This is a genomic window from Sorangium sp. So ce693, from assembly GCF_051521375.1.
Lineage (GTDB): Bacteria > Myxococcota_A > Polyangia > Polyangiales > Polyangiaceae > Sorangium > Sorangium atrum.
The window spans coordinates 8,728,984-8,844,326 of the sequence record NZ_CP150347.1 but is presented as its reverse complement, the minus strand read 5'-3'; the positions used below and the strand labels follow the sequence as shown (position 1 = coordinate 8,844,326).

Genomic DNA, 115,343 nt, shown 5'->3' with positions numbered 1-115,343 from the left:
GAGGAGGCGAAGGTGCTGGCGGACGCGCTCGCCGGGCTCTCGGTGCCGTGCGCCGCCGTGTTCGGCAACCACGATCTCGACCGGGGGGCGGGCGCCGAGATCGCGAAGCTCCTGGGCGACGCGGGCGTCGAGGTGCTCGACGGGGATCACCTGATCTTGCGCGACGACATCGGGGTTGCCGGCGTGAAGGGCTTCATGGGCGGCTTCGGGAGCGCGACGCTCCAGGCGTTCGGCGAGGGCCCGCTCAAGGCTTTCGTGCAGGAGGCGGTGACCGAGGCGCTGAAGCTCGAGGCGGCGCTGTCCCAGCTCGACAGCGAGAAGAAGATCGTGATCATGCATTACACGCCGATCCTCGAGACGACCGTCGGCGAGAACGTGGAGATAAGACCCTTCCTTGGGACGAGCCGCCTGGCCGCGCCGATCGATCTGTACGGCGCCGACGTGGTCTTCCACGGCCACGCGCACCACGGCGCGCTCGAGGGGCGCATGTCGAACGGGACTCCGGTTTACAACGTGGCGATGCCGCTGCTCAGGAAGCTGACGGGGAAGTCGTTTCTGCTGTTCGAGGTGTAGCGGGCGAGCGCCGCTCGGCGCCTTCGCTCAGTGCTTCTGCAGGAAGGCCCGTATCGCTCCGAAATAGGCGGACGCGAAGAGGAGGATATCGTTGTGCCCGGCGCCGTCGATGAGGTGCAGGGCCTTCCTCTCGTGGCGGACGGCGGCATGGTTCTCGCGGGCGTGGTCCGGCGGGAGCAGCGTGTCGCGCGCGCCGTGCAGGACGAGGACCGGGATCTCGACGTCCCTCAGGAGCTCCGGGTTCGAGAAGCTGCGGTGCGCCTCGTCGCGCAGATCGCCGAGGTCGATCTCGAAGAGGGCGAGCAGGTGCCGAACGTCGCTGAACCCGCTCTCGAGGAGGAGCGCGCGGTACGCGCCGCCGCGGTGCGCGGCGATGCGCGACGCCGGGGAGCTGCCGAGCGAGCGGCCGAAGAGCAGCGGCTTCGGCGGCCGGTCGAGGCCTGAAGCGCGGCTCTTCTCGGCGAGCTCGCGCTCGAAGAAATCGGAGACCTTCAAGGGATCTTCATGGAGCGAGCGCATCGTCGGCTGCCCACGGCTCCAGCCATAGCCGCGGTAATCGACAATGAAGAGGTTGAGCCCGATGTCGTGCCAGCCCTCAGCGATATCGTCGTAGTCGGGGACGGTCTCGCCATTGCCGTGGAAAGCGAGCACGCTGGGTTTGCCCGGGTCGGACAGGTGCCAGCGCGCGCCGAGCGTCACCCCGGGGGCGACGGGGATATCGTAGTCGGTCGCGCCGGCGGGCGGGGGCGTCTTCGTCTGCCTGGGATAGAAGACGTCGGTGGCGCGAGGGTTTGTGTCGAGCGCGCGAAGGAGCTCGTCGAGCTGGCTGTCGGGGTCGTTCGTCGGCATGGCTCACCGTTCTGCCGAGGTCGGCGGAGGTCGTGGCGCGCAGGATACATCGTGTCGGGGCCGGATGGTCCGTGGGATGGACGCCCGCGAGCGCGGTGGGGCGGCGGGTCGCCGGGGCGCGTGGCCCGAGGGTGGCCTACGCGGTAGCGATGACGCCTTGCACCACGGGCTCGCCGTACTCGGCGCCGCCGGTCTGCACGACGAGGTTCGGGAGGATCTCCGCCACGCCGGCGCCGTGGGTGTGGCCGCAGAGCACCTCGATCCGCCGCTCCGGGTGCCGCACGGCGGCCTCGCGGATCGCCTCGCCTGTGGCCTTGCAGGTGAAATGGGGGAGCCAATCGTCGTTGGAGATCTGGCCTTCGTGCCAGCAGGCCTCCTTGAACGGGGGGACGTGCGTGGCGACGATGACGCGCCGGTATCGCTCGAGGGCCTGTGGCAAGACGCGGCGCAGGTATTCCGCGGCCTCGTCGCCGAGGCGGTGCAAGGCCTCTCTCCGGCCGCGCCGGTCGAGGGAGGCGAGCTCCTGGATGAGCACGTAATCGTTGAGCATGACGGGCGATCTCTCGTAGTCGCCGAGGCGGGCGTCGGCCCAGCCGTCGTGGCCGACGAGGGCGGTGTCCGGGCCGAGCTCGACGTGGGGGATCGACGGGAGCCACCTGAGCCAGGGGGAGGTGGCCGAGAGCTCGGCGGCCATCGCGCGCACGGCGGCGATGCTCCCGCGGTAGAAATCGTGGTTGCCGAGGACGAAGTAGAGCGGGCGCTCGATGGCCTCGGCGACGGTCTCGAGGAGGGGGCGGAGGCTCTCGGCTTCGGCGATGTCGCCGGTGAAGAGGACCGCATCGGAAGCGGTTGCGGCGAGGGTGGAGCAGAAGGCGGCGAGTTCTTCGCGGGAGAGGAAGTTGAGGTGGACGTCGGTCGCCCAGGCGAGGCGGAGCGGGGTCGGCGCGGCCATGAAGTCAGGATAGGCGGCGAGGGGAGGGGGAGCCAGTGAGGTGGCGCGAGAGCGGGAGGCGCGCGCCACGTGGCGAAGTGAGGGCTCTCCTTGTCGGCGGTGGCGAGGGCGGTGGGGGCGATGGGGCCGCCGCGGTTCAGGGGCGGTGAGCCCTGGGAGGATCGTCGTAGCGCCGGACGCGGGCGTGGCCACCTGGGCGGCGGAGAACATCGACCTCGGTCTGGGGCTGGGCCACATCGAGCCGCTGGTGCTCGGTCCAGCGGTCGTCCCCGAGATCACCGACCCTGACCAAGCTGAGAAAGAGCTCGAGCTCGCGGTGCTCTCGGCCGTGGTGCACGGCAACGGGCCGAACGGGCTCACCGTGGTCCAGGCCGCGCTCGCCGCCCTCGGTCGGCTCGACCAGGAGCACGCGGCGGTCTATTTTCAAGTCATCTGGAACGGGTTGCGTGAGCCCATGCGGCGGGCTCTGGAGGCGTTGGTCATGGAACGGCAGATCAAAGGCGAGGCAGCTTTCCCCCCGTTCGCGCAGAAGCTCATCGATCGAGGCAAGCTTGAGGGCTTGCGTGAGGGCGAGCTCAAGGCCAAGAGGGGCACGCTGCTCCGGCTGCTCGCGCGCGCAGGGATCGTGCTCGCCGAGTGCGAGAGCGCGCGCATCCAGGCGTGCACGGACATCACGACCCTCGACCGCTGGATCGATAACGTTCTCGGAGCGAAGAATGCCACGGAAGTGCTCTCCTGACGGTGGACGAAAGCGGCCCGACGAGGCCATGAAACACGGTCTCCAGATGTCCTCGTGAGAGCGTGAGCGGCCAGCGGCGGAGAGCTGGAGCAGCGCATCAAAGCCGTGATCATGTCCGGAGATGCTTCAAAGGGCCGCCGCCTCATGGCGATAGCCCGCCTGTCCCGTCCGCCTCCAGCGAGTCCGCGAGCGCGCAGCGCGCGATCCCTGCCTTCTTGGCCTCCTCGCGCAGCATCGCGCCCTGCTCCGCGGCCCCTTTCACGCTGAGCATCGTGCGGAGCTCGATTCCATCGGGGCTCTCCACGTGCTCTGCGATCCACGCCGACCGCATCTGCCCGACGCTGATCGCATCGGCCTCCGGGTCGAGCCCGGCTCTCCTGTCGACATCGCACATCATCGCGACCGCCTCGGGGAACGTCTGCCCGCCGGGGGCCGGGGCCTTCGCCTCGGGAGCTGAGCTGCAGGCGGAGAGGAAGGCTGGAACGAGCAGGGGAAAGAGGAGCTGGGGGCGCATGCTGCCTTCGACAGGAGAGGGCGCCCGGGCTTGGCAGCGATCACCTCGCCCAGGTGCGCCCTCCGGCTACCGGTTACTCGCCCGTGCCCGCGTCGACCGCCGGGACGAGCTCGATATCGACGTTCTGCGGCAGGAAGGTCTCGCACTCGTCGTTCATGACGGGCGCGAGCGTCTGCTCGAAGTCGTCGTAGCCTGTCCCCGAGATCTTCACCCACGTCACCCCGGCCGTCCACAGCTCGCAGACGAGCGCCTCCAGCGCTTCGGGAGGAGGCTGAGCGCGATCGACGGCGCACACAAGGTTGGCCTCGTCGAGCGTCTTCCAGGTGGTCGGATCGCTCAGGACGAAGATCGGCTCGTCCGCGGCGCTCCACGCGATGTGAACGGTGGTGTCCGGCGGGACGGTGGCGCCTCTCGCGCGCACGGTGATGGTGAACAGCGCCTGTCTCGGCCCCATCGGACAGCCGCTGGCATCGCCCGTACTCGATCCGACGGATCCGCCGCCCCCCGAGCCTTTACAGGCGCCCACCGCGGCAGCGGTCGCGAGCGCCACCGCGGTGATCGCCGTGAAGGCCGTGAGCGATACGATTCGACCGGGAGCAAAAGGAAGGCGTGGTGCCACAAGGGCGACAGGGTAGGGGCGACATGCCAGCAAATCCAGCGTGAGCAAGTTTTTGCGCAGGTGGAGTGTCCTCTTCCCTGCGCTCTGCCCGCCGCAGGCGGCCGCGGCTTTCAGGCCTGGGCCTTGAGCTCCGCGATGTCGTTGAGGAGGGCCTGCTCGTGCCCGTCCGGCTTCACCTTGAGGTAGGTCTTCCGCAGCACGCCCGACGGATCGATGACGAATGTCGTCCGGTCCCAGTACAGGGTGCCTTTCCACTCGCTCTGCCCGACGCCCGCGGCCTTGAGCAGCTCGTGGCCCGTGTCGGCGAGCAGGTCGATGGTGAACGAGAACTTGTCGCAGAAGCTCTTGTGCGACGCGACGTCGTCCGCGCTGACGCCGACCACGGCGATGTTGGCCTTGTCGAAATCTGCCTTGGAGGCCGTGAACGACTTGCCCTGGATCGTGCAACCCGGCGTGTCGTCCTTCGGATAGACGTAGAGCACGAGCCATTTGCCCGCGAAATCCTCGAGCTTCACGGTCTTGCCGTCCTGGTTCGGCAGCGCGAAGCGCGGAAACGGCTTTCCAATCTCGACGCTCATCTTCTCTTTGCCTTTGCTGTGGGCCGGAGGAAGGCTCCCCCTGGCCGGTGACGGGTCATGGGAGGGGACGGCGCAGCGGCGCGGACGTCACGTCGCTGGCCTCCCCGTGCGGGATCTAGCGCGGGATGAGCCCTCGGAACCAGGCCGTCACCGAGGAAGAGGACTCGTCCTGGTGGAGCGAGTCGGGGCCTTCCAGCTCGTCGGCGAGCCCCCCGAGCGGCCCCTCGCTGCGCGGGGGCGGCGAGCTCGGGTGCTCCTCCCCGTGCATCAGGATCGGGGCGCCCTCCAGGGTGGGCAGCAGGCTCAGGCCGCTGCCGCCGGCGGTCGGCTCCTTCGTGAGCGATTTGAACTCGAGGAGCATCATGTCGATGAGCTCGGCGATCTTCTGCGTCCCGTCGACCGCCCGCGCCGGCCCGCCCTTGGCGCGCTCCACGAGCGAGGCGACGTCGTCCTCGCTCACCGGGCGGCCGTAGCGGTAGAGGAAGCGGGTCAGGTCGCGGCCGAGCTCGCGCGCCGACAGGTAGCGGGCCGCCGGGTCGCGGGCGAGCGCGCGGCGGATGATCTGCTCCAGCTCGCGCGGCACATCGCTGTTGATCTGCTGGAGCGACGGGATCACCGCGTCGCGCACGAGCCGCACCGTGATGTAGTCGGAGTCGCCGAGGAACAGCCGGCGCCCGGCGAGCATCTCCCAGAGGATGATCCCGAGCGCGAAGATGTCGACGCGCTGGTCGACGCCCTGCTCGAGCACCGTCTCGGGCGCGAGGTAGCCGAACTTCCCCTTGATGATGCCCGCGTCGCTCTCGGCGAGCTGGCTCGACGCCTTCGCGAGCCCGAAGTCCACGATCTTCACCTCGCCGTAGCGGGTGATGAGCACGTTGGCCGGGGTGATGTCCCGGTGCACGATCTGGAGCGGCTTTCCGTCCGCGGTCGCGAGATCGTGCGCGTAGGCGAGGCCCTGGCACATCTTCGCGGCCATGAAGGCGGCGACCTCGACGGTCATCGGCCGGCCCACCTTCTTCTGGTGATCGAGGAGCGCTCTCAGGTCGGCGCCGTCCACGTACTCCATGACGATGAAGTAGGTGCCGTCGCCGACGCCGATGTCGAACACCGACACGACGTTCGAGTGCGAGAGGTGCGCCGAGAGGCGCGCCTCGTCGAGGAACATCGCGATGAACTGCTCCTTCTTGCTGAGCTGCGGCAGGACGCGCTTGATCGCGACCTGCTTCTTGAACCCTTCGATCCCCGCGCTCTCGGCGACGAAGACCTCCGCCATGCCTCCGGAGGCGAGGCGCTTGATGACCCGGTACCGCTGCTGCTCGGACATGCCCTGTCTGTCGTCCTCCCGCCCCGTGCCGCCTGGCCGTCCAGTCTAGCGGCTCGGGGCCCGCCGCGGATCAAATCCACGAGGCGGCGCGCCCCCGCGGGTCATCGGAAGGTGGCGAGCGCCGCGACCGCCGCGAAGGAGAGCCCGACGAGCGCGGCGAGGGCGAGCACCGACAGCAGCGGCTCCGCCCGCACGGCGGCGAGCAGCCGGTCGCGATCTTCCCTCGACAGCGGCGCGCCATGCGTTCCGTCCTTGCCCTCGTCGCCCGAGGCGTCGGCGACGTGCGCCTCCAGGCGGCGCCGCGCGGTCCGGGATCGCAGCGCGAGCAGCAGCACCTGGACCACAGCGGACGCGGCGAGGACCAGGAGCCCAGCGCGCCGCGCATGCGAGGCGCGCGCCCGCTCGCGCGCCTCGGCCGCCGGCATCCCGTCCGCGAGCAGCTCCACGCGCCGCGGCGAGGCGGACGCCGCCGCTGACGCGATCGGCCAGGCCACCGTGCCCGCGCCCTGCTCGTAGGGGTCGCTCGCGACCACCGCCCAGGCCGCCTCCCCGGGCGCGAGGCTGTCCGGGAGCGTCACCCTCCCCGAGAAGAAGCCCGCCCCATCGGCCGCGAGGGGGACGATCGCCCCGAGCGCACGGCCGCGCGCACCTCCGATCGAGACGTAGACGCGCGGCCTCGGCGCCGGGGAGATCAACCGGAGCTCGGGCCGTTCGCCATCGAGTCCGCCCGGATCGAGCCAGACGGCTCCCGGGATCACGGGCAGCTTCCCTTCCCAGGTGCCGCTCGCGCTCCGTGTCCCCGGCGGTGCGCTCCCCGGGTGGGTCGCGCGGAGCGTGAGCTCGACCGTGTGCGCCAGCGGCTTGAGCGTGAGCTCCGCGGCGCCGCGCGCATCGGCCGTGATCTGCGCCGGACCGCTGCCGTGCTCCACGAGCTCCGCCCCGACGGTGCTCACCTCGAGGCGCGCCCCTGCCGCGGGCGTTCCGTCCTGCGCCCCGATCGCGACCCGCACCCGCTCCGGGAACGGCGCTGCCAGGGCTCCCCGCGCCACCGTGACCTGCAGGCGGAGCTCCCCGTGCGCCGCGCCTGGCAGCGCGGTCGCGTTCGCCGCGCCTGGCAGGGCGGTCGTCTCCGCCGCTGGGAGCGGAGGCAACAGCGGGAGCTGCCGCTCCAGGAGCGTGACGCTGCCCAGCGCGATCCGCGCGGTCACCGGCTCCTGCAGCCCTGCCGGCGCGCGCAGCAGCGCCTCGCCGATGCCGTCCTTGTCGAGCGAGCCGGTCCATCGCTCGAGCGGCGCCCCTGCGGAGGTGGCGCTCACCTCGATCTGCGGGATTGCCGCCGGATCGTCGGCGCCGTGGAGGCGGCGCACCCCTTCGATGCGGAGCGCCAGCGCCTCGCTTCCGGCGACGGGCGTCCCCCACACCCGCACGCCGGTGGCCATGCGTGGCGAGCCTGGCCCCAGGATCGCGAGCGCTGCGAGCCCGATGCCCAGCGCTGGCAGGACGTACGTCGCTGCGTTGGGCATCGAGGGCATCGCGCTCCCAGCATACCTCTCCGTCCTTGCGGCGCGGGCGGGGTGCGGCTCCCGTCTGGCTGCTCGTGCGGAGCGCCGGTCTGGGCTGAGCCCCTTTGCGTCCGGGCGTCTCCTCCGATAGGAAGCCGCCGATGGCAGCCGACAGACCGGGGAAGCGCAGGCGCAAGGGTTCAGGGACCACGGGGCAGGGCGGTGAGGTCGTGTTGCGACAGCGGACCGATCCGCGGAGCGAGCGACGTTTCGAGCCGAAGGCGTCGCTCGAGCTCGGCCTCACGATGCTCGGCATGTCCGTCGCGGCGCTGCTGGCCGGGGCGGGTGTCTATGGCCAGTGGTTCCGGGGCGAGGACGCGGGCGCGCACCCGGCGGCCACGTACCTGCTCCTCGGCGCCTTGCTCCTCGGGGCGGCGGTGGGGCTCTTCGGTCAGTGGTCGATGAAGTCGCTTCGTGTCGGTGATGCCGGGGTGGGGATCGAGAGCGGACCTGGTGAGATCGAGCGCATCGGCTGGCACGATGTCACGGGCCTGTTGCTCACGGAGGCTGCGCTCACGGTCCAGGGCAGCGGCACGGCGATCGCCATCCCGCTGCGATCGCACCTCCCGGCGGCCGCGCGCGTGCTGGCCGAGGCGAGGGTGCGTATCCCCGCCCGCGCGGCCGACATCAAGGAAGGCGCGCTGCCTCCGCCCGACGATGCTGCCGGCGAGGTGCGCTCGCTGGAGCCGCCGCAGGTCGCCGGCCTTCGCTGCAAGGCGACCGACAAGCTGATCGCCTTCGAGGCCGACGCCCGCCTCTGCGGCCGTTGCGGCGAGCACTACCACAAGGAAGGCGTCCCCCAGCGCTGCCTCACCTGCGAAGCCCCATTGCGCTGAGCGCTCCCCCGGGGGGCCGGGCAGTCGGCCCCCCCCACGCCCCTGCTCTGCGTTACGCCCTCAGATCCCGAACCGCCCCGCGTGCTCCCGGAGGAACGCGATGTAGACGTCCGCCTCCTGGTGCGACGCCACCTCGCCCGCCTCGACCGCCTCCTCCAGCGCGCGCTTGATCTCGCCGATCCGCCGCGACGGCGGCAGCCCGAACGCGTGCATGATGGCGTCGCCGATCCCGCTCGGCAGCGGCGGCACCACCGCGTCCTCCGTCTGGACCTGGAGCACCCGCTCGGCGAGCTCGCTGATCTGCTTCAGCCCCTTCCGCTTCTTCTCGGGCCGCTTCGTGGTGATGTCCGCCCGCGACAGGTCGAGCACGTCCTTCAGGCAGCCGCCCATCTCCTTGGCGAACCGGCGCACCGCGCTGTCGGTCCACGACGCGTCGTACTGGCTCGCCCGGAGGTGGTGCAGGATCAGGAAGCGGATGCTGTTCTTCAGCGCGTCTTCCTTCGTGAAGAGCGGCAGCCGCCGATCGATCTTGTCGAACATGCGCGCGCCGACCTCGGCGTGACCGAAGAAGTGGACCTCGCCCGTCGGCGAGATGGAGCGCGTCCTCGTCTTGCCGATGTCGTGGAGCAGGGCCGCCCAGCGGACCTCGAGCCTCGGGACGGCCTGACGCACCACCTGCTTCGTGTGCTTCCACACGTCCTTGTGGCGCCATTCCCCGTCGCCGAAGCCCACCATCGCCTCGACCTCGGGCAGCATCGCGGCGAGGGCGCCCGACTCGAGCAGGGCGTCGAGCCCGGCCTCGGCGTCGTCGCTCATCATGACCCGGTCGAGCATCTTGCGGACATCGGGCAGGTAGGCGGCGGTCGCGGCCTTGAAGTCGGCGGGCCGCCCGGAGATCACCCTGGACGAGGCGCGTGGCTCGGCGCCCGCCTCGGGCTGCTCGGCCTCCGCCTTTTCTGCTCGCTGGACGGCCCACTCGAGGGCCTCCATCGCCCGCTTCGGGCTCGCTTCCTGGGTGAGAATCTCCTGCACGCTGGCCTTCCACACTTTCGAGGTTACGGGGTCGCCCACGGGGCGCCAGCTGGCGCGGCCCGCACGGGGGTTCGCCGGTTTAGAGCCAGCCGCACCTTCGCGCAATGGTTCCTCGCGTTGGTCGCGCTCGTCGCTCGGCGCCGCCGGATGCCGTGCGTCCGCAGGCGATGGATGCGTCAGGTGCGAAGGAGCCGCCCCACGTGGTCCTTCTCCCACGCGAGGGCGCGCTCGTAGTCGCGGAAGAGCCGCTCGCGGGCGAGGAAATGGGGCGGATGGAGCATCCGGCGCCCGTTGCCGTGGCTCGCCGGCATCACGTGGTGGATCATCTCGTGGTAGATGACGTAACAGATGAAGTAGCGGGGGACCCAGGGCCGGTCGAGCACCGGGTGGATGCGGATCAGCCGCTCGACCGCCGAGTAGCTCCCGAGCTTGATGGTGCGCCGCGGCTTCCGCGCCTTGGTCCGCTTGCCCCAGGTGATCAGCGCGTCGACCCCGCCGCCGAAGTAGCCGTGGTTCAGCTTCTGGAACAGGAGCAGCAGGTCGTGCGTCCGCCCCTGCGTCGAGAGCGGCGTGCTCACCGGCCGGCTCGCCCGGATGCGATGGCCGTTCTCGTCGATGTACTGGCCGACCACGAGCGAGGCGGCCCGGTCCTGCGTCACGACGTACCGGACGAGCGCCTCCTGAACGAGCGCCGGCGCATCCAGGAACATGTGGTGGACGCGCGCCTGCAGGATGCCCTCCCGGAGGGAGGAGGAGATCATCTGCCGGTAGTTGTCGGTCACCGAGAGGAGGACCGGCCGCTTCTGGGCCAGCTCCAGCCGCCGGATGAGCGCCTGGCGCGCCCCCTCGTGCACGTAGATGTGCGGCTGCCCCGGCGGCAGATCGATGTCGATCGGATGATGGCGTGGGTCCGGCACCCGGACGACCGCCCGGGAGACACGTGGCAACAGGGAAGTACGCGCCGCGCCCTTCCCACCGCTGCGCGACAGACGGCCTGGAGGGGGTTGAGCGAAGGGGAAGGCCATCTGTCCCGCCATCTCAATCCTCCTTATTTGGGCGTATTCTCGGGTGGGATCCTTGTCAAGCGAGCGGCCGAGAACATCGAAATCATTCGGATTTGTGACTATGCAAGCGGGTGGCCGGCCCCTCCGGAGGGAGAGGGAGGGCGCCCCGACCGCCGCTCGCCGGTGATCTGGATTTCCTCTGCAAATTCATGTGTTTGTAGTGAAGGCCACGAGCGCATGCTCCAGTCGGGCCGCCTTCCGCCTCGGACGCGCGTCTTCTGCTCCTGCTCTCTCTCCCGCCATGAGACGGCGCGTGCGCAGCGCCTCCCTCATCGCGAGGTGAGCGCCCGGGGATCGAGGATCTGCGCCATGCGCCAGCGGCCCTGCGCGCGCTGGGAAGGCTCCGGCTCGAGGGCGACGACCAGGGCAGTACAGAAGCCGGCGGGGAGCAGCGCTGTCGCGCCCCGGCCGGGCGTGTCGAGGAGCGTACGGACGAGGTGCTCCACGTTCGGCTGGTGCCCGACGAGCAGCGCATCTGCGCCGCCTCGGGCGAGCGCGGCGACCAGCGATGTCGGGAGCCCGGCGTCGAGCGCGAGCTCGTCCCGGAGCTCGACCTGCGGCGCGCCGCAGATCGGCGCCGCGATCTCGGCGGTCTCCCTCGCGCGCGCGAGGGGGCTCGCGAGCACCAGCGGCAGCGGGGCGCCGCCCCGGAGGCGGTGGAGCTCGCGCGAGACCCGCGCCACGCGCTCGCGGCCCTCGGGGGTGAGCCTCCGGTCCGCGTCGCGCCCGCTGGTCGCCCGCTCCTCCGCCGGGCCGTGCCGCATCACGTAGAGGTGCATGGCGTCGGTGGCGGCCGGCGTCAGTTCGTCTTGCCCGGGGGACGGCGGGCGTCCTGGCCGGACGAGGCTGCCTCGCCGCGACCCTTGGCCTGCGCGGGGGCCTCGGCCGCTGCCGCTCCGCCCTTCGGGCCGGGGCTCGCGGCGCCGTTCGTCGGGGCGGCCCCGCCGACGCGCGAGATGCCCTGCTTCGCGAGGACCATCGACTCGATCTTGTCGAGGATCGCCGGGTGCTGCTCGAGGTAGGTGCGGGCGTTCTCCCGGCCCTGACCGATGCGCTCGCCCTGGAACGAGAACCAGGAGCCGCTCTTCTCGATGATGCTCGCCTCGGTCGCGAGGTCGATGACGTCGCCGCTGTGGCTGATGCCCTGGCCGTACAGGATGTCGAACTCGACCTCGCGGAACGGGGGAGCCATCTTGTTCTTCACGACCTTGACGCGGGTCCGGTTGCCGACGACCGCCGGCTCCTTACCGCCCGCGGCGGCCTCCTTGATGGCGCCGATGCGGCGGATGTCGAGCCGGACCGAGGCGTAGAACTTGAGGGCGTTGCCGCCGCTCGTCGTCTCGGGGCTGCCGAACATGACGCCGATCTTCATCCGGATCTGGTTGATGAACATCAGCAGGCACTGCGAGCGCGAGACCGTGCCGGTCAGCTTGCGGAGCGCCTGGCTCATCAGCCGGGCCTGGAGGCCGACGTGGCTGTCGCCCATGTCGCCCTCGATCTCGGCCTTGGGGACGAGCGCGGCGACGGAGTCGACGACGATGATGTCGACGGCGTTCGAGCGGACCAGCATGTCGGCGATCTCGAGCGCCTGCTCGCCGTAGTCGGGCTGGGAGATGAGCAGCTCGTCGGTCTTCACGCCGAGCTTCTTGGCGTAGTTCACGTCGAGGGCGTGCTCGGCGTCGATGAACGCCGCCGTCCCGCCCGCCCGCTGGATGGCCGCGATGGCGTGGAGGGTGAGGGTCGTCTTGCCGCTCGACTCCGGCCCGTAGATCTCGACGATGCGGCCGCGCGGGTAGCCGCCGATGCCGAGGGCGATGTCCAGGCCGAGCGAGCCGCTCGGCACGGCCGCGACCTCGTCGTGCAGCGTCTGCCCGTCCTTGAGGCGCATGATCGCCCCCTTGCCGTACTCCTTCTCGACGCTGGCGATCGCGAGCTCGAGGGCGGCAGACTTCTGCTTGGTGTTCTTCTCGTCACTCATGCGTACCTCGGGAGGGAGCGATGGGAGGGGGGCGACGACGGGGGGACCGCGGAGGTGGACCCACGCCGCGCGAGGCAACAGTTTCCGGCAGCTTTACTGTCCGGCTGTTCAGGAATCAAGACCCCCGCATCCCGGATAGGACCGAAAATGTCCGCGCGACGGGTCGGCCCGGCAGGCGCTCCGGAGCGCGGTGATGTCGCGGTCGGAAGTAGTTCCTGGTTGAGGTCGAGTCTCACAACCAGGGCAACAATCGTGATCGTCGCACACAGGGAGCACTGGCGGGCTCTTCAACCGTGGGCCACATCTTCCGCGTGGGGGGCGGGGGGCGCTATTTCCCGGGGTTTTCCCTGGGCCGGTACGAGCTCGTCCTGCGGGTGGCCGCAGGCGACGTGGGCGAGGTCTGGGCTGCGCGGCTCAGGCGGGAGCACGGGTTTCAGCGGCTCTTCGCGATCAAGGTGCTCCGCCCGGAGCTCTCGCCCGATCCCGACGCCGTTCGGACATTCCTCGACGAAGCCGCGCTGGCCGCGCGCATCAGGCACCCGAACGTGGTGCCCGTCGTGGATCTGGGCGAGACGGACGGCACGTTCTTCTACGCCATGGAGTGGGTGAGCGGGGAGCCGCTCTCGTCGGTGCTGCGCGCCGCGCGCGGGCGCCCGGCGCCCGTGCTCGTCGCCGCGAGGCTCGCCTACCAGATCTGCGCGGCCCTCGACGCCGCGCACGAGCTGCGGGACGAGGGCGGAAACCCCCGGGAGCTCCTGCACTACGACGTCTCGCCGGACAACGTCCTCATCACGTCCGAGGGGCTCGTCCGCATGGTCGATTTCGGCATCGCGAGGCTCGAGGAAGGGCGGATGTCCGAGCGACGGCCTTCGGCGCTGCGCGGCGACGGCGGCCGCGCTTTGACGGTGGGCGCGGCGGGCGCGGCGGGCGGCGAGGGGGGCGCGTTCCTGTTCCGGAGCAGCGCGCCGTACATGGCGCCGGAGCACATCCGGGGGCAGCCGTGCGATCGGCGGTCCGATCTCTTCGGGGTCGGAGTGCTCCTCTACGAGCTGCTGTCGGGCGCTCATCCCTTCCAGGCCGACGACAGCGAGAGCACGATGACCCACATCGCGAGCGAGCGGCCTGCCGCGCCGCTGTCGTCGCGCGCGGTCCCGTCCCGGCGCGGGTTCGCGGAGCGCCTGAGCGCGCCGCCGCCGCCCGAGCCGATCCCGCCTGCGCTCGATCGCCTCGTCTCCGAGGCGCTCGCCAAGTCGCCCACCGCGCGCACGGCGACGGCCGCGCAGCTCATGCGTGCGCTCGAGGAGGCGATCCCGGGCGCGGCGAACCCGGGCAACGACGCGCTCGTCGCCAGCTGGCTCGGACAGATCCTGGGCGATGCGTCCCACCTCCGCACGCAGCAGCTGCGCGCCGCGCTCGAGTCGCTCGATCCTGGGGACCGCTCGGCCGACGACGAGGTGGAGCCTCCGCGCGCCCCACGGCGCTGGCTGCAGGCGCTGCTGGTGTTCGGGGCCGCCGTCCTCGGGGTCGCGCTCGCCGGGACCGCGGCGGTGAGGGACTGCCCGCTCCCTCCCGCCGCCGTCTCCGCGCCGACCGGGCCGCGCCCGCAGGGCGCCGCTGCGAGCGTCAGCTCACCGCCACGTCGCCGAGGAGCGGCGACCACGCCGCTCCGGAGATGAGCCAGAGCTGGTGCGACGTCCGCGTCACCGCGACGTGGAGCCGCCGGCGGGCCTCGTGGTTCATCGGGTACGCCGCCGCGGTCGCGTCGGGCACGACGACGTAGTCGAACTCGAGCCCCTTCGCGCTGTCCACGTCGGTGACGTCGATGCCCGGCTCGAACGAGAACGCCCCCTCCAGCACGAGCCTCGCCTCCGGCAGCTCCGCGATCAGCGCGTGGAGCTCCCGCGCGGCGCCCGCGTCCCGCGCGATGACGGCCACCGAGGCGCGGGGCTCCCGCCCGACGAGGTCGCGGAGCGCGCCGGCGAGGAACAGGTGGGCCTGCGCCTCGCTCGGGAAGCGGAAGAGCCCGACCGGCGCGCCGTCCCGGGCCGCGCGCGCGGGCGCCTCGGGCGCGAGCTCGCCGAGGAGCCGCCGCGCGAGCTCCGCCACCGGCCGCGGGCAACGGTACGACACCGCGAGGCGGCAGGTCGCCGCGTCGCCCACGCCGAGCGCCGCTCGCGCCGCGTCCCACCCGGCGAAGCTCGAGGAGGTCTGCTGCGCCTCGTCGCCGGCGAGCGTGACGCTGCGCGTCTCGCCAAGGAGCTTCCCCAGGACGAACAGCTCGAACAGCGAGAAGTCCTCGGCCTCGTCGAGGACGAGGTGCGACCACCCCGCCCCGTCCAGGCCGCGGCGAGCGGCGCGAAGGAAGAGCAGGATCGGCAGATCGTCGACGTCGAGCGTCCCCGCGAGCTCGTCCGGCGTCCCTTCCGCGACGGCGCGGCCGTCGAGCGCCCGCTTCATCGAGGCCACGGTGATCGAGGCGAGCTGCCGGTCGAGCGGCTCGGCGATCTGCAGCAGGGTGTGCCGGACGGTCTCTTCGATCGCGCTGCGGGGGAGGTCCCCGCCCGAGGCGGCGACGACGCCCTCGAGGAACCCTCGATCGGTGAAGACGTCGGCGAGGCGGCGGCGCAGCCGCGGGAGCGTCGTGCTCGCCGGGGCGAGCCTGGCGAACCGCTCGCGCAGCGCGCGGTAGAGCGCCGGGTGGCGCTTGAGGCTGGAGACGAGCGCCGGGGGATCGTCGCACAGGGCGATCGGCTTGCCGAAGACCTCGCGCGCGGTCGCGGACGACCAGGCGTCGAGCGTCTTCACCTGGGCCTCCCCCGCGCCGAGCGGCGAGAGCAGGCGGCGCGACAGCCGCGCGAGGCCCTCCTCGGGGACGACGACGTTCATGGCCGAGAGCGGACTGCGCGCTGGATCCAGCGCGGCGATCCTGGCGAGGCGGTGCAGCGCGACGGTCGTCTTGCCGCTCCCGGCGCTGCCGAGCACGAGGAGCGGCTGCTCGGGGGGCGCGCACACGGCGGCGTACTGGTCGGCGTCGAGCAGGGCGGTGACCTCCGCGGCCCTCGCCTGGTCCGTGGCGCCGGCGCCGACGCCGAGGCTCCCGGGGCGGGCGGCCGTGCCCGCGCCGCCCGGCTGCATGGCGAGCGCCGCGCGCTCCGCGAGGATCCATCGCCCGTCGCCCCGCCGCGTCAGGACGAGGCCGTCGCCGACGATCCGGGTGAGGGCGCCGCGCTCCACGACGACGATGCGGCGCGCCTTCACCACGCCCTCGGCCACGCGCCCCGGGAAGGTCTCCTCGTACTCGTCGCCCTCGCGGTACCGGTAGAAGATCTGCGCCACCGGCGCGACGCGCCAGTCGAGGATGCGCACGTCGGCCGACGGATCCAGGAACGTCGCGTGGCCGAGCAGGTAGTCCTTCGCCCCTTTGCCCTCGTCGACCCGGAGGTGGGCGAGGTACGGGCAGAGCGGGTCGGGCAGCGCCTCCCTGGGCTCCTGCTCGATGAGGCGCTGCCGCACGCTCATCTCGAGGAGCACCGCCGGCAGATCGTCGACGGAGGCCGCGGCGGCCTCGTCGCGGAGCTCCCGGAGCGCCGCGACGGACCTGAGCTCGCGCGGCGCGCGCCCGAAGGCGCGCGCGGCGCGCTCCTGCGCCCGGTCCAGCGCGGCGCGCACGCGCTCGAGGAGCGCGGCCTCTTCTTCGAGGACGGCGCGCGCCTCGACGGGCAGATCAAGCGTGCTCTCCAGCATGATGGGCCTCCTTGCGCCCCCCGCCTCCGCGAGGGGTCGAGCTCGATGGGTGAATGGTTCGTTCACTTTTGAGGCGAGGCGAAGCGAAGCTTACACGAAGAAGCTCCTGAGTCCGGCAAGGTGGTATTTCGAGTAACCGTGGACCGCTTCTCGGATGGCGGTCTCGTCCTCGAAGCGGGCGAGCGCGTTCACCATCGTCCTGATGAAGCCCTGGTAGATCTGGTCCAGGTTGAACCGCATCGCGTCGGTCACCGAGAGGCATGGGTCGAGGTTGCGGAAGTGCTCGATCGCCAGCGCGATGAGGCGTTCGGCGGTCTCCTCGGAGAACCGCTCGTACCTGGAGCCGCCGGCCCGGCCCAGGAGGATCACGACGCGCAGCCTGTTCTCGATGCAGAAGCGGAGGAGCTCCTCGGAGATCAGGTGGTAGGCGGCCGTCGGCGGGAGCGCCCGGGCGTCCTCCACGCCGTCGAGCGCCTTCACGCGGCGGCGGAGCAGGATCGTGAAGGCGCGGGCGAAGCCGTCGTCGATGATCCCGTAGAAGAGCGCGTCCTTGTTCGCGAAGTACCGGTAGATGTTGCCCGTCGAGACGCCGGCCGCACGGGCGATCTCGGCCATCGTCGCGCTCTCGTACCCCTTCCGCGCGAAGATCGTCAGCGCGGCGGAGGTGATGCTCTCCTGGACGTCGTCCTTGAGGTACTGCGCCATGGTGAATAGTGAACGTGTCGTTCGCTTATAGCGATGGGCGCCGGCCCGTCAAGCGAGCGGGCGGATCACGGCCTCAGGGGTCGACGGTGCCTTCGAGGATCGCGCGCGGGCCGTCGAGGAGCATGAAGGTCGCCTCCTCCTCGCCGACCCTGGCGAAGAGGGCCTTGATGCCGTCGCGCACGTCGGGGACGTCCTTTGCGGCGTGGGCGTCGCTGCACGCGGCGTAGTAGTAGCCGGCCTCGAGCAGCTGCTCGGCGGCCCGGCGGGGGGTGCGCCCGTACTTGCCGGTGAGCGCCGCGACGTCGAGGAGGAGCACCGCGCCCGCGTCGAGCAGCGGATCGAGCGAGGAGATGTCGTCGAAGACGGGCTCGTAGCGCTCCGGGTGGGCGATGACGGGGCGGAGCTTGCGGCGGCTGAGGTCGAAGATCCGCTCCGCGGCCCGGGCGGGGAAGCTCCGGGTCGGGAACTCGACGAGCGCGGCGCGGCCGCCCGGGAAGGGGAGGGCGCTGCCGTCGAGGAGGCGCTGGAAGACGATGTCGTCGAAGAAGTGCTCCGACGAGAGCTCGAGCGCGGGCAGGTCGCGCGCGCCGGCGGCGGCCCGCAGCGCGGCGCAGGTCGCGTCGTAGGCGGCCTGGAGGCCCTGCCGGGTGTTGTCGAACATCCCGGGGCGCATGTGCGGCGTCGCCACGACGGTGTCGAACCCGGCGCCGCGGAGCGCGGTGAGGAGGGCGAGGCTCTCCTCGACGGTGCGGGCGCCGTCGTCGACGCCCGCGACCCAGTGGGAGTGCAGATCGATGAAGCCGCGCATCGTCGATCCGAACTTAGCAAAGTTGGCCGCCCTCGTGCGCTGCGACCATCCTTCGCGTCGAGGAGGTGTTCGTGTCGCTCTCGTTATCGAACCAGCAGCTTGTGCCTCAGCCCGTGTCGGACGGCTGCGCTGGCGCCCAGCGCGGCGGCAGGCCGGGAGGGCGCGCAGAGCGCCCGGTCGATCCCGGCGCGCCCTCGATCGAGCAGGGCACGTCGGCCCTGGATGAGGGGATCCCCACCTCCGAGCGCCGGCGCCGCCGCAGCGACGATCCGGTCACCGCGCTGCACTATCAGCTCTCGACGACCCGCGCCGAGGCGAACCTGGACGTCGTGGTCCTCGTGGACGACAGCGGCTGCCTCGTCGCCGGGGCGGGCGCGTGGCCGGCGTGCGAGGAGCTCGCCGCCTACGCCCCGCTCCTCGCCAACCCGGACGCCGTGCAGAGCGCGGCGGTCGGCTCGCGCATCGCCACGCTCACCGCCGAGGTCGAGGTCCAGAGCCTCTCGGTGGAAGGCGGCGAGGTGCTGCTCTGCGGCCGTGGCGGCACGTCGGAGCGTGGCGTCTCCATTGCCCGGGCCGCTGCGGGGTGCTTGCGCATTCTTCGCGCGGCCGCCTGAGCGATCGCGACGCCGCAGGCTGAGCGGTCGCTGCGCCGCAAGCTGAGCAGTCGCTTCGCCGCAGGCCGAACGGTCACGACGCCGCAGGCTGGGCGCTCGCGCCCCTCCGGTTCGTGCTACAAGGGGCCGCGGCCTCAGGTCGCGCGCAATGCCCGGCTCGCTCGCACCCCCTCGGAACAGCCCGCCCGCCGCCGACGCGTCCCTCCAGGCAGACCACGCCGGTCTGGCCCCGCTGCTCGCCTCCCGCAGGGTGATCCTCTGCGTCGGCTGCGGCGGCGTCGGCAAGACGACCACGACTGCAGCGCTCGGCCTCGCCGCCGCCCGCCGCGGCAAGCGCGTCCTTTGCCTGACGATCGATCCGGCGCGCCGGCTGTCCCAGAGCCTCGGGCTCGAGGAGATGACGACCGAGGCGCAGACGATCGAGCCCGCCCGCTTCGCCAGGGCGGGGGTCGACGTGCCCGGCTCGATGACGGTCATGATGCTCGACACGAAGTCGACCTTCGATGGCCTCGTCGCGTCGCTCGCCCCCACGCCCGAGCAGCGCGACCGGATCCTCGGCAACGTCCTCTACAAGTACATCTCCACGTCGCTCGCGGGCACGCAGGAGTACATGGCGATGGAGAAGCTCTACGCCGTCAGGAGCGACCCGAGCTACGACCTCGTCCTGCTCGACACGCCGCCCACGGCGAACGCGCTGGATTTCCTCGACGCGCCGGAGCGCCTCGTCGGCGCCATCGACGGCGCGGCGACGCGGTGGTTCGTGCAGGCCTTCCAGAGCTCCGGCAAGCTCTCGCTCAACCTGCTGGCGCGCTCGACCGCCGCGGTGCTGCGGGGCATCGGTAAGCTGACCGGCAGCGGCTTCCTCGAGCAGATCGCGGCGTTCATCAGCGAGATGAACGCGGTCTTCGGCGGCTGGAAGCAGCGGGCGGACGCGGTGGCGTCGGCGCTCCGCGGCCCCGACGTGGCCTACGTGCTCGTCACGACGCCCGATCCGCTCTGCGTGCGCGAGGTGCTGTACTTCGCCGATCGCCTGCGCGAGCAGCAGATGCGTCGCGACGCGTTCGTCGTGAACCGCGTCCACCCGGTGTACGGCGCGCTCCCCGGCGTCGGCGAGATCGCCGCCGCGCTCGACGGGAGCAGCCTTGCGCTCGCCTCCGGCGCCGCGGCGCGCCTGCTTCAGGCCGCGAAGGACGAGAGCCGCATGGGCAAGCTCGATCAGCTGAACTTGATCGCCCTCGAGGCGGCGCTCGAGGACGAGCAGAGCGGCGGCAGCGTCCGCGTCGACGTCCCGGCGTTCCCGTACGACATCCACGACGTGGCCGGCCTCGCGAGGATCGCCGACGTGCTGGCGCCGCTGCCCGGGGCGGCGGGGTAGCCACGGGCAGCTCGGCCGTTCTTCTGGCTGTCCTGCGGTACTCGGAGACGGTCTGGAGGAGGCAGCTGGGCTGCCCCCGGCCTACCCTCGCCGCCTGCGCTCCTTGTACTTCACGCGGACCGGCACGCCCTCCAGCCCGAACGCCTGCCGGAGCTGGTTCGCCACGTAGCGCCTGTAGCTGAAGTGGAGCTTGTCGGGATCGCTCGCGACGACGACGAACAGCGGCGGCGACGTCTCGGCTTGCGTGACGAAGAACAGGCGGGGCGCGCGCCCGCCGTGCGTGGGCGGCGGGTGCGTGAGCAGGATCTGCTCGAAGAAGCGGTTGAGCTCCCCGGTGGGCACGCGCTTGCGGTAGGCGTCGGCCACCTGGGCCGCGGTCTCGATGAGCTTCGCCACGCCGCGCCCGCTGCGCGCGCTCACGTGCGCGATCGGCGCCCACGGCACGAACGAGAGCTTGTCGCGGGCGTCCTGCTCCGCCTTGGCGAGCGTCTTGCGGTCGAGGAGATCGATCTTGTTGAGGCCGATCACGACGCCGCACCCGCGATCGACCGCGAGGCCGAGGATCTTGGCGTCCTGCTCGGCCACGCCCTCGGCCGCGTCGCAGAGCAGGAGCACGACCTCCGCCCGCTCCATGGCGCGGATCGCGTGGATCACGCTGACCGCCTCGACGGCGCTGTCCTCCTTCGTCACCTTCGACTTGCGCCGGATGCCGGCCGTGTCGATGAGCAGGAACCGCTTCCCGTCGCGCTCGGCCAGCGTGTCGATCGGATCGCGCGTCGTGCCGGGCGTCGCGTCGACCAGCATGCGCTCCTCGCCCGCGATGCGGTTGACGAGCGACGACTTCCCCGCGTTGGGCCGCCCGATGATGGCGATGCGGAGCGCCCCCTCGGCCGACTCCTCGGGCGCCGCGGGCTTCGCGGGGAGCGCCGCCTCGATGGCCATCTCCAGATCCGAGATGCCGCGGCCATGGAGGGCGCTGATCGGGATGAGCCGCTCCATCCCGAGGCGGTACAGCTCCGCCGCCTCCACCTCGGCCTTCGGCGAGTCCGCCTTGTTGGCGACGTAGATCACGGGCTTTCCGGCGCGGCGCAGCAGGCCGAGCTCGGCGTGCTCGGACGGCGTGACCGGCGTCACGGCGTCGAGCACGCACACGATGACGTCGGCCTCGGCGATGGCGAGGTCGATCTGCCGCTTGATCCCCTGCCGCATGGGATCATCGCTCTCGGGGTCGAACCCGCCCGTGTCGACGAGCGTGAAGCGCCGTCCCCGCGAGGTGACGTCGCCGTAGTGGCGATCGCGGGTCACCCCGGGCTCGTCGTGCACGATCGCGATGCGCTTGCCGATCAGCCGGTTGAACAGCGTGCTCTTGCCGGTGTTGGGCCGCCCGACCAGCGCCACGATCCCGGCCGACGGGGGCAGCGCAGGCGCATCGGCCGCGGCGTCCTCGGCGGCCGCGATGACCTCCTCGGCGAGCTCCGCCGCGAGCTCCTCCCTCTCCTCCGCCGCCTCGTGGCTGATCGGCTCGGAGAGAGCGCGGCCCTTGCCCGGGGCGGATCTGCTGCCCTTCTTCGATCCGGCGGCGCTCTTGCCGGGCGCCGCTTCGCTCTTTCCGCGAGCGGCAGCGCCCTTGCCGGGCGCCGCTGCGCGCTTTCCGGGAGCGGCAGCGCCCTTGCCGGGCGCCGCTGCGCGCTTTCCGGGAGCGGCAGCGCCCTTGCCGGGCCCCGCAGCGCGCTTTCCGGGAGCGGCAGCGCCCTTGCCGGAGGCGGCCGCGCCCTTCCTGGGAGCGACGCCGCCCCTCTTCTCGGGGGCGTCGCCCTTCTTCGCTGTCCGCCCGCGTCCAGCAGCTCCCTGGCTGCGCTTGTTCGATCTGGAAAGGGCTGGCTTTGCCGCGCTCACGAGGTCTCTCCCTTGTTGTAACCGAGCTCGTCCAGCCGCTCCCGCGACTCACGCCACTCCGGCGTCACCCGAACCCAGAGCTTGAGGTTCACCTGCCGGCCGACGAGCTCCTCTATCCGGAGCCGAGCCTCCGTGCCGATGCGCTTCAGCTGTTCCGCGCCCGCGCCGATCAGGATCTTCTTCTGCCCGGGCCGCTCCACGTGGATGGTCGCGTCGATGTGCAGCGCGCCCTCGCCTGTCGGCTCGACGTAGCGCTCGATCTGCACGGCGCTCGCGTGGGGCACTTCGGCCTTCGTCGCGCGCAGGATCTGCTCGCGCACGTACTCGGCGGCGAAGAAGCGCGTCGGCCTGTCGGTGAGCTCATCGGGCGCGAAGCCCCAGTCCCGCTCGGGGCAGAGCTTCGCCACCTCGTCGAGCACGCGCTGGACGCCGTCCTCGCGCAGCGCCGAGACGGGGACGATCGCCGCGAAATCCCGGAGCTTGGCGAACGCGTCGAGGAGCGGCAAGAGCAGCGCCTTGTCCCGCATCCTGTCGACCTTGTTGAGCACGAACACCACCGGCGCCTCGCTCCCCAGGTCCGCGAGCAACGTCAGATCGCCCGGGTGCGGCGCGAGCGGCGGGCCGTCCTCGTCCTCCTTCACGCGCCTCGGCAGGCGCGCGGGATCCGGCGCTTCGGTCACGAACACGATCACGTCGGCGCCCCGCGCCGCCTCGCGCGCCGCCTGGTTCATCACGCGCCCGAGCTCCGTGCGCGGCCGGTGAAGGCCGGGCGTGTCGAGCAGCGCGATCTCCGCCGGGCCGTGGTGCACGACACCGAGGATCGCGTCGCGCGTCGTCTGAGGCGTCGGCGAAACGATCGCGAGCGGATGGCCGAGCGCCGCGTTCAGCAGCGTCGATTTGCCGACGTTGGGGCGCCCGACCAGGGCCACGCGCCCGGATCGTTTCGGCAGCGCGGCGTCGGCCTCCTCCGTCCGCCTCGGCTCGGCGGCCTTCTTGCGCCGCTGCTGCGTGGCGCCTCGGCCGGCGGCCCTCCCGTCCGGGAGCGGTCGACCCTCCGCGCCACCGCCCGCGCGGGGCCCACGCCCTGCCCGGCCGCGGGCCGCGCCGGAGGAGCGCGCCGCGGAGCCCCTCTGCTTGGCCGTCTTCTCCCCCTCGCCCCCCTCGCCCCCCTCGCCCCGCTCGGCAGCGCGCGTCGCGCCGGCCTTCCGCTCCTTGCCCGGCTCGGCAGCGCGCGTCGCGCCGGCCCGCCGCTCCTTGCCCGGCTCGGCAGCGCGCGTCGCACCGCCCTGCTCGCTCGCACGTCGCGACTTGTCGTCGGCGTGAGCCTGATTTTCGCGCCGGGGGGGGCGACCTCGCGGGATCGCCGCGTCGCTCGCCCGGGGGGCTTCGCTGGATTGCGCTCCTCGACGGCTGCCTCGGCTGTCTTTCTCGGCAGGACGGGGGCCGCGGGAAGCCGAGGCGGGCTTCGGCGCCTGCGGGCGCGCTTTCGCGCCCTGGGGCGCGCTCTGGGGACGGGCTTTCACCACGCCGCGCGCGATAGCAGACGCCCAAGGGGGCTACAAACGCTTCCCCACGATCCGTGGTCACGCGCGCGCGAAGGCGGTAAGGGGATGCCCTGCATGTCGAGCGTCCACCGAGGGGACCCACAGCGCGGAGCCCCGCCCGCCGCCCCCGACCCGCACGCGAGCGGAGCCCCGCCCCGCGCCGAGGTACCCCCTCTCGAGGCGCGCTCGGCTGAGATCGGTGACGCGCCGGCCATGGACCGCGACCCCGTGGCCGCCGGGAGCGGGCGCGCCGGCCTCGCGAGGCTCGCGGCCCTCGCGCTCGCGGCCCTCGCGCTGCTGCCCCTCGTCGGCAAGAGCGGCATCTGGGACCCCTACGAGCTCGACCGGGCCGACCTGGCCCGCCGCATCGCCATCCACGTCTTCGGCGCGCGCGGCCTGGATCTCGCGGACGCTTCCGGGCAGCTGCCGACCCTGACCGATCTCGGCATGGGCGAGCTCGGGTTCACCTCGATGGCGCTCGGCTTCCGCGTGTTCGGTCTGCACGACTGGGCCGGGCGCCTCCCGCTCGCGCTGTGGGGGCTCGCCGGCGCGCTCGTGCTCTACGAGTTCCTCGCCCGCCTCGTCGATCGAAGGGCCGGCCTGTACGGCGTCGCGGTGCTCGTGACGATGCCGCTCTACGTCATGCAGGCGCGCACCCTGCTCGGCGACATCGTCACGATGGCCGCGCTCACGATGGCGTTCTGCGGGCTGATCGGCGCGCTGCTCGAGGGCGGGCGAGGGGCGCAGCGCGGCGCCCGGCTCGCGTCGGCCGCGTGGTTCGCCGTGGGGATCCTCGGCGTCGTCGCCGGATACCTCAGCCGCGGCCTGCTGATCGGGGTCGCCGTCCCCGCGCTCGGCGCCGGCCTGACCTGGGTCCTGCTCCGGACGTCCGGCGCCTGGCCCGAGCCGGAAGGCCGGAGGCCCACGCTGGGCGACCTCGTGGGCGCCGCCGCGCTGGTGCTCGGCGTCGCGGCGACGGCGCAGGGCGCCCTCGTGCTCGCGAGCTCGAGCGCCGGCGAGCCGCTCCCCCGCGCCCTCGGCGTGGCGCTCCTCAAGAAGCCGCCTGTCGAGTCCACGTTCGATCTCACGCTGCGCCAGCTCGGCCATGCCCTCTTCCCGTGGAGCGCCTTCCTGCCGTTCGCCGTCGGCCGGCTCTTCCGGGCCCCCGCCGCGGACCGGGCGGGCGAGGGCGTCGCCCCTCGCCTCGATCGCGAGGCCGGCGTCCGGATCGCCCTGATCGTCACGTCTGCGCTCGCTTACGGCGCGTTTGCGCTCCTCGCGCCGCACGCCGGGGCGCTCCCGTTCAGCGGCCCCGCGCTCCTCGCCGCCATCGCCGCGCTCGCCATCCGCGATCTCGAGCGCGGCGCCCCCTCCTCGCGAGCGCTCGCCGTCGGCTGCGCCGTGCTCGCCTTCGTCCTCTACCGCGATCTCGTCACCTCACCGGACAGGGCGCTCAGCGTCTTCTCTGTCGACAAGCCCGTCTTCCCGAAGAGCTTCGAGGGCGAAGCGGCCTCGGCGATGCGCTTCGTCCTGCTCGCGTTCGCCGGCCTCGTCTCGCTCAGCTGGTTCGAAGAGCAGCCCCGCGACCTCGATCGCAGCTTCGGCGCGTGGGCTCGGCGCCTGCTCGACGAGGTGCGCGCCGGCGCCGCGGAGCTCGCCCGCATCTGGAACGGCAACCTGCTCTTCTTGCTGATCGTCATCGAGGCCGCGCTCGTCGGTGTCGGCGCGATGCTCTTCGTCGGCAAGCGCATCGGGTGGGGAACCGTGGCGAGGATGCCGAACCACCTCGCCGCGTACGGGATGAACGCCTGGTGGGCGCTGCCCATGCTGCTCGCGGCGAGCCCCGTGCTGCTGCTCGTGGCGCGCGACGCGTTCCGCCACGCCGTCGCGCGCGCTTCCGTCCCACGCGCCGTCGGCACGCCGCTCGCCGGCCTCGTCGCCGGCTTCGCGCTGAGCTTCTGGTACTATCCGGCGCTCGCGGCCCAGCTCTCGCCGAAGGAGGTCTTCGCGTCCTACGAGTCGCTTCGCAAGCCCGGCGAGCCGCTCGCGACGCTCGGCGTCCGGAGCCGCACGGCGGCTTATTACCAGGGCGGCGAGGTCACCTCGTTCACCGATGTCCTGCAGGCGTTCGACTGGCTCACCGCCGCGGGGAGCTCCGTGGACGGCACCGCCGTTCCGGACGCTCCCGCCGCTCGCCGCTGGCTCGTCGTGAAGTCCGACGATCTGCCCCGGTTGAACAGCCTCTTTCGCAAGCGCTACCAGCGCAACCTGCCCGTCCTCGACGGCCGCTCCAGCCAGATCCTTCTTGCGTCGAACGAGCTCGGAGGCAGGCCGAACGAGAGCTGGCTCGGCCGCGTCGTCCTCGATGAGCCCGCCGCTCCCGAGAACCCGCTCGACGCGATGTTCGAGGATCAGCTGGAGGTGCTCGGCTGGGAGTTGACCGACGACGACGGCCAGAAGGTATCGAGCGTCGTCCCTCAGAAGAGCTACCACCTGCGGACGTACTTCCGGGTCCACCGGCCGGTCACCGGCAACTGGAAGATGTTCGTTCACATCGACGGGTTCCAGCGCCGGTACAACGGCGACCATCCCGTGATCGAGGGGCGTTACCCGCTCAGCCTGTGGCAGCCGGGCGACGTCGTCGTGGACGACCACGAGCTCCAGCTCGAGCCCAACTTCACCCCGGGCGACTACACGCTCTACTTTGGCCTCTTCGCTGGTGAGACGCGCTTTCAGGTGACGCGTGGGCCGGAACACGAGGACCGCGTCCGCGGCGGTGTCATCCGCGTGCGGTGAGCTGCCATCGTGGGGCTCCCGACGCATGCCGCGCCGCGCGGCTCCTGTTGCGCGGCCTGGCGACGCACGCGTGCTTCTCCTCGTCGAGCGCCCTCGACGCGCGTGCGGAAAGCGGCTAGTCGCAGACTCATGACCGGGGGCCGTGGTGACTCGAACCATCCGCCCGACACGCCTGGCGGTACGTCGCCCTCGTGCGCGCAGGCCGGCGCCTACGGCGACACGCAAGGCTCCGGCGAGGACGCCGAGCACGAGATCCCCGCCCCGGATTCGCTCGACCGACGCTCGTCCGAGCGCCTCGACGTCACCTGGCTCGTGGACTGCGAGACCGATGACACGTTCCTCTACGCGTCCATCACGAACATCTCGGAGATGGGCATCTTCGTCCGCACGACGCAGCCCCTCTCGATCGGCACGCGGCTGACGCTCCGCTTCTCGCCGCCGGGGGCCGACGGATCGTACGTGCTCGAGGGGACGGTGCAGTGGATCAACGAGGTGCGCCCCCTCCACGACAACCCGAACCCGGGCATGGGGATCCGCTTCGTCGATCTCACGCCGGACGATCGCGAGCGCATCGTCGGCACGATCAGGACGATCGCCTACATCCGCGAGGCGCCGGTGAGATCGAACTGACGCTGGCGCCACCGCAGCGCGGCGCGCGCGGTGAGGTCGATGCGCGGCGCGCGCGGTGAGGTCGATGCGCGGCGCCGGGGACGGCGGAGGCGCGGGCCGTGTCGGCGCCCGCGACCCGTGTCAGCGCGACATCGTGGCATCGGCGGGCGCCGCCCGCGAGGAGCCCGCGGCCCCTGGCTCCTCGGCGTCGCGCGGCGGCGCCGCGGGCATCGCCGCCTTGGGCACAGCGCGCCGCGCCGCCGCGGCGGCGGCCGCCGGCGCCGAGTTCTGCGCCTGCGCGCCGGCGGCGTTCGCCTCGAGGCCCGCGAGCTGCTGCTCGGCGCGGTCGCCGTAACCCTTCGCGGAGCGCAGCGCGAGCAGCAGCTCGCGCGCCTTCTCCGTGTCCCCCGAGGCCTGGTAGCACCGGGCCGCCTCCCACATCGCGGCGTGCGCGGACGGCGTGCCCGGGTACTGCGCGCCGACCTGGTCGAGCTTGCCGACGGCGGCCGCGCAGCCTGACTTGCGTTGCAGCGCTTGCGCCTCGTGCAACGCGGCGCTCGCGCCGTCGTCCGGGGACGCGGACGCACGCGCGCTCTTCTCCTTCGCGGCCTCCGCCTTGGGCGCGTCGTTCGCCTTGGCCTCGGCCGAGCGCCGGCCGTCGCCTTCCTCCATCGCGGCGGTCGCGGGGGCAGGCGCGACGCTGCGGGGCGCCTCGTGCTGATCCGACGCGGGCTGGCCCCACTCGGTGACCCGCACCGGCGCCACGCCCGTCTTCGGCCGCAGCAGGAGCAGGCTCGATCCGATGACGAGCACGAACAGCGCCGCCATCGCCAGCTGCGGCCGCATCGCGTGGCTGCCGGCCCAGGCCAGCGCGCGGAGCGCCTTGCGCCGGAACGGCGTCTTCTTCTGCGCGACCTCGACGGCGTCGAGGATCCGCGCCTCGAGCTCCTCGCTCGGCTCCTCGAACGGCAAGGCGCCGACGTCGCGGGCCGCGCGCAGCCCGGCGAACGCCGACGCGCACCGGGCGCAGCCGTCCATGTGCCGTTTCATGGCCGCATACGTCAGCTCGTCGAGCTCGTCGTAGAGCGCGTCCATCACGTGCTGGTCGAACTTCTCGCAGTCCATAGACAGCTCTTCCGGAGCGCTAGCGCAGCGCCCTCGCGTAATCCTCGTACTCCGAGAGGGCCTCCTGGAGCCGCTCCAGGGCGTAGCGCATCCGGCTCTTCACCGTGTTCTCGGGCACCCCCACGATGTGGGCGATGTCCTTGAAGGGCACGTGCCCGATCTCCCGGAGCAGGAAGACCTCCCGCTGCTCGTGCGGGAGGCCCTCGACCGCGCGGACGATGCGCTGCCCCATCTCGGTCCCGATCGCGACGCGGTCCACCGCGGCCTGGGGCGCCGGGTCCGCGGTCCGCTCGCCGAGCGTCGGGCCGTCGCCGCCCTCCCCGGAGCCCTGGTCGAGCGACGGGTGGCGCCGCAGCGACATCTTGCGCAGGTGATCGATGCAGACGTTGCGCGCGATGGCGAACGCCCAGGTGGTGAACCTGGCCTCGTGCTTGAAGTCGGAGGCGCTCTGCACGATCTTCACGAACACATCCTGCACCAGATCCTCGGCGATCGCAGGCCCGCGGACCTGTCGCAGGATGAAGTTGTAGATGGACGTTTTGTGCCGCCGGACGAGCCCGGCGAACGCCGCGCGGTCGCCGCCCTGGAAGCGCATCATCAGCGCTTCGTCCGTGACCTCCTCTCGAGAAATCGGGACCATCCTAGCTCCCGGAGCGGCCGAGCCTCTGCGGCGCTCCTTCGGCGGCCCGGGCGGCGGAGTGTTCGCGGCGGCGACCGCGGCGTCGGATCGGACGCGCAGCGCGGCTCGAAGATCTGAGAAGCACTCCTTCCCCTGACACAAGCGCACCTTAGCGGATCCGCCCCCGAGCGAGCGAGCCCCCTTCGCCCGCAGCGCCCGAGGCCGGGGAAGGGCAGGGGGACGGGCGTGCGCAGATCTCTGCGCGCGCCGCGCGCCGCCGGCGGGGGAGAGCCGGTCGCGGTCGCGTGACGTTCTCGGGGCAGCGCCCTGCGGACCGGCTGAGGACGCCGCGGCGCCGGCTGCGGGAGGGGCCTCACACGATTTCGGCCGCGCCGCGCTGTCATTGCGCCGTGAGCGACGGGAGCCTGCGCCGGGGGAGGAGGCAGGTGTCCAGGTCGTTGCGCTCGGAAGCCCGCCGCCACTAGACTCCCCGGCACCGGGCGAGAGGTCGCCCCCCTCTGCTGACGAGGGTTCAACCACGAGGTTACCTTTCGATGCGACTTATCAGGATGCTGGCTGTGGGGGTGGGAGCCTCGTTCTTGATGTCGATGCCCGCCTTCGCGCAGGCCCCGGGCGGCGCGACGGGCAAGGCCGCTGCTCCCGCCGCCTCTGTGGCGCCGGGGGCCTCTGCAGCACCGGCTGTCCCCGCAGCGCCCGCGCCTGTCAACGGAGCGCAAGCGGCTCCTGCGCCTGCTTCCGCGACGGTCGCGCCGGCTGCGGGCGCGGCGGCGCCTGCCGCGACGGTCGCCCCCGCTGCGGGCGCCGCGGCGGCGCCCGGCGCGACGCTCGCCCCGGCGGCGCCTCCTGCCGCGACGAGCGCACCGGCTGCAGGCGCGGCCGCCGCTCCGGCGATGGACGGTCCGACCTATGCGGTGCGGCTGCGCGATCTGGAGCAACGCATCGACGAGCTCAAGGAGCAGATCCGACGCAGCCACACGCGGCTCTCGCTCCTCAGCGACACGATCCTCTCCGGCGGCGGCGCCGGCTCGCGCGCCTCGATCCGATTCAACAACGAGCTGTCGTCCGCGTTCCGCGTCACGCGCGTGCTGATCGTCCTGGATGGCGCGGTCCAGTACAACAAGACCGATCAGTCGGGCGCCCTCGCCGAGCAGACCGAGATCCCGATCTTCAACGGCTCCGTTCCGCCGGGAGATCACACGCTCCAGGTGCTCGTGAACCTGCAGGGCAACGGCTACGGGGTGTTCTCCTACCTCCGGGGCTACCGCTTCGAGGTGCGCTCCAGCCATTCCTTCACGGCGGTCGAGGGCAAGACCATCAACCTCCAGGCGGTCGCGTTCGAGAAGGGCGGCGTCACCACCCCGCTCGAAGAGCGGCCAGCCGTCCGCTTCGTCGAGAAGATCGTGAGCGGCCTCTCGGATGCTCCCGGGCAGCCGTCCGCTGCCGCGGGTGGGAAGTAGGTTCGAGCTCGTTAGGACAAGCCACCATGACCTGGGACACCGGATCGCGGGGACTCCCTGCCTTGCTTGGCCTGCTCGTGCTCGGCGCGGCCACGACCGCGGCCCCCGCCGAAGCGTGGGCACTGGACTCCGAGCGCGCCTACACGAGCGCCTCTCAGCAGATCGGCAGCGTCACGTCCGGGCTGGGCGCCATCCAGGCGGCGATCCACAAGTCCCGCGGCGAGCAGCGCACGCCGGCCCAGCGCATCGCTGACGCCCAGCTCCTGATGGGCTCCAGGGATTACGAGCGGGCGGCGAACGTGCTGAACCAGGTGGTCGAGAAGTACCCCGACCATCCGACGGCGTTCCCGGACGCGCTCACGCTGCTCGGAGAGACGTACTTCCGCTCGAAGCAGTACCTCTCGGCCCGCCGGGTCTTTCTGCGGATCGTCGCGAGCAGCGCCGAGCCGCGCTTCGCCGCCTACCAGGCGAAGGCGCTCGGCCGGCTCGTGGACATCTGCCTCCGGATCAAGGACTACGACGCGCTCGACGCCGTCTTCGCGTCGATGAACAGCGTCCCGGCCTCCACGGCGGGGAGCGCCCTCGCGTACGCGCGCGGCAAGGGCCTCTACGTGAAGAAGGACTTCGGCGGCGCGAAGGCCTCGCTCGGCGCGGTCGACCCGCAGAGCGAGTACTTCCACCAGGCGAGGTACCTGCTCGGCCTGATCGCGGTGAAGGAGGCGACGCCCCCGCCCGAGCCGCTCAAGGAGGGCGATGCGCCCCCGGCGGTGCCCAAGACCCGCTACGTCGCCGCGATCGATCTGTTCCAGAAGGTGACGCAGCTCCCGGCCGACACCGCGGAGCACCGGCGCGTCATCGATCTCGCGTGGCTCGCGATCGGGCGGCTCTTCTACGAGGCCGACCAGTGGTCCCAGGCCGTGCAGGCCTACGGCCACATCGACCGCGTCTCGCCCGAGTTCGGGACGATGCTCTACGAGCTCGCGTGGGTGTATGTCCGCCTGGGCGACGTGGATCGCGCCCAGCGATCGCTCGAGATCCTCGCGATCGCCGAGCCGGACAGCCAGAACATCGCGGACGGCTCGCTGCTCCGCGGCGACCTGATGCTGCGCGCGGGCCGCTTCGAGAAGGCGCTGAAGGTGTACGAGGGGGTCCGCGCCACGTACGACCCGATGCGCGCGCGCGTGGACGCCTTCCTCGGCTCGACGAGCGATCCCGCGGTCTACTACGACAAGCTGAGCCAGGAGCAGCTCGAGGCGCTCGACACGACCACCTCGCTCCCGCCGCTGGCGGTGCAGTGGGCGCGCGAGGCCGAGGACGGCCCGGCCGCGTTCGCGGTGATCGACGACATCAACCACTGCCGCGACCTGATCAAGCAGTCGAACGAGCTCATCGAGAAGCTGAACGCCGTGCTCAGCTCGCCCAACCGGGTGCGCGCCTTCCCGGAGCTCAAGGCCGGCGAGGAGAAGGCGCTCGCGCTGCTCAACCGGGTCGCGCTGGCGCGCCTCGCGCTCGGCCAGGGTATGGACGACGTGGAGGACGACTCGCTTTCGGGCGAGATCGGCAGCGCGCGCGCGAGGCGTAGGGCGCTGGAGAAGCGCCTCGCGCGGGTGCCCGTCACGGACGCCGACTTCCAGGATCGCGAGGCGCAGGCGCTCAAGCAGTGGAACACCCAGTCGCAGCGCCTGCAGCAGCTCACGCTGCAGACCGACTCGCTGCAGGCGACGATCAACGGGCTCAGGCGGCTGCTCCGCGAGGGGCCGCACGCCGGGGTCGTCCGGGATCCCGCGAGCATCGCCCGGTTCGAGATCGAGCTCGCGCAGAACGAGCGCGACCTCGCGCTCTACCGCCAGCAGACCGACGTGCTCCGCAAGCAGGTCAGCGCGGGCCGGGTCCAGGTCGGCTTCGGCGACCAGCGCTTCATCGAGGACGCGCAGACGCGCAAGGCCCACCGCGACGCCTTGACCCGCGAGGCGGAGCTGGCCGCGGCGGGCGCCGGCGGCGCGGATCTCGCGGCGTACGCGCAGCGGATCCTGCCGGTGCTCCGCGCCGGCGACGCGGCGGACGCGAAGGTCGAGGCGGCGCTCCGCGACATCGAGGGAGAGGTCGCCCAGAAGTCCTCGGGGCTCCGGCAGATCGTCGGCCGGGAGACGGCGAACGTCGTCCACTACTCGGTGCAGCTCGACGCGCTCGACAGGGAGGCGCGCCTCGTCGTCGGCGAGGTAGCGATGCGAAACTTCGGCCTCGTCCGCGACCGGCTGAAGAACATCATCCTGCGCGCCGACGTCGGCATCACCGAGGAGGCGTGGGAGGTCCGCGAGGAGCAGATGACGCGCGTTCGCAGCCTGCAGGTCGAGCGCGCCCGTGAGGATCGGGTCCTCAAGGAGGAGCTCAACGAGGTCCTCGACGACAGCGGCGATCCGGAGGACGAGAAGTGAGCAAGGAGCGTGGCGGCGCGAGCGCGCCGCAGATCTCTGGCGCGTCGCGAGGAGGAGCAGGGGCGCAGATCCTCGGACCGGCGGGCGCGCGCGGGCCGCTCGGCGGCGTCGTGCGACCGGGGCGCCGTCGCCCGCGCGGCGCGCTCGGGTTTGCCAGCCTTGCGCTGGTGCTGGCGGTCGCGCCGCTCGCGCTCTCCCAGCCGGGCGGCCAGCCAGCGCCGGCGGCGTCTGCCGTTCCCGCGGCCGCGCCGACAACGTCTGCGCCCAGCGCCACGGCTGCGCCGACGACGGCTGCGCCCGGCGCCACGGCTGCACCGACGACGGCCGCGCCCAGCGCCACGGCTGCGCCGACGACGGCCGCGCCCAGCGCCACGACTGCGCCGACGACGGCTGCGCCTGGCGTCACGGCGCCGGCTGCGCCGGCGGTGCAACCCTTCGCGCCGCCGATGTCGGTCGGGCGCAAGCAGGCGCCGCCGCCTCCTCCTCCGACGCCGGCCCAGCTGGCGGCGCTCGCCGCGCTCGAGAAGGAGGCGTCCGCCTACGAGAAGGCGGCGCGCGACTACCGGAGCGCCATCACGCGCATCGTGCAGCACCACTACGAGGACAGGCGCCGCCGCATCCTCTCGTCGCTCGACCGCGAGATCGAGATCGAGAGGAAGGGGCTCCGCGACGCCCGGGAAGAGGCGATCCGCCGGCTCGAGGTGTTCGTCGAGCGCTACAGCGGCCCCAACGCCCACCCCGAGAACACGCCCGACGCGATGTTCCGCCTGGCCGCGCTCTACGAGGAGCGCGCGCGCACCGACAACGACGCGAGCGAGGATCTCAGCGTCGCGCTGCTCCCGGCCATCGCGCTCTACAAGCGCGTCATCCGCGAGTTCCCCCAGTACCGTGAGCTCGCCGGGATCTATTACTACCTCGGCCATGCGCTGAACGATTCGGTCCGGTTCCCCGAGGCGCAGCAGGTGTGGCGCTCGCTCGTGTGCCACAACAAGTATCCCTATCCCGTCGAGACCGACCCGAAGGATCCGACGCGCGACATCGTCGGCAAGCTCCCGCAGGACCACGACAACGATTACTGGACCGGCTGGGAGGCGCGCCACCCGACGCCCATCGGGTCCACGCCGGGCGGTCGGGCGCTCCAGGCGCGCAAGGGCGCGCGGGGGCGGGCGCCCGTCACCGAGGACGAGACGGCGTACGTCGATCCGTATACGGACGATTGCCAGCCGATCCCGCAGAAGACGGCGCTCGGCGCGGAGCCCCGCTACGTCGCCGAGGTCTGGTGGCAGATCGGCGACTACCATTTCAACGAGATCGACCGCGCCGGCGGCCCGTTCAACTACAACAGGGCGGAGTCGGCGTACCGGCAGTCCATCAAGTACAAGAAGCCCCCTGTCCACGGCGTCGCGATGTACAAGCTCGCCTGGACGTACTTCAAGCAGCAGCGATACGAGACCTCGGTACGCCAGTTCATCGAGCTGCTCCGCTACACCGACGAACAGGAGAAGCTGACGGGCGATCCTGGCGCGGATTTCCGCGCCGAGGCGTACACCTACATCGCTGGCTCGCTCACGTACCTCGACTTCGTCGGCCCCGGACCGGACGAGCCCTACGTCCCGCGGAACGACGTCCTCGACGTCGAGACCGACCCGCGCATGGCCGAGCAGAAGATGCGGATCGCCATCGATCGCGTCCAGGATCCCAAGCTGATCCCGCAGGATCAGAAGTGGACGGTCGAGATCTACAAGGCGCTCGCGCTGGAGTTCAAGGAGCTCAATCAGTATCGGAACACGATCGAGGTGAGCGAGATCCTCCTCAAGAAGTGGCCGATGCACCGCGACGCGCCCGTCGTCCAGAACCAGATCGCGGACATCTACGACACGCTTACCTCGCAGTCGCGCGAGGGGACGGCGGAGCGGGCGATGAACTCGGCGAAGGCGCTCGAGGCGCGCACGAAGCTCGCCCAGTACGTCGGGACGACCCCGTGGGTCGAGGCGAACAAGGACGATCCCGAGGCGATCCAGACCGCCGAGCGGCTCGTGCGCGGCGGGCTGCGCCGGGCCGCCGCCGATCACACCAACGCCGGCAGCGCGCTCGTGCAGCAGGCGCTGACGGTCGGCGACAAGGAGACGCGCGACCCGATCTTCGAGCGGGCGCTCGGCGAGTACCGCCTCGCCGCGCAGGGCTGGGCCGGCTACCTGGCCCAGGACGAGAACGCCCCGGACGCGTACGAGAGCCGGTACTGGCTCGCCGACGCGCACCACATGGTCGTGGTCATCACGGTGGCGATGGATCGCTCGCCCGCGACGCACGAGATCGAGCAGGCGAGGAGCTCGGCGGTCGGCGTGCGGGACTCCAACGAGGACGACAAGTACCTGCAGCCCGCTGCGTACATGGTCGTCGACACCGCCCACCAGGCGCTCCTGGATCGACACAAGCTCTTCCAGCGGACGAGCGGCGCCGAGGGGATCGAGCCGCGCGAGAAGGTCAAGATCGTCGGCGAGGGCGATCAGCAGCGCGTGGTCGCCGAGCCGCTGCCCCCGCAGGTCCAGGCGGCCGTCACCGCGCGGGACGAGTACATCCAGCGCGTCCCTCCCGCGCTCGACGCCCCGAAGAACCTCGACCTCTACGCGTTCCAGGCGGCCGACTACTACTTCCTCTACGGCCAGTTCGCCGAGGCGCGCAAGCGGATGGAACCCATCTACGAAGCGCAGTGCGGCAAGACCGAGTTCGGCTACAAGGCGTGGGAGCGGCTCACGACGATGTCGAACCTCGAGAACAACGTCGAGCAGAGCCGCAAGCTCGCCGAGGCGGCGCTCACGCGGAGCTGCGCCGTCAGCGAGGAGCAGAAGCTGAAGGAGGGCGACATCGCCCGGCCGACGATCTCTCGCGGCTATTACATCGACGCGGCCCGGGCCTTCGAGAAGGCCGAGAAGATGCCGGACGGCCCCGCGCGCGTCGCCGCCTGGCGCGAGGCCGCGGCGCTCTACAAGGTCGCGCTCGAGAAGGCGCCGGCCCGCGACGAGGCGCCGGAGGCGGCCATGAACGGCGCTTACTGCTACAAGCAGGTGGGCGACTACGACCAGGCCATCGAGATGTACTCCCTGTTCATCAAGGAGTACGGCAGCGAGGAGAACCTCTCGAAGCTCGAGAAGGGCGATCCGGGCGCGAACCCTCCGAAGAACCCCGATCCGAAGCGCTACGCCGAGCGGGTGAAGTACCTGAAGCAGGCCTACGACGCGCTCTCCGCCGCGTACGTCCTCTTCTTCAACTACCGCAGCGCGGCCGAGACCTACGACACCATCGCTCGCAACGGTCGGTTCGAGCAGGCGGCGCGCCGGGACGCCGCCAGGAACTCGGTGCTGCTCTACGCGAACATCGGGGAGCGCGACAAGATGACCGCCTCGCGCGCCACGTTCATGAGCCTGAACCCGCCCCCCGAGCAGAAGGCCGACATCGACTTCCTCGTCGCCTCGGCGGATCTGAAGGCCTGGGACGAGCGGGGGGCCGACGAGGGGCCGAACCGCGCCGCGCGGACCAAGGCCACGCAGTCGATGGAGGCGTACTACGCGGCCAACAAGAACAACCCGGCCGCGAGCGGGTATGTCGTCCAGGCCGCGTACCACGCGTCCAAGATGCGCGCCGCCGGCGGCGATCCGAAGGCCCGGGACTGGTGCAAGAACACCATGACGGCGTTCACGTCCTTCCGGAATTCAGCGACCGGCGACAAGGTGAAGGCCCTCGGCTCGGTGCAGGCCGATATGGCGGCGGAGTGCGCCTACAAGGCCATCGACGATCGCATCAAGGCCGAGTTCGACTACGACACCGGCCACCACCGCTACGAGGGCGTCATCGACCAGGTGAAGCGGGCCTTCGAGGCGGACATCACGAAGGCCAACGACAGGTACTGGAAGGAGCTCCAGGAGGTCATCACTGCCTATGAGTCCCGGCCGTGGTCGGTGGCCGCGCGGGCGCGTCAGGGCTCGCTCTACGACTCCTGCCGCACCGGCCTCTACAACGCCCGCCCGCCGGGGCTGAGGCTCTACACGGACAAGGAAGAGAAGCTGCTCAAGCTCGCCGAGACGAGCGATCGCGAGGATCTCCAGGAGACGGCCGACGCGCTCCGGCAGAACCGGCGCGAGCAGTGGCGCGCGGCGCGCGAGCGGCTCCTCAACGACGCCGACAAGGCCATGGTCAAGTTCTACGTCGAGTCCGTCGTCTGGGCGAAGGCGTGGAAGGTCCGGAATCCGGCGGTCGACCTCGCGATCCAGCGGCTCGCGTTCTTCACGGACATCCTCGGCGACGCCAAGCTCCGCGAGTGGAGCCAGGGGGTCATCGATCCCGAGACGAAGCGCCCGTTCGAGTACAAGGATGGCCTCTTCCTCCGGACGCGGCCCGGCATGACTCCGCCGCTCGCGCCCGACGGCCTCCCCCTGCCCCTGCCGGTCGTCCCATGATGCGCCGCCTCCCCGTCACCCTCTTCGCCAGCCTGCTCGCGGTCACCTCGCCGTTCGCCCTCGCGTCCTGCGGCGAGGAGGCGACGCCGCCGCCGAAGGCGCCCACGGTTCCAGCGGGGCCCGCCGCGACCGCGCCCGTCCAGACGCCGTACGGCATGAACGACACGCCGAGCTCGGCGCGCCCCTACGATCTGCCCGCCCAGACGGCTGCGCCGGCCATGAACGCCCGGGCGGCGGCGTTCTATCAAAGCGGCCTGCAGGCGTTCGCGACCGGCGATCTCGTCAACGCGAGGGCCCAGTTCGGGCAGGCGACGCAGGCCGATCCGCGCGCGCACCAGGCCTACTATTCGCTCGGCGTGGTGCAGGAGCGGCTCCGCGACGCGGGCGCCGGCGCGAGCTACCGCCAGGCCTTCACGCTCGTGCCGGACTACGAGCCCGCCATCGTCGCGTACGCGATGCTCCTCGCCAGGAAGAGCCAGCTCGGCGAGGCCGAGCGGCTCCTGAACGAGAAGCGCGGCCAGATGCCGAAGTCGGCGGCCGTCGCGGCGACGCTCGCGGAGATCAAGTCGCTCCAGCGGGATACCGGCTCTGCCCAGCGGATCGCGCAGGAGGCGCTGAAGATCAACCCCGACTACCGGCCGGCGATGGTGATCATCGCCCGCGATCACTACAGGAACCGGCGCCTCGATCTCGCGCTGTACGCGCTCCAGGCGATCCTGGACGGGTTCGAGCCGGTCAGCGAGAACCCGCCGCGCGACAGGGACAACGCCGAGGCGCTGCTGCTCCGCGGCCTGATTTACCGGGAGCAGGGGCAGCGCGCCGCGGCGCTGGAGGAGTTCCGCAAGGCGGTGACGCGCCGCCCCGATCTCGTCGAGGCGCGGGTGCAGCTCGCGACCTACCTGCTCGAGGCGGGCAACGCCCAGGAGGCGCTGCCGCTCCTCGAGGGCGCCGTTCGCTTCGATTCCGAGCACGTCGCCGCGCACCTCAACCTCGGGGACGCTTACCGCTTGCTCGAGCGCTACGCCGACGCGAAGCGCGAGTTCGACTGGGTGCTCGCCCGCGACCCGAACCTGGCTCAGGTCCACTACGACCTCGGCCTGCTCTACCTGTTCGCCCCCGCCGTCCCCGGCATGACGCCGAAGCAGCAGGTGGCGGAGGCGATCAAATCGCTGACGAGGTTCCAGGAGCTGCGCAACAAGGGCCAGCGCGACGACTCGGAGGAGCTCCTGAACCGCGCCAAGCTCAAGGAAGGGGAGCTCAACGCGGCTGCCGCCGCGGCTCAGCCCGCGGCTCCTCCTCCTGCCGCCGCGCCGGATGGAGGCGTCGCCGACGCCGCGACCGACACGTGAGGGAGACCATGAGCATGTACAAGGCACTTGCGCTGGGTTCGGTCCTGCTCGCGATCCTCGGCCACGGCGCGCCGGCGAGCGCGCAGGAGAAGGGCAAGCAGCGCGGGGTCATCACGCTCGCGGAGGTGACGATCACGGGCCGCATCCAGAAGCCGATCGCGGCCGTCGACGTCAGCCGGATCCAGCCGAAGCTCACGCTCGCCGAGCTGCGTCAGCCGTTCCTGGACCGCATCGAGCAGGCGATCTTCAAGGAGCCGTTCTAGGCGGGGGGCGTGTCCGCCGTCGCCGTGCTCTTGAGCGCGCTGTCGATCGCGTCGAGCGCCGCCTGCGCCGCGATCTCGTGGAAGCACCCTGCGCAGGTCGCGCGCGTGACCGGCGGCGACCTGATGTCGCTCGCGCGCTCGCTCCGCGCGCTGCCCGGCGAGGCGCGGCTGGCGGAGCTCGCGAGGCGGTCGCCGCCGGAGAGCTGGGAGCGCCGCCTGGCGCTCGAGGTCATGGCCGCCGCCGACCCGCGCGCGAAGATCGCGGCGGCGAACGAGCTCCTCGCCGAGGTCGAGCAGCGGCTCGACGCCGGCGCGGGGTGGCCGCGCGCGGCGGCGCGCCTGTCGGCGCTCGCCGCGCTGCTCCTGGCCACGCTCTCGTACCTCGCGCAGGCCGGGCCCTCGGTCATCGCGCTCGTCCTGGGCGCGGGGGGCGCCGGCGCGATCGCGTCCGCGGCCGCTGGGCGCGCCGGCCGCGCCGCCGCCGCGCGAGGACGCGAGGCGATCGACGCGCTCGTACGGGTCGCCCTGGAACCACTCGATGGCGTCGATGGCGTCGGGGGCCCTGGGGCCCCTTCCGGAACCCCTCGACGCTCTCGCCGGGCGCCCAGGTGAGCGCGGCGCGCTCTCCTGGACCGCCCCGAGATGTCCGTGTACCCTCGCAAATTATGGTGCCCTCCGCTGCGCGGCGCGTCGCTCGCGGATCCGGGCCCGGGGCCTGCCGGGCCCCGGAGCGCGGCTCCGCCAGCGGCGCGCGATCGCGATCGGCGCCCGCTTCGTCCCCCCTCTCCCGGAGCCCTTTGGAATGACCCAGCAGCACCCGCAACCCACCCCGTCGCGCCCCGGGCAGCCCGGGCAGATGACCGCGGTCATGCGGGCGGTCGCACCGGTGACCGGCCCGAAGGTCCTCAGGATCGGCCTGGTTCAGGGGGGAAAGGTGATCGAGGAGCGCGTCATCAAGCAGCGCACCCACGTCACCATCGGCCCCAGCGAAAAGAGCATGTTCGTCATCCCGAGCAAGAACATCCCGCCGAATTTCCGGGTGTTCGAGCTCGTGGGGGGCGAGTACTTCCTCAACTTCCTGGACGGGATGACCGGTCGGGTCGCCTTCAAGGCCGGCGTCTCCGAGCTCTCCGCGCTCAAGTCATCCGCCAAGCGTGTGGCGGTCGGCAATGTCCAGGCCTACCAGGTCCAGCTCACCGAGGAGGCGCGCGGCAAGCTCGTCGTGGGGGAGACGACGTTCCTCTTCCAGTTCGTCGCGCCGCCGCCGGTGCAGCCCAAGCCGCAGCTGCCCGTCTCGGTGAGGTCGGGGATCGCGAACGACATCGACTGGACGACCACGATCATCGCCGCGTTCTCGTTCCTGTTCCACTTCGGCGCCGTGGGGTCGATCTACTCGGACTGGATGGACCCGGTGGTCGACGATGAGCTCGACGTCGCGCAGCTGCTCGAGTCCGTGAAGCAGCTGCCCCCGCCGCCGGTGGAGCTGCCGCCGAAGGAGGACGCCGAGACGCCGGCCGCGACGGCGGCGCCTGCTGCCGAAGCGCCGAAGGCCGCCGGCGGAGGGAACAAGGGCGCGGCGGCTGCCAGCCCGGGGAAGGGCTCTGGCGGGATGAACGACGCCCGCGCGTCGGCGCTCACCAACGAGCTCGCGCAGCTCGACATGCAGATGCTGGGCGCGCTCAACTCGAGCGGGAACGCGACCGCCAGCGTCCTGAGCTCGGGCGACGTGCCCACCGGCTTGCTCGAAAACGCGGCCGCCTCAGGGGCCGGCGTCGGCAAGGGCGGTGTGGCGGGATTGAACATGGGCGGCGCCGGGGGTGGCACTGTGCGACCTGGCGCGGCCGGCGGTGGTGGCCTCGCCACGATTGGCAACACCGGTACCAGCGGCCCTGCGACGGCCGGCTCGGCACAGACGGTCAAGGGGCCGGTCGGCAACGCCCAGGTGGGCGGCGCTGCGGTCTCCGGCGGGAGCGTCTCGAACGCGCCCTCCGTCGTGGCCGGGATGACCGCCGGCTTCCGTCGTTGCTACAACAAAGGTCTTCAAGAGGACCCGAGCATGAAGGGCTCGGTCCGGATCACCGCGAAGATCGGCCCCAACGGCGAGGTGCTCTCGGCGACCCCCTCCGGCGGCGGCGGGCTGTCCGGTACGGTGGTCTCGTGCGTCGTCGCGCGCGTCCAGAGCGCGCAGTTCGCGCCGCCCGAGGGCGGCGGCGCGACGGTTGTGATTCCTGTCACTTTCGTGAGCCAATAGCCCCCGATGCTTCCCGGATCCGTGGACAAGACGCAATCCTCTCTCCTCGCTTGAACGTGAATGGCGTGGTGATGTCGCGCATCGGAACGGGGAGAGCGCCGTACGGGTGCTCCCGACGGACGCGCGCTGCTGCTCGGCATGTTCATTGCGTTTTGACAATTACGTCTGCCCGCACCTATACTGCGCGGGTCTGACTTCCGGAGGCTTCGATGAAGCGTGAACAGATCCCTGGCTTCGCCGCAGTGGCGCTGATCTCGGTCGTGATCGGCCACGGGATCGCCGCTGCGCAGGCGCAGACGGCGCCTCCGCCGGACGCCTCCGCCGGCCTCGCGCGGCAGGTGACGCTCTCGCCTGCGGAGCAGCTCGCGCAGAGCGAGACCTACCTCGCCCGGATGGACGGCGCCCGCACGTCGGTTCGTCGCCAGCTGGAGACGGCCCGGTCGCAGCGCGACGTCGTGAAGACGCTCTGTCTTGACGACAAGCTGAATCAGATCGATGTCGCCATCCGCTCCGCCCGCGAGCGGCGGCAGGGCCTGGAGCTCGCCGTGAATCGGCGTGACGTCGATCTCTCCAACCATGAGTTCACGATCCTGACGGTGCTGCGACAGCGGACCGAGCAACTGACGGCTGAGGCCAACCAGTGCATCGGACAGGAAGCAGGCTTTATCGGCGATAGCGCCGTGACGGCCACGATCGATCCGAACCTCCCCAAGGACGATCCTTCCGAGTATCCCGTCAGCCAGATCATCATCGAGCCGCCTGCGTGCAGTAGCTGTTTTCGGTAGGCGACCGCCTCTCTCGGATTGCCACTGCCCAATAGGCGATGAAACTTCGTGAAACCATAGCCGCTGCTGCAGTCACACTCACTCTGTCCCCGGCGTTGGCCCTGGCGCAGGATCAGCCGTGGCTCAAGGATCGGCGCTACACCGAGGGCATCGGGATACGCACCGGCGATCTCGAGCTGCATCCCGGGGTGGCTGCGGAGTTCGGCTATGACTCCAACTTCTTCCGCCGAGACGAGAAAGACGACGCTCGGCTGGGTGATATCGGGCCTGTCGGCTCCTTGCGGCTCCGGATCACACCGTCGTTTTCGCTCTCGACGCTGAGCCAGCAGCGCCAGGAGGTGACGCCCGACGCGCCGCCGCCAGACGTCGAGTTTCGCGCCGGCATCGCCGCGACCTATGAAGAGTTCTTCCCGGTATCCGGCAACGAGGTAGGGCGGGAGCGGCTGAGCGATCAGCGGAACGTCGGCGGCCTGCTCGACGCCAAGCTGACGATCCTGCCCCGTCGCCCCTGGTCCGGGATCCTCGATGCGTCGCTCGGTCGGACCATCGCCTCTTCGGATCTCGGGATCTCCAACCAGAGCTTTCGGCGCCTCCACGCCGACGCGGGGGCGGAGCTGGTGTGGACGCCGGGCGGCGGGCTGCTCGACTGGCGGCTAGGCTATCGCTTCCTGGGCACGTTCTTCGAGGTCGATGAGTTCGACAGCCTGACGAACCTGCACCACACGATCCGGACGCGGGGTCGCTGGCGCTTTTTGCCCCGCACCGCGCTCATCTACGATGCGTCGCTCGGGTTCGTGAATTACCCGAATCCGGCTGCGCAGCTCTCGTCTCATCCCCTGCGCGCGCAGCTCGGCATCAACGGCCTCGTGACGTCGTCATTTGGCCTCCTCGCGATGGCGGGCTGGGGCGCGAGCTTCTACACGTCAGACAGCCAGGCCGAGGTGCACGACTTCGACAGCGTCATCGGTCAGCTCGAGCTGAAGTGGTACCTGACGCCGAACCCGTCGGCCGATCCCGAGGCGGCGACGCTCGCGCTGTCGTCGCTGTCGGCCGGCTTCACGCGCGATTTCCACGACAGCTATCTCGCGAGCTACTACGAGCGCGATCGCGGTTACCTCAAGCTGACCTACTTCTTCGGCGGGCGCTTTCTGCTGATCGCCGACGGCGGCGTGGCGGCCCATGTGTATCCCGCGATTCCGGGGAACGGGGCAAACTCCACGTCTGCGGATGCCTGGACCGACGTCCGCGTCGACGCGTCTCTCTTCGGCGAGTACCGGATAGGGGACTCGCTGGGGATCAACTCGACGCTGCGTTACGGCAACAACATCAGCAGCACGTCTCTGCTGGCTCCCGGCGAGGCGACGCCAAACTACCTCGGATGGCAGCAGTTCGAAGCCTACCTGGGCGTGCGCTGGTTCATGTGATGCGGCGCCCTGGTCGGTGGACCGCCGCCGTGCTCGCGCTGGCCCTCGCTGCGTGCTCAGCGCGAAAGCCCCAGCCAGTGAACCTGCCTTCGCCGGTGGAGGCGACGACCATCGGGGTCGGCGACGTGTTCGACCTCCGCATCGTCGGAGAAGACAAGCTCCCCTCGACGTTCACCGTCGCGCCGGATGGCACCGTCGACTTCCCCTATGTGAAGCGGCTCAAGGTGTCGGGCCTCGAGCCTCAGGAAGTCGCGGAGCTCGTGCGGGCGAAGCTCATGGAGGGGCAGATCCTCACCGATCCCAGCGTGAGCGTGAGCATCAAAGAGTACAACTCGAAGCGGGTCGAGGTGCTCGGCGAGGTGCAGAAACCCGGATCGCTGCCGCTCCAACCCGGCATGACGCTGCTCCGCGCCATCTCGATGGCGGGAGGGTTCAACAGCATCGCGGACAAGGATCGGGTCACGATCCGCAGGAAGTCTCAGGGCAAGACCGTGTTTGCCACCGTCTCGGTCGAGGACATCATCGACAACAAGATCCCCGATGTGCCGCTCCAGGCAGGGGACTCGATCCACATCGCCCAGCGCGTCTTCTGAGCGCCGAGGCGCCGTCTGCCACCTCCCGACCGAGGTGGCGCGGGCGCTGTCGCTCTCAGTTCTTCCGTGCGAGGCGGAACTGTTTCTTGCCTGTCGTCGCGTCGACGGTGGGAGGCTCGATGCGGAGCATCGTCAGCGAGACCTCGCGCACGCGGCCGTCGCGCTCCTGGCGGAGGCGGATCCGCTCGCCATCCGAGCTGATCACAATACAGTCGCCGAAGTGAAAGTGGGTCACGTTGTCGCCCACTTCCGGATAGGGCTCGTCCTCCTGGCGAGGACGGGTCGGGCGCTGCGGTAGCGGGGCGGCGGCGAGCTCCGCGGAGCCCGATGAGGCCGCGCGCGGCGGCTCCGCGGCGGGCGCCGGAGGCGCCGCGCGCGGTAGCTCCGCGACGGGCGCCGGGGGCGTCGCGCGCGGCGGCTCCGCGGCGGGCGCCGGAGGCGTCGCGCGCGGCAGCTCCGCGGCGTGCACCGGAGGCGCCAGGCGGGGTGGCTCGCCCGCGAGCGCGGGGAGGGCCGACGACTGGGTTGCTAGCTGCATCGTGCCCGTTCGATCGTCGAACACCCGCACCAGGGGCAGATCGTCGAACGCCGTGACGCGGAGCTCGAGCCCGTAGACGCGCGCCCACACGAGCTCGCCGGCGGCGAGCTGGAGGCCGACGCCCGACTCGCGGGCGAGCGTGGCCGACAGCCGAAGCGAGGTCTCGCCCTGCTGGAGCGCGATGTTCCCAGAGAGCGCCACCACGTCGCACGGGCCGTCGAGGACGCGCGTCTTCGCGTAGGTGCGGGAAGCTTGATCGAACAGCGCCACTTCGGCCTTCTCGAGCGAGCCTACCCCCTCGATCCAGCCGGCGCGCGCCTCAGCCTCATCGAGGGCGCGCACCAGCGCTGCGGGGAGCTCCTCGCCCCGGTCGAGGCGGATGATCAAATGGCGGGCACGGCGTGCCTCGAGGACATTCATCGCTGTTTCTTTTCTCCGGTCGTCGAGGGGGCGGCGCCCGGAGCACCCGGGGCTCTTTCAGAGCGCCGAGCGCGGGTCGCCGTCACCTCGATCTGGGGCGCGCCAGGCGCGCGCTTGGCTGATGGGTCGCCGGCGGCGGCCGTGATCCGGTCCGCCGGCAAGCCCGCGTTTGCAAGGAGATCCTTGACGGCGCTCGCGCGCGCGCCCGCGAGCTCGATGGCGCGCGCGGACTGATCGCCCTGACGATCGGCGTAGGCCTCCACGATGACGATGTCGAGGGGCATGCGCCCGCGCATGAGCTGCGCGATCATGCCGAGCTGCGCCGCGAGGGCTGGCGGCACGCGGGCGCTCGCCGCCGGGAAGCGGACCAGGCCGTCGAGGACGACCTGATCGCCGGACCACCGCGGCAAGGACCTGCCGCCCGGCTCAGGGCAGCCGTCGGCGTCGTTCGTGCCGTCGATCGTCTCGGCGGTCATGGGGCATGCGTCGGCCGCGTCGGCCACGCCGTCCTCGTCGTTGTCGCGCTCGGGGCAGCCGTCGTCGTCCTGGAAGCCGTCGCGATCCTCGGCGCTGTTCGGGCACTGGTCGCTGGCGTCAGGGACCTGGTCGATGTCGTTGTCGGGATCCGGGCAGCCGTCGTCGTCCTTGAAGCCGTCGACGTCTTCCGCGCCCATGGGGCACGTGTCGCTCGCATCCAGGATCCCGTCGCCATCGTTGTCGGGATCGGGGCAGCCGTCGCTGTCCTGGAAGCCGTCGCGGTCCTCGGCGGCGTTCCGGCAGGCGTCAGCGTCGTCCGGGACGCCGTCGCTGTCGTCGTCCGCATCAGGGCAGCCATCGCTGTCCTGGAAGCCGTCGATCGTCTCGGGCTCGTCCCGGCACCTGTCGCGACCGTCGGGGATCCGATCGCCGTCGTTGTCTGGATCGGGGCAGCCGTCGCCGTCCCGAAAGCCGTCGCGATCCTCCGCGGCGAGCGGGCACTCGTCGTCGCGATCCAGGACGCCGTCGGCGTCTGCATCGCGCCCCGTCGGCGCATAGCGGAGCCCCAGGTTGAACCGGAAGCGCGGCGCGGTGAGCGCGCCGTCGGAGGCGAACGGGATGGCGCTGCCGCCGCCCACGGACAGCGAGACGTCGCCTGCGAGCAGCGGGGCGCTCGTGGCCGAGAGGATCCACTCCGCCGGCACCAGCGGCGGGGCTCCGGCGGGCTGCTCGGCGAGCGTGTAGAGGGCGAACGCCTCCGCGGACGCCGCGAGCCAGCGGTCCGGGAGCACATCGACCGAGGCGCCGAGGGCGCCGAGGAGCTGTGGGCCGACCTCGGTATCGATCAGCGTGCTCGATCCACGGAGCCGGGCCCCGACCTCGGCCGCGAGCAGGAGCTTGCCGAGCCGGTACGCCGCGGTGACGCTCGGCGCGAGCGTGACGGTCCCGGCGCTGGCGAACACCGACCCGTCGCCGGTGGGCAGACCCAGATCGAGGCGCGCTGCCAGCGAGAAGCCGTCGAGCGGACCACGCTGGGCCGGCGGCAAGATCGCGAACGCGGCGCCCAGGCGCGCGTCGCGCATCACGCTGCGCTGGAGCTCCGTGTCGGTGCCGAGGACGTCGGAGAAGCCTGCACCGTCCTGGTACAGGGTGACGGGGGCGGCGACCGTCACCTCCAGGCGATCGGTGAGCCCGAACGACGCCAGGAAGGTCGCGTCGACCATGTTGTCCAGCGCATGGATGACCGTCCCCTCGGGGTCGGGCGAGTCGGTGCGCAGGCCCACTGGCCGCGACAGGTAGCTCGCCACGAGGCCGAACGAGGCCTTCGCGTCCGGAGCCGTCCCTGTGCTCCCCACGGCGAAGAAGGGGCCGCCGCCTGCGTGAGGCCAGAGGTTGTCGGCGTCGATACAGCCCGACAGCCCGCTGGCCGGCGCGCACTCGTCCGCGCGCGCCGGCGCCGGAAGAAGGAGGGCTGCCGTGAAGACCCCGGACACCACCAGCAGCGGGAGGCTCGATCGTGCAGGCACCCTCCGGTTGGCGCGCATCGCGCCCGACCCTCTACTACTCCCGGGGGGAGAGTCAAAAGAGCAATCGACGCGTCGCGATCCGCTGGCGTCCGGGGCTCGGTTTGCGTCGGATTGCGTCGTGCTCCGCGGTCGCGCTCGCGCCGTGCTAGGACCACGCCCGGCCGGGGCCGGCGCCGCCGGCGTCCGCACGATCATGATCGACGACTCGCACCCGCTCCTGCTCGGCTCCGGCTCGCCGCGCCGGCGAGAGATCCTGACCACGCTCGGCCTGCCTCTCCGCGTCGCGGCAGCCGAGGTCGACGAGGCGGGGCGCGCCGGCGAGGACGCCGCTGCCTACCTGGAGCGCGTCACCCTGGCGAAGCTCGCGGCCGCGCGGCGCCTGCGCCAGGCGGCCGGGGCCGGCGCGATCCTCGTCGCCGACACGTCGGTCATCCTCGGCGATTCCATCCTCGGCAAGCCGCGGGACGAGGGCGACGCGCGCGCCATGCTCCGCGCCCTCTCGGGCCGCGAGCACCAGGTCTGGACGCGGTTCGCGATCGCCGACGGCGATCGGGCCGACGTCGCGACGGCATCCGTCGCGGGCCCCGCCGAGGCGCTCCACGCCGAGACGGTCGTCACGCGGGTGCGCTTCCGCGGGCTCGACGACGACGAGGTGGCGTCGTACGCGGCGACCGGCGAGGGGCTCGACAAGGCCGGCGCCTACGCGATTCAGGGCATCGGCGCGTTCGCCGTCGCGCGCATCGACGGCTCCTATTCGAACGTCGTCGGTCTGCCCGCGTGCGAGGTCGTCGCTGCGCTGCGGGCCACCGGCTTGCTTGCGCGCTTCCCGCTGCCGCTCGCGCGCTCGTCATGAGCGGCGGCGCCTCGGTCGTCGCGCGTCGGCGCGACGCGGGCACGATCTTCGCGCTCGCCCTCGCCGCGCGGCTCGCCGTCGTCCTCTGGGCGGCCGAGCGCTTCCCGCCCACCGCCGACGGGACGTACTACCAGCGCATCGCCGAGCGGATCGCGGCGGGGCTCGGCTACACGTGGCTATGGCCGGACGGCGTCGTCACGTACGCCGCGCACTACCCGGTGGGCTATCCGGGCGCGGTCGGCGCGCTGTACGCGCTGCTCGGCACACACCCCGCGGTCGCGATGCTGCTGAACGCCGTGCTCGGCGCGCTCGCGGCGCTCGCCGTCCATCGCCTGGCGGCCCGCGCTGCGCCGCGCTCGCGCGCCGTGCCGGCGCTCTCCGGTGGGCTCGTCGCCCTCCACCCCGGGCTCGTCGCGTATACCCCGGCGCTCATGACCGAGGGCGTCACCGGTTCGCTGGTCGCCTGCGCGGCGTGGGCGTCCGCGAGGGCGCGGGAGCGCCGCCCCGCGCTGGCCCCGTTCGCCGTCATCGGGCTGCTCCTTGGCGCCGCCACCCTCGTCCGCCCGCAGGCGCTCCTGCTCGCGCCTCTGTTTGCCGGCCTCGCCCTCTCGGGCTCTCCGCCAGCGGGCGGTCCCCGGCTCCTCTCGCCGTTTGTCGCGCGCGCGGCGCCCGTCCTGCTGACCGTCATCGCGGCGCTCCTCGTGTGCGCGCCGTGGACCGCGCGCAACTGCCTGCGGATGAACCAGTGCGCTCTGGTCAGCGTGAACGGCGGATGGAATCTCCTCATCGGAGCGGACCCGGCGTCCACCGGCGCCTGGGCGCCGGTCCAGGTACCCGAGGCGTGCCGCGAGGTCTTCGATGAAGCCGGCAAGGACGCCTGCTTCGGCCGCGAGGCGCGCCGGTACATCGCGGAGCACCCGGGCGAATGGCTCGGGCTCGTGCCCAGGAAGCTCGCGGCGACGCTCGACTACTGCGGCGCGGCCGGGTGGTACCTCCACGCTTCGAACCCGTCGGCGTTCAGCGAGGCCCACAAGGTCGCGCTCGGCGCCGTCGAGACCGTCTTCGAGCGCGTCGTCCTCCTGGCCGCGCTCGTGTGGGCAGCGCGCAGGCCCGCGCAGGCGCCCGGCGCAGCTTGCCGCCCCTCGCTCGCGCAGCGCGCGCTGGACATCGCTCGGCTCGCGCTGTTCGCGCTGGGGGTAGTCGCCGCGCTGCACATCCATGCATGGGCGGGCTACATCGCGCTCCTCGGCCTCGCGCTGCTCAAGGGCCGCGCGCTCCTCCGGGCGCCGGTTCTCGTGGGCGCAGCGCTCGCCGTCCTCGCTGCGACCGCGGCGACGCACGCCGTGTTCTTCGGTGCCGGGCGTTACGCGCTGGTCGCGTTCCCTCTCCTCTCGGGGCTCGCCGCCCTCGCCGCGGCGCGCCAGGAAGCGGATCGGCCTGCCGCCGGCGCGCCCGGAGCGACCACCCACATGCCCGCCGCGCCCCTCGCGCAGCCGCGCGGGTCCGGGGGCGGGTCGTCGGACGACGAGCTACTTTGACAGCGCCGCCTGGGCTGCTGCATCCTAGGCCCCCGTCGGCTCGGGAGCGCGTGCCCCCGGCTGGTGAACCTGGAGGAGAGACGGATGCCCTTGATTGAAACGGAAGAGGCGGCGCGCCGCCTCGCGCGCGCCATCGCGAGCGATCTCTCGCTCTACAACGAGGAGAAGATCGTGCAGGGCATCCAGCAGGATGACCTCTTCACGGTCTTGTCCGAAGAGATCGAGGAAGGGCGCGCCCTCTACAAGAGCCGCGTCTCGCCGGACCTCTACCAGAAGAACTTCTACGACCGCGCCCTCGTCGACATCCTGATCAAGTCCAAGGGCCACATCAAATCGAAGATCTGGTAGCGAGCGCCCGCAGCTGGTCGAGCGCCTTGCGCATGTCCGCTGGCAGCGCGCTCTCCCAGCGCACGGGCTTCTGCGTGGCGGGGTGGATGAACCCGAGCACGCGCGCGTGGAGGGCTTGCCGCCCCAGCTCCTCCGCGATCGCCCGTATCGCCGGCTTCTTCGGCGGCTTGCCGTAGAGGGGGTCTCCGAGGACCGGCGTCCTGCCGCGCTCGGCGAGGTGCACCCGGATCTGGTGGGTGCGGCCCGTCTCGAGCGAGCACGCGACGACGGTCGCCGCGTCGCCGAGCCTCTCGAGCACGCGGACGTGCGTCACGGCGCGGCGCGGCGCGGCGACGCGTGAGCCGGGCGCGCCGGCTCCGGAGCCGGGCGCGCCTGCGCCGCCGCGGATCCACGACGTGAACCGGAGCCTGTCGGTCGGGTGCCGGCCGTGGAGCGTGTCGTAGGTGGCGTCTCGCGCCTCGCCGGCGACGATCGCGGCGTACTCGCGCTCGATCGCGTGCCTTGCGAACCGATCTTTCAGCGCCTCGCGGGTGGGTTCGTCCTTCGCCACGACGAGCAGGCCGCTCGTCCCTCGGTCGAGCCTGTGAACGATCCCCGGGCGGACGTGGCCCATGGGATCGCGCGGATCGGCAGGCGCCAGGGCGAAACCGGGCAGGGCGAGCAGCCCGTTGACCAGCGTGCCGGACTCGTGGCCGCGGGCCGGGTGCACGACGAGCCCTGCAGGTTTGTCGATGACGAGCAGGTGCTCGTCCTCGTACACCACCGGGATGGCCACGTCGGGCTCGGCCGCCGTGGGCGAGGGCGACGGCTCTTCGGGGCGGACCTCGACGAGCGCGCCTGCGCGCACCGCCACCGACGCGCGCGCCGGCACCCCGTCGACGAGCACCCGACCGGCGGCGATCCACCGCTGCACCGCCGCGCGAGAGGCCGCATGGCCGGCGCGGTCGAGCAGGTGGACGACGAGCTTGTCGAGCCGGTCACGAGGGTCGCCGTCGTCCACCTGGAACCGGAAGTGGAGCGCTCCTGCACCGGCAGCCATCGCGTTCGTCACGGACGTCGTTCACGGCCGAGCGGCGCCAGGGCGAGGGCGTCGTGGCCGCGCGATCAATACTCCGTGTCGCCCTCGTCGTCCTCTTCGGCGGTCCCGAGCTCGGGGTTGAGCGCCACGTGCGACTCGAGGTCCTCGAGCCGCTGCGATTCGCGCAGCTTGATGAGGCCGCACTGCTCGGCGAGGTACAGGTCGAACGCCGTGTAGCGCGGGAAGACCCGGACGTTCGTGTCCTCGTTGTCGAGGCCGAGGATGACGAGCTCGCCGTCCCGCCTGGCCTCCCCGAGGTAGAGCGCGTTCCAAGGCTGACCTGGGAGGTTGGGCAGCCTCACGACCTTGGCCCGGAGCCGTGATTCGGTCCAGCCGAGGTCGGTCTTCGCCTCGGCCAGCTTGCGGACCGAGGTGAGCTTCGGTCGAGGCGCCGACGGGTCCTGGCCGAAGCGATGCCGCCCCTTGAACCGCGGGCCCAGGCTATCGAGCGCGAAATCGAACTCGAGGAACGCCCGCAGCGTGGGCGGCAGCTCGACCATCAGCCTCGACTCGAGCGCATCGAGAGCCGCCTGGCTCGCTCCCACGGCGGTATGGCGGGAAGGGCGCTTCTTCAGTTGAGCGATCACGCGATGCACGAGCTCAACGCCACGTTCGATCGGTGCCATGTATCCACGCGCCGCGGTTACGCGGTGTTCTTCAGGACCCAAAGGGCCTCACTGGGGCCGCGTCTCTGGGCCCCGACTGTTGCAGGCTCGTCGCGCGCTCGGCCGGCGGTCTACATCGGCCGACCGGGTGCGCGTCCCTCTATGGTGCCTACCGGTCCGGTCCGCTCGGTGTCAACCAGCGATCGCACTGCGGTCGATCATTCCTCCTCCCCCTGAAGTGCTCGCCTGGTTTCCCGTCACCCTCGCCTCGAGGAGCGCGGTCCGCCTCTCCCACGCGCGTTGAAGGCGCGCCGCGCTCGCCAGATCAGGACGGCGGCTGCGATGAGCACCACCGCGGCGCCGATCCCCAGGATGACCCATTGTGGCGCAGGGTAACGCCCGCGCTGAAGGCCAGGAGGCGGCCGCTCGTACTCGATCTGGAGCTGCACGCCCACCGGCCCTCGTTACACGCGGATGCTCCGACCCGCAACTGATCCGCGGCGCGATCCGGCCGGCTCGGCGTGCAGGCCAGCTCGTGAGCAGCCCTGGCAGCTGCTCGGCCAGGCCGCGCAGAGCGAGGAAGTGCGCTCGAGATCGACGCCCCCACCGACCGGCCAGCACCAACGGATCAAAACTTGCTTTCATGGAAACTCGGGCTTGTAAAGTGGACCGAAGCGCGGGCACCGTGCGGCCGGTGCGAGAGGGTGAGAGATGAAGCCGGGCTCTTCAGCGTGGTTCGAGGGGGCGCCTCCGCGGCCTTCCCGGATGCGACGGTACCTCCTCGCGCTCGGCGCATGGGCGGCGCTCGGCGTCCTGGCGGGAGCGTGCGGCCGGACGAGCCTCCCCGACCTCTCGGGCGCCAGCGCTGGTGGGGGCGGCTTCGGCGGCGCGACGAGCGGCAGCATGTCGACCTCATCGAGCGGAGGCGGGGGCGTCGGAGGCTTCGACGCGTGCGGCGCCCCCACGGACTGTGACGACGGCGACGACTGCACGAGCGACGACTGCACAGACGGGCGCTGCGACCATCGTCCCCGCGACGACGATCGGGACGGCGTCGGCCCGACGTCCTGCGGCGGGAGCGACTGCAACGACCTCAACCCGTCCGTCTTCCCGGGCGCGCCGGAGATCTGCACGGACGCGGCGGACAACGACTGCAACGGCGTGAGCGACTGCTTCGATCCCGCGTGCGCAACGGGGGAGATCTGCGGCTGCACCCCGAGCCCTGCCGGCGAGCGCTGTCAGAACGGCGTCGACGACGACTGCGACACGATCGTCGACTGCTTCGACGCGGACTGCTCTGGAACGCCGGCCTGCGGCTGCTCCACCTCGGAGGCCGGGAAGTGCGGCAACGGCGTCGATGACGACTGCGATCTCGCCTTCGACTGCGACGACGCCGACTGCGCCTCCGAGCCGCTTTGCGCCTGCAGCTCCCAGCGCGAGCGCTGCGACAACCGCGAGGATGACGACTGCGATCTCCTGGTCGACTGCGGCGATCCGGACTGCCGCGGCATCTTCCCTTGCGCGTGCGAGCCGCCCGGCTCGCCGGAGCGGTGCGAGGACGGCGTCGACAACGACTGCGACGGGCGCGTCGACTGCGCGGACCCGCAGTGCACCTCCGCGCCGGCCTGCAAGCGCTGCGTGCCGGAGGTCTGCGGCGACGGCGTCGACAACAACTGCGACGAGCGCGTGGACTGCGCGGACAGCGCCTGCGCCTTCGCGCCGAACTGCGAGCCGACGCCGGAGCGGTGCAACAACCGCGTCGACGACGACGGCGACGCCCTGGTCGACTGCCAGGACCCGGACTGCGCCAGCAGCCCGGTGTGCGTGATCGAGCAGGCCAACTGCCTGTCGCCGAAGCGCATCCCCGGGACTGGCACCTACACGGGGGACACCGCCGGGCACGTGAGCGAGACCCGGGGTGAGTGCGGCGGCGACGCCGGCGAGGCGGTCTTTTTCTTCGTGCTCACCGCGCCGTCGCGCGTGCACCTCGACTCGCGCGGGTCGGGCTTCGACACGGCGCTCTACGTCCGCACAGGCGCCTGCAACTCCGGCCGGGAGATCGGCTGCGACGACGACAGCGGCGGGGCGCAGGCCTCCCTGCTCGATTTCAGCATCCTGTACCCGGGCACCTATTTCGTCTTCCTCGACGGCTTCACGATCGATCCCGCGAGCGGACCGAACGAGGGCCCCTTCGTGCTCAACGTCGAGATCGCCCCGAACCCGCGCGAGATCTGTGACGACGACCTCGACAACGACGGCGATCACTACGTCGACTGCGCCGATCCCGGCTGCGCCACCTTCGGCCCGTGCCGGAGCTGCGCGAAGGGCGCCGCGCCTGGCCCCGAGTTCGGGACCGCCGCGTGCACCGACGGGATCGACAACGACTGCGACGGCGCGCTGGACTGCGCCGACGAGGACTGCAGCGCAAGCGACGTTTACGTGACGGAGTGCTGCAACGGCCTTGATGAAAACGGGAACGGGTTTCCTGACGATTTCAACTGCCGGTGCGCCTCCGACGCCGATTGCGACGGGGGGCAGCTCTGTTACACGCACACGACGTTCACGTGCGGTTTCCCGTGCGAGAGCTTCCGCGGGAGCATCTGTCCCTTCGTGGCGCCGGGGTCGCACTGCAACGATGCGACCCATCAGTGCGAGTTCTGACAGGCGTCGAGGCGGCGCCGCTGCCTCTTTCGCGCGCACGGCGCTCCCCGGCTGACGCTCGTCCGGGCTAAGGTCAGGTCATGGAGATCCTGATCATTCGCCATGGCCATGCCGTGGATGACGCGCCGGACCTCGGCGACGCAGGTCGCTGGTTGACGGGCAAGGGGCGCAAGCTGACCCGGCGTGTCGCCAAATGGCTCGCGAAGCAGAAGGACCGTTGTCCTGCGGCGATCTGGACGAGCCCCCTCGTGCGCGCGGTGCAGACCGCGGAGATCATCGCCGATGCCGCCGGGCTGACCGACGAGGTGTCGGTGGTCGCCGAGCTCTCTCCCTCACGCGACACGGCCGAGATCCTTCGCCTGCTCTCGCAGCACCAGGGGGATCAGCCGCTGGCGCTGGTGGGGCACGAGCCTTCGTTGTCGGCGCTGGTGACGTCGCTGCTCGGCGATGGCGGCTGGGCTGGCCTGAGCCTGAAGAAGAGCGGCGTCGTCGCGGTGAGCTGGGACGGGCGCGGGCCGGGGACGCTGCGCTTCGCGTTGGATCTGAAGGCCATGAAGGCGGTCACGCCGGTGAAGGAAGCGCAGCAACAGGCGCCTCGCGCGCGGTGATGGGCGTCGACGGGCGTCCGCGCCGCGGCGCCGCTCAGCGCACCGATCTCTCCACGGCGCTCAGCACGTCGACGTCGCGGACGCCGTCCGCCTCGGCGCGGTACGACAGCACGATCCGGTGCCGCAGCGCCGGGATCAGCAGCGCCCTCACGTCGTCCACGTCTGCGGCTGCTTCGCCGCGGAGCGCGGCGCGCGCCTTGGCCGCGATCACCAGCGCCTGGCTCCCCCGCGGCCCCGCGCCGTAGCGCACGTAGTCCCGGACCTCCTGCGCTGCGCGCTCCGCCCCCGGCCGCGTCGCCCTGGCGAGGCGCACCGCGAGGTCCACGGCCTCGTCGGTCACCGGGATCCTCGGGACGAGGCGCCCGATCGCCAGCACCTCTCGCGCCTTGAGCACCGCCGCGATCGCCGGCGGCTTCCCCGAGGTCGTCCGTCGCGCCACCTCGCGCTCCTCGGCCTCGCTCGGGTAGGTGACGTGAATCTCCAGCAAGAAGCGGTCGAGCTGCGCCTCTGGCAGAGGGTAGGTTCCTTCCTGCTCGATCGGGTTTCGCGTCGCGAACACCTGGAACGGGTCGGGGAGGGCGTGCGTGGTGGTCCCGACGGTCACCTTGCGCTCCTGCATCGCCTCGAGCAGGGCGGCCTGCGTCTTCGGCGGGGTCCGGTTCACCTCGTCCGCGAGGACGAGGTTGTGGAAGATGGGGCCGGGCTGGAAGCGCAGGCTCCTCGACCCGTGCTGCTCGTGCAGCACGTCGGTCCCCGTGATGTCGGCGGGCAGCAGGTCGGGCGTGAACTGGACGCGCCCGAAGCTCAGGTCGAGCGCCCTCGCGAGCGACGACACGAGCAGGGTCTTGGCGAGCCCCGGGACGCCGACGAGCAGCGCATGCCCGCGCGCGGCGAGCGTGATCAGCATGGCCTCGACGACATCGTCCTGCCCTACCACCGCCGCCGCGATCGCCGAGCGGAGCCGCCTGGCCCCCTCTGCCGTGCGCTCGAGGAGCGCGGCATCCGAGAGGGCGGTCGATTCCTCGTCGGCGGTCGTCTCGGCGTCATTCCTGTGCTCGGGATCGCTCATACGGGCAGGGCTCGTACCCCGAGGCCGCGATGCCGACAAGGACCCGGCGAAGCCGGCTCTCCCTGCGGCGCGGGTCCTGGCCCGTGGAGGTTTGCTCGGACAGGTGAGCCGGTGTTAGCAATCGATCGCAATGGCGCAGAGCTCTGAGGCCCGGGAGAGGAGAGGGGCGGACGTGGAGGCGCAGCGCGAGCTCACGGTGAGCGAGCCAGCGGACGAGCCGCGCAGCAGCAGCGCTGGCGCGGCGGAGGACGGCGCGGGAGCGGCCGCGACCGGCGGTCCGGGCGGCCCTGGGGACGGCGGCGGGGCCAGCGGTGAAGCGCCGTCGGCGCCGCTCGAGTCCCTGAGCTTGCACGACGGGCCGATCCCGCACGCGCCGCTCCCGCCGGTCGCGGGGCCGTGGCGCTCCTACAAGGAGATCCTCGCGACGCTGGCCCAGCGCGTGCTCGACGCGCAGCGACCGATCCGCATCCTCCAGGCGCTCCGCTGGGAGGCGGACGTCGAAGAGCAATTTCTCCGCTCGAAGCAGCGCGAGCTGCCGGTGGTCACCTACTCGGACGACCTGGGGTTCGACCCGGAGGCCAAGCAGCGCGAGCTCGAGGAGATCCTCCGCGACGCCGAGCGGGAGCTCGGCAAGCGCGATCGGCTCGGGCAGATCCTCCGCGCGACGGCGGACGAGTACCGGAAGGTCGTGAGCATGCTCATCGGACGGGGAACGAAGGCGTTCTACGCGCTGTCCCGCGAGCTCTACGGGTCCCCGAAGGACAAGCTGCCGGACGGAAAGACGAGCGTGCGGGACATGGGCTTCGTGCTCTACGACCTCCTGACGGCCATCGGCGGAGAGCGGCTCGGCCCGTCGCAGCAGCGCGAGATCACGGCGGAGATGGCGGCGCTCGAGCTGAACGCCCGCTTCGACCGGTTCTTCGGCGGCGCGTCGATCCGCGTCCAGGTGGACGACTCGCTCCTCGCGGACGCCGCTGCGGGCAGCGACTACGTGAAGATCCGGAGCGGCGCGATGTTCTCCAAGAGCGATGTCGACATCCTCGAGGCGCACGAGGGGTGGGTGCACGTCGCGACCAGCTTGAACGGGCAAGCTCAACCGGTGGCGCGCTGGCTCGCGAAGGGGCCTCCGCGCACCACGGCGGTTCAGGAAGGGCTCGCCGTTCTGGTGGAGATCCTCACCTTCAGGAGCACCCCGCGTCGGGCGAAGAAGCTGAACGACCGCATCCTCGCGGTGGACAAGGCGGAGGACGGGGCCTCGTTCCTCGACGTGTTCGAGTGGTACCGCACTGAAGGTTACGAAGAAGACGAGTGCTTCCAGAATGCCAGGCGCGTCTTCCGCGGCGGTGTGCTCGCGGGAGGGGCGCCGTTCACCAAGGACGCCTGCTACTGCAAGGGGATCGTCCTCAACTACGCCTTCATGCGCGCGGCCATTCAGCACGATCGGGCGATGCTGATTCCATTCTTGTTCGTCGGGAAGGTCGCGCACGAGGACGTCCCTGTCCTCCATGCGCACGTGACGGACGGGATCATCCGCCCGCCCCCGTATCTCCCGCCGATCTTCGACGACATGAACGGGCTGGCGATCTGGATATGCTACTCCTCCTTCTTCTCCCGCCTGGGAGGGACGGCGCTTGCCGAGCACTACGGCAGGATGCTGGAGCACTGAGAGCGGCCGACCCGGGGCCCCGGTAGCGGCGGCCTCCTCTCGACGCGTGTGGTGGTCGCCTACGGGGCCGGCGCGGCGCAGGCCTGTGCGCTCGGACCGGCGGCGTGCGCCTCGGCGATCGCGCGCATGACCGCGAGCCAGATCCTGCGCCGGAGTGCGTCCGGCACCTCGGGGATGAGCCTGGCCGTGCTCATGAGCGACTCTTCGTCGGCCGCGCGGGAGCGCTCGGCGACCGGGAGGCTCAACGGATGGTGGAGCGCGCGTCGGTCCTCGGCGTTCATGCGCTTCACCGCCACGCGGAAGTCTTCGCGGGCCAGCCGGAGGCGGTTGCGCACCGTGTTCTCGTTCACGTCCAGGTCGCGCGCGATGTCGGCGGTCGTCACATCGAGCAGATCGTGCATGATCAAGACCACGCGTCGCTCGGTGTCGATCGCGCCGAGCAGCCTGCCGACGAGCTGGCCGCTTTGCTCGCGCGCGAGCAGCTGTTCCGAGGTCAAGCCGGGGTCGGCGAGCTCGAACGGCCAGCTCGCCCCGGCGCCGACCGCGATCTCTCGGCGGCGGTAGGCGCGCTCGCGATAATGGCCGACCTGTCGCCAGGCGATGCCGAACAGCCAGCGCCTGAGGGGCTCGCCGAGCGGGCTCGCGGTTTGTGGCGCCCCGCGCTCCAAGCTTGGGGCGTGCCCGCAGGGGTGATGTCCCGCGCGCGGCTCGTCGGGGCAGCGCCTCGGATCGAAGCGATCCAGCGCGTGATACGCAGCGAGCATGACGTCTTGCAGGACGTCGTCGATGTCGCGCTCTGCCACCCCGAGCCAGCGGAGCGCTTGTCGGAGGAACGACAGCCCGACAGTGTACACGGTCTCGAAGCTGGGCCGCTCCAGCAGGGGCCCATGCTCAACAAGCTGTTGCATGCCTGAACTTACGTGCAGCGGCCCCCGCTGATTTGAAAATCGTCCAACCCTCCGATGTCGTCCTTTAAACTGTAATCATTATCACATTCATGGGGTCTCAACCGCGGTGCCGGCTACCCCATGGAGAAGAACGGCGAGGCAGCGCATGGCTCGACGTGCGGCGTGCGCTCACTTGCCTTGGAACACCGGCTTCCGCTTCTCCATGTAGGCGGCGAGCCCCTCGCGGGCGTCCTCCGATGCGAACAGCTCGGCCTGGAGCTCGCGTTCGAGGGCGAGCCCCTGTTCGAGCCCTACCTCGAAGCCTGTCTGAACGGCGCGCTTGATGCGCCCGACCGCCAGCGCCGCGCGATCCGGGAGCGTGAACGTGTGGCTGTACGCGAGGATCCGGTCCATGAACTCGTCATGGGAGGCCGTCTCCCAGACATCATTGACCAGGCCAACCGCGAGCGCTGTCTCGAAATCGAACGTCTGCCCCTCGCACATCAGCTGGATCGCCCGCGATTTACCGATGAGCCTGGCGAGGCGCTGGGTGCCTCCCGTGCCTGGCAGGACGCCCAGCGTGACCTCGGGGAGCCCGACCTTGCCTGCGCCTTTGCGGGCGATGCGGAGATCACAGGCCATCGCGATCTCGAGACCACCGCCCACGGTGTGGCCGTTCAGCGCGGCGATGCAGAGCTTCGGCGTGTGCTCGAGGCGGCTCAACGTCTCGTTCGCGTGGAGACAGAAGTAGTATTTGAACGTCGGGTCCGACTCGCGGAGCATGTTGATGTTCGCTCCTGCGCAGAAGAACTTTTCGCCGTGCCCGGTGATGACGATGACATGGACATCGTTGTCGAAGCGGGCCTCGAGGATGGCCGCGTCGAGGTCCTTCATCATCTCGTGGGTGTAGCCGTTGACCGGCGGATCATTGAGGGTAAGCAGCGCGACGCCTGCAGAGGTGGCGTAGTCGACGAGGGCCATGGGCGCTCTTTACCAAACCGTCAGAAAAAGCGCTGCCCCCTGGTGGAAAGGCGCGGAATTGTGCTACCCCGCAGGGACGTGCTCATGAACGCGCAGGACGTGCGGCAGAAGTTAAAAGAACTCATGGTCGAGGAGCTGAACCTCGAGGGGAAGACGCCGGCCGACATCGACGACGCCGCGCCGCTGTTCGGCGCAGGGCTGGGCCTCGATTCGCTGGACGCGCTCCAGCTCGCCATGAGCGTGGAGGAGCGCTTCGGCGTCCGCATCCCGGAGGGCGACGAAGCGAGGCCGATCTTCGCGTCGGTGGACGCGCTCGTGGCCCACATCGTCAAGTCGACCGCGGCGGCGTGAACGCGCCGCAGAGAGCCGTTCGGGCGTGCGCATCTGGGTGACGGGCATCGGGGTCGTCTCGCCCCTGGCGCGCGGGGCGAGCGAGACGATGGACCGGCTTATCGCAGGAGAGCGGGCCTTCGCGCCGCTCTCCTTGTTCGAGATCCCCGGGACGCGCGGGCGCATCGCCGCGGAGGTCCGCGACCTCTCCCCCGAGGAGGTCGCTCCGCCCGGCGAGGCGGAAGGGTGGTCTCGGACCGACGCGATGGCCGTGCTCTCGGCCCGCGAGGCGCTCGCGCACGCGGGCATCGATCCGAGGGCCGTTCCGGTCGACCTGGTGGTCGGCGGGACGACCGCCGGGATGTTCGAGACGGAGGATTTGCTCGCCTGGCTGTCGCACGACCCCAGCGCGATCGCCCCCCTGAAGCGGATGCTCTCGCATCCGCTCTCCTCGACGGCCGACCATGTCCGCGCCGCCGTCGGTCCGTTTCGGCGGGTGAGGAGCGTCTGCAGCGCCTGCTCGAGCGGCGCGAACGCCATCTTGCTGGGGGCGGCCTGGCTCCGCGCCGGCCTCTCCACCCGCGTGCTCGCGGGGGGCGCCGACGGCCTGTGCCGGCTGACCTACACCGGCTTCGGCGCGCTCGCGGCCGTCGATCCGGAGCCGTGCCGCCCGTTCGATCGGCGGCGCGCCGGCCTGAACCTCGGCGAAGCCGCGGCGTTCCTTCTCCTCGAGTCCGAGGACGCCGCGCGCGCGCGGGGGGCGGAGCCGATCGTCGAGCTCCGCGGATGGGCGACCGGCGCCGAGGCTCATCACATCACCAACCCCGAGCGCGAGGGGCGCACCGCCGCGCGCGTCATGCGCGACGCTCTCCGGTGCGCGGCGCTCACGCCCTCGGATCTGGATTACGTCAACGCGCACGGCACCGCGACGCCGTTGAACGATGTCATGGAGAGCGCCGCCCTGCGCGCCTGCCTCGGCCCCGAGGTGAGCCGCATCGCGGTCTCCTCCTCGAAGGGGCAGATCGGGCACACGCTCGGCGCAGCGGGCGCGATCGAGGCGGCGATCACCGCCCTCGCCATCGCGCGTGGCGTGATGCCCCCGACCGGCGGCCTCGAAGAGGTCGATCCGGAGTGCCAGCTCGTGCACCTCAAGGAGGCGCGCGAGGCGCCGATCCGGTCGGCGATGTCGAACTCCTTCGGCTTCGGCGGCACGGACAGCGTGCTCGTGCTCGCGCAGCCCGGCCGTTTCCCACCGCCGCTCGACGCCGGCAGCGCGCCCCGGCGGCGCTCGGTCGTCGTGACCGCGGCCGCGACGATCGGCCCGCTGGGCGTCCTCGCGTCCCGCGGCGGCGCCGCGTATCTCGAGCCTGGCCCTCCGCCAGCGGAAGGGGCCATCCCCTTCAACACGGCCGCGCACCTCGATCTCGCGCGGGCGAGGCGGCTCGACCGAGCTGGCCGGCTGACGACGGCCGCGATCCTCACGGCCCTCTCGGATGCCGGGCTCGGTGGCGCGGTGCAGGCCGAGGCCGGCGCGGGCGATCCGGCGGCCGACGTCGCGCCGAGCCGCACCCTTCCCGGCGCCATCGTCGGCGCGTCCTTTGGCAGCGTCGACGCCTCGACCGCCTACATGCGACGCATCTACGACAAGGGCGCGAAGTACGCGAGCCCCGCCGATTTTCCGAACCTGGTCCCCTCGTCGCCGGTCGGGCATGCCTCCATCTACCTGGGCCTCCGTGGCCCGGTGTTCGCGATGGCCGATCTCGGAGCGACCGCGGAAGCGGCCATGGTCACGGCCATCGAGCTCATCACGGCCGGGGAGGGGGAGGTGCTCGCCGCCGGCAGCGTCGAGGAGACGAGCCCGATGATCGAGCGGTGCCTCGGTCCGATCTGCTCGCAGGTCGTCAGCAGCGGTGTCCGCAGCGAGGGCGCTGCCGTGCTGCTCTTCGAGAGCGCCGCGCGGGCGCGTGAGCGAGGGGCGCGCCCGGTGGCGACGGTATCCTGGTGGAACTCCTGGCGGGGTGACGGCGTGGGGATGCTCGCGGGAGCGCCAGCGCCGGCGCGCCTCGGCGCTCCGGGAGAGAGCGCTCTGCGAGCGCAGGCCACCGTCCCGTCGCCGGCCGCCGTGTTCGTCGGACGGGAGGAGGAGCGCCTCGCCGCCTGCCTGCATGGCTCACCGTGGGCCGAGGTGCCGCGCACCCTGCTCGCGCCGCGCTCAGGCGATCACGAGGGCGCCGGCGGGTTCGCCGCCGCTGCGGCGGTCGCGGCGCTCGCCAGCCGCGACCTCGCGAGCGTGCTCGTCCTGGGCGGCGCACCCGACCGGGGATACGCCATCCTGCTGGTCGCTCCCGGCGACGCGTGACGACATCGCTGCCCGCTCCCCGCCGTCGTGCGCGGCGCCTCGTCAGCGCTGGGCGCGTCCTGCTCTTGCTCGCGTGCGTCCCCGCCTGCGCCGCGAGCGCTCCGCGGCGCGGCGCGCTCGACGCCGAGCTAGCGCGCCTCCTGCCCGGCCCATCGGCGGGCACGGCCGCCGCGCGGCTCGACCCCTCCGCGTGGCGCGAGGGGCGCGAGCGCCTCGCAGGTCTCCGCCGCGAGGTCGAGGGGGCTGGCCCGCGCACGCTCCGCGTCCGCATGGCGCTGCGGGAGCCGCGCACGGGTCGCATGCTCGAGGCGCGCGGCGCGATCGCGGTCGCCCCGCCGGCGATCGAAGGGCGCGCACGCGCGGCGGGGAGCGACACTCCCGAGCCGGAGGGCGCGCTGCGGATGATCCTCCTCGGCCCGGGCGGCACCACCGCGCTCGACCTGTGGGCGCGCGGCGATCGCTTCCGTTTCGCCCTGCCCGCGCTCGACCTGCTGAGGCGCGGCGACGCCTCGACGCCTCGGGCTTCACTCCGCGGTCTGCCGGTAGATTTCCTGCGCTGGTGGATGCTCCATCCGGCGGCGGGGACGCTGCTCTGGTACTCGCGCGCTGCGAGCACGGATTCCTTCGTCCTGCGCGACGGCGACGCCGTGATCGATCTGCGGGTCAACGATCGGGGCGTGATCGGCGCGCGCCGCACCACGTGGTCGACGGCGGAGGGCGCCCGCCGGCGCCGGCTCGACGAGGAGGTCGTGATCGCCGAGGGCATGGGCTGCGCCAACGTCCGTTACGCGCAGGCCTCGACCGGGCTGCTCATCACGGTGATCTGCGAGGCCGAGGAGCGGGAGCGCGCGCCGGATCCACGCGCGTTCGTCGATCCCGACGCGCTCCGGCCGGGGGGCGGCTCATGAGCGACGCCTGCGTCATCGCCTCGGGCGCCGTCTCGGCGCTCGGCCTCGGCCCTCTCGCGTACCGCGTCCCTCGGGCTGGCGAGCCTGCACCTGTCGCGATCACGCGCGACGAGGAGCTGGCGCGCGCCGGCCTGCTGCGGCCCTTCGCCGCGCGCGCGCCCGCGGACCTCGGCGTCGCTCCGGGCGCCGATCGCGCCACGGACCTGCTGAAGGCGGCGCTCTCGCAGACCCTCGCGGCGCTGGAGGGCGCGCGCCCGGGCTTTCGTGGCGAGCGCATCGGCGTCGCCCTCGGCACCTCCAGCGGCGGCATGCTCACCGCGGAGCGGTTCTTCGCCGCGCGCGCCGAGGGGGCCGACGCCGGCTCGCTCGCCGCGCTGGCCTCGGGCGCGACCTATTTCGCGCCGTTCAACGATGCGCTCGCCGCGTTCGGGCTCGAGCGGACCCCGCTGCGCACGCACCTGCTCGCGGCGTGCGCGGCGAGCACCCTGGCGATCGGCCTCGGTCTCCGCTGGCTCGATCGCGACGCCTGCGATCTCGTGCTCGCCGGCGGCTACGACGCCCTCAGCATCTTCGTCGCCGCCGGCTTCGAGGCGCTCCGCGCGACCACGGCGTCCAGGTCGCGCCCGTTTCGGATCGGCCGTGACGGCATGGCGCTCGGCGAGGGCGCCGCCGTCGTCGCCCTCGTCCGCGAGGACCGTCTCCGCGGCGCCCCGGTGATCGTCCGCGTCGCCGGCTTCGGCGCGTCCACGGACGCGGTGCACATCACCGCCCCGGATCGAACCGGATCGGGGCTCGCGCGCGCCGGCGCCGCGGCGCTCGCTGACGCCGGGTGGCCTGCATCGCGCGTCGGTCTCATCAGCGCCCACGCCACGGCGACGCCTTACAACGATGCGATGGAATCGCGCGCGATCGCCGCGCTGCTCTCGCGTGGCGCCGTGGAGGGCGGCTCGGGCACGCTGCCGGGCGCGGATGCGCTTCCGCCGGTGGTCCACCCGTTCAAGGCTCAGATCGGGCACACGCTCGGGGCCGCGGGCGCGCTCGAGGCGCTCGCCGCCGCGGCCGCCCTCGAGGCGTCCATCGCTCCGCCGGCGGCCTCCGAAGGCGAGCTCGACCCCGACGCTCCGGCTCACCTGCTCGAGCGCGCCGAGCCCCGCCCGCTCTCCTCGGCGCTCAAGCTCTCGGCGGCGTTCGGCGGCGCCAACGCCGCCCTCTTGCTCACGTCCTCCGCGAGCGGGCGCCGGCCGCGGCGCCCCCGCGCCGTGGTTCTCCGCGCGCACGCGCGCGTGACGGGCTCCGATCTCGGGCGCCTCGCCGAGGCGACCGGCATCGCGCGCGACCGCCTCGCGCGCCTCGACGCGCTCTGCCGGCTCGGGCTGACGGCGGTGGCAGCGCTCGCCGCCATCGTCGGCGCCGATCGCTTGCGGGGCGCCGGCATCGTCGCGGGCCACGCGCTCGCCACGATCGACACCAACGATACCTACGACGCCCGCCGGCGCGCGCGCGGAGCCCGCTTCGTCGAGCCGCGCCTCTTCCCTGCGACGTCGCCGAACGCGATCGCGGGCGAGTGCGCCATCGCGTACCAGCTCACCGGGCCGAGCTTCGCGGTAGGCGCCGGGCTCGGCGGCGCGCTGGAGGCGCTCCGCGCCGCGGCCGATCTCGTCGCGTCCTCGGACGCCGACCGCATGGTCGTCCTCGCGGCCGACGACGCCGGGCCGGTCGCACGAGAGCTGCTCAGCCTCACCGGCGCCCGGCACCGCGCGCTCGCCAGCGGCGCCGTCGCGCTCCTCCTGCAGGCGGATCCCGGCGACGACGAGCGCCTGCGCAAGGTCGATCCCGACCTTCCTGTCGACCACGACGGGCCGGTCGGCCACCTCGCCCTCCTCCGCTGGCTCGAGGAGCACGCGTAGCGGCGCGCCCGTCCGCGTCATCCTTGGTGATCGTGATCGCTTCGCTTGCCGATCCGCGCCTCGATCTGGCAAGGTTCCCGGCTGGAATCAGCTGCTTCCCCCGAGCGTTGTCCTGCCCGCGTATGTTCTGCCGCCAAACAAAAGCTGTCGCTTCGCTCCTCGTCGTTGCTTCGGCCGTCCTCGCCGGGTGCGCGACCCACTACATCCCGAACACGGACGTGGAGGACAACGACGACAACCGCAAGATCATCTCGTTCTGCGAGAAGTATCGCAACGCGGTGGAGAGCAAGAACGTGAGCGAGCTGCTCAAGCTCGCGTCGCCCAAGTACTACGAGGACGGCGGCAACATCGATGCGGCGGACGACCTCGATTACGCCGGCCTGCGCACGTACCTCACCGGCAAGTTCCAGGACGCGCGCGCCATCCGCTACGAGATCCGCTACCGGCGCGTCCTCAAGGACGATGACGTCATCTACGTCGACTACACCTTCAGCGCGAGCTATCGCATCCCGGGCGGCAAGGGCGAAGAGTGGCGCCGCAAGGTCGACGACAACCGCCTGGAGCTGGTGGAGTACCAGGACGAGTACCGCATCGTCGCGGGGATGTAGCGGCCGGTCGCTGCGCGACGGCGCCGTCGACGGACGCGGGGGCGAGCGGCGAGCGGGGTGCAGGTTCGTGCGCTACGGGCTCAGCCGCTAGGCAGGCGGGTGAGGCGCACGAAAGTACGTCGCAGCGAGCCGAACGACGCGGATGGGCCCGTAGCGCACGAACTTGCACCCCGCTCTAGTTCAGTGCGCTCTTCGAGGAGGGGGCATCGAACACGCCCTTCTCCTTCGCGGCGGCGAGTATGCGGAGCGCAGTGCGGTAGCCGCGCAGGACGAGCGGCTTGGCGGCGAACCTGTTCATGTAGCTGTACCGGCCGAGCGCGGGCGCCACGTCCAGGAAGGTGACGTTCGGGTAGAGCTTGGAGAGGAGCTCGACGCCGCGGCGCTCCTTTTCGGCGAGAAGAATGCTGAGCGACTGCCGGACGACGCTGGGCGCGCCGCTCCTCGCGATCGAGCGCTGCGACTCGTCGCGCTCCTCGGGACGGTAGATGTTCGAGATGATCACGATGTTCGCGCCGGCATTCACGGCCACATCGGCGGAGAGCGTCCGGATCACCTCGCCGCTCAGGTGATAGCGGCCGTTGATGCGGTAGGGCCGGAACAGGCCGGGCACGCAGCAGCTGGCGGCCACGGCCTGGCTGATCGGCGTGGCCTCGTCGTAGCCCGGGCCGAACACGACCCGCTTGGCGCTGTCCACGTCGACCGCCGTCACGAAGACCGCGTGGGGCAGCTGCCGGAAGTCGTTGATCGGCAGCGTCCGGCGCACGTAGCGCTCGAGCCTGTCGATCGAGAACACCCCGGAGCAGAGGTATCCCGGATCGAGCAGATCGCGCAGCGCGGGAGCTCCAAAGAAGCTCGACACGTGGAGGCGAGGCCCGCGGTGACGCCGTCTCCAGGGGAGGCGGTAGGCGTCGAGCAGCACATCGAGCGGGATGTCTTGCCCGTACGTCGCGCTGACCAGCGCGCCCGCTCCCGCGCCCACGTAGATCTCCGGATGGATGCCCAGCTCCTCGCAAGCCTTCAGCACGCCGAGGTGCGCAAGGCCTCGCGCCGCTCCCCCGGAGCCCACGAACGCGATCTTGAGGCGGCTCATCGAGCCCCGATCTTGTCGGAGATATGGCACAAGCGCAAAGCCTACTGTAACTGGAAGTCCTCGAGCAGCCGGTAGATCCTGAATCGCGGGCCGTCGCGGCGCAGCCAGACGACGATCTCGTCGCCGAGCAGGCGATCCGCCGCGACCCGCGCTGTCGCGATCGGCACGCGGATCACGACGTCCTGGTCATCGAGCGTCTCCGGCTGGATCGCGGGGTGTTGCGGCGTCGCGAGCACGTCCTCGGCCCGGAAGATCTGGAGCTCCGACTCCCGATAGACCGGCTCTCCAGCGAGCTTTCCGTACTCGAGTCGCCGGAACCGCTGCTCCCACCAGAGCCCGGCGCTCGGCGGCTGCCCCGATCCGCCCGAGCCGGTGTGGATCGCGAGGGCATCGCGCGTAAGCAGCTCGCTCAGGGCTTCGCTGTCCTCGGCGACCACCCGGCGGAAGAACTCGTCCACGACATCCAGCGCGGCGCCGATGCCGAGAGGCGTCCGGAGGGTCACGACGCTGTCCTCGACGTCTGCCTGGTTCGTCGGTGGCGGCGGGGTGCTCGCCGGATCGAGCGCCACGCCGTCAGGGCGGCGGCGCTCGTCAGAGAGCTCGGCGGCGGTGGGAAAGGAAGCCGGTTCTCCTCGGCCGCACCCCAGGAGCGACCAGCCCGCGATCACGGCGACGAGCAGCGAAGGGCACGCTGGCGACGGCCGAGAGGTGTCCGGAGAGCCGGCCGGCGGTGCATGCCCCCTGGCCTCCTGCGGGACCTTCGGGCGTTCAGATCGGCTCGATCGCGGGAGCATCGGCGCGGGTGAACGTCACGATCGCACGCTCGCCAACGTGGGTCCACCCTGCGGGGGCCTGGTCGTCATCGAAGTCCGACGCGACGAGCGTCAGCCGGCTCGCGGCATAGTCGGGCATGCGCATTCGGCCCAACCCGCCGTCGCTGAGGAGCCGCTCCATGTCCTCGCTGCCCTGGTAAATGCGGTACGCCATCGACGTGCCGCCGTGGGCGGCGAGCAGGTACTCGGGGTTGGTGACCACGATGTTCATCGCGCTCGGCCCCGCCCCTTCCTCCGCGCAGAGCCGGTCGACGAGCGCGATGGAAGACCGCAGGGCCGTCCGCGCGCTCGCCGCGTCCACGTTGGGCCGATCGAGCTGGCCGCTGTCGTGGAGGAAGGACAGGAACAGGTGGAAGAGGATCTCGCTGTCCGTCTCGCCGCGAACGTCGCGCTGGAGAAACTGCGGTAGCGAGTCGCTCAGCTGGTTCCGCAGGCGGGCGAACCCTTCGACTGTGCCCGTGTGGGCGAACAGCCACTGCCGATAGCGGAACGGGTGCGTGTTCTCGGTGCGCAAGCTGCCGACGGTCGCAGCCCGGACATGCGCCACGAGGATGTCGGCGCGCACGTCCTTGGTCATGTCGACCAGGCTGATCTCGGGTCGATCGTCGATCGGCCGGCGCTTGAGGAGAATCTCTCCTCCCTGGTAGAAGCCGACCCCCCAGCCAGGGATCACGCCCTCCCTTCGGCGAACCGTGAGGGCACGTTCTTCGAGCTCGATCGCACGCGCGCCGAGATCCGGACGGTTACCGATAAAGCCGACGAGACGAGCCATAGCTTTGTCCTCGCGAGTTGGGTCGGGGAGGCGGGGGCAGGGTCCGGCTCGCCGGTAGAGCGCTCCCTCATCTGCAAGCAGGGGTGGCTCCGTCGGTCGGCCGAGTGAGCGTGGGTCGCGGGTTGCGCCCTATGCTTTCTTGATACGACAGAGTCGCCCTGCAAGCGGAGCAAAAACGGATCCCCAGCGGCGAGCTGCGGCGCGGGCACGGCCTGACCACACTGGCCGCCGTTGTCGCGCGTCGCGTGGGCTTGCCGATCGCGTTACCTCTTACTCACGCTCCTCGCACAGCGTTGCGATTCCGACGCGTGGGCGCGCGGGGAGCGGCTAGCCTCGTCTGCTTCCGCTTCCACGCTTCCACGCTCGCACGCGCTCGGCCCGCCGCGTCGGCGCCGTGGCGCATCGCGCCGTGAACGAGGTGCTGCCAAGCGGTCCCCAGATTTCCCGGCAGGATCTCTGACGCGCGGCACTACGGCGAGAGCCGATTCAGCATGCGCGGGAACGGGATCGTCTCGCGCACGTGGGGCAGACCGCAGATCCAGGCGACGCTCCGCTCGATGCCCAGCCCGAAGCCCGCATGCGGGAAGGTGCCATACCGGCGCAGATCCAGGTACCAGCCGAACGCCTCGGGGGGCAGCCGATGCGCCTCGATTGCCCGCTCGAGGGTGGCGAGATCATCCTCGCGCTGCCCGCCGCCGATCACCTCTCCATAACCCTCCGGCGCGAGGACATCGACGCAGAGCGCGAGCCGGTCGTCCGTCGGATCGCGCTTCATGTAGAAGGCTTTCACCTGAGCCGGATAGCGGTGGATCATGACGGGACGATCGTACCGGCCGGAGATGATCGTCTCGTCCTCGCCGCCGAAATCCTCGCCCCAGGGAAAGTCCGAAATTTCAGTCTCTCCGGCCATTTTGCGTTTCTCCGCGCGCGCCTCGTTCAGGATGGCGACGGCCTCGTCGTAGCGGATGCGCGGGAACGGCTTCTTGACGGCCTCGAGCTTCCCGACGTCGCGCTCGAGCACCGCGAGCTCGGGGCGGCGGCGCTCGAGGACCCGCTCGACGATGAAGCAGAGGAAGTCTTCCGCGAGGTCCATGTCGCCCGCGAGGTCCATGAACGCCACCTCGGGCTCGACCATCCAGAACTCGGCCAGGTGGCGGCGGGTCTTCGACTTTTCCGCGCGGAACGTAGGGCCGAAGCAGTACGCCTTCCCGAACGCGGCCGCTGCCGCCTCCATGTACAGCTGCCCCGACTGGGTGAGGTACGCCTTCTCGCCGTGGTAGTCGGTCTGGAACAGCGTGCTCGTCCCCTCGCACGCGTTCGGCGTGAAGACCGGCGCATCGACGAGCGTGAACCCGCGCCCGTCGAAGAAGTCGCGGACGGCCTGGATGATGGTGTGACGAACGCGCAAGATCGCGTGCTGCCGCCTCGATCGCAGCCAGAGGTGGCGGTGATCCATGAGGAAGTCGGTCCCGTGCTCCTTCGGGGAGATGGGGTACTCGCCGGTGGTGGGGGCGAGCACGCGGAAGGCGGACGCGGCGATCTCGTAGACCCCGGCGCGCTTCGGGTGCGCCTTCACCTCGCCGACGACATCGATCACGCTCTCCTGGGTGACCTTGTCGGCGGCCGCGAAGACCTCGTCGCCGACGTCGCTCTTCGCCATCACGCACTGGACGGTGCCGAAGCCGTCGCGCAGCTCGAGGAAGTGGAGCTTGCCGCTCGATCGCTTGTTGTAGAGCCATCCGCGGAGCACGACAGTGCTGCCGACGTGCGCGCTGAGGTCGCTGGTAGCAATGACGGGCTGATCGTGCATGGGCGCCCGAAATAGCACGGTTTAGTTGCGGCTGACGCCGGCTCCGGCCAAAAATGGCGCCATCTTGGTCCTCCGACGGCATCGCGCGCTCTCGCTCTGCTTGCCCGCGTTCATCCTGCTGCTCGCTGCAGGTGGCACGCCGCTCGCCGCGGGCGGCTGCTCGGCGCTCTATCCCGAGCTCTCGACCCGCCTGCGCGAACCTCCTCCAGACCAGGAGCTGCATCCTCCGCCGCCCGAGGACGTCCGATGGCTTCGGGTCGTCCGTGCGAGAATCCCGGAGCGCACTCGGGACGGCCGAGCCTGGGATTCCGGCGCTGGCGACCTCCCGGACCCCTATGTCCGCGTCTTCGTCAACGGCGCGGAGATCTTTCGGACGGCGGAGCAAACGAACACGCTGGAGCCGACCTGGCCCGAAGGACCCAGCGGGAACTTCCAGATCTTGCCCGAGGACCGGCTCCGGGTGGAGGTCTGGGAAGCGGACCCGCTCGTCGACAAGCCGATCGGGGTGCGCGACATCGGCCGCCCGAGCGACACGCAGCGAGCCGCAGGCGAGATCGAGGTCGAGCTCGATGCGGGCGGCTCGCTCACGCTCGCGTTCCAGCCGGCGCACGCCAGGTTCGGCCTCGGCCTCTGGTACCAGCTGCATTCCGGCTCCGCATTCATCTCGCGGACCATGGAGGGCGGGCCTGCGGAGCGCGCCGGGCTCCGCAAGGACGACGAGGTGCTGGAGATCGCCGGGCAGCCGCTGCGGCGCATGTCCGTCGCGGCGATCCGGGGCGCGCTCGACGCCGTGCCGCGCGCCGGGCTCGTGCTCCTGGTCAAGCACGCCACGGGCACGACCGAGCGCATCAGGGTCCACGAGGGGCCCATCTATCCGCTGTTCGATCGCTTCGCCGCCGAGTAGGGGAGCCAGCGCGCCGTGAAGATCCCGCCCTTCGGGCTCACCACCCGGGAGATCCGCGAAGAGCTCGCCCCCTTGCGGAGCGACTTCTCCATCGCCGTCTGCCGCGCGAAGAACCCGTTCAACATCGGCGCCATCATCCGCGTCGCCCACTCGTTCCTGGTCCGGGAGATCTTCCTGATCGGGACCGAGCCCTATTACGAGCGCGCTTCGATGGGCATGCAGAAGTACGAGACCATCGTCGAGTGCCCCGACGAGGCGAGCTTCCTCGAAGCGGCGCGCGGCCGCCCGCTCATCGGCGTGGAGCGCGATCACGCGCGGCGGACCCTCTGGGAGGCGCCGTTCCCCCGCGGGCTCGTGTTCCTCTTCGGCAGCGAGGATGACGGGCTGCCGCAGGCGCTGCTCGATGCGTGCGAGGACGTGATCGCGATCCCCATGTACGGGATCAACCACTCGTACCCCGTGGCCATCGCGGCGGGCATGACCCTGTGCGAGTGGGCTCGGCGGCGCGACCCGCGCGGCGGCGTGAGCCGCGCAGGCGGGTGAGCGACGCCGCGGCGGGCCCCCGCCCGTGGACGGCGGGGCGCTACTCGGGGTAGCGCTCGAAGACGAGGAGCTCGCCCAGGAGGTCGTGCTCGAGCGTTCCAGCAGGGCGCATCCCGAGCTTCTCGATCACCCGGAGCGACGCGCGATGCCAGGCCGGCGTGGTCGCGATCACGCGCTTCACGCCCGGCTGCTGCAGCGTCCAGTGCAGGACGGCGCGCGACCCCTCCGTGGCGTAGCCCTGGCCCTGGGACTTGCCCTCGACGCCGTAGCCGATCTCCACGGTGCCGGTCGCGTCGGGCCGGCCGTTCAGCACCACGCTGCCGACGACGACGCGCTCCTCCTGCCCGCACGTCACCATCAGCCGCGTGCCCCACAGGAACGCCTCTGGATCGTCCCGCAGCCGGTCGAGCGGCGAGCTGAAGGCGCGCTCGACGAGCGCGCGCCCAGGCCAGGCGTCAGGGAAGCGCGCGCCGGACAGGGCCTCGGCCTCGGCGCGATCTCCGCGGATGACCGCCTCGAGCAGGGGCAGCGAGACCGGGGTGAGCGCCAGGCGCTCGGTAGTCAGGGTGCTCATCGCGAACCTGCGCCGGATCAGATCATGCGCCGCGGCCCGCCGGAAGTCGAAATGGCGAAGGGCCGACTTCCCGAGAAGGAAGTCGGCCCTCGCCCGCCGGGCTTAACGGTCAGCGCGGCGCGTCGCGATCAGAAGTCGTGGCCGTGGCCCGCGTGGGCGCCACCGGCCGCCGGCTTCTCCTCCTTCGGCCGCTCGGCGATGAGCGCCTCGGTGGTGAGCATCAGGCTGGCGACGCTGGCCGCGTTCTGGAGCGCCGACCGGACGACCTTGACCGGATCGATGACGCCCATCTCGAGCAGGTTGCCGTAGTCGCCCGACGCCGCGTTGTAGCCGTACGAGTCCTTGCCGTCGCGCACCTTCTGCACGACGATCGAGCCCTCTTCCCCGGCGTTGGCCGAGATCTGGCGGAGGGGCTCCTCGATGGCGCGGCGGATGATGTTCACGCCGAACCGCTGCTCGTCGTTGACCTTGAGCTTCTCGAGCGAGCTCTGCGCGCGGATGAGCGCCACGCCGCCGCCCGGGACGATGCCCTCCTCGACGGCCGCGCGGGTCGCGTGGAGCGCGTCCTCGACGCGGGCCTTCTTCTCCTTCATCTCGGTCTCGGTCGCGGCGCCGACCTTGACGACCGCGACGCCGCCCACGAGCTTCGCGAGCCGCTCCTGGAGCTTCTCGCGGTCGTAGTCGCTCGTCGTGTTCTCGATCTGGGCGCGGATCTCCTGCTGCCGGGCCTTGATCTTGTCCTTCTTGCCCTGGCCGCCGACGATCGTGGTGTTGTCCTTGTCGATGATGACGGTCTTGGCGCGGCCGAGATCGCTGATCGTGACGTTCTCGAGCTTGAGGCCGAGCTCCTCCGCGATCACCTGGCCGTCCGTCAGGGTGGCGATGTCCTTCAGCATCTCCTTGCGGCGATCACCGAAGCCCGGCGCCTTGACGGCCGCGCAGTGCAGCGTGCCGCGGAGCTTGTTCACGACGAGGGTCGCGAGCGCCTCGCCCTCGACGTCCTCGGCGATGATGAGGAGCTGCTTCTGGCTCTTGGCGATCGCCTCGAGCACCGGGAGCAGGTCCTTCATGTTGGAGATCTTCTTCTCCGAGATGAGGATGTAGCAGTCCTCGAGGTTCGCCTTCATGGCCTCGGGATCGGTCACGAAGTACGGCGAGAGGTAGCCGCGGTCGAACTGCATGCCCTCGACCACGTCGAGGGTCGTGTCGGCGCTCTTGGCCTCCTCGACCGTGATCACGCCCTCCTTGCCGACCTTCTCCATCGCGTCGGCGAGGAGCTTGCCGATCGTCTCGTCGCCGTTCGCGCTGATCGTGCCGACCTGCGCGATCTCCTTCGCGTCCTTCGTCTGCTTGGCGGAGCCGCGGAGGTGCTCGACGATCGCCTCGACCGCCTTGTCGATGCCGCGCTTGATCTCCATCGGGTTGTGCCCGGCCGCGACGAGCTTGGAGCCCTCGCGGTAGATCGCCTGGGCGAGCACCGTCGCGGTGGTCGTCCCGTCGCCGGCGATGTCGCTCGTCTTCGAGGCGACCTCGCGGACCATCTGGGCGCCCATGTTCTCGAAGCGGTTCTCGAGCTCGATCTCCTTGGCGACCGTCACGCCGTCCTTGGTGACCGTCGGCGAGCCGAAGCTCTTCTCGATGACGACGTTGCGCCCCTTCGGGCCGAGCGTGACCTTGACCGCGTCGGCGAGGGCGTTGACCCCCGCGAGGATCATGCTGCGGGCGGACTCGTTGTAGATGATTTCCTTGGCTGCCATGGTGTCTCTCCTAAGTTCCTTCTGTCGCCCGCGTCACTTCTCGATCACGCCGAGGATGTCGTCCTCGCGGAGGATGAGGTGCTCTTCGCCGTCGATCTTGACCTCGGTGCCCGAGTACTTGCCGAAGAGGACGCGATCGCCCTCCTTGACGTCGAGCTTCCGCACGGTACCGTCCTCGGCGACCTTGCCGTTGCCGACGGCGACGACGGTCCCCTCGATCGGCTTCTCTTTCGCGGTGTCCGGAATGTAGAGACCTCCCTTGGTCTTCTCTTCTTCCTTCACGCGCTGAACGATCACGCGGTCCTGGAGCGGTCGAATCTTCATCTTTGCAAATCCTCCGGGGACGAGCGCCGCGTCCCACGAACGGCAAGACCCAGCCGGCCCGCCTGAGCAGCCGCAAGGTCCCATACGATTGCAGTCTGGGCACTTTGCTAGCACTCACCTATGGCGAGTGCTAGCGAGCGCGCCGAAGATAGCCACCCCCTGGAGGGTGTCAAGAGTGGCCCCAGGCCGGCACTTTGCGCGTTGGCAGCCAGGCGCAGAGGTGGCTGTAAGTCCTGGAGATTGCAGGGGAAGGTGCGTGGCGCAAGGCTGGGCTCGGCGGAGCCCCTCGGCTAAAATGCGCTTATGAGGGCAAAGCTGCGGCAGCACAGTGACGCGATGCCCTCACGGTCTCCAACCCGAGGGAGGCCGCCGGGACGTGTCTGGTTGACCTGAGCGCGCGGTGGCCCGGGTTACGTCGGTATCCAGGGCACCCGCACAAGTGAGGTGCCGCTGTGAGCCAAGCGATCTCTCTCTCCCCGAGCATGACCCGCTATTTCCAGGAGGTTGTGGACGAGGCGCTCCGAGTTCGGAACGTCGCTGCTACCGAGGCGGCGTCGAGTTACCTCGTCGGTCTGCTCTGTGCCTTTGCTCACCCGGACGAGCATGCCGAGTCTGCCTTCAACCAGCCCCTGACCTTTCTTCTGCGCGATGCGCTGGAAGCCTCCGGAGCCGAGCGTTTCCAGCGGCTGCGTAACCTCGGAGACAGCGTCCTCTACGTGGTCGGCTTCTTCGGCGGCCACATCGAGGTCAAGGGGGTCGATCGCGGCTACGTGGTCGGGGTCGGGTCGACCGCTTACCACCATGCGGCCGCTATGCTGCGCCTCAATGCGCGCGTCGGCCAGGGGCCGGATGTTCTTTCGGAGATGGCCGAGAAATTCGAGCGGTTCGTGAGCGTCCTGAACGATGTGGCCGACGGTACGCTCGCGTCGGGGGCTCGGGACGAGCGCTCGGTGCTCCGGCTGTACGAGCGCTGGGTTCGTACGGGCTCGAGTCGACTCGCGGATGAGCTCGGGGCACGAGGGCTCGTGCCGAGCCGTGGTGCGGGCGGGCTCAACTGATGCGGGGGGCGACCTTCCCGGCCCGGATCCAGCAGCACCTGGCCCGCACCTATGCGCTCGATGACGCGCCCGTGGTCGACGATTTCATCCGGCTGACGGACGGCAGCGCCCGCGAAGCGCTGCTGATCCGGCACGCCGGCGGAGATGGCGGGGATATCGAGGTCGCGCTGCACCTGCCCCGCCGGGCGATCACGCGGGGGCGAGAGGGGACGCTGGACGAGATCTGCCAGATCGTCGAGGGCGTGAGCCACTTCCTCTACGTGGCCGAGCGAGCCCGCAGGGAGCTGCCGGCGACCCAGCTCGAGCTCGAGCTCCAGGCCGAGGTCGACAAATACGTGCTGCTTGTCCACGGCGATCTGGCGGACGAGGTCGAGCCGCCAGGCCCGCCGCTCCGGCGCCGCCACGAGGCGGCCCCATCGGGGGCGGGGCGCTTCGAGCCCGAGCGCGCGGCGCGGATCCGCGCCCATCTCTTCGAGCGGGTCACCTTCATGGATCCACCGGGCACGGAGACCGGCGATCGCTACCGGATCGCGAACGATCTGGCCGCGCGGTTCGCGGGCCGACTCGAGGCCGAGTTTGCCCGCCATGGGCGTCATGCCGAGCTGCTCGCCGCGCTGCGACGCTTCTATGCGGCGGGGCAGACGGAAAAGATCGCGCTCGCGCGCGCCGCGTGAGCGCATCCTCCCTGGCGCTCGGGTCGCTCGGGAGGACGGCGAACGGCGAAGAGCGCTGGCTGCGGCAGCGCGGTCTCGTTCTCTCTTGACCGGTTCGCGCGCACGTACTCTCATCCGCATCCACGATGCCTTCCGCGAGCATGATGCCGCCCCGTGTGCTGGTGGCCGAAGACGAACCGGCGATGTTGAGCCTCGTTGCGCGTCACCTGAGGAACCTGGGTTTCTCTGTGATCGAGGCCTCCGAGGGGGATGCTGCCTGGGAGCTCGCGCGTGAGCACCGGCCGGATCTGGTGATCCTGGACGTGATGATGCCCGGCATGAGCGGCTGGGAGATCTGCAAGCGGCTGAAGAGCGACACGTCCGACGGACGGCCGTTCGCGAGCACCGGCGTCATCATGCTCACCGGGATCGGCGAGAACCTGAACGAGATGACCTCGCCGCTCTTCGCCGCAGACGCCTGGTTGAACAAGCCGTTCGATTTCTCGGATCTGGACGCGCGGGTGCGCGAGACGCTCGCCCGTTATGCGAAGCAGGTGCCTGAAGCGAACGGCGCCAAGGCCCAGGCCAGCGCGGTCGGCGAGGAGCGTGAGGCCGCTGCGCAGCCGTCCCCCAGAGAAGGGGCGACGGGGGCGAAGAAGTCGGCGGCAAACAGTGCCGTGGCGAGCAGGGCTGCTGCGAAGCGGTCGGCCGCGACGAAGAAGCCGGCCGCCAAGGCGGCGAAGAAGCCGGCCGCGGCGAAGAAACCGGCCGCCAAGGCGGCGAAGAAGCCGGCAGCCAAGGCGGTGAAGAAGCCGGCCGCGGCGAAGAAGCCGGCAGCCAAGGCGGCGAAGAAGCCGGCCGCGACGAAGAAGCCGGCAGCCAAGGCGGCGAAGAAGCCGGCTGCTACGCCGGCCGCGGCGAAGAAGCCTGCTGCGGCGAAGAAGCCTGCCGCCAAGGCAGCGCCCAAGAAGAAGTCGATGAAGTGATCCAATCCGAGGCGGGCGCCGTGCGCAGCGGCCCGACCCCTAATTCCCACGCAACGTACGCATGCCGCCGCCGAGCCGGGTGCAGAGGAACCGTCCGATCGGCGCTCGGAGGGAGGACCCCCACCCACCGCCGGCAGCACGCATCCATGCCGGCAGCACGCTGAGCGCAGCTGCCCTGCACGGGAATCATCAGGGCTCGCCGCGCGTCATTGCCTCGTACGTCGCGCGCAGCCTCTACGTACGTCGCACGTCGCGCGGAGCCTCCCAGGAACTTTCGGGCGCCTGACCCGTCAGCAGGTACAATGCTGCGACGTTTCCCCTTCGAGGGCCCCCGCGGGGGGCGCCCGGAGCGCTGAGCACCGTGAGCGACTCTCGCACGAAGCAACTGGACCGCATTCGCAGCGCCGCGCTCGTGGTTGAGCTGAGGCTCCGGTTCGGGCGCGCGCTGCGTGCGCTGCCGAGCGCGCTGACCCTCGCGCTCGCGCTCGCTGCCGGGACGCTCGCGGTGCACAAGGCGCTCCCGGCGTACCTCGGCGAGCCGCGCGCCCGCCAGCTCCTCCTCGGCGCGGGGCTGCTCGTGCTGGCCACCCTCGTCGTGGCGATGCTGCGACGCTTGCCTCCGCGCGCCGGCACCATCGCCCTCGATCGGCACCACGGCCTCCACGACCGGCTGACGATCGCCCTCGCCTTCGAGGCGCTGCCCGCAGCGCAGCGCACCCCCCTGATGGAAGCGGCGATCGACGACGCCTGCGAGCACGCCGCAGGGCTGCGCCCCGCCGGCGCCGCGCCGCTCGCCGTCCCTCGCGAGCTCTGGACCTCCGCCGCGGTGGGGCTCGGCGTGCTCGCGGTGGCGCTGCTGGAGGTGCGCACCCCGCGGAAGCAGGCGCCCGTCGCGGCGACCATCGACGCGCTCACCATGTCGCCCGACGACCTCGAGCTCTTCAAGGACGCGGCGAAGGCGCTCGATCGGCAGGACCAGAGCCCGGAGATGAAGTCCGCGGTCGAGCGGTTCAACCAGCTCATCGAGGACATCGCGAACAAGCGCCTCGATCGCACCGAGGCGTTCCGCCGCATGGAGGCGCTCGAGCGCGAGCTCCTCAAGGGCGCCGAGGCCGACCTGAAGGCGCTCGATGAGGCGCTCAAGGAGACGGGGGTCGACCTCAAGAAGAGCGACCTGGCGAAGGGCGTGGGGGAGTCCCTCGAGAAGAAGGATCTCGAGAAGGCGAAGAAGGACCTGAAGGAGCTCGCCGAGAAGCTCCGCGACAAGAAGCAGAAGTTCGACAAGGCCGAGATCGAGCGGCTGCGCAAGGCGCTCTCCGAGGCGGCGTCGCGCCGCAAGGAGGCCCTCGCCGCGATCAACGAGAAGCGCGCCGAGGCGCGCGAGCAGCTCCTCAAGCAGAAGCAGAAGGCCCCCGCGAGCGAGCAGGCGCGAGCCGAGCAGGAGAGGCTGCTCAAGAAGAAGGAGCGCGAGCTGGAGCGGCTCGACCGCGAGGCCGAGCAGAAGGAGCGGACCGGGCGCCAGCTCGATCGGCTCGACCGCGAGCTCGCCAAGGCCGCCGAGGATCTGATGCGCGACCTCGGGATGTCAGCGGACGATCTCGAGCAGGCGGCCGAGGACATCAACCGGATGCAGCAGGAGGAGATGTCCGAGCAGGAGAAGGAAGAGCTGCGCCAGCGGCTCGAGGAGCTCCGGGAGCTCGTGCGCCAGCAAGGGCAGGGGGGCAAGCAGCGGATGGCCAGGATGCTCCGCTTCGGAAAGCGCGCGCGCGGCAGCCAGGGCAGCGGCGATGAGCAGCAGGGGCAGGGCCAACAGGGGCAGGGCGACGGCGAGCAGGAAGGGCAGCAGGGCCAGCAAGGCCAGGGCGGTCAGGGCAAGGGCGGGCAAGGCCAGGGGCAGGAGCTGGTGATCGGACCAGGCGGCAAAAAGATCCTGATGCCCGGCGGCGGGCAGGGGCAGGGGCAGGAGGGGGCCGGGAGCGGCCAGGGCAACAGCAACGGCGGCAACCAGCCCGGGGGCGACGGCGTCGGCTCCGGCCGTGGCGGCGAGATCGCGGGCAAGCGCACCGACCCGAAGATGGGGACCCAGGACGTCCAGGCGCAGGGGCTCGACACGCAGCAAGGGCCCTCGAACAGCGAGGTGATCCTCAGCGCGGCCGAGCGGGGCTTCAAGGGGACCGGCTACAAGAAGGTCTTCACCGACTATCACACGGTCGCAGAGCAGCAGATCAACAAGGATCAGATCCCTGATGGATACCGGTTCTACGTGAACCGGTATTTCCAGCTCATCAGGCCGCGCGAGTGAGTCGAGCCGGCGGCTCGAACGCGACCGCGCCTCACCAGGCGCCCCGCGACAGCGGGCGCGAAGCAGGAAGTCATGGCCGAGAAGACGAAGGAAGCAGCGCGGGCCGAGGTGGACGAGTTCCGCGCGAGCATCGGAGAGCTGCGCGAGGAGGTGGGGAAGGTCATCGTCGGCAACCGCGAGGTGGTCGACGGCGTGCTCACGTGCATGCTCGCGGGCTCGCACGCGCTGCTCGAGGGCGTGCCGGGGCTCGGCAAGACGATGCTCGTCCGCACCATGGCCGAGGCGCTCGAGCTCCAGTTCTCGCGCATCCAGTTCACGCCGGACATGATGCCCGCGGACATCATCGGCACCACGGTCATCGATGAGAACGCGGGCGGGCAGCGGTCGTTCTCGTTCCGCAAGGGGCCGATCTTCGCGAACATCGTGCTCGCCGACGAGATCAACCGGGCCACGCCGAAGACGCAGAGCGCGCTCCTCGAGGCCATGCAGGAGCACCGCGTCACGGTCTCGCGGCAGAGCTACACGCTGGAAGAGCCGTTCTTCGTCCTGGCGACGCAGAACCCCCTCGAGAGCGAGGGGACGTACCCGCTGCCGGAGGCGCAGCTCGATCGGTTCTTCTTCAAGCTGCACGTGCCGTTCCCCAGCCGCGACGAGCTGAACTCGATCCTCGAGCGGACGACCGGCACCGACGCGATCGAGGTGCGGCCGGTCCTGAACAAGGAGCGGATCATCGCCATGCAGCGGCTCGTCCGCGAGGTGCCGGTGGCGAAGCACGTCCAGGACTATGCGGTGCGGCTGCTCCAGGCCACCCACCCCGCCGAGGGAGGCAGCCTCGACGAGGTGAAGCGGTTCGTGAAGTTCGGCGGATCGCCGCGCGGGGCGCAGGCGCTGCTGCTCGCCGCGAAGATCCGCGCGCTCTTCGAGGGGCGGTTCGCGGCGTCGGTCGACGACGTGCGCGCGTGCGCGCTGCCCGCCCTCCGGCACCGCGTGCTGCTCAACTTCGAGGGCGAGGCCGAGGGCGTGAAGACCGACGAGGTGCTGCAGGCGATCCTCAAGCACCTTCCGGAGAGCAAATGAGGCGCCGTCGAAGGTAGCATGGGGCTCTTCGACGCGTTCAAGAGGGCCGCCGCGCCGCTGCGCCGCTTCTCCGCGCTCTCCGCGAGCGCCCCCGACGAGGAGCTCTTCGACGACGAGTTCCAGCGCAAGCTCGACTATCTCGCGATGGTGAGCCGCCGCGTCTTCTCGGGGGCGATGCGCGCGGAGCGGCGAACCAAGAAGACCGGCTCAGGGGTCGAGTTCGCCGACCACCGCGACTACGCGCCCGGCGACGATTTCCGGTACCTCGACTGGGCCGCGTACCAGCGCTTCGACCGGCTCCTCATCCGGCTCTACGAGGAGGAGGAAGACCTCTCGATCTACTTCATCGTCGACACCTCGGCGTCGATGGCGTTCGGCGACGGCGAGAAGCTGCGGCACGCAAAGCGCCTCGCCGCGGCGCTGGCGTACGTGGGGCTCGCCAACCTCGACCGCATCGCGATCGTCACCGCGACCGACGAGATCAGCGGGCGCATGCAGTCGACCCGGGGCAAGGCGCGCATCTTCAGGATCTTCCGCTTCCTCGGGCAGGCGCGCGCCGAGGGCCCGACCGACCTCGGCGAGGCGATGAAGACCTTCGTGGCGCAGCACAAGCGGCGCGGCCTCGCTGTGATCCTCAGCGATCTCTATGATCCAGCGGGCTTCGAGCGCGGCATCAACGTCCTCCGGTACAACCGGTTCGAGCCGTTCGTGCTCCACGTCGTCGACGCGCGCGAGGCCCGGCCTGCGCTGCGCGGGGACGTGCGCGTCTACGACTGCGAGACCGGCGACGAGCGCGAGGTCACGGTGACCCCCAAGGTGCTCGAGCGCTACGCCGAGGCCTACGAGCAGTACCTCGACGAGATCCGCCGCTTCTGCACGTCGCGGCAGGTGAGCTACTTCCGCGCGGACGTGTCTGTCCCCTTCGATGAGCTGATCCTTCGCGTGTTTCGCCGAGGCGGCTTCCTCCGGTAGCGATGCTGCACTTCACCGGCGTTCCGCTGCAGACACTGCTCCAGATCGGCGCCCTCGCCGGGGCCGTGGTCGTCGTCTTCTACATCCTCAAGCTGCGCCGGCGGCCGGTCGCGGTCCCCTTCTCGAGGATCTGGGAGCGCATCCTCCGGGACAAGGAGGCGACGAGCCTGTTCTCGCAGCTGAAGCGGCTCCTGTCGCTGCTGCTGCAGCTCGCGCTCCTCGCGCTGCTCCTGCTCGCGCTGGGGGATCCGCGCCCGCAGGCGAACCTCGTCGAGGGGCGCAACATCGTCGTCCTCATCGACGCGAGCGCGAGCATGCAGGCCATCGACGTCGCGCCCTCGCGCCTCGAGCTCGCGAAGGAAGAGGTCAAGAAGATGGTCCGCGGCCTCTCCGGCAGCGACCGCATGCTGCTGGCCCAGATGGACGCGGCCATCACGCCCCTGTCGACGCTCACCGGAGAGATCGCGGAGCTCGAGGCGGCCGTCGCGGCGGTGAGGCCGACCGACGCCACCGCCGACTTCGCGCGCGCGCTCCGCTTCGCGAGCGACACCCTGAGCGGGCTCCCGTCGCCGGAGGTCATCGTCGTGAGCGACGGCGCGCTCGGCGAGCCGACCGACGCCGGCGGACAGGTGCGCCTCGGCGACATCAAGCTCTCGTACCTGCCGATCGGCAAGGGATCGAGGAACGCCGCCATCACCGAGTTCTCGGTGCGGCGTTACCCGCTCGACAAGAGCCGCTACGAGGTGATGCTCGAGGTCACCAACACGAGCGACGAGCCCCTCGATCTCGAGCTGTCGCTGCTCGGCGACGGCCAGCTCACGGATCTGACGCGCATCCGGCTCAAGCCCAAGGAGAAGCTGCCCCGCTTCTACCCGAACCTCTCCGGCGCCTCGAAGACGCTCGAGGCGAAGCTTTCGCTGGCCGACGGCAGCTCGGACGACCTCCCCGCGGACAACCGCGCCTACGCGCTGCTCCCCGAGCGGCGCCGCGCGCGCGTCCAGGTCGTCTCCGCGGGGAACATGTTCCTCGAGGCGGCGCTGCTCCTCGACGAGTACCTCGACGTGACCTTCGTCGATCCGCAGCGGTACCCGGCGGCCGCCTCGTTCGACGTGACCATCTTCGACGGCGTGGCGCCGAGCGTCGCGCCGGGGAGCGGGAGCCTGCTCTACCTCAACCCGACCGGGACCAGCGCCCCGTTCGAGGTGGGCAAGGAGGTCCTCGACGACGACCCGAACTACCGCCTGGGCTTCGACGAGCTCGACGCGAAGCACCCGCTCCTGCGCTACACGGCGCTCAGCGACGTGAACGTCGCGCGCGCCCACGTGCTCAAGGGCAACAAGGAAGACAGGGTCGTCGGCAGGAGCTACAAGGGCCCGCTGCTGATCGAGGGGCGGCGCAGCGGCGTGAAATTCGTGGCGCTCGGCTTCGACGTTCGCGAGAGCGATTTCCCGCTCCGCATCGCCTGGCCGCTCTTCCTGCTCAACGCGATCAACAACTTCGTCGAGGAGGACACGAGCTACATCTCCTCGTTCCGCACGGGCTCCGTCTGGCACATCCCGGCGTCCTCGTCCGCGGAGGTGGCCAGCCTGGAGCAGCCCGACGGGACGACGCGCACGGTCCCCATCCAGGAAGGGCGCGCCGTGTTCCTCGGGCAGCACGCCGGCTTCTACACGCTGCGCGTCGGCGCCGCGGGCGCGCAGGAGGAGAGCATGTTCGCCGCGAACCTCTCGGCGCCGGAGGAGAGCGCGATCGCGCCGGCCGCCGAGCTCAAGGTCGACGGCCGCGGCGCGGGCGCGGTGAGCGAGTTCAAGATCGGCGTTCGCCGTGAGCTCTGGGTCTACCTGCTCGCGGCGGTGCTCGTCGTGACCGCGATCGAGTGGTTCACGTACCACAGGAGGGTGACGGTGTGAGCGCGTTCCGTGGTCGCAGGCTGCGCATCGTCGCGTGGGCCATCACATGCGTCGCGCTCGGCGGGATCCTGTTCTGGGCGTACCGGAGGTATGTCCTCCTGCACCCGGATCCGACGCTGACGTGGGTGCGCGAGGGGGTGAAGTACGAGCTCCTCAACCCGAAGATGCTCGGCGCGATCCTGCTCGCGCCCTGGTTCGTCGGGGTCCTCGCGGGATCCCTCGCCGACCTCCCCCTGCCGCAGCGCGTGCTCTCGGTGCTTCTGCGGGTCGCGTTCGTCGCGCTGATCGCGCTCGGGCTGTCGCGGCTCGCGAGGTCCGCGACCACGGAGAAGGTCGCCACCATCTACCTCATCGACGTCTCCGAGTCGGTCACCGACGAGGCGCTCGACGACGCGCGCGCGACGCTCGACAAGGCGTTCGCCGAGAAGCCCGAGGACGGCGTCATCAAGGTGATCACCTTCGCGCGGCGGCCGCGGCTCGTCGAGCGCGCGGCCGGCGAGGCGGCCGGTCGCGAGGCGGAGCGGCGCGCGCCGCCCATCGGCCGCCACCTCGACGCGAACGGACAGCGCGGCGATCTCGGCGCAGGCTCGAACCTCCAGGCCGCGCTGCAGCTCGCCTACGGGCTGTATCCGCCCGGCTACCTCAAGCGCGCCGTGCTGATGTCGGACGGCGTGCAGACGGACGGCGACGTGCTCGCCGAGGCCAACCGGGCGCGCGACGTCGGGGTGCGGCTGTTCTCCATCCCGTACCGGCGGCCCGCGCCGCCCGAGGTCGCGGTGCGGGAGCTGAGGATGCCCGACCGGGTCAAGGTCGGGGAGACGTTCGAGATCCACGCCGACATCTACGCAAGCCGCGCCACCAAGGCGCGCGCGCGGCTCTTCCAGGGGGAGGCGCTGAACGGCCTCGAGGGCATCCGGGATCTCGAGCTCAAGGCGGGGCCGAACGACGTCGTGTTCAAGAGCGTCGTGCGCATCGCGGGGCAGGTGACCTACGCGCTCGAGCTCGACCAGATCGCGGACGACAAGTTCAAGGAGAACAACCGGTACGCGACCACCATCGACGTGCCTGGGCGCCCGTCGGTGCTCTACGTCGAGGGGACGCCGCAGCACGCCGGCCCGCTCTCGAGCGCGCTCACCGCGCAGCAGCTCGACGTCGACGTCAGGCCGCCGGCTGGCTTCCCCGGCTCCCTCAAGGAGATGGAGCGCTACGACTTCCTGATCGTGTCCGATACCCCGAAGGAAGCGCTCAGCCTGCAGGGGCAGGAGATCATCGAGAGCTACGTGCGGGATCTCGGCGGGGGGTTCCTCTTCGCCGGCGGCGAGTCGGGGTACGGCCTCGGCGGCTGGTACCGCACCACCATCGAGCGGATCCTGCCGGTCCGGATGGACAACGAGCGAAAGAAGGACATGCCGAGCGTCGCGATGGCGCTCGTCATGGATCGCTCGGGATCGATGACCGGGCTGCCCCTCGAGATGGCCAAGGCCGCGGCGAAGGCGACCGCCGGGGTCCTGTCGTCGGACGATCTGATCGAGGTGATCGCGTTCGACTCGGCGCCGACCCGCTACGTGAAGATGCAGCCCGCGCGCAACCGCTCGCGGATCGCGGGCGAGATCGCGCGCATCCAGCCGGGCGGCGGGACCGAGATCTTCTCCGCGCTCGACGCCGCCTACCAGGACATGACCGTCACGCAGGCGCGCAAGAAGCACGTCATCCTCCTCACGGACGGCAAGGCGTCGACGGGCGGCATCCGGGACCTCGTGTCCGCCATGATCGCCGAGTCGATCACCGTGACCACCGTGGGGCTCGGGAACGACCTCGACGAGCAGCTGCTCAAGATGATCGCCGACGTGGGCGGGGGGCGCTTTCACGCGGTCCCTGATCCGAACAACCTGCCGCGCATCTTCACCAAGGAGACCGAGATGGTCGCGCGCGCCGCCGCCGTCGAGGAGTGGTTCCCGGTGACCCAGGTCGGCGACGCGGCGTTCCTCCGGGGCGTCGACGTCCGCACGGCGCCCAACCTGCACGGCTACGTCTCGACCAAGCTGAAGCCGCCGCCGGCCCAGGAGCTGCTCACGAGCGACAGCGAGGAGCCGATCCTCGCGCGCTGGCGCGTCGGCCTCGGGTGGACGCTGGCCTGGACGAGCGACGTCAAGGCGCGCTGGGCCGTCGAGTGGCTGAGGTGGCCAGGCTTCGAGAAGTTCTGGGGGCAGCTCGTCCACGAGCACATGCGCCAGAAGCACCGGCGCGAGCTCGACATGAAGGCCGAGATCGTCGACGGAGAGCTGCGCGCGTCCGTCGACGCGTTCGGGGCCGACGATCGGTTCGAGAACAACCTGACCTCCCGGCTCACCCTCATCGGGCCCGAGCCGGGCGGCGCGACGCGGGTCGTCGACATGCGTCAGACCGCGCCGGGGCGCTACGAGACGGCGCTTGCGCTGGATCGGTACGGCTCGTTCCTCTTGCGGGCGGAGCACCTGCGCGAGGCCGAGGACGGCTCGCTCCGGCCCGTCGCCGTCAGCTACGGCCACGTCTCGAACCCGTACCCCCGCGAGTACGCGAGCTTCGAGCCCGAGCTCGCCATCCTCGAGAAGGCCGCGACGTCGACCGGCGGGGCGGTCGATCCGAACGGCGTGGCGGCCATCTTCGACCCGGCAGGGGAAAAGGTGACGTTCCACGAGGAGCTCTGGCAGCAGTTCATCTACGCCGCGATGGTCGTCTTCCTGCTCGATCTTTTCGTCCGGCGGGTGCGGCTCTTCGACCGGAAGTTCGTCGCGCGCCGGGGCCGAGGGGTAGGGGGCCGGCGCCTCCCGGCCACATGAGGACCCATGGCAACGCGGAGCCCCTCATGACGGCCGATCCCCCGTTCCTCCCCGGCGCCGCGCCCAGCGCCGGTGCGCGTCCGTCAGGTTGCCCCCGACTGCGCTGCGTGGAACGCTGTGCTCCAGCCCGCTGGCCTGCACCATTTCGCGACGCGGAAGGGCCGTCTTGGGCTAGTTTCCCCTTATAGACCGGTGGTAGAGGAGCCCTGGAAAGCAGCGAAGGACGTGAATGCGCTCGAGGCCTCCACCTCTCGGCCTCCCGTGGGTCGTCCGCTCATCATCGGCGGCGATCCGCTCGCGTCGCTCCGTGGACGAGGCACAGCGGTCTCCTCCACCACCGCCCTCGGTCGGCTGCTCCGCGAGTCGCCTCGAGCGATCGCTGAGCTGCACGAGCAGGAGATCGCGCTGGGGATCGACGTCGTCCGGGCGCTCACGTCCGCCACGACGACGCGCGCTCTGGCGCCGATCGGCATGGCGTTCCGCGCCGCCGCGCTGACCGGAACCGCGGTCGAGCTCGCGACGGAGGCGGCGGGCGCGGCCGCGCGCCGCGTGGCGGTGGCCGGTATCCTGGGCCACACTGCCGCCGCACCCATGGCCGACCGGATCGCGGAGGATTACGCCGTCCATGCGGCCAGGCTGGCGGCGGCAGGCTGTGAGATCCTCGTCGCGTGCGGCTTCGATCCAGCCCAGGCAGCGTGCGTGGGCCCCACGGTCGCGCGGCTCGCGCGCCGCGCGGCGGTCGTCAGCGCCAACACGACGCAGCTGGCGACGTGGGCGCTCGTGGAGCTCGACGGCGCAGGGCGCACCGCCGATGGCGAGGGGTTCGAGGAGGTCGCCCGGTCGGCCCTCGACAGCGGCGCGGACGCGCTGCTCTTCGAGGTGGCGTCGGTCGAGCTCGGGCTCAACGTGCTCCGGCGCCTCGAGGGCGTCGCGCACGAGGTTCAGGTCGGCGTGCTGCTCGGCGCCGAACCTGCGCAGGCGGACGGGGCCGATCGCATCGCGCCCGCCGAGATCTGCGATGCGTGGGCGGCGTCAGCGGCGCGGCTCATCGAGGCGGGCGCGCGAATGCTCGGGGGAGGAACGGGGACAACGCTGGCGCACCTCGGCGCGCTCGCGAAGATGCTCCGTACGGCGCAGCGCGCGCCCCTGCTCAGGCGCGCGCTCTAAGCGAGAACGAAACCCAACCGGAAACGTGATGATGGCCGATGCAAGCCACGGGAGTGAGTCGAAGTCTCAACCGTTGGAGACGTTTGACGATCTGCTGTTTCCCTTCCACGAAGCCACGAAGCCCGAAGCCCTTCACCGGATCGGCGCCGAGGCGGAGAAGTTCGGGGTCGACGCCAGGACGGGCGCTGCCCTTCCGTACGAGGGCGAGCGGAGCATCCTCACCGTGCTCCAGGCGCTCGTCGAGCGGCACGGCTGGGCGCCCGAGAACGAGGTCCCCGGCGGTCCGCTGATCGCGCTCGCCCGGGCTGGCGCCTCGGTGACCCTCGAGCCAGGCGGGCAGCTCGAGCTGTCCGGAGCGCCCCTCGAGAACATCCACCAGATCTGCATGGAGATGAGCGGGCACCTCGCGGAGCTGCGGGACATCTCCGCCGAGCTCAAGCTGGCCTGGCTCGGCATCGGGTTCCACCCCTTCGCGTCGCAAGCCGAGCTCTCCTGGGTGCCCAAGGCGCGCTACGCGATCATGCGGCGCTACCTGCCGACGCGCGGCGCGCACGGCCTCGACATGATGCGCCGCACCGCCACCGTGCAGGCGAACTTCGACTACGCCAGCGAGGAGGCGGCGATGCGCGCGCTCCGCGTGTCGCTCCGGCTCTCCCCGCTCGTGACGGCGATCTTCGCGAACTCCCCGTTCTACGAGGGGGCGCTGTTCGGCGGGCGGAGCTACCGCGCCAAGGTCTGGCTCGACGTCGACGCCGCGCGGCAGGGGCTGATCCGCAACGTGCTCGAGCGCGGGCGCCGCTTCTCGGACTACGTCGCATGGGCGGTCGATGCGCCGATGTTCCTCATCAAGCGCGACAGCGCGGTGATCGAGAACACGGGGCAGACCTTCCGCGACTTCCTGGAGCACGGCTTCGAGGGGCACCGGGCCACCCGCGGCGACTGGGAGATGCACCTCAACACCCTCTTCCCGGAGGTCAGGCTGAAGCGGACCATCGAGGTCCGCGGCGCAGACTCGCTGCCGGCCAACCTCGTCTGTGCGCTCCCGGCACTCTGGGCAGGCATCCTCTACGACGCGCGCGCGCTCGACGAGGCCGACGCCCTGTCCGAGAGCTTCAGGTTCGACGAGCTCGAGGCCGTGCGCCCGCAGATCGCCGAGCGCGCGCTCCGCGCCTCGTTCCGCGGCAAGCCGCTCGCGGCGCTGGCCGAGCGGCTCGTCTCGATCGCCTCGGGCGGCCTCGAGCGGCGCGCGCGCCTGAACAAGAACGGCAAGGACGAGCGCGTCCACCTCGATCGGCTCAGCGCGCTCATCGCCAAGGGGAACTCCCCGGCCGATGCTCTCGTCGATGGACTCAGGAACGACGACCCGGACCTGCGAAGCAAGATCCTCGAACGTGCGAGGATCTAGCCGCGGCTCGTCGCCGAGGAGGCGCGGGGCGGCGGGCGCGCCCGGGGGAGGACGTCGACCGGCATGACGTTCGTCTATCTCCTGGGCACCGCGCTCCTGGTGCTCCTCAACGCGTTCTTCGTCGCGTCCGAGTTCGCCATCGTCAAGATGCGGCCGACGCGGCTGGAGCAGCTCGTGCGCGAGGGGGACGCGCGGGCCCGGCTCGCGCTCCAGATGTCGCAGCGGCTCGACGCGTACCTGTCCGCCAACCAGCTGGGCATCACGCTCGCGTCCCTCGGGCTCGGCTGGATCGGCGAGCCGGCCATCGCCCAGCTCATCGAGCCGTTGCTCGCCCCGCTCGACGCCTGGTCGGGGGTCGGCGCGCACGCCATCTCCGTCGGCATCGCGTTCATCCTGATCACGTCGCTCCACACCGTGATCGGGGAGCTCGCGCCCAAGTCGCTCGCGATCCAGCGGACGGAGAAGGTTACGCTCTGGGCGGCGCGGCCGCTGCACGGGTTCTTCGTCCTGATGTGGCCGGTCATCTGGGTGCTCAACTCGATGGCGAACGGGTTCGTCCGGCTCTTCGGGCTCCGGCCGGTGGGCGAGGAGGAGATCGCGCACACGTCGGAGGAGCTCCGGCTGCTCTTGACCAAGAGCCCTGCGGGGCTCGATCCCGCGCTGCGCAGCATGCTCGTGCGCATCTTCGACCTGCGCCGGCGCACGGCGAGGCACGTGATGTCGCTCCGCTCCGACGCGGCGACCCTGCGCGCGAACATGACGATCGACGAGGCGGTGCGGATCGTGGCCGACGCCGGGTACTCCCGGTACCCGGTGCTCGACGAGCAGGGCAAGAACGTGCTCGGCTACCTGCACCTGCGCGACCTGTTCGACGTCCTGAGCCACCGCCGCCGCGCGGCGCGCGTCGCCGAGCTGCTCCGAAAGCCGATCTTCGCGCGCGAGAACACCTCGGTCGAGCGCCTCCGCCTCGAGATGCAGGCGCGCCAGGTGCCGGTGGCGATCATCACGTCGGCCTCGGGCGAGTTCATGGGGCTCGTGACGATGGAGGACCTCATCGAGGAGATCGTCGGCGAGATCCGCGACGAGAACGACGAGGAGGTGCCGCCCATCCACCGCCGCGGCGGCGGCATCGTCGACGTCGACGGCCGCGTCCTGCTGACGGACCTGGAGCGCGACGCGCACATCGTGCTGCTGCCCGAGGTGAAGACCGTCGAGACGGTCGGCGGCTACATGCTCGGCCGGCTCGAGCACCCACCCGAGGCGGGCGAGCGCGTCGAGTGCGAGGGCTACACGCTCGTCGCGATGGATGTCGCCGGTCGGCGGGTGCGGCGCGTCCGCATCGTCCCGACCGACGCGGCCGGGGGCGAGCGGTCATGACCAGCGCGGCTCCCCGCACCGGGGATCCGCGCGCCAGCGCCGTCCGTCAGGGGCGCCGCCCCCGAACGTACGCGGCGAGGCGCGCACCCTGGAATCGGTCGCCCCGGGGACGAGCGGCGCGCGGATCCAGGTACAAACTTCGGCGGACCGGTACTACCCTGGCTTCGTAAGTGGAAACGCTTGCAACTCGGATCTTGCGCGATGGCCCGCTGAACGAGCTCGATGCCGTCGGCTGGGCCATTCGTCTTGCGAAGCGGATCGAGGCGCTTCACGCCCTCGGCGTCGCGCACGGCGCCATCTCCCCGGAGTGCGTGCTCACGACCGCGGTCGATCGCACCTCGAAGGCGATCCTGGCCGATCTGCGCCAGACGCCGAGCCGCATCGCCTACCAGTCGCCCGAGCGCGTCGGAGGCGGGACGCTCTCGGCCGGCGACGACGTGTGGGCCATCGCGGCGACGCTCTACGAGGTGCTGACGGGGGCGAGCGCCTTCGGCGGCGGGAGCGACGCCGAGACGCGGCAACGGATCGCGAGCTCCTCGCCGGCGCCGCTCGCCGTCTTCGACGTGGGCGACGACGATCTCCAGCGGGTCCTCGACGATGCGTTCCAGCGCGATCGCTCCGCGCGGACGACGAACGCCGCCGCGTTCCGGCGCGCTCTCGAGGAGTGGCACCCCGATCCCGCGGTGCGCGCGCTGCTCCCGCTCGACGACGAGGACGCGACGAACGACGAGGACGACGACGAGGTGCGCACGCTGATGCGCGTCTCGCCGTTCAGCTCGAGCCAGCTCGACGAGGTCATCGCGCAGCGCGCGGCGGCGGCGGCCGCGGGTCAACCGGCGCCGCCCCTCCCGGCCGAGCGCGCGCGGCCCCCGGCGGCGCAGCCCGGCGCGCCGGCTCCCAGGCCGGGCGCCGCCCCGATCCCCAGGGCGCCCGCCCCGGCTCCGGCCACGCAAGGGCGCGCCCCGGTCGCGCGAGCGCGCGTCCCGGGCGTGGGAGCGGTCCCGGTGACCCAGACGTCCGGCGACGCCCGTGAGGGCTCGGAGCCGAGGATGGCCGCGCGGGAGGCGACGCCCCTGAACCTCCGCGGGCCTGCTGGGCCAGCGGCCGCAGCGCCCGCGCGCTCCGGAGGAGCGGCGCCCGCCGCGTACCGCGCGCCCGACGCGGGGCGGCCCGCTCCGGGCGCGGCGCCGCCGGCTGGAGGGCCTCGAGAGATGCCCGCGGTCGGGGCGCCAGCGCCGGCGCTCCCGGGGCGCGAGCGCCCGGACGCAGAGCCCGAGGCTGTCGCGAGACCTCAGCCACGGAGCGGCGAGCTGCCTTTCCTCGGCGATCTCGACGGGGACATGCTCGACGAGCCCACGCTCGATGCGCCCACGGTCGTCGACGACCGCGACGATGATGAGGACGACGACGACGTCCCCACGCGGACGCGGGAGGCACCGACGCCGGTCGCGCCGCACCCGGTCGACGCGACGCCGACGCTCGGCGCTCCCCTGGCGCTCGCCGACGCGGCGGCGACAGGTCGCTCCGCCGCGGCGCCGCTCGAACGAGCCGCCGGGGCGCCCGCGGCCGCGTCGTCCACGAGGGCCGACGCGGGGAGCGGCGCGCTCCTCGGGCCGAGCTCCGCCGCAGCCGGCGCGCTCAGCCCATCGCAGCAGGCCTCGCCGGCCCCGCGCAGCGCCGTCGCCGCGCAGCAGAGCGGAGCGCCTGCGCAGGGCTCAGCCGCGCCGGCCCCGTCGCCCCTCGGCGCGGCCGACGGCTTCGGCCTGATCACCGACGTGCCGCCTGACCGCTCGGGGCGGCTCGGGATCATCATCGCGGTGGTGGTGGCGCTGCTCCTGGCGGTGGGGGCGATGCTGTTCGCCGCGCAGCTCGGCCTGCTGGGGGCCGCGCCCACCGCGCCCGGCCGGGGGGCGGTCGAGCCGGTCCCCGCGTCGGCCGTCGCGTCGATCGTTGCCCGCTTGCGGCCGGAGCGCCTCCTTGTGGAAGCTCTGGATCTGCGCGTCGAAGCCGCCCATGTCCACGCGCAGGAGCGCCTCGGGCCGGAGGCCTGAGCGGCGCGCGATCGCCTCGGTCCGCTCGGGGAACGGCGAGATCCACACCATCCTGCCGCCCGGCGCGAGCGCGTGCGCGGCGCCCTCGACGAAGCGGTCGAGCATGGCGTCGAGATCTCCCGTGCGCTCGACGCGCCGGCCGAGGGGCGGGTTCGTCAGGATCAGCGTGGGCGCCTCGCCCGGAGGCGGCGCGCCGAGCGCGTCGCGCTGGAGGAGCTCCGCGCCCCGCGCGCCCGCGGCGTCGAGGTTCTCGCGCGCGATCTGCAGGGCTCGCGGATCGCGATCCGAGCCCACGAGCCGCCGGTACGGTCCGAGCAGGGCGCGCTCGCAGAGCTCCAGGCCCGAGCCGACGAATGGATCCCAGACGACGTCGTCGCCGCGCGCCCCCGCGATGCGCGCGAGCGCGGCCGCGATCGTCGGGTGCGACGCCGCGGGCACGTCGCCCCGGCGGTACGCGAACCGCGGGTCGGGCAGGCGCGGCGCGAGCTCGACCCGCGCCCGGCCCGCGCCCTCGTAGACGACCACGTCCCACGTGCTCTGGGTCGGATCGTTCACGAGCTCCGGGGCCTCCGCCTCCACGGCCGCCGCGGCGCGGAACACCGCTGCCCGGCGCTTGCCGCCGCCGGCCCAGTCGATGCGGTAGCGGATCGCGCCCTGGGTGAAGCGGCGCAGGATCTCGCGCGCCTCCCGCGAGAGCAGCCGCTCCGCGACCGCCGCGGCGAGGTCGGCGCCCTGGTCGAGCTTCCGCAGCGGCAGCGGGAGCGCGAACGACAGCATCGTGCGCGCCCCGAACAGGACGTCGAGGCGGCCGCTCAGCACGACCTCGACCCGCGTGCCGCCGCACGGATCGCTCCGGAGCTCGGGGACGAGCGCCCCGCCGGGAGAGCCCGCGTCGAGCGCCGCGAGCTCCTCGGCGAGGATCGCCTCGAGCCCGCGCCGGCAGCGCACCGCCACCCGGAGGGGGCGCTCCGGCGCGCGATCGCCGGCGATCTCGGACGGCTCGCCGCGCGTCAGGGTCCTCCTGGCCAGGAGCTCGGCGCGCGCGCGCACGCCGGCGATGTCGTCGCCGTCGAGCTCGGCCAGCGCGTCGAGCGCGGCGCCGCCGCCGACCTTGCCGAGCGCCTCGATCAGCGCGCGGCGGACGTCGGGCGATCGCTCGCTGCGCGCCGCCTCGGCGAGCGCCTGCTCGACGAGCGATCGCCCGGCGTCCGCCGCGTACGGCTTGCCGAGCGCCACCGCCGCCATGCGGCGCGTGCGGCGATCGTCGTCGTTGAGGCACGCGAGCAGGTAGTCGCGCGCCCGCTCCGAGACCTCGGGATCGATCGGCCCCGAGGCCATCAGCTTGCCGACGAGCCGGGTGAGCGGCGCGCGCAGCGCCGGCGCCGCGCCGGCGGCGCGCTCAATCGCGGCGGGCAGCGCCGCAGCGCCGGCGCGCCGCAGCGCCCGCTCCGCCAGCTCGGCGGGCTCACCGGACGTCTCGAGCAGGCCCATCAGGGCGGCGAAGTGGCGGCGGCCCGGCGTGAAGCCCGGATCGGAGAGGGCGCGCTGGAGGTCGGGGTCGAGCGTGGCGAGGGGGGTCATCGTGGCTTGTAACTCCGCGTTTTTATCTGGATCCTGGCGGTCACGGCAGGCCGGGATCTCGGGGGACGCCTGCGCCGTTCTCCGAGCGCGCCCGACTTTCGCGACAAGCGCGGCGTCCCAGCAAGCTCTTTCGGCGCGGGGGCTCCGGCCCTCTCGTTTTCGGTCGCCGGGTCGCTAGAGTTTCATCATGCCGGATCCGAGCCAGGTCATCCCGAGGACGGCACTCCCGCACGATGTGCTCCGGGCGGCCGTCGGCGCGCTCGAGGCGGGGCGGCGGGTGGTGCTCGCCTCGGTGGTGGCGCGGCACGGCTCGGCGCCGTCGACGCCGGGGCAGAAGCTCTGCCTCTTCGAGGATCTCACCGCGATCGGCACGATCGGCGGCGGCGCGATCGAGCGGGCGGCGCTCGGCATCATGGCGCGCGCGCTCGACGAGCTCGCCAGCACCCCGAAGCTCGAGACCTTCCGCCTGGGCCCGAGCCTCGGCATGTGCTGCGGCGGCTCGGTCGAGGTCCTCATCGAGCCGATGCTGCCCGCGATGCACGTCCTCGTGATCGGCGCCGGGCACGTGGGCGCGTTCGCCGCGCCGCTCCTCGCGTCGCTGGGCTTCCGGGTCACCCTCTGCGACGCGCGCGTCGCCGCCGTCGACCCCGCCCGCGTGTTGCCGGCCGCTCCGCTCGCCGGCGTGCCGCTCTTGCACGACGGCGCGCAGCAGGGGCCCCTGCCCGCCGCGCTCGCGGAGCAGGTGCGGCTCGTCCTCGCCGAGCACGACGACCCGGAGGTGCTGACGGGCCTGCCGCGGGAGCTCGGCGAAGCGGCGGCGCTCGTGATGACGCACGACCACGCCCTCGATCAGGAGGCGCTCGCGTGGGCGCTCGCCCGCGGCTTCGGGTACGTGGGCGGCGTCGGGAGCCGCGCGAAGGCCGCGCGCACCCGCGCGCGGCTCGAGGCGAAGGGGGTGCCGGAGGGCGACGTCGCGCGGGTCAGGATGCCGGTCGGCCTCGATATCGGGGCGCGCACGCCGGCCGAGATCGGCGTTGCCGTGGCCGCGGAGCTCGTCGCGTGGCGCGCGGGGCGGCAGCGCGCTCGATGGTCACCGGGCGGACCCACGCCCGCCGGAGAGGAGCAGGCTCGATGAACCGTGTGACCACGATCGTGCTCGCCGCGGGAGCGGGCAAGCGGCTCGGGGGGCCGAAGGCGCTCCTGGCCTGGCCGTCATCGACGAAGGGGGGGGCCGAGCGGCCGCTGGCGATCGCGCATGCGGAGGCTCGCCTCTCGGCCGAGAGCGCGCAGGTGCTCGTGGTGGTGCGCAGCTCCGTCTTTCACGCGCTGCTGGCCCATGTGCAGCCGGGCATCGACCTCGTCTCGTGGTCCGCGCCGGACGATCTCGGGCCGGCCGGCTCGCTGGCCGTCGCCGCGCCGCGCATCGGCGACGCCGATGCCGTCATCGTGACGCCGGTCGACGTGCCCCCCGCGCGCGCCGCGACGGTGGCGCGGCTGCTCGCCCGTCTCGAGGCGGGCGCCTCCTCGACGACGCCGCCGCTCGCGGTGCGGCCGCGGCACCTCGGCCGCGGCGGGCACCCGGTCGTGCTGCGCACCGAGGCGCTCCAGCGTTACCTGGAGGCCGATCCGCCGCCGCTCCGGGATCACCTGAGGGCGCTCGGCGACAGGTGCGTCGACGAGGAGGTGGACGATCCAGGGGTGCTGCACGACCTGAATGTGCCGGTCGACGTCATCCGCGTGCTCGGGGGCCCGCCGCGTTTTCTCGCCTGAAGGCGGCCGGGCGATGATCGAACGCCCACCTGCGCGGGTCGCACGCGCGCGGCGCGCTCGGGTCGACGCCTCCCGGGGGACCGGGCTATCGTCGGTGAGGAGGAGCATACGAATGGCGACGAGCCCTCCAGCGTCAGCGAGCACCGTGGGGCGCAGCGTGCCCCGAACGGACGGCCCTCCCAAGGTCACGGGGGCGTCGCGCTACGTCGACGACATCCCGGCGATGCCGGGGGAGATCTTCGGGCGCACCGTGCGGAGCCCCGTGCCCCGCGGGATCCTCCGCGGGGTGCGGCTCGACCCCGCGTTCGACTGGAGCGACGTGACCGTCGTGCTGGCCGAGGATGTCCCGGTCAACGTGGTCGCGTTGATCCTGGACGATCAGCCGATCCTCGCGACCGGAAAGGTGAACCACGCCTACGAGCCGATCGTCCTGCTCGGCTGCGCGGACCGGCTGAAGCTCGCGCGGGCGGTCCAGGCCGTCGCGCTCGACATCGACCCGCTGCCGCCGGTGCTCGACGCGCGCGCCGCGCTCGACGGCGGGGAGATCATCTGGGGCGCCGACAACGTCATCAAGCGGTACCTCATCACGCACGGGGGCGCCGACGCCGCGCGGGAGCGCGGCGAGGCGAGCGAGGCCGCGATCGACGCGGCGCTCGCGCGCTGCGAGGTGGTCGTCACCGGGACGTACGCCTCGCACCACCAGGAGCAGCTCTACATCGAGCCGCAGGGGGTCATCGCCTGGTGGGACGAGGCAGGCGCGCACGCGACGGGCTCGATCCAGTGCCCGTTCTACGTCCACAAGGCGTTCCTGAAGGCGTTCGGGCTCCCTCCCGATCGGATCCACATCACCCAGTCGGTGACGGGGGGCGGATTCGGGGGCAAGGAGGAGTACCCGTCGATCATCGCGCTCCACGCAGCGCTGCTCGCGAGGAAGAGCGGCCGCCCGGTGCGCATGATCTACGACCGGACGGAGGACATCGAGGCGACGACGAAGCGCCACCCGGCGTCCTGCGAGATCACGAGCGGCTGCGATCGCGACGGCGCGCTGCGCGCGCTGAAGATCCGGATCCTCATGGATGGCGGGGCGTATGCGACGCTGACGCAGGTGGTCCTGTCGCGCGGCGCCCTCCACGCCGCGGGCGCCTACCGCTGGGACGACGTGTGGATCCAGGCGACCGCCGTGGCCACGAACACGCCCCCGAACGGCGCCTTCCGCGGCTTCGGCGCGCCGCAGACGATCTGGGCGATCGAGCGGCACCTCGACCGCGTCGCGCGGGAGCTCGGCTGCGATCCGCTCGATCTGAAGGCGAAGAACGTGCTGCGCCCCGGCGACTCGACCGCGACGGGGCAGGTGCTCCGCGTGAGCGTCGCGGGCGAGGAGTGCATCACGCGGGCGATCGCGGCGAGCGGTTACCGGCAGAAGCGCGCGGCCGGGCCGGTCGTCCGCGGGCGCGTTGCGCGCGGGATCGGGCTCTCGGTGTTCATGCACGGCGCGGGCTTCACCGGGTCGGGAGAGCGCTACTACAAGGGAAAGGTCGCGCTGGATCTCGCGCCCGGCGGGCGGCTCCGCATCCGCACGGCGTCGACGGACATCGGCCAGGGGACGGAGACGGTGTTCCGGCAGATCGCCGCGGACGCGGCGGGGCTGCCGCTCGATCGGGTCGAGTTCGCGGTGCCGTGCACGACGACGGTGCCCGACTCGGGCCCCACCGTGGCGTCGCGCACGGTGATGGTCGTCGGCTCGATCGTCGAGGCCGCGGCGCGGGAGCTGGCGAGCCGCGTGCGCGCGGAGCAGGCGGCGCAGGAGCCGGGCGCCGGAGAGGGCGACGGGGGCGCTGCGGCGGGGCCGCCGGCGCTGAGCTTCGAGGAGGCGGCCGACCGGCTGCTGGCCCGCGAGGGCCAGGTGACGTCGCTCAAGCAGTACGAGCCGCCGGATTACGTGCGCTGGGACGACGAGGCGTACAAGGGAGACGCGTACCCGTGCTTCGGCTGGGCGTGCGACGTTGTCGAGGTCGAGGTGGACCTCGACACCTTCGAGGTGACGGTGGTCGACTTCTGGTCGGCCACCGACGTGGGCAAGGCGATCCACCCGGTGATGTGCAAGGGGCAGATCGAGGGAGGCAGCCTGCAGGCGATCGGCTGGGCGCTCTCCGAGGAGATCGTCTGGCAGGGCGGCAGGATCAAGAACCCGCGAATGACCAACTACATCATCCCGACGTCGCTCGACGCGCCGCCGTTCCATGTCGTGCTGGTCGAGGAGCCGTTCCCGTTCGGTCCGGGCGGCGGGGCCAAGGGCATCGGCGAGATGCCGATGGATGGCGGCGCACCCGCGGTGGCCGCGGCGATCGAGCACGCGACGGGGATCGCCGCGCGCGCGTTGCCGCTCACGCCGGAGCGCCTGCTCGAGGCGGCGTGGTCGGCGGGGAGAGGGGAGCGTCTATGAAGGTATCGCTCGTCGTCAACGGCTCGCCGCGCGAGGTCGATCTGCCGCCGCTCTCGCGGCTGCTCGACGCGCTCAGGGGGCCGCTCGGGCTCACGGGCACGAAGGAGGGGTGCGCGGAGGGCGAGTGCGGCGCGTGCACGGTGCTGCTCGACGGCGACCCCGTGAACGCGTGCCTCGTCGCGATCGGGCAGTGCGAGGGGCGGCGCGTGACGACGGTCGAGGGCCTCGCCTGCGCCGGACACCTGTCGCCGCTGCAGCGCTGCTTCGTCGAGGAGGGGGGCGCGCAGTGCGGGATCTGCACGCCGGGCATGCTCCTCTCGGCGGAGGCGCTGCTCGCGCGGAGCCCGGATCCGTCGGAGCTCGAGGTGCGCGAGGCGCTCGCCGGCAACCTGTGCCGCTGCACCGGGTACCAGCGGATCGTCGAGAGCGTCCGCGCCGCCGCCGCGCTGCGCCGCGGCGGGGGAGGGGCGGCGCCGTGAGCCTCGCGGATCTACGCCTGTTCGAGATGCGGCACGTCGCCGGGCTCGGTCCGCTGTGCGAGATCGTGGCGGAGCGGGCCGCGCTCGGCGCGCCGGTCACGCTCCTGGCCGGCGGCACCGACTGGGTCGTCGAGCAGGAGCTCAGGCCTCCGCTCGAGGTCGCGGCAGGAGGCCCGGCGGCGCCGCCGCTCGTCGTCGACGTGTCCCGGCTCTCGGATCTGCGAGGCATCTCGCTCTCCGGCGACACGCTCCGGGTGGGGGCCGCGACGACCTACCTGGAGATGCTCCGGAGCGACGCGATCGCCGCGCGGGCGCCGCTCCTCGCGCGGATGAGCCGCGACGTGGGCGCGGTGCAGATCCAGGCGCGCGGCACGCTCGGCGGCAACCTGGCCACGGCCTCGCCGGCCGCCGATGGCGCCGCCGCGCTCGCCGCCTACGACGCGACCGTCGTGGTGCAGAGCGTCCGCGGGGAGCGGCGCATCCCGATGAGCGCCCTGCAGACGGGCTACAAGCGCACGTCGCGCGCGCCGGATGAGGTGATCGTCGCCGTGGAGATCGCGCTGCCGGCGCCTGGGTCGCCCTGGTACTGGCGGAAGATCGGCGCGCGACGGGCGCAGGCGATCTCGAAGGTCGCGCTCGCGGGCGTGGCCGAGGTGCGGTCCGGGCGCGCCGCGCGGCTCGGGCTGGGGATGGCGTCGGTCGCGCCGACGACGGCGCTCCTGCCGAGCGTGCGCGCGCTCTGCGTGTCCCGTCCGCTCGCCGAGCTCACCGGGGCGGAGGTCGACGCCGCGGTGGCGCAGGACATCTCGCCCATCGACGACGTGCGCTCGACGAGGGGCTACCGGGAGCACTGCGCTCGCGGGGTCGTGCGGGAGCTCCTTCGGCAGCTCGGCGCGCCGGTCTGATCATTCCATCCAGTCGAGCTGCGCGACGTCGGGCCTTCGGCTGCGCCCGGCGGGGTGTGTCGGGCGCTCGTACGACGGCGGCGGGAGCGGCGTCTCCACGTCCATGTCGTGGCAGCGCGCGCATCGCCGCGGGGTGGTGGTGCCGGCCTGGAAGATGGTGACGCAGCCGCAGGCTGGGCAGATCATGCCGATGTCGTAATTCATGAGCACTCCTCGACGACGAACGCTCGGGGGCGGTCCGAGCGGCGGGAAGATGCGCTGATGGGGCGACGTGTGGGCGACGGCGCGGCAACATTGCGTGGAAGGGGGAGTGTGGATGCCAGGCTCCGGGGCTTTCCAGAACGAGCGGAGAAGCGCCCTCGGCCTGGCGGCCGGCCTGTTCCGGGCACGGCGGATCGGTAACGGCGAAGCCCGCAGCGCGCGCCGCTCGGGCTGCGTCAGAGCAAGGTCAGGAGGCGTCGGGCGCGGACCTCGGCCGCCTGGATGATCTCCGCGGACTCCGGATCGGGGAGCTCGAGCTTCTTGGTCAGCGCGGCGATGTACTGCTTCTCCGCGTCGTGCTGCTCGCCGTCGACGAACGTGAGCAGCACGGCGTGCTGCAGCAGCGCGCGGCGGTCGTCGCCGCCGAGCTGGCCGACCGGCACGTCGTCCAGGGTCCTTCGCTGGGAGGCATAGGCGCGGATCTCCTTCGCCTGGTCCTCGTTCGCCTCGAACGCCGCGATCAGCCCCTCCACCATCTCGCGCTCGGCCTCGTGGAACTCGCCGTCCGCCCACGCAACGCTCACGAGCGACTTCACGATCGCCATGCTCTGCTCTTGCATGGCGACGAGTGTCGTCGCTCCCCCGGGGCAACGTCAATCGCGAGGGGAGCGACGGTCACCCGCTTCGGATACGGGCCCACCTCGGCGTTTTCGGTGCTCAGCGCACCGGAGTGCGCTTGCGCGCCGAAAACGCCGATCTGGGCCCGTCTCCTGTGCGGGAGACCGCCGCTCTAGAGCGCTCCGCGTGCGAGCGGCTCCGTCAGCGAGGCGAAGACGTCCGGCCGCAGCGTTCCTGCGAGCCCGGCGCAGAGCAGGGCGAGCGCGAGGAGCGCAAGCCACAAGGAGAGACCCCTTCGGCGCGGGGCCACCAGCGGGACAGGCGGCCTGCTGCCGGCGTCCGTTGGGACGACATGAGCAGATTCGGGGGGGGCGAGCTCGGGTGCGACGGGGCGCTGCGCCCCGACGAGCGGCTGGCGCGCGCCGGCGACCGCGAGCGCTGACGTCGCGGAGACAGCAGCGACCGGGGGCGGCGTCCGGGTGAGATCGAGGCCAGCGAGCGCCTTCATGCTGCGCGCCGCGCGGCGCTGCGTGCTGTGCTCGGACTGCGCGACGAAGCGCGCGACGAGCTCGTCGACACGCGAGGCGCCTGCGTCGACGCCCTCCGCGGGAGGGCGCGCGCTCCGGGATCGCCGCGAGGCGTTCCACACGATCGCATCGATGGGGCCGAGCTCCGCCGGGCACGGCGTCTCCGTCGGTGCTGGGTCTGCGGGCGGCTCTTCGGGTGCTGTGTCGGCGGGCGCCGCGTCCGCGGGCGTTTGCTCTGAAGCCAGCGCATCGGGCGGCTCTTCGGATGCTGCATCCGCAGGCGTCTCTTCGGATGCTGCGTCCGCGAGCGTTTTCTCTGGAGCCAGCGCAGCGGGCGGCTCTTCGGATGCTGCATCCGCAGGCGTCTCTTCGGGTGCTGCGTCCGCGGGCGCCGTGTCCGTCGGGGGCTGCTCTGGAGCCAGAGCAGCAGGGGATTCCTCGGTTGCTGCGTCGGCGGACAGTTCCTCGGGCGCCAGAACGGCGGGTGGTTCCTCGGATGCTGTTGCGTCCGCAGGCAGTTCCTCGGGAGCCAGAACGGCGGGTGGTTCCTCGGGTGCTGCTGCGTCGGCGGGCAGTTCCTCGGGAGCCAGAACGGCGGGCGGTTCCTCGGGTGCTGCTGCGTCCGCAGGCAGTTCCTCGGGAGCCAGAACGGCGGGCGGCTGCTCGGGTGCTTCGTCCTCGGCAGGCGTGCCGGCGTGCGCGGTTTCCGGACCGTCGGCGTCCGTCGTCAGCAAGGCTTCGACCGGCGCGGCCAGAGCCGTCGGGATCGGCGCAGCCGGAGCGTCGTCGTCGCAACGCGCCGGAACGGGCCAGGGCAGCGTGTGCCGCGCTGCGGGCGTCTCCTCGAACGGCGCGATGGCCGCTCGAGGACCCGCAGGCACGGCGAGGTCCGCTCGACGGACGAGCGGCCAGGCGCCATAGGCCGGCGTGACCTGGAGCGCCGCGTCCGGCGCCATGAAATGGATCGCGGGCGCGCGCGACGTCTCGATGGGCTCCGGGACGTCGGTCGCGCCGGCCGGCGCCTCCGCCACGCGGGAGAGCACGGCCTCGCCGGCCGCCTCCCTCTCCTCCCAGACGGCCGTGGCCACGGTCGGAGTCGGCTCCTGCGAAAGCGGGACGACGTCGGCAGGCTCGGGGGAGAACTCGACGAGGATCGACGCGGTCGGCGTCGGTTCCCGGGAAGACAACGCGACGGCAGCAGGGCCAGGGGAGAAGTCGACGAGGAGCACCTCGAGCCCCTCGGGGCTCGTGAGCGCTTCGCTGCAAGCGGAGGGACCGCAGGCGACGAGCGATGGCGCTGGCACGGGCCGCGCTCCTTCAGGCGCGATCTCCACGGCCGCGCGCGCGATCGGCGCCACGGGCGCGATCGACCGAGCTGGCTCGACGAGCTCCGGGATGATCGGGATCTCGGCCGGCGCTGGGGCGACATCGAGCTCCACCACTGCCTGCACGATGGTCGGGGTCGGCTCCGGCAGCGCCTCGACGTGCTCGCTGGCGTGCGATGCGCGCTCGGGCGCCTCGGCCTGCTGGCTGGCGCGCGCAGGCGCCGTAGCGACGTCGGGACACGGCTCGACTGCCACCGCCGCGGCACCATCGCCTGCGCTCGCAGGCGCCGGGAGCGCTGCCCCGGAGGTCGCGCACGCGACAAGCCCGGGGCTGAGCGTGAGCTCCACGATGACGGGCGCGATCGGTCCGGGGCTGAGGGTGAGTTCCACGATGGGATGCTGCAGCGGCGCAGCGGGGGCGTCGCTGCGCGGGGCAGCGGGGGCGTCGCTGCGCGGGGCAGCAGCGGTCGCGTCGCGCCGCGCGTGCTCCGCTTGCGGCGGCGGCATCTCCTCCGCTTCCGGCGCGGCAGGCTTCGCCTGGACCTCCGGGCGCGGGCGCCTCAGCCGGCCGGCCTCCTTGGCGCGCAGCGTCTCACGGGCGAGCCGCGCCAGCGCCCGCCGGGCGGCGTTGCGGTTCACCGGGATCAGCGCGGCCTCGAGCTCCCGCGCGACCGCCTCCGGGTCCTGCTCGTGCGCGGGGCGCGGGCGCGCCGTCGCCGTGAGGTTGGGCATGCTGCCGGCGGACGCGGCGAGGAGCCTGGCGAGCAGGTCGCGCAGCAGCCTCGCCGCCTCGGCCGGCGCCACCGCCTCGCCGCGCGTGCGCACCGTGACGGTGCCCTCGGTCGTGAGCAGCACCGCGCGATCGTCGAGCCTGAGGGGCAGGCGCGAGGTCGCGTCGCTCACGGCGAGCGCGAGGTAACCCGAGGTCTCCGGCACCAGCGAGGCGCTCCGCGCCTGCGCCGCCGCGACGACCTCCTCCAGCGTGACGCAAGCGCTCACGAGCGCCCCCGGCCCGCCGCGTCGCCCGGCCCGCCCGCGCGCGCCGGCCTGACCGGCACCCCCGCCGCCTCGAGGTACGCCTTCGCTTCGCCGATCGTGTACTCGGCGTCGTGGAAGATCGACGCGGCGAGCGCGGCGTCGGCGCCGCCCTCGACGAGGCCGGCGCGCAGGTGATCCAGCGTCCCGACGCCGCCCGACGCGATCACCGGGACCGGCACGGCCCGCGCGATGGCGGCGGTGAGCAGGAGGTCGTAGCCGTCCCGCGTCCCGTCGCGGTCCATGCTCGTGACGAGCAGCTCGCCCGCGCCCGCCCGCGCGATCTCCTCGGCCCACGCGACCGCGTCGCGCCCCGTGTCCCGCCGGCCGCCGTGGGTCACCACCGTCCAGGCCACGCGCGAGGGATCCGCGATCCGGCGCGCGTCGATCGCCACGACGATCGCCTGCGCACCCCAGCGGTCCGCGGCGCGCCGCACGAGGTCGGGATCGTTGACGGCGGCCGTGTTGATCGCGACCTTGTCCGCCCCCGCGTCGAGGAGCGCCTCGATGTCCTGCTCGGACTTGACGCCGCCTCCGACCGTCAGCGGCGTGAACAGCACCTCCGCCGTGCGCGCCACGACGTCGAGGATGATGCCGCGCTTCTCGTGCGACGCGGTGATGTCGAGGAACGTGATCTCGTCCGCTCCCTCCGCGTCGTAACGGCGGGCGGCCTCGACGGGATCGCCGGCGTCCCGCAGCCCGACAAAGCGGACGCCCTTCACGACGCGGCCGTCCTTGACGTCGAGGCACGGGATGATGCGCTTCGCGAGCATACGTCCGCGTTAGCCCACCTGCCGCGTCAGGGCCAACTGTTGCGCTGTGCGCCCGCTCCGGCGCCGCGCGGGGCGTGCTCGCGCGCTTTTTGACGGCATTTCTGGCTGCCGGCGAGGCGCCGCACGCCCGCCGCTGCGCCCGGAGCCTGACCGCGCCGCGGTTCCTCGCTACCATGGCGCCATGCACTGCCCGCACTGCGGGAGACCCGTACCCGAGGGCTCGATCGCGTGCCCGCACTGCGGCGCCGCGCTCGCGCCGCCGGGCGGAGCGGCCGGCTACTACGGCATGAAGCCCGCGGCCCGTACCATGGTCGGCGTCACGCTCCCCGACCTGCTCCGGCAGACGCCGTCCGCCCCGGCCGCTCCGGGCGGCGCAGGCCCCGGCCAGGCCGCGTTGCCGCCCATGGCTGGCGCGCCGGCCGCCGCCTCGCGCACGATCGTCGGCATGCCCGCCGCGATCTTCGGCGCGGCGCCCGCGCCGGCGCAGTCCGATCCGCGCCTGTCCGGGGGCACGCTCGTCGTCGGGACCCCGGCGGCAGTGGCCCCGGGAGCGCGCCTCGACGCGCCCGCAGCGGCGGTCGCGCCGCTCCATGCAGCGGCGGCCTCACCGCTCCATGCAGTGGCGGCCTTACCGCTCCACGCAGCGGCGGCCTCACCGCTCCACGCGGCGCCGGGCGATCTGCGCCTCGACCACACCGTCCCGATCGCCCCGGGCCTCGCGGCGGCGCGCGGTCCGGTGCCGCTGCCCGCCGCGTCCCGGACGCTGGTCGGCGTCGCCCGGCCTGGCATCGCGCCGCTCGCGCCCGGCGCCCCGGCCGATCCCGAGCCCGATCCCGAGCTCGACTCACGCTACCAGCCGGCCGGAGAGCTCGGCGCCACGATCGCGCCGGCGCGCTTCCGCGCCCCCCCGCTGCAGAACCCGGCGCTCATGCGCCCTCATCGCCTGAAGCATCGGCTCCCGCCGCCGAAGGGCGAGCGGCGCCCGCGCACGTCGCGCCGGGCCGTCGCCGTCGTCGTCGCGGGCGGCGTGCTCGCGCTCGGCGCGGTCCTGTTCGCGCTCCTCTGGCCGAGCGCGCCCCCGGTGACCGCGCGCGCCCGCGCCGACGCCGGGGGCCGCGAGGTGATCGAGCTCCGGTGCGACAGCTGTCCTGACGGCACGGCGGTCTCCATCGGCGAGGGGCGCGCGACCACGGCCGGCCGCGTCGCGCAGATCCCGCTCGCGAGCCCGCTCTCCGTCGGCGAGAACCGGATGAAGGTCGCCATCGACCGCCCCGGCAGCGGGCGCGACGAGACGGTCGGCGTCTCCATCCACGTCGCCTACCGGATCCGGCCCGACCTCGGCACGCTGCAAGGGGAGCGGCCCTCGATCCAGGTCGTGGTCGAGGCGAGCAAGGGCACGCAGGTGATCCTCGACGGCAAGGAGGTCGCGCTCACGAGCGGCCGGGCCATCGAGTCGATCGACGTCACCGACGCGGTCGAGGGCCCCTCGGACGAGACGAAGACGCTGAGCCGGCAGGTGCCGTACACGGTCACGCCGCCCGACGGCCCGCGCGAGCAGGGCATGGTGAGCGTCGCGGTCGGCATCGTCCCGCTCACCATCGAGGCGCCCGGCTCGAGCGTGGTCATCGACAAGGAGAGCTTCGTGCTCGCCGGGCGCACGGCCCGCGGCGCGCAGATCTTCGCCGGCGCGCACCCGATCGCGGTTCGCCCCGACGGCACCTTCGCGCACGTGATGAACGTCTCGTCCGTGGGCGCGACCCAGTTCGAGGTGCGCGCGAAGATGCAGGGGATGGCGCCGCGCATCGCGAAGCTCGCCGTGCGCCGCGTCGATCGGCTCGACACCGCCGCGAAGGAGTTCGCCGGCCGCGGCCCGCTCGGGTACGCCGAGCTCGCCGCCGGCGGGAAGGACCACGTCGGCAAGCCGATCGCGCTGACCGGCGAGGTCGTCGAGGTGCGCCGGCAGGGATACTCGACGCTGATCCTGCTCTCCATCCCGCCTGCGTCCGGCTGCGCGGGCGGGAAGGAGGGCGGCGCGGCCGCCGCGAGCGCGAGCCCGGGCGCCGCGCCGCGCGCTCCGGAGGCGTGCAAGGTCCGCCTCGTCCACGGCGCCGACAACCCCGCCCAGCGCGGGGACATCCTCACCGCCTACGGCAGCGTCGCGCCGCCGTTCGTCGCGCCGGGCGGCGCCGAGATCCCCGAGGTGCAGGTCGAGTTCACCGTGAAGGGCGGCCGATGAGCGCCGCGCGCACCACGGCGCCCGGCCCGCGAAGGCCGCGTCGCGCCCGGACCGCGGGCCTCGCCGCGGCCGCGCTCCTGCTCTCCGCTGCGGCGCCGCTCGCCTTCGCCGACGCCGTCGACACGAGCCGGCCGCACACGATCGTGGTCGGCGCGCCCCGCGGCTTCGCGCCCAGCGAGCGGCTCGACGCGCGCCGCACGGGCCGCTCCGCCGCGCGGCTGCCCTTCCCGGCGCGCGAGGCGTGGCGAAGGCAGCTCCGCGGCGGCATCGACGCCGCGCCGCTCGTGGACGCCGCGGGCGATCTCCTCCTCACGCTGACGGTCCCGGAGGTCGTCAAGCTCGGCGCGGACGGCCGGGAGCGCTGGCGCGTGCGCATCGGCGACAGCGCGCCGCTCGCGCCTGCCGTGCTCACGAGCGACGGCACCCTCGCGCTGATCACCTCGTCCGGCGTCGCCGTCGGGCTCACGCCTGCGGGGAGCGTGCGCTTCGCCGTCCCCCTCGGTCTCCGCGGGCGCGACGCCGACGTGGCGCCGCTCGCGCTCGACGACGGCGGGCTCGTGGCGGCTCTGGGGCGCTCCCTTGTCGAGCTCGCCGCGGACGGGACCGTGCGCGCCCGCGCCGAGATCGCGGATCGCGCGACGGGCGCCTTGCTCGCGGGCCCTGAAGGCACCCTCGTGACCACCGAGTCGGGCGCGGTGCTGACGTGGCGTCCGCCCGGCGCGCCGCGGCGGCTCGGCTCTCTCGGCGGCGTGCCTCGCCGCGGCGCGGCCCTCGCCGACGCCCGCACGCTGCTCGCGGTCGTCGATGCCCGCCGCCTGGTCGCGCTGGATCTGCCGACCGGGACCGCCGGGGTCCGCGCCGGCGCGGCCTTCAGCGCGCTCGATGGGCCGCCCGCGATCGGCGCCGGGGGCGTGGCCGTGGTCCTGTCGACGAGCGGCCTTCTCCTCGGGGTCAACGCGTCGGGCGACCTGGCGTTCCGGGTCGCGATCGACAGGCCTCCGGGCGCCCAGCCCGCCGACGGCGGGCTCTCCGGCCTCTTCGGCGCGGGGGACGCGAAGCCCAGCCCGCCGATCGTCCTCGATCGCACCGGCCGCGTCGGCTTCGTGCGCGCGGGCGGGCGCGCCGGCGTCGTCGAGGCGGACGGCAACGTCTCCATCGTGGCCGAGCGCGTCTGCTCCGCCCCGGTCGCCGTCGTCCCTGCCGGCGAGGAGCGGATGGCGATCGCCTGCCGTGACGGCACCGTGGTGATGCTGGCGCGCTAGCGCCAGCCGTCGCTCGTGGCCAGGGCTCAGCGCCGCCGGCCGAGATGGCCGGCAGCATCTGCCGGCGAGCCTGGCCGGTGGATCTTGCGTCCTAGCTTGCGGTGGCCGGGATCCACTGCTTCCAGGTGCCCTTGTCGTCCCAGTACAGCTCGGACTCGGCCGCCACCGTCTTGTACCGCGTGATCGTGATCTGCTCGTCGAGCGCTGCCGCTTGAGCCTCCTCGTACAGGGGCGCGGCGAGCGCGTCTTCGGGGATCATGTGCATGCTCACGACGAACTCGTCGGCATTCGCCTCGACGATACAGAACCCGTTGCTCGTGGAGTTGCTGAAGGCGAGGTGCGGATTGGCCGTCTTCATGCTGCCGTCGATGTCCTCCGCCTCCGCCTTCAGGACGTCTTTCAGCGTCGGATGGCTCGCCAGCTGCTTCGTCAGCACCGAGCGGTACGTGGCCGACGAGATCGCGGAGCCGCCGAACTCCACGATCTTGGCCGCGGACGTGGCGCCCTCCACAGCCGGCGTTCCGGCGAGGAAGGCGCCGAGATCGCCGGTGATCGACACCACGTTGCCCTCGACCCCGGCGAGCATCTCGATGAGCTCGTTCCGCTCCTCGCGGAAGCCGTCCCAGCCATCGCAGTTCAGGTAGAAGTGCCGGGTGAACGACTCCTGGTCGGGCTCCGCGGGCTCCGTGGTGTGGGCGACGGTGAGCTGTGAAAGGCGGTATTCGTTCCCCCATACCTTCCAGGTGCTCTTCGAGTCCTCCATCGTCTTCTGGAACCAGGCTCTCTGCGCTTCGCCCATGACCTCGGCCTTGGCGGCGAGCGTCGAGTAGGGATCGAAGGCGTCCTTGATCACGAAGTAGCGCGACCCGAACGCGCTGTAGTAGTCCGTCTTTCCGAGATCGGCGTAGGCGAACCCGCTCTGCATGAAGGCGAGCTCACTCGGCGGGATGGGGGGAATCGGCTCCTCCCCTTGCTCGGCCTTGTGCTCGTTCAGCTTCGCCACGATCTCGTCGACGACCTTGGCGCTGACGGGGCGGGGCTCGCCCTGGGCGAAACCGAGGTTCGGGTCGAATCCGAACAGGACCGCGGCCTCGTCCAGCGCCATCTTGTAGGTCATCACCCAGTTGTCGTCGTTGATGTCCAGGATGTAGCGGCTCGTATAGGGCAGCAAGCTGGTCAAGCTGTCCACGATTTGCTCCTCCTGAACGACGACCTTTCCTGGAAAGGCGTCCTCCGGGATCAGGTGATCCGCCCGGTAGGAGCGGAGATCCGTCATCACGAGGTGGACGTGCTTCCCGAACGAGAAGTCCCGGTAGATGGTGATATCGTCCGGGTACTCGACCGCGCTGTCGTAGCGGAAGTCGTCGCCCTTCGGAACATTCGGGTATTCGGCCGGCATGTACTCGAACCAGGCCTGGTTCGCCGCCTTGCGCCGGTCCTCGTCCGTCTCCGGCTCTCGGCCGTCCAGATAGGCCGCCGTCGCGCCGTGGCAATCGTCGGAGAACTCGTGATCGCCCCAGACAGCGATCATGGGAAAGAGCTCGTGCACCCTCTGCAGCGCCCGGTCGGACCGGTACGTCTTGTAGAGCTCCCGGTAATTGCTCAGCGATTTGGCTGCGTGGTACGCCGCGCCCTCCGCCGGCTGGAAGGCGATGGCGCCGTCCACGTCGGAGAACGAGATGCTGCGCTGTCCCGGGGCGGCCTGGAGGCTCGGGTTTCCGGTCGTCTCATAGATGTAGCCCCCGAGGTGGACGACGAAGTCGAGCTCCTCTTTCGCCAGGGCCACATAAGCGTTGTAGTAGCGACCGACGTAGTCCTGGCCGGAAACGAACGCGAAGCGCACCGGCACGTCCGCGTCGAGCGCGGGCGCCGTGCGCGTCCGCCCGACGCGCGAGCTGACGCAGCCGTCTCCTGTCATGTAGTAGAAGCGGTAATAGTACGTGGTGCCGGGGCTCAGGCCGTTCACCTTGATCTTGACGCAGTGATCGAACTCCGCCCGGGCGGTCACGCGGAGCTGCGTGCTGCCCGACCCCACCGAGGCCACGTTGTCGGAGCTCGGGTTGAGCACCACGAGCTGCGTGAACTCCTCGTCGAGCGCGACCACGAGCGCCAGGGTGAGATCCGACTGCGGCTGCTTGCGATCGACGAGCCGGGTCCACAGCACGACGCTATCGTGCCTCGGATCGCCGGAGGCCACCGACTGCGGGAAGAACCGGTCATCCTCGTGCACGTCGCAGATGCCGATCGGGTCCCCCTCATCGGAGCAAGCCGTCGGCACGACCACCGAACCAGCGGTCACCAGGGTCGCGCGAAGAAAGTCTCGGCGTCTCATCATCGATTCAAGTCCTCCAACGACGGATACACCCCGAGCGCTGCGCGCGCAACGGCGGCCGCCGCCCTCGCCAGCGCCGCCGCCCTGGCCAGCGCCGGCGCCGCCGCGCGCGGCGCTCCTCGCGCTCGCTCGAGCGGCGCGGGTCGCAGCATGGCGCCTCGTCGCGAGGAGCGCGAGCGCCGCTTGACGTGCCGAGTCAGGCGGCATCTCGTGTGCACCCACCCTGCTGAAAGCACACCATGTTCCAGACGAGCCTCTCCTCCGAAGCGCTGCGCGGCGCGCTCTCGCGCCTCTCCAGCGGGCGCTCTGTCTTCGACCACACCGGCGCGCGCCAGCCGGTCCACACCGTCTACGGCGGCGCCCACCTGTTCAAGGCCGACACGGCCCGGAAGCTCGGGGCGGTGGCGCTCCGCGCCGTCGAGGAGCACGCGCCCGACTTCGCGGCCTTCGCGCGGGCGATCGGCCTTCCTGGGGCCGAGGGGCTCCCGGAGGGGCGCGCCGACGCCCTCGCGCTCGCGGCCGCGATCGAGGCGGGCGGAGGCGCGGCCGAGAGCGCCTCCGGGGCTGCGCGGCTCGCGCACGCGGTGCACGCGCGCGTGCTCGACAAGCTCCGCCGTGAGCCCGTGGAGGACCTGCGCATCGATTTCGAGGACGGTTACGGCGTGCGCCCCGGGCACGAGGAGGACGCGCACGCCGCGGCCGCGGCGCGCGAGGTCGCCCTCGGCATGGCCGCGCGCAGCCTGCCTCCGTTCCTCGGGATCAGGATCAAGCCGCTCGGCGACGGGTGCGCCGAGCGGAGCCTGAGGACGCTCGACGTCTTCCTCTCCGCGCTCGTCGCCGCCTCGGGCGGCGCGCTCCCGCCCGCCTTCGCGGTGACGCTGCCGAAGGTGGTCGCGCCCGAGCAGGTCTCCGCCCTGGCCGACGCCCTCGACGCGCTCGAGGGCGCGCTGCAGCTGCCGGCCGGCTCGATCCGGATCGAGCTGATGGTCGAGACGCCGGCGTCGATCCTCGGCCCGCGCGGGGAAGTCGCGCTGCCCGGGCTGGTCGATGCGGCCCGCGGGCGGTGCGTGGCGGCGCACTTCGGCGCCTACGACTACACGGCGAGCTGCGAGATCACGGCCGCCCATCAGCACCTCGCCCACCCGGCGTGCGATTTCGCGCGGCACGTGATGCAGGTCGCTCTGGCCGGCTCGGGGCTCTGGCTCTCCGACGGCGCGAGCAACCTCCTGCCCGTCGGCCCGCACCGCGCGCGCCCCGGCGGCGCGCCGCTCACGCCGCAGCAGAGCGAGGAGAACCGCCGCGCGGTCGTGGGCGCGTGGCGGCTGAAATACGGGCAGGTCCGCCGCGCGCTCGAGAGCGGCTACTACCAGGGCTGGGACCTCCACCCCGCGGAGCTGCCGGTCCGCTACGCCGCCACGTACGCGTTCTTCCTGGAGGGCGTCGATGCGGCCGCCGCGCGGCTGCGGAGCTTCGTCGAGCGGGCCGCCCAGGCGACCGTCGCCGGGACGGTGTTCGACGACGCCGCGACGGGGCAGGGGCTCCTGGGCTTCTTCCTGCGCGCGATCGGCGCGGGGGCGATGACGGAGGGAGAGGCGGCGGAGAGGACCGGCCTCACACCGGACGAGCTCAGGGGCCGATCCTTTCAAGCCATCGTGGCGCGCCGGAGCGCGTGATACGAGAGCACCGGAATGGACCGCACCGCGGAGGGCCCGAGCGGCGAGGAGGACCGATGAGCGCGATCACGACGCACGTGCTGGACACGTCACGGGGCTGCCCGGCGAGCGGCGTGCTGGTGGTGCTGGAGGTCGGCGACGGCGGCGGCTACCGGGAGGTCGGACGGGGCACGACGGACGGCGACGGCCGGCAGAAGGGGCTGCTGCCGCCCGGCGAAAGGCCCCTCCAGGGCTGCTACCGCCTCACCTTCCACACAGGCGCCTATTACGCGGCGCTCGGATGCGAGAGCTTCTATCCCACGGTGTCGATCCTCTTCGAGATCCGGGACCCGGCGCAGCACCATCACGTCCCGCTGCTGCTCAGCCCTCACGGCTACACCACGTACCGCGGCAGCTGAGCGCGCGTGCGCGCGAGAGCGCCGTCCCGCGCGGCGAGCGCGACGCGTGCGCCTGCCGTCCGTGGTGCGCCCGGAGGCGCCGCGAGGGCGACGGTCCGGCGGAGCGAAGGCGGTGTCCCACATGATACGGTGGGGGTGCCCGGCGGTGGGCGACTGTGAGGGTGAACGGTGGGCGCTCTACGAACTCGTTCGGGTGAAGCTCGGGATCGCCGGCGCGGTGCTGGCTGGCTGGCCGTCGTGATGGCCGCGCTCGGGCCGGGGTGCGAGCAGAAGGTGCGGAGCTTCGTCGATGGCGACGGAGGCGCTGGCGCCGCCGGCGGTGGAGCAGGTGGGTCGGGCACGGCGGTCGGCGGCGGCGAGGCTGGCAGCAGCGCGACGGGTGGCGGCGCGACGGGTGGCGGCGCGACCGGCGGCGCGACGGGTGGGGGCGCGGTGGGTGGCGGCGAGGCCGGCGGCGCAGCGGCTGGCGGCGGCGAGGCCGGTGGAGGCGGTGACGCAGGCGGGGGCGGGGGGACCCCTCTCGAGTGTTCTCCCGACGAGGCGCGGTGCGCCGGTGATCTCATCGAGGTGTGCGGCAGCGACGGGCGGTGGGCTCTCGCCGCTTGCGCCGGCTGGTGCGGCGCGGGGCGGTGCATCCTGCCGCCGAGCTGCCGCCTGGGCGAGACCGGGGCGGGCGAGACCTGCGGGCCGGATCGGAGCCAGCCCTGCTGCGCGAGCCTGCGCGTTCCGGCCGGCCGGTACGACCGGAGCAACGACGCGGCGTATCCGGCGGAGGTGAGCGATCTGCGCCTCGATCGCTACGAGGTCACAGTCGGACGGTTCCGCAAGTTCGTCGAGGCGTATCCCGCGAGCCGACCCGCAGCCGGCGCTGGAGCTCACCCGGCCATCGTGCGGAGCGGCTGGGACGCGGCGTGGGACGCCCGTCTGCCCGCGAGCCAGGCCGCGCTGAAGGAAGACTTGAAGTGCAACCCGGGATTGCACTCGTGGACTGACGACGTGGGTGGGAACGAGCTCAAGCCGATCAGCTGCGTGAGCTGGTTCGTCGCGTTCGCCTTCTGCGCCTGGGACGGCGGGCGGCTCCCGACAGAGGCGGAGTGGAACTACGCGTCGGCTGGCGGGAGCGAGCAGCGGGCGTATCCGTGGGGCAACGCGTTTCCGAACGCGACCTACGCGGTGTTCGACGCGGCGGGCAGCGCCGTCGTCGGATCGAGATCGCCGAGGGGTGATGGCCGGTGGGGGCAGGCCGATCTCGCGGGGAACGTGTGGGAGTGGACCCTGGACTTCGAGGGGACGTACCCCGAGCCGTGCCGTGATTGCGCGAACGTCGAGCGCGGCTCCGCGCGGGTGATCCGCGGCGGCAGCTGGTGGCAGCCTGAAGCGGAGGACCTCTCCTCTCGCTTGCGGACCGGCTGGGACCCGACCGATGTGACGGACGCGCTCGGCGTGCGCTGCGCCAGGAAGCTGTAGCGCAGGCCGCCCTTCGCGGGGTTGGCGCGCGCCGGGGAACGGGCGAACGGCCGCCGTTCAGGGAGAGATGAGGTAGATGACCGAGAAGGCCACGACGAGCGTCGTGAACGCGAGCGCGATGAGCTTGGGCATGGTCCAGTCGTCGTTGTCGGTCTTCGAGATCTCTGTGCTCATCGTGTGCCTCCGCCGTGCTCTCCGCGCGCCTCGCGCGCGTCCGTCTCCTGGCAGAAGGCGGACTCGTCGTCAACCCTGACCCCCCCGCCCGCGACGGACCGGGCGTGCTCATGCGGATGCCTCCGCCGCTGCTCTGGCCACGCCCGTAGCCTGTCCGCCCGCGTGGAGCAGCGGCCGTCTTGCCACCTCCGGCAGGCGGCGCCGGCTCCCCGCGTCGTGTGCTGATCCGGGTCCGCTGTCCGCCGCAATCTCTCTCCAGCGCGCTTCGGCGATCGGCGCGAGTCGCCGTGTCCGTCGCGGCCTCCTCGCCGCTGCCGCGATTGGCCGACGTACGGGGCGGCTCGCGGCGCGCGGGCGGCGTCGTCTTTGCTCTTCGTGGCGCCCTCGAACCGCACATCCCCGCGATGTGCAGGAGGGAGACATGCAGCACCTCAAGATGCTCGCGCTGGGCGCCGTCCTGCTCGCGACGGCGCTGGCGCGCGCGGCGTTGCCTGAGCGCCCGGTCCCCTCGCTCACGGCGGCGCTCACGGGGCAAGACGAAGTGCCCGGCCCCGGCGATCCGAAGGGGAGCGGCACGGCCCGCGTCACGCTCGATCTCGACCGCGGCGAGGTCTGCTTCGACCTCGCGGTGGCCGGCATCGCGCCGGCGACCGCGGCGCGCATCCACGAGGGCCCCGTCGGCCGCGCGGGCCGCGGGATCATCACGCTGATGCCGCCGACCGGCGGCAGCTCCAACGGCTGCGTGAGCGCGAGCCGCGACGAGCTGAGCGCGTTGCTCGATGATCCGGTGAGGTATTACGTCGCCGTGCGCACCGCCGATTTCCCCGACGGCGCGCTGCGAGGCCAGCTCTCGCGCTGAGCGCCCCACGCTCGGACACCGGATCGCCCGGACACCCGATGCGCCAGCGCTCCCATCGCCCGACGCGCTCCCTCCTCGGGGGCCGCGCCCCGGGGCTCTATCCGCCCCACAAGAGCTTCTTCAGCCGGATCGCCGTGATCTTCTGCTGCTCGTCCGCGGCGATGGGCAGCTCCTGCTCCGGCGTGTGCTCGAGCCGCGCGCGCAGCGCCTCCAGCATCTCGTCCGCGCTCTTCCCGGTGGCGCAGACGATGTAGATGAACCCGAACTTCTCGTCATAGACGCGGTTCAAGCGCGCGAGCGCCTCCCGCGTCTCCTGCGCTGCGACGCTCATCCCCGCCTGTTCCTGGCTGGAGAAGCGCCTCGTCGTCGCGCTCGCCTCCGCGGCCTCCGCCTGCGGCCTGGTCTCTCCGATGCGGGGGTGCGCGCGGAACGCCTCGAGCCAGTCCTCCGGCGCGAGCCGCGCAAAGGCCTGCCCCGCCGCCGCGGAGAGGTGCTCCTCGTCGCGGAACGGCCGCGCCGCCGCCATCTGCGATGCCCACGCCGGCGAGCCGCACGCCACCCGGAGCTCCGCCTCGGCCTCCGGCTCCGTGAGCGCGTTGAGCCAGCGGAGCCGCTGCTCGGCCGCCCCGCTCCGGGTCGCCTTGCCGAAGATGCGGAGCCGGCTCACGCCGCCGTCAGGATAGATGTTCAGGCGCACGTGCGTGAACGGCCCCGCCGCCCGGAGCTCTTCCTCGAAGAGATGACGCGTGTGCGCCTGGAGCTTCGTCCGCGGCACGATCTCCCGCCACTCGCCCGCGCCGGCGAGCTCCGCCGCGGAGCGCCCCGCCGCGTCGATCCCCTCGATCATGCAGCTGTCGGGGTAATTGCCCTTGAAGTGGTTCGTGTCGACCTCGATCCGCGCGATCTCGCCCTGAGCCGCGAGCGCCAGGAGCGCCCAGTCGTACCCGGGCCCCCTCCGGCGCCGCGTCTCCCAGCCCTCTCCCATGTTCGCCGCCCGGCCCGGCATGATGAGGTTGTGGCGCACCCCGAAGAACATGTCGCTGCACGAGAGCACGCGCCCGCCGTTCTCCGCGGCCGCGAGGTCGATCTCCGCGCCCGGGCGATCGAGCCGGCGAACGTCGGAGAGGGCGTCGCCATGCACCCGGAGCCGCGCCACCCCGCCATCCGGGTAGATGTTCAGGCGGAGGTGCGTGAACCGCGAAGCGCAGCTCAGCTCGAACGCGTTCTGCGAGTCGCCGGCCAGCGGCGAGCGCGGAAGGATCTCGACCCAGTGCGTCCGCGGGTCGAGCAAGTCCTCGACCCGCGCGTCGGGCCGCGCCGTGCACGCCTCGATGGAGCAGTGCTCGGGGTAATTGCCCCGGAAGAACGCCGTATCGACGATGACCCCGCGGATGATCCCTGGCAGCCCCAGCCGGACGAGGCACCAGTCGAACCCGGGAGTCCTGCGCCTGCGCGTCTCCCAGCCGTCCATCCATTTCCCGCGATCTGTGTACTCGTGCTCCAGGAACACCGCTTTTTCTGCCTTGAGCAGGTTCTCCTTCGGCGCGAAGAACTCGTCGTTCGCCGCGAGCACCGCCCCGCCCAGGCGCTCCGAGGCCAGATCGAGCGCCTCGGTGAACGCCGGCCCCGTCACCCCTCTCGCTTCAGCCATCGCCCTCTCGCCTCCGCGGGGAAGCTCCCGCGCTCATAGACCTTCTCGCCGCGAAGGTAGGTGGTCTGGACGACGCCGTGGAGCTCCTCCCCGGCGTAGGGCGTCACCTTGTGCCGGTGCTGGAGGATCGGCGGCTCCACCCGGAAGCTCGCGTCGGGATCCCAGATCACCAGATCGGCGTCGAACCCTCTCGCGATCTCCCCCTTGCGGCGCAATCCGGCGAGCCTCGCGGGCCCGCGACACAGCCAGTCCGCGAGCCGTTCTAGCGGGATGCCCCGGCGGCGGGCGTCGGTCCAGACGATCGACAGGCCGAGCTGCAGGCTCGAGATCCCGCCCCAGGCGGCGTCGAAGTCGCCGGCTTCGAGCCGCTTGAGCTCGGGGGTGCACGGGGAGTGA

The 115,343-nt window shown here is 71.9% G+C and carries 93 protein-coding genes (2 of these 93 only partly in view); 53 read left to right on the top strand and 40 right to left on the bottom strand.

All coding sequences use genetic code 11. From position 1 onward, the window contains the following. Positions 1 to 573 carry the 3' portion of a metallophosphoesterase family protein gene (locus WMF14_RS32920; RefSeq protein ID WP_272094908.1) on the top strand. It extends 177 nt beyond the left edge of the window, so 573 of the gene's 750 nt are visible here — the last part of the coding sequence; the start codon falls outside the window, past its left edge; it ends in the stop codon at positions 571 to 573. A gap of 27 nt (positions 574 to 600) precedes the next feature. On the opposite strand, the gene WMF14_RS32915 is transcribed toward WMF14_RS32920, so the two are convergent. Continuing rightward, entirely contained in the window at positions 601 to 1,422 is an 822-nt protein-coding gene (locus WMF14_RS32915) for an alpha/beta hydrolase (RefSeq protein ID WP_437792693.1), read from the bottom strand. A 136-nt stretch (positions 1,423 to 1,558) separates the two neighbouring features. Then, positions 1,559 to 2,374 carry a metallophosphoesterase family protein gene (locus WMF14_RS32910; protein ID WP_437792691.1) on the bottom strand — a complete coding sequence of 272 codons (816 nt, stop codon included), beginning with the start codon at positions 2,372 to 2,374 and terminating at the stop codon, positions 1,559 to 1,561. 145 nt (positions 2,375 to 2,519) lie between these two features. On the opposite strand from WMF14_RS32910, the gene WMF14_RS32905 reads away from it, so the two are divergent. Continuing rightward, the gene (locus WMF14_RS32905) at positions 2,520 to 3,113 is read left to right on the top strand and encodes a hypothetical protein (protein ID WP_437792690.1); all 594 of its coding nucleotides are present in this window, start codon (positions 2,520 to 2,522) and stop codon (positions 3,111 to 3,113) included. 142 nt (positions 3,114 to 3,255) lie between these two features. On the opposite strand, the gene WMF14_RS32900 is transcribed toward WMF14_RS32905, so the two are convergent. The 5 genes from WMF14_RS32900 to WMF14_RS32880 all read right to left on the bottom strand — a co-directional run bounded on the left by WMF14_RS32900 (position 3,256) and on the right by WMF14_RS32880 (position 7,671). Continuing rightward, positions 3,256 to 3,627 carry a hypothetical protein gene (locus tag WMF14_RS32900; protein WP_437792688.1) on the bottom strand — a complete coding sequence of 124 codons (372 nt, stop codon included), beginning with the start codon at positions 3,625 to 3,627 and terminating at the stop codon, positions 3,256 to 3,258. A gap of 73 nt (positions 3,628 to 3,700) precedes the next feature. Next, a complete protein-coding gene (locus WMF14_RS32895) occupies positions 3,701 to 4,081 on the bottom strand; it encodes a hypothetical protein (protein WP_272094902.1) in 381 nt (126 codons plus the stop codon). A 275-nt stretch (positions 4,082 to 4,356) separates the two neighbouring features. Beyond that, entirely contained in the window at positions 4,357 to 4,824 is a 468-nt protein-coding gene (locus tag WMF14_RS32890) for a peroxiredoxin (RefSeq protein WP_437792686.1), read from the bottom strand. 115 nt (positions 4,825 to 4,939) lie between these two features. Continuing rightward, positions 4,940 to 6,148 carry a serine/threonine-protein kinase gene (locus WMF14_RS32885; RefSeq protein WP_272094900.1) on the bottom strand — a complete coding sequence of 403 codons (1,209 nt, stop codon included), beginning with the start codon at positions 6,146 to 6,148 and terminating at the stop codon, positions 4,940 to 4,942. A gap of 101 nt (positions 6,149 to 6,249) precedes the next feature. After that, entirely contained in the window at positions 6,250 to 7,671 is a 1,422-nt protein-coding gene (locus WMF14_RS32880) for a hypothetical protein (RefSeq protein WP_437792684.1), read from the bottom strand. Positions 7,672 to 7,811: 140 nt separating this feature from the next. Here WMF14_RS32880 and WMF14_RS32875 point away from each other — a divergent pair, with 140 nt between their 5' ends. Then, on the top strand, positions 7,812 to 8,546 hold the full coding sequence (locus WMF14_RS32875; protein ID WP_437792682.1) for a hypothetical protein: 735 nt from the start codon (positions 7,812 to 7,814) through the stop codon (positions 8,544 to 8,546). A 60-nt stretch (positions 8,547 to 8,606) separates the two neighbouring features. On the opposite strand, the gene WMF14_RS32870 is transcribed toward WMF14_RS32875, so the two are convergent. The 4 genes from WMF14_RS32870 to recA form a co-directional block, all read right to left on the bottom strand. Further along, on the bottom strand, positions 8,607 to 9,578 hold the full coding sequence (locus tag WMF14_RS32870) for an HDIG domain-containing metalloprotein (protein ID WP_437792680.1): 972 nt from the start codon (positions 9,576 to 9,578) through the stop codon (positions 8,607 to 8,609). 176 nt (positions 9,579 to 9,754) lie between these two features. Beyond that, the gene (locus WMF14_RS32865) at positions 9,755 to 10,615 is read right to left on the bottom strand and encodes a hypothetical protein (protein ID WP_272094895.1); all 861 of its coding nucleotides are present in this window, start codon (positions 10,613 to 10,615) and stop codon (positions 9,755 to 9,757) included. A gap of 296 nt (positions 10,616 to 10,911) precedes the next feature. After that, a complete protein-coding gene (locus WMF14_RS32860; protein ID WP_437792679.1) occupies positions 10,912 to 11,421 on the bottom strand; it encodes a SixA phosphatase family protein in 510 nt (169 codons plus the stop codon). A gap of 20 nt (positions 11,422 to 11,441) precedes the next feature. Continuing rightward, positions 11,442 to 12,620 (bottom strand): recombinase RecA, encoded by a 1,179-nt coding sequence (gene recA / locus WMF14_RS32855; protein ID WP_272094893.1) that lies wholly within the window; start codon positions 12,618 to 12,620, stop codon positions 11,442 to 11,444. Between the two features lie 293 nt (positions 12,621 to 12,913). Between recA and WMF14_RS32850 the strand changes: the two genes are divergently transcribed. Then, entirely contained in the window at positions 12,914 to 14,296 is a 1,383-nt protein-coding gene (locus WMF14_RS32850; RefSeq protein WP_437792677.1) for a serine/threonine-protein kinase, read from the top strand. Here the strand turns inward: WMF14_RS32850 and WMF14_RS32845 are convergent. The 3 genes from WMF14_RS32845 to WMF14_RS32835 form a co-directional block, all read right to left on the bottom strand. Continuing rightward, positions 14,244 to 16,364, bottom strand: a complete 2,121-nt coding sequence (locus tag WMF14_RS32845; RefSeq protein WP_437792675.1) for an ATP-binding domain-containing protein — start codon at positions 16,362 to 16,364, stop codon at positions 14,244 to 14,246. The two genes, WMF14_RS32850 and WMF14_RS32845, sit on opposite strands and share 53 nt — an antisense overlap. A 90-nt stretch (positions 16,365 to 16,454) precedes the next feature. Then, entirely contained in the window at positions 16,455 to 17,069 is a 615-nt protein-coding gene (locus WMF14_RS32840; protein ID WP_437792674.1) for a TetR/AcrR family transcriptional regulator, read from the bottom strand. Positions 17,070 to 17,142: 73 nt separating this feature from the next. Next, entirely contained in the window at positions 17,143 to 17,877 is a 735-nt protein-coding gene (locus tag WMF14_RS32835; protein WP_437323938.1) for a tyrosine-protein phosphatase, read from the bottom strand. Positions 17,878 to 17,948: 71 nt separating this feature from the next. On the opposite strand from WMF14_RS32835, the gene WMF14_RS32830 reads away from it, so the two are divergent. Both WMF14_RS32830 and WMF14_RS32825 read left to right on the top strand, forming a co-directional pair. Next, positions 17,949 to 18,491, top strand: coding sequence for a hypothetical protein (locus WMF14_RS32830; protein ID WP_272094887.1), 543 nt, complete (start codon positions 17,949 to 17,951; stop codon positions 18,489 to 18,491). Between the two features lie 148 nt (positions 18,492 to 18,639). Then, on the top strand, positions 18,640 to 19,866 hold the full coding sequence (locus WMF14_RS32825) for an ArsA family ATPase (RefSeq protein ID WP_437792671.1): 1,227 nt from the start codon (positions 18,640 to 18,642) through the stop codon (positions 19,864 to 19,866). Between the two features lie 81 nt (positions 19,867 to 19,947). Here the strand turns inward: WMF14_RS32825 and der are convergent, their stop codons facing one another. Together der and era are read right to left on the bottom strand one after the other, a co-directional pair. After that, positions 19,948 to 21,762: a ribosome biogenesis GTPase Der gene (gene der / locus WMF14_RS32820; RefSeq protein ID WP_437792669.1), complete on the bottom strand. Its 1,815-nt coding sequence runs from the start codon at positions 21,760 to 21,762 to the stop codon at positions 19,948 to 19,950. Beyond that, on the bottom strand, positions 21,759 to 22,691 hold the full coding sequence (gene era, locus WMF14_RS32815; protein WP_437792667.1) for a GTPase Era: 933 nt from the start codon (positions 22,689 to 22,691) through the stop codon (positions 21,759 to 21,761). The genes der and era overlap by 4 nt, the downstream gene beginning before the upstream one ends. 828 nt (positions 22,692 to 23,519) lie before the next feature. Between era and WMF14_RS32810 the strand changes: the two genes are divergently transcribed. Both WMF14_RS32810 and WMF14_RS32805 read left to right on the top strand, forming a co-directional pair. Continuing rightward, positions 23,520 to 26,102, top strand: a complete 2,583-nt coding sequence (locus WMF14_RS32810; RefSeq protein WP_437792666.1) for a glycosyltransferase family 39 protein — start codon at positions 23,520 to 23,522, stop codon at positions 26,100 to 26,102. Between the two features lie 129 nt (positions 26,103 to 26,231). Further along, a complete protein-coding gene (locus WMF14_RS32805; RefSeq protein ID WP_272094881.1) occupies positions 26,232 to 26,732 on the top strand; it encodes a TIGR02266 family protein in 501 nt (166 codons plus the stop codon). Between the two features lie 120 nt (positions 26,733 to 26,852). On the opposite strand, the gene WMF14_RS32800 is transcribed toward WMF14_RS32805, so the two are convergent. Both WMF14_RS32800 and WMF14_RS32795 read right to left on the bottom strand, forming a co-directional pair. Then, positions 26,853 to 27,836, bottom strand: coding sequence for a zf-HC2 domain-containing protein (locus WMF14_RS32800; protein ID WP_272094879.1), 984 nt, complete (start codon positions 27,834 to 27,836; stop codon positions 26,853 to 26,855). Positions 27,837 to 27,855: 19 nt separating this feature from the next. Further along, complete coding sequence (locus WMF14_RS32795) at positions 27,856 to 28,476, bottom strand: RNA polymerase sigma factor (protein ID WP_012238576.1); 621 nt, start codon at positions 28,474 to 28,476, stop codon at positions 27,856 to 27,858. A gap of 533 nt (positions 28,477 to 29,009) precedes the next feature. Between WMF14_RS32795 and WMF14_RS32790 the strand changes: the two genes are divergently transcribed. From WMF14_RS32790 to WMF14_RS32745, 10 genes are all read left to right on the top strand, one after another. Then, positions 29,010 to 29,933, top strand: coding sequence for a hypothetical protein (locus WMF14_RS32790; RefSeq protein WP_437792664.1), 924 nt, complete (start codon positions 29,010 to 29,012; stop codon positions 29,931 to 29,933). Positions 29,934 to 29,959: 26 nt separating this feature from the next. Then, a complete protein-coding gene (locus tag WMF14_RS32785) occupies positions 29,960 to 32,368 on the top strand; it encodes a tetratricopeptide repeat protein (protein ID WP_437792662.1) in 2,409 nt (802 codons plus the stop codon). Beyond that, positions 32,365 to 36,822: a tetratricopeptide repeat protein gene (locus WMF14_RS32780; RefSeq protein ID WP_437792660.1), complete on the top strand. Its 4,458-nt coding sequence runs from the start codon at positions 32,365 to 32,367 to the stop codon at positions 36,820 to 36,822. Before WMF14_RS32785 ends, WMF14_RS32780 begins: the two co-directional genes overlap by 4 nt. Further along, positions 36,819 to 38,171, top strand: coding sequence for a tetratricopeptide repeat protein (locus tag WMF14_RS32775; RefSeq protein WP_437792658.1), 1,353 nt, complete (start codon positions 36,819 to 36,821; stop codon positions 38,169 to 38,171). The genes WMF14_RS32780 and WMF14_RS32775 overlap by 4 nt, the downstream gene beginning before the upstream one ends. 14 nt (positions 38,172 to 38,185) lie before the next feature. Continuing rightward, positions 38,186 to 38,434 (top strand): hypothetical protein, encoded by a 249-nt coding sequence (locus WMF14_RS32770; protein ID WP_012238571.1) that lies wholly within the window; start codon positions 38,186 to 38,188, stop codon positions 38,432 to 38,434. A gap of 9 nt (positions 38,435 to 38,443) precedes the next feature. Next, positions 38,444 to 39,046: a hypothetical protein gene (locus tag WMF14_RS32765; RefSeq protein WP_437792656.1), complete on the top strand. Its 603-nt coding sequence runs from the start codon at positions 38,444 to 38,446 to the stop codon at positions 39,044 to 39,046. Between the two features lie 190 nt (positions 39,047 to 39,236). Further along, complete coding sequence (locus tag WMF14_RS32760) at positions 39,237 to 40,685, top strand: AgmX/PglI C-terminal domain-containing protein (RefSeq protein ID WP_272094872.1); 1,449 nt, start codon at positions 39,237 to 39,239, stop codon at positions 40,683 to 40,685. Positions 40,686 to 40,894: 209 nt separating this feature from the next. Continuing rightward, positions 40,895 to 41,470 (top strand): hypothetical protein, encoded by a 576-nt coding sequence (locus tag WMF14_RS32755; protein WP_272094871.1) that lies wholly within the window; start codon positions 40,895 to 40,897, stop codon positions 41,468 to 41,470. Between the two features lie 95 nt (positions 41,471 to 41,565). Further along, positions 41,566 to 42,894 (top strand): hypothetical protein, encoded by a 1,329-nt coding sequence (locus WMF14_RS32750; RefSeq protein ID WP_437792653.1) that lies wholly within the window; start codon positions 41,566 to 41,568, stop codon positions 42,892 to 42,894. Between the two features lie 77 nt (positions 42,895 to 42,971). After that, positions 42,972 to 43,487 (top strand): polysaccharide biosynthesis/export family protein, encoded by a 516-nt coding sequence (locus WMF14_RS32745; RefSeq protein WP_437792650.1) that lies wholly within the window; start codon positions 42,972 to 42,974, stop codon positions 43,485 to 43,487. A gap of 55 nt (positions 43,488 to 43,542) precedes the next feature. Here the strand turns inward: WMF14_RS32745 and WMF14_RS32740 are convergent, their stop codons facing one another. Together WMF14_RS32740 and WMF14_RS32735 are read right to left on the bottom strand one after the other, a co-directional pair. Next, positions 43,543 to 44,445 (bottom strand): PPC domain-containing DNA-binding protein, encoded by a 903-nt coding sequence (locus tag WMF14_RS32740; protein ID WP_437792648.1) that lies wholly within the window; start codon positions 44,443 to 44,445, stop codon positions 43,543 to 43,545. Further along, the gene (locus tag WMF14_RS32735) at positions 44,442 to 46,466 is read right to left on the bottom strand and encodes an OmpA family protein (RefSeq protein WP_437792645.1); all 2,025 of its coding nucleotides are present in this window, start codon (positions 46,464 to 46,466) and stop codon (positions 44,442 to 44,444) included. The genes WMF14_RS32740 and WMF14_RS32735 overlap by 4 nt, the downstream gene beginning before the upstream one ends. Positions 46,467 to 46,641: 175 nt before the next feature. On the opposite strand from WMF14_RS32735, the gene WMF14_RS32730 reads away from it, so the two are divergent. The 3 genes from WMF14_RS32730 (at position 46,642) to WMF14_RS32720 (ending at position 49,187) form a co-directional block, all read left to right on the top strand. Continuing rightward, complete coding sequence (locus WMF14_RS32730) at positions 46,642 to 47,301, top strand: Maf family protein (RefSeq protein WP_272094866.1); 660 nt, start codon at positions 46,642 to 46,644, stop codon at positions 47,299 to 47,301. Next, positions 47,298 to 48,839: a hypothetical protein gene (locus tag WMF14_RS32725; RefSeq protein WP_437792642.1), complete on the top strand. Its 1,542-nt coding sequence runs from the start codon at positions 47,298 to 47,300 to the stop codon at positions 48,837 to 48,839. Before WMF14_RS32730 ends, WMF14_RS32725 begins: the two co-directional genes overlap by 4 nt. An 84-nt stretch (positions 48,840 to 48,923) precedes the next feature. Next, positions 48,924 to 49,187 (top strand): hypothetical protein, encoded by a 264-nt coding sequence (locus WMF14_RS32720; RefSeq protein WP_012238561.1) that lies wholly within the window; start codon positions 48,924 to 48,926, stop codon positions 49,185 to 49,187. Here the strand turns inward: WMF14_RS32720 and WMF14_RS32715 are convergent. Together WMF14_RS32715 and WMF14_RS32710 are read right to left on the bottom strand one after the other, a co-directional pair. Continuing rightward, on the bottom strand, positions 49,168 to 50,238 hold the full coding sequence (locus WMF14_RS32715) for an RluA family pseudouridine synthase (RefSeq protein WP_272094862.1): 1,071 nt from the start codon (positions 50,236 to 50,238) through the stop codon (positions 49,168 to 49,170). The genes WMF14_RS32720 and WMF14_RS32715 overlap by 20 nt on opposite strands. Positions 50,239 to 50,291: 53 nt before the next feature. Further along, positions 50,292 to 50,852, bottom strand: coding sequence for an SMI1/KNR4 family protein (locus WMF14_RS32710; protein WP_437792640.1), 561 nt, complete (start codon positions 50,850 to 50,852; stop codon positions 50,292 to 50,294). A 783-nt stretch (positions 50,853 to 51,635) separates the two neighbouring features. Between WMF14_RS32710 and WMF14_RS32705 the strand changes: the two genes are divergently transcribed. After that, positions 51,636 to 53,531, top strand: a complete 1,896-nt coding sequence (locus WMF14_RS32705) for a MopE-related protein (protein WP_437792637.1) — start codon at positions 51,636 to 51,638, stop codon at positions 53,529 to 53,531. An 80-nt stretch (positions 53,532 to 53,611) separates the two neighbouring features. Continuing rightward, on the top strand, positions 53,612 to 54,139 hold the full coding sequence (gene sixA, locus WMF14_RS32700) for a phosphohistidine phosphatase SixA (protein ID WP_272094858.1): 528 nt from the start codon (positions 53,612 to 53,614) through the stop codon (positions 54,137 to 54,139). A 34-nt stretch (positions 54,140 to 54,173) separates the two neighbouring features. Here the strand turns inward: sixA and WMF14_RS32695 are convergent, their stop codons facing one another. Next, the gene (locus WMF14_RS32695; protein ID WP_437323915.1) at positions 54,174 to 55,208 is read right to left on the bottom strand and encodes an AAA family ATPase; all 1,035 of its coding nucleotides are present in this window, start codon (positions 55,206 to 55,208) and stop codon (positions 54,174 to 54,176) included. A 130-nt stretch (positions 55,209 to 55,338) separates the two neighbouring features. On the opposite strand from WMF14_RS32695, the gene WMF14_RS32690 reads away from it, so the two are divergent. Continuing rightward, positions 55,339 to 56,874, top strand: a complete 1,536-nt coding sequence (locus WMF14_RS32690) for a flavohemoglobin expression-modulating QEGLA motif protein (RefSeq protein ID WP_272094856.1) — start codon at positions 55,339 to 55,341, stop codon at positions 56,872 to 56,874. Between the two features lie 59 nt (positions 56,875 to 56,933). Here WMF14_RS32690 and WMF14_RS32685 read toward each other — a convergent pair whose 3' ends face one another. Both WMF14_RS32685 and WMF14_RS32680 read right to left on the bottom strand, forming a co-directional pair. Next, the gene (locus tag WMF14_RS32685; protein ID WP_437792633.1) at positions 56,934 to 57,782 is read right to left on the bottom strand and encodes an RNA polymerase sigma factor; all 849 of its coding nucleotides are present in this window, start codon (positions 57,780 to 57,782) and stop codon (positions 56,934 to 56,936) included. 168 nt (positions 57,783 to 57,950) lie between these two features. Next, positions 57,951 to 58,742, bottom strand: a complete 792-nt coding sequence (locus WMF14_RS32680; RefSeq protein ID WP_272094854.1) for an enoyl-CoA hydratase/isomerase family protein — start codon at positions 58,740 to 58,742, stop codon at positions 57,951 to 57,953. An 84-nt stretch (positions 58,743 to 58,826) separates the two neighbouring features. Here WMF14_RS32680 and WMF14_RS32675 point away from each other — a divergent pair, with 84 nt between their 5' ends. From WMF14_RS32675 to WMF14_RS32655, 5 genes are all read left to right on the top strand, one after another. Next, positions 58,827 to 59,093: a phosphopantetheine-binding protein gene (locus WMF14_RS32675; RefSeq protein ID WP_044969499.1), complete on the top strand. Its 267-nt coding sequence runs from the start codon at positions 58,827 to 58,829 to the stop codon at positions 59,091 to 59,093. 25 nt (positions 59,094 to 59,118) lie between these two features. Then, on the top strand, positions 59,119 to 61,431 hold the full coding sequence (locus tag WMF14_RS32670) for a beta-ketoacyl synthase N-terminal-like domain-containing protein (RefSeq protein WP_437792631.1): 2,313 nt from the start codon (positions 59,119 to 59,121) through the stop codon (positions 61,429 to 61,431). Further along, positions 61,428 to 62,339, top strand: a complete 912-nt coding sequence (locus WMF14_RS32665; protein WP_437792628.1) for a hypothetical protein — start codon at positions 61,428 to 61,430, stop codon at positions 62,337 to 62,339. Before WMF14_RS32670 ends, WMF14_RS32665 begins: the two co-directional genes overlap by 4 nt. Further along, complete coding sequence (locus tag WMF14_RS32660) at positions 62,336 to 64,246, top strand: beta-ketoacyl synthase N-terminal-like domain-containing protein (protein ID WP_437792625.1); 1,911 nt, start codon at positions 62,336 to 62,338, stop codon at positions 64,244 to 64,246. Before WMF14_RS32665 ends, WMF14_RS32660 begins: the two co-directional genes overlap by 4 nt. A 122-nt stretch (positions 64,247 to 64,368) precedes the next feature. Next, entirely contained in the window at positions 64,369 to 64,854 is a 486-nt protein-coding gene (locus tag WMF14_RS32655; RefSeq protein ID WP_272094848.1) for a hypothetical protein, read from the top strand. Positions 64,855 to 65,029: 175 nt separating this feature from the next. On the opposite strand, the gene WMF14_RS32650 is transcribed toward WMF14_RS32655, so the two are convergent. The 4 genes from WMF14_RS32650 to asnS form a co-directional block, all read right to left on the bottom strand. Next, complete coding sequence (locus WMF14_RS32650; RefSeq protein WP_437792622.1) at positions 65,030 to 65,944, bottom strand: patatin-like phospholipase family protein; 915 nt, start codon at positions 65,942 to 65,944, stop codon at positions 65,030 to 65,032. 41 nt (positions 65,945 to 65,985) lie between these two features. Next, entirely contained in the window at positions 65,986 to 66,612 is a 627-nt protein-coding gene (locus WMF14_RS32645) for a hypothetical protein (protein ID WP_437792619.1), read from the bottom strand. Positions 66,613 to 66,712: 100 nt separating this feature from the next. Then, a complete protein-coding gene (locus tag WMF14_RS32640) occupies positions 66,713 to 67,450 on the bottom strand; it encodes a class II glutamine amidotransferase (RefSeq protein WP_272094844.1) in 738 nt (245 codons plus the stop codon). Positions 67,451 to 68,018: 568 nt separating this feature from the next. Beyond that, entirely contained in the window at positions 68,019 to 69,359 is a 1,341-nt protein-coding gene (gene asnS, locus WMF14_RS32635; protein ID WP_437792616.1) for an asparagine--tRNA ligase, read from the bottom strand. 64 nt (positions 69,360 to 69,423) lie between these two features. On the opposite strand from asnS, the gene WMF14_RS32630 reads away from it, so the two are divergent. Together WMF14_RS32630 and WMF14_RS32625 are read left to right on the top strand one after the other, a co-directional pair. Further along, the gene (locus WMF14_RS32630) at positions 69,424 to 70,263 is read left to right on the top strand and encodes a C2 domain-containing protein (RefSeq protein WP_272094842.1); all 840 of its coding nucleotides are present in this window, start codon (positions 69,424 to 69,426) and stop codon (positions 70,261 to 70,263) included. 15 nt (positions 70,264 to 70,278) lie between these two features. Continuing rightward, on the top strand, positions 70,279 to 70,806 hold the full coding sequence (locus WMF14_RS32625; protein ID WP_437792613.1) for a TrmH family RNA methyltransferase: 528 nt from the start codon (positions 70,279 to 70,281) through the stop codon (positions 70,804 to 70,806). Positions 70,807 to 70,846: 40 nt separating this feature from the next. Here WMF14_RS32625 and WMF14_RS32620 read toward each other — a convergent pair whose 3' ends face one another. The 3 genes from WMF14_RS32620 to groES all read right to left on the bottom strand — a co-directional run bounded on the left by WMF14_RS32620 (position 70,847) and on the right by groES (position 73,461). Next, a complete protein-coding gene (locus tag WMF14_RS32620) occupies positions 70,847 to 71,380 on the bottom strand; it encodes a GNAT family N-acetyltransferase (protein WP_437323903.1) in 534 nt (177 codons plus the stop codon). A 128-nt stretch (positions 71,381 to 71,508) separates the two neighbouring features. Then, entirely contained in the window at positions 71,509 to 73,137 is a 1,629-nt protein-coding gene (gene groL, locus WMF14_RS32615) for a chaperonin GroEL (RefSeq protein ID WP_012238540.1), read from the bottom strand. 33 nt (positions 73,138 to 73,170) lie between these two features. Further along, on the bottom strand, positions 73,171 to 73,461 hold the full coding sequence (gene groES / locus WMF14_RS32610) for a co-chaperone GroES (RefSeq protein WP_012238539.1): 291 nt from the start codon (positions 73,459 to 73,461) through the stop codon (positions 73,171 to 73,173). Positions 73,462 to 73,913: 452 nt separating this feature from the next. Here groES and WMF14_RS32605 point away from each other — a divergent pair, with 452 nt between their 5' ends. From WMF14_RS32605 to WMF14_RS32555, 11 genes are all read left to right on the top strand, one after another. Continuing rightward, positions 73,914 to 74,519 (top strand): hypothetical protein, encoded by a 606-nt coding sequence (locus WMF14_RS32605; RefSeq protein ID WP_437792611.1) that lies wholly within the window; start codon positions 73,914 to 73,916, stop codon positions 74,517 to 74,519. Beyond that, positions 74,519 to 75,193, top strand: a complete 675-nt coding sequence (locus WMF14_RS32600; RefSeq protein WP_437792608.1) for a hypothetical protein — start codon at positions 74,519 to 74,521, stop codon at positions 75,191 to 75,193. Before WMF14_RS32605 ends, WMF14_RS32600 begins: the two co-directional genes overlap by 1 nt. 125 nt (positions 75,194 to 75,318) lie before the next feature. After that, complete coding sequence (locus WMF14_RS32595; protein WP_437792606.1) at positions 75,319 to 76,158, top strand: response regulator transcription factor; 840 nt, start codon at positions 75,319 to 75,321, stop codon at positions 76,156 to 76,158. Positions 76,159 to 76,519: 361 nt separating this feature from the next. After that, positions 76,520 to 78,460, top strand: coding sequence for a hypothetical protein (locus WMF14_RS32590; RefSeq protein WP_437792604.1), 1,941 nt, complete (start codon positions 76,520 to 76,522; stop codon positions 78,458 to 78,460). Between the two features lie 72 nt (positions 78,461 to 78,532). Then, entirely contained in the window at positions 78,533 to 79,537 is a 1,005-nt protein-coding gene (locus WMF14_RS32585; protein WP_012238534.1) for an AAA family ATPase, read from the top strand. Positions 79,538 to 79,555: 18 nt separating this feature from the next. Then, positions 79,556 to 80,509 carry a DUF58 domain-containing protein gene (locus WMF14_RS32580; RefSeq protein ID WP_437792601.1) on the top strand — a complete coding sequence of 318 codons (954 nt, stop codon included), beginning with the start codon at positions 79,556 to 79,558 and terminating at the stop codon, positions 80,507 to 80,509. A 2-nt stretch (positions 80,510 to 80,511) separates the two neighbouring features. Next, positions 80,512 to 82,419 (top strand): VWA domain-containing protein, encoded by a 1,908-nt coding sequence (locus tag WMF14_RS32575; RefSeq protein WP_437792598.1) that lies wholly within the window; start codon positions 80,512 to 80,514, stop codon positions 82,417 to 82,419. Beyond that, the gene (locus WMF14_RS32570) at positions 82,416 to 85,238 is read left to right on the top strand and encodes a VWA domain-containing protein (RefSeq protein ID WP_437792595.1); all 2,823 of its coding nucleotides are present in this window, start codon (positions 82,416 to 82,418) and stop codon (positions 85,236 to 85,238) included. Before WMF14_RS32575 ends, WMF14_RS32570 begins: the two co-directional genes overlap by 4 nt. A gap of 225 nt (positions 85,239 to 85,463) precedes the next feature. After that, on the top strand, positions 85,464 to 86,405 hold the full coding sequence (locus WMF14_RS32565; protein ID WP_272094830.1) for a homocysteine S-methyltransferase family protein: 942 nt from the start codon (positions 85,464 to 85,466) through the stop codon (positions 86,403 to 86,405). Positions 86,406 to 86,478: 73 nt separating this feature from the next. Then, positions 86,479 to 87,810, top strand: a complete 1,332-nt coding sequence (locus tag WMF14_RS32560) for a glutamate--cysteine ligase (protein WP_437792590.1) — start codon at positions 86,479 to 86,481, stop codon at positions 87,808 to 87,810. Between the two features lie 63 nt (positions 87,811 to 87,873). Continuing rightward, a complete protein-coding gene (locus tag WMF14_RS32555) occupies positions 87,874 to 89,187 on the top strand; it encodes a hemolysin family protein (protein WP_272094828.1) in 1,314 nt (437 codons plus the stop codon). Positions 89,188 to 90,902: 1,715 nt separating this feature from the next. On the opposite strand, the gene WMF14_RS32550 is transcribed toward WMF14_RS32555, so the two are convergent. Next, a complete protein-coding gene (locus WMF14_RS32550; RefSeq protein WP_437792586.1) occupies positions 90,903 to 92,819 on the bottom strand; it encodes a HEAT repeat domain-containing protein in 1,917 nt (638 codons plus the stop codon). Between the two features lie 187 nt (positions 92,820 to 93,006). Between WMF14_RS32550 and WMF14_RS32545 the strand changes: the two genes are divergently transcribed. The 5 genes from WMF14_RS32545 to WMF14_RS32525 all read left to right on the top strand — a co-directional run bounded on the left by WMF14_RS32545 (position 93,007) and on the right by WMF14_RS32525 (position 98,416). After that, positions 93,007 to 93,954 (top strand): XdhC family protein, encoded by a 948-nt coding sequence (locus WMF14_RS32545; protein ID WP_437792583.1) that lies wholly within the window; start codon positions 93,007 to 93,009, stop codon positions 93,952 to 93,954. Further along, on the top strand, positions 93,951 to 94,589 hold the full coding sequence (locus WMF14_RS32540) for a nucleotidyltransferase family protein (RefSeq protein ID WP_272094823.1): 639 nt from the start codon (positions 93,951 to 93,953) through the stop codon (positions 94,587 to 94,589). Before WMF14_RS32545 ends, WMF14_RS32540 begins: the two co-directional genes overlap by 4 nt. 112 nt (positions 94,590 to 94,701) lie before the next feature. Then, positions 94,702 to 97,032 (top strand): xanthine dehydrogenase family protein molybdopterin-binding subunit, encoded by a 2,331-nt coding sequence (locus tag WMF14_RS32535; protein WP_437792580.1) that lies wholly within the window; start codon positions 94,702 to 94,704, stop codon positions 97,030 to 97,032. Next, entirely contained in the window at positions 97,029 to 97,511 is a 483-nt protein-coding gene (locus tag WMF14_RS32530) for a (2Fe-2S)-binding protein (protein ID WP_272094821.1), read from the top strand. The genes WMF14_RS32535 and WMF14_RS32530 overlap by 4 nt, the downstream gene beginning before the upstream one ends. Continuing rightward, positions 97,508 to 98,416, top strand: a complete 909-nt coding sequence (locus tag WMF14_RS32525; protein WP_437792577.1) for an FAD binding domain-containing protein — start codon at positions 97,508 to 97,510, stop codon at positions 98,414 to 98,416. Before WMF14_RS32530 ends, WMF14_RS32525 begins: the two co-directional genes overlap by 4 nt. Here the strand turns inward: WMF14_RS32525 and WMF14_RS32520 are convergent, their stop codons facing one another. The 4 genes from WMF14_RS32520 to hisF form a co-directional block, all read right to left on the bottom strand. Beyond that, positions 98,417 to 98,620 (bottom strand): hypothetical protein, encoded by a 204-nt coding sequence (locus tag WMF14_RS32520; protein WP_272094819.1) that lies wholly within the window; start codon positions 98,618 to 98,620, stop codon positions 98,417 to 98,419. A gap of 233 nt (positions 98,621 to 98,853) precedes the next feature. Next, on the bottom strand, positions 98,854 to 99,237 hold the full coding sequence (locus tag WMF14_RS32515) for a DUF533 domain-containing protein (RefSeq protein WP_272094818.1): 384 nt from the start codon (positions 99,235 to 99,237) through the stop codon (positions 98,854 to 98,856). Between the two features lie 170 nt (positions 99,238 to 99,407). Then, positions 99,408 to 102,086, bottom strand: coding sequence for a hypothetical protein (locus WMF14_RS32510; RefSeq protein WP_437792574.1), 2,679 nt, complete (start codon positions 102,084 to 102,086; stop codon positions 99,408 to 99,410). Then, positions 102,083 to 102,895 carry an imidazole glycerol phosphate synthase subunit HisF gene (gene hisF / locus WMF14_RS32505; protein ID WP_272094815.1) on the bottom strand — a complete coding sequence of 271 codons (813 nt, stop codon included), beginning with the start codon at positions 102,893 to 102,895 and terminating at the stop codon, positions 102,083 to 102,085. The genes WMF14_RS32510 and hisF overlap by 4 nt, the downstream gene beginning before the upstream one ends. A 181-nt stretch (positions 102,896 to 103,076) precedes the next feature. Between hisF and WMF14_RS32500 the strand changes: the two genes are divergently transcribed. Further along, positions 103,077 to 105,131, top strand: coding sequence for a zinc-ribbon domain-containing protein (locus tag WMF14_RS32500; protein ID WP_437792571.1), 2,055 nt, complete (start codon positions 103,077 to 103,079; stop codon positions 105,129 to 105,131). Continuing rightward, positions 105,128 to 106,393 (top strand): hypothetical protein, encoded by a 1,266-nt coding sequence (locus WMF14_RS32495; RefSeq protein WP_437792568.1) that lies wholly within the window; start codon positions 105,128 to 105,130, stop codon positions 106,391 to 106,393. The genes WMF14_RS32500 and WMF14_RS32495 overlap by 4 nt, the downstream gene beginning before the upstream one ends. A 91-nt stretch (positions 106,394 to 106,484) precedes the next feature. Here WMF14_RS32495 and WMF14_RS32490 read toward each other — a convergent pair whose 3' ends face one another. Continuing rightward, a complete protein-coding gene (locus tag WMF14_RS32490) occupies positions 106,485 to 108,728 on the bottom strand; it encodes an alkaline phosphatase D family protein (protein ID WP_437792565.1) in 2,244 nt (747 codons plus the stop codon). Between the two features lie 236 nt (positions 108,729 to 108,964). Here WMF14_RS32490 and WMF14_RS32485 point away from each other — a divergent pair, with 236 nt between their 5' ends. From WMF14_RS32485 to WMF14_RS32470, 4 genes are all read left to right on the top strand, one after another. Then, positions 108,965 to 110,398 (top strand): DUF6986 family protein, encoded by a 1,434-nt coding sequence (locus tag WMF14_RS32485; RefSeq protein ID WP_437792562.1) that lies wholly within the window; start codon positions 108,965 to 108,967, stop codon positions 110,396 to 110,398. A 56-nt stretch (positions 110,399 to 110,454) separates the two neighbouring features. Next, a complete protein-coding gene (gene uraH, locus WMF14_RS32480) occupies positions 110,455 to 110,796 on the top strand; it encodes a hydroxyisourate hydrolase (RefSeq protein ID WP_437792560.1) in 342 nt (113 codons plus the stop codon). A 240-nt stretch (positions 110,797 to 111,036) separates the two neighbouring features. After that, entirely contained in the window at positions 111,037 to 112,263 is a 1,227-nt protein-coding gene (locus tag WMF14_RS32475) for a formylglycine-generating enzyme family protein (RefSeq protein ID WP_437804339.1), read from the top strand. Between the two features lie 595 nt (positions 112,264 to 112,858). After that, positions 112,859 to 113,296, top strand: a complete 438-nt coding sequence (locus WMF14_RS32470; protein WP_437792558.1) for a CHRD domain-containing protein — start codon at positions 112,859 to 112,861, stop codon at positions 113,294 to 113,296. A 97-nt stretch (positions 113,297 to 113,393) separates the two neighbouring features. Here the strand turns inward: WMF14_RS32470 and WMF14_RS32465 are convergent, their stop codons facing one another. Together WMF14_RS32465 and allB are read right to left on the bottom strand one after the other, a co-directional pair. Continuing rightward, positions 113,394 to 114,947: an allantoicase gene (locus WMF14_RS32465; protein ID WP_437792556.1), complete on the bottom strand. Its 1,554-nt coding sequence runs from the start codon at positions 114,945 to 114,947 to the stop codon at positions 113,394 to 113,396. Then, a protein-coding gene (gene allB, locus WMF14_RS32460; protein WP_437792554.1) for an allantoinase AllB crosses the window boundary here: on the bottom strand, positions 114,926 to 115,343 show its end. The gene runs 938 nt beyond the window's last position; the window shows 418 of its 1,356 coding nt (coding positions 939–1,356); its start codon lies off the right edge, out of view; it ends in the stop codon at positions 114,926 to 114,928. The genes WMF14_RS32465 and allB overlap by 22 nt, the downstream gene beginning before the upstream one ends.

Bases quoted from the DNA above. Each gene is read 5' to 3' on its own strand.
- WMF14_RS32915 (WP_437792693.1), bottom strand. From the start codon at position 1,422: ATGCCGACGAACGACCCCGACAGCCAGCTCGACGAGCTCCTTCGCGCG.
- WMF14_RS32910 (WP_437792691.1), bottom strand. From the start codon at position 2,374: ATGGCCGCGCCGACCCCGCTCCGCCTCGCCTGGGCGACCGACGTCCAC.
- WMF14_RS32900 (WP_437792688.1), bottom strand. From the start codon at position 3,627: ATGCGCCCCCAGCTCCTCTTTCCCCTGCTCGTTCCAGCCTTCCTCTCC.
- WMF14_RS32895 (WP_272094902.1), bottom strand. From the start codon at position 4,081: ATGGGGCCGAGACAGGCGCTGTTCACCATCACCGTGCGCGCGAGAGGC.
- WMF14_RS32890 (WP_437792686.1), bottom strand. From the start codon at position 4,824: ATGAGCGTCGAGATTGGAAAGCCGTTTCCGCGCTTCGCGCTGCCGAAC.
- WMF14_RS32885 (WP_272094900.1), bottom strand. From the start codon at position 6,148: ATGTCCGAGCAGCAGCGGTACCGGGTCATCAAGCGCCTCGCCTCCGGA.
- WMF14_RS32880 (WP_437792684.1), bottom strand. From the start codon at position 7,671: ATGCCCAACGCAGCGACGTACGTCCTGCCAGCGCTGGGCATCGGGCTC.
- WMF14_RS32875 (WP_437792682.1), top strand. From the start codon at position 7,812: ATGGCAGCCGACAGACCGGGGAAGCGCAGGCGCAAGGGTTCAGGGACC.
- WMF14_RS32865 (WP_272094895.1), bottom strand. From the start codon at position 10,615: ATGGCGGGACAGATGGCCTTCCCCTTCGCTCAACCCCCTCCAGGCCGT.
- WMF14_RS32860 (WP_437792679.1), bottom strand. From the start codon at position 11,421: ATGCACCTCTACGTGATGCGGCACGGCCCGGCGGAGGAGCGGGCGACC.
- recA (WP_272094893.1), bottom strand. From the start codon at position 12,620: ATGAGTGACGAGAAGAACACCAAGCAGAAGTCTGCCGCCCTCGAGCTC.
- WMF14_RS32845 (WP_437792675.1), bottom strand. From the start codon at position 16,364: ATGCTGGAGAGCACGCTTGATCTGCCCGTCGAGGCGCGCGCCGTCCTC.
- WMF14_RS32840 (WP_437792674.1), bottom strand. From the start codon at position 17,069: ATGGCGCAGTACCTCAAGGACGACGTCCAGGAGAGCATCACCTCCGCC.
- WMF14_RS32835 (WP_437323938.1), bottom strand. From the start codon at position 17,877: ATGCGCGGCTTCATCGATCTGCACTCCCACTGGGTCGCGGGCGTCGAC.
- WMF14_RS32825 (WP_437792671.1), top strand. From the start codon at position 18,640: ATGCCCGGCTCGCTCGCACCCCCTCGGAACAGCCCGCCCGCCGCCGAC.
- WMF14_RS32810 (WP_437792666.1), top strand. From the start codon at position 23,520: ATGGACCGCGACCCCGTGGCCGCCGGGAGCGGGCGCGCCGGCCTCGCG.
- WMF14_RS32805 (WP_272094881.1), top strand. From the start codon at position 26,232: ATGACCGGGGGCCGTGGTGACTCGAACCATCCGCCCGACACGCCTGGC.
- WMF14_RS32800 (WP_272094879.1), bottom strand. From the start codon at position 27,836: ATGGACTGCGAGAAGTTCGACCAGCACGTGATGGACGCGCTCTACGAC.
- WMF14_RS32795 (WP_012238576.1), bottom strand. From the start codon at position 28,476: ATGGTCCCGATTTCTCGAGAGGAGGTCACGGACGAAGCGCTGATGATG.
- WMF14_RS32790 (WP_437792664.1), top strand. From the start codon at position 29,010: ATGCGACTTATCAGGATGCTGGCTGTGGGGGTGGGAGCCTCGTTCTTG.
- WMF14_RS32785 (WP_437792662.1), top strand. From the start codon at position 29,960: ATGACCTGGGACACCGGATCGCGGGGACTCCCTGCCTTGCTTGGCCTG.
- WMF14_RS32775 (WP_437792658.1), top strand. From the start codon at position 36,819: ATGATGCGCCGCCTCCCCGTCACCCTCTTCGCCAGCCTGCTCGCGGTC.
- WMF14_RS32770 (WP_012238571.1), top strand. From the start codon at position 38,186: ATGTACAAGGCACTTGCGCTGGGTTCGGTCCTGCTCGCGATCCTCGGC.
- WMF14_RS32760 (WP_272094872.1), top strand. From the start codon at position 39,237: ATGACCCAGCAGCACCCGCAACCCACCCCGTCGCGCCCCGGGCAGCCC.
- WMF14_RS32755 (WP_272094871.1), top strand. From the start codon at position 40,895: ATGAAGCGTGAACAGATCCCTGGCTTCGCCGCAGTGGCGCTGATCTCG.
- WMF14_RS32740 (WP_437792648.1), bottom strand. From the start codon at position 44,445: ATGAATGTCCTCGAGGCACGCCGTGCCCGCCATTTGATCATCCGCCTC.
- WMF14_RS32735 (WP_437792645.1), bottom strand. From the start codon at position 46,466: ATGCGCGCCAACCGGAGGGTGCCTGCACGATCGAGCCTCCCGCTGCTG.
- WMF14_RS32730 (WP_272094866.1), top strand. From the start codon at position 46,642: ATGATCGACGACTCGCACCCGCTCCTGCTCGGCTCCGGCTCGCCGCGC.
- WMF14_RS32725 (WP_437792642.1), top strand. From the start codon at position 47,298: ATGAGCGGCGGCGCCTCGGTCGTCGCGCGTCGGCGCGACGCGGGCACG.
- WMF14_RS32720 (WP_012238561.1), top strand. From the start codon at position 48,924: ATGCCCTTGATTGAAACGGAAGAGGCGGCGCGCCGCCTCGCGCGCGCC.
- WMF14_RS32705 (WP_437792637.1), top strand. From the start codon at position 51,636: ATGCGACGGTACCTCCTCGCGCTCGGCGCATGGGCGGCGCTCGGCGTC.
- sixA (WP_272094858.1), top strand. From the start codon at position 53,612: ATGGAGATCCTGATCATTCGCCATGGCCATGCCGTGGATGACGCGCCG.
- WMF14_RS32695 (WP_437323915.1), bottom strand. From the start codon at position 55,208: ATGAGCGATCCCGAGCACAGGAATGACGCCGAGACGACCGCCGACGAG.
- WMF14_RS32690 (WP_272094856.1), top strand. From the start codon at position 55,339: ATGGCGCAGAGCTCTGAGGCCCGGGAGAGGAGAGGGGCGGACGTGGAG.
- WMF14_RS32685 (WP_437792633.1), bottom strand. From the start codon at position 57,782: ATGCAACAGCTTGTTGAGCATGGGCCCCTGCTGGAGCGGCCCAGCTTC.
- WMF14_RS32680 (WP_272094854.1), bottom strand. From the start codon at position 58,742: ATGGCCCTCGTCGACTACGCCACCTCTGCAGGCGTCGCGCTGCTTACC.
- WMF14_RS32675 (WP_044969499.1), top strand. From the start codon at position 58,827: ATGAACGCGCAGGACGTGCGGCAGAAGTTAAAAGAACTCATGGTCGAG.
- WMF14_RS32660 (WP_437792625.1), top strand. From the start codon at position 62,336: ATGAGCGACGCCTGCGTCATCGCCTCGGGCGCCGTCTCGGCGCTCGGC.
- WMF14_RS32655 (WP_272094848.1), top strand. From the start codon at position 64,369: ATGTTCTGCCGCCAAACAAAAGCTGTCGCTTCGCTCCTCGTCGTTGCT.
- WMF14_RS32650 (WP_437792622.1), bottom strand. From the start codon at position 65,944: ATGAGCCGCCTCAAGATCGCGTTCGTGGGCTCCGGGGGAGCGGCGCGA.
- asnS (WP_437792616.1), bottom strand. From the start codon at position 69,359: ATGCACGATCAGCCCGTCATTGCTACCAGCGACCTCAGCGCGCACGTC.
- WMF14_RS32620 (WP_437323903.1), bottom strand. From the start codon at position 71,380: ATGAGCACCCTGACTACCGAGCGCCTGGCGCTCACCCCGGTCTCGCTG.
- groL (WP_012238540.1), bottom strand. From the start codon at position 73,137: ATGGCAGCCAAGGAAATCATCTACAACGAGTCCGCCCGCAGCATGATC.
- groES (WP_012238539.1), bottom strand. From the start codon at position 73,461: ATGAAGATTCGACCGCTCCAGGACCGCGTGATCGTTCAGCGCGTGAAG.
- WMF14_RS32600 (WP_437792608.1), top strand. From the start codon at position 74,519: ATGCGGGGGGCGACCTTCCCGGCCCGGATCCAGCAGCACCTGGCCCGC.
- WMF14_RS32595 (WP_437792606.1), top strand. From the start codon at position 75,319: ATGCCTTCCGCGAGCATGATGCCGCCCCGTGTGCTGGTGGCCGAAGAC.
- WMF14_RS32585 (WP_012238534.1), top strand. From the start codon at position 78,533: ATGGCCGAGAAGACGAAGGAAGCAGCGCGGGCCGAGGTGGACGAGTTC.
- WMF14_RS32580 (WP_437792601.1), top strand. From the start codon at position 79,556: ATGGGGCTCTTCGACGCGTTCAAGAGGGCCGCCGCGCCGCTGCGCCGC.
- WMF14_RS32575 (WP_437792598.1), top strand. From the start codon at position 80,512: ATGCTGCACTTCACCGGCGTTCCGCTGCAGACACTGCTCCAGATCGGC.
- WMF14_RS32555 (WP_272094828.1), top strand. From the start codon at position 87,874: ATGACGTTCGTCTATCTCCTGGGCACCGCGCTCCTGGTGCTCCTCAAC.
- WMF14_RS32550 (WP_437792586.1), bottom strand. From the start codon at position 92,819: ATGACCCCCCTCGCCACGCTCGACCCCGACCTCCAGCGCGCCCTCTCC.
- WMF14_RS32545 (WP_437792583.1), top strand. From the start codon at position 93,007: ATGCCGGATCCGAGCCAGGTCATCCCGAGGACGGCACTCCCGCACGAT.
- WMF14_RS32540 (WP_272094823.1), top strand. From the start codon at position 93,951: ATGAACCGTGTGACCACGATCGTGCTCGCCGCGGGAGCGGGCAAGCGG.
- WMF14_RS32535 (WP_437792580.1), top strand. From the start codon at position 94,702: ATGGCGACGAGCCCTCCAGCGTCAGCGAGCACCGTGGGGCGCAGCGTG.
- WMF14_RS32530 (WP_272094821.1), top strand. From the start codon at position 97,029: ATGAAGGTATCGCTCGTCGTCAACGGCTCGCCGCGCGAGGTCGATCTG.
- WMF14_RS32520 (WP_272094819.1), bottom strand. From the start codon at position 98,620: ATGAATTACGACATCGGCATGATCTGCCCAGCCTGCGGCTGCGTCACC.
- WMF14_RS32515 (WP_272094818.1), bottom strand. From the start codon at position 99,237: ATGCAAGAGCAGAGCATGGCGATCGTGAAGTCGCTCGTGAGCGTTGCG.
- hisF (WP_272094815.1), bottom strand. From the start codon at position 102,895: ATGCTCGCGAAGCGCATCATCCCGTGCCTCGACGTCAAGGACGGCCGC.
- WMF14_RS32500 (WP_437792571.1), top strand. From the start codon at position 103,077: ATGCACTGCCCGCACTGCGGGAGACCCGTACCCGAGGGCTCGATCGCG.
- WMF14_RS32495 (WP_437792568.1), top strand. From the start codon at position 105,128: ATGAGCGCCGCGCGCACCACGGCGCCCGGCCCGCGAAGGCCGCGTCGC.
- WMF14_RS32490 (WP_437792565.1), bottom strand. From the start codon at position 108,728: ATGATGAGACGCCGAGACTTTCTTCGCGCGACCCTGGTGACCGCTGGT.
- WMF14_RS32485 (WP_437792562.1), top strand. From the start codon at position 108,965: ATGTTCCAGACGAGCCTCTCCTCCGAAGCGCTGCGCGGCGCGCTCTCG.
- uraH (WP_437792560.1), top strand. From the start codon at position 110,455: ATGAGCGCGATCACGACGCACGTGCTGGACACGTCACGGGGCTGCCCG.
- WMF14_RS32475 (WP_437804339.1), top strand. From the start codon at position 111,037: ATGGCCGCGCTCGGGCCGGGGTGCGAGCAGAAGGTGCGGAGCTTCGTC.
- WMF14_RS32470 (WP_437792558.1), top strand. From the start codon at position 112,859: ATGCAGCACCTCAAGATGCTCGCGCTGGGCGCCGTCCTGCTCGCGACG.
- WMF14_RS32465 (WP_437792556.1), bottom strand. From the start codon at position 114,947: ATGGCTGAAGCGAGAGGGGTGACGGGGCCGGCGTTCACCGAGGCGCTC.